This window comes from Mesorhizobium sp. P2_F7, assembly GCF_056403695.1.
The window spans coordinates 1-109,339 of the sequence record NZ_JBFUFA010000002.1; the positions used below are offsets into that span (position 1 = coordinate 1).

Genomic DNA, 109,339 nt, shown 5'->3' on the forward strand with positions numbered 1-109,339 from the left:
TTGCCAGGTGGTTCCCCCACTCCGTCTCGGCTTCGCCGAGCCACCTCTCCCCCCTCCGGAGGGAGAGGAAAGGAGCCTAGCTAGGGGAGCGCCCCAGCCTCGAAGCGCAGGTCCTGCACGAAAACTGCACATCTCTGCGGAAAACCTCCTCCGCTGCGCCCTGCCGTATCCATGCAGGCCCACCACAAGGGCGGCATGCAACAGCGAAGCACTCACCGTTGGTCCTTACCTTATCGGCTGCGCAGCGAAAGCTGGTGGCTGGTCGATCCGCCGCGGCCCGAGGCCCACCATCGCTCGGAGGCAAGCCTGCTCCCTTTTATCCCCAGGCATCCGCCGGTCGGCCGGATCATCAGGAAAGTCCGCGCATGACATCGTTCGTCAGCTTTTGCAGCCGCTTCGGCAGCGCCGTCCTGCTCGTCGCGCTGGCGGATTTTTTCTTCTACGACCAGCCGGCCGGCATCACCGTCCTTTTGTTCGCCATCGTGACGGCCGGCGCGGTCGTCGCCGTGCATCCCGCTGCCCTCAATTCCCCGATGCCGTGGCTCAGGCCGGCCGCCCTGTTCGTCGCGCTGCTGCCGCTGGCCGAAAATGTCAGCCCGCTGTCGGTCTCGGTCGCGCTCATTGCCATGGTGGTGTTTGCGCTGTCGCTGGCCGGTCGGCTACGCCGCAGCGTTGCCCGCATTGCCGGTCAGATCGCATTGTTTCTCCTGGCAGTGCCGCTGCGATTCGCTAGCGACTTCATTCGCTGGCGCAAGACGGCGCGGCGGTTCGGCCGGCGCCGGATCCGGTTTGCGTCCATCGCGGTCTGGGTCATGCCGCTGACACTGGGCGCCGTCTTCCTCACGCTGTTCGGCGCCGCCAATCCGGTCATCGATTACTGGCTGTCGCTGATCGACCTGATGAAGCTCATCGATCTCATCCAGCTGGCGCGGATTGCCTTCTGGCTGATCGTGCTCGCCGGCGTTTGGGCCTTGCTGCGGCCACGTCTGCCGCGCTTTCCGCGCCGTATTCCGCGGCCAAGGCTTGCCGGTGCCCAGCCGGCGGCCAAACCGGAGCGGCATGTCGTCGAGGATATCTTCTTCGGCAAGGGAGCCATCTTGCGCGCTTTGATCGTCTTCAACGCCTTGTTTGCGCTGCAGACCGGGCTCGACGCCGCCTATCTCTGGGGCGGTGTCGACCTGCCCGACGGCTTGAGCTACGCCGCCTATGCGCATCGCGGCGCCTATCCGCTGATCGTCACCGCGCTGCTGGCCGCCGGCTTCGTGCTGGCGGCGCTGCGGCCGGGCAGCGAAACCTCAGGCGATCCGCTGATCCGCCGGCTGGTCTATGCCTGGGTGGCGCAGAACATCGTGCTGGTGATCTCGTCGATCCTGCGGCTCGACCTCTATATCGGCATCTATGCGCTGACCTACTGGCGCATCGCCGCTTTTGTCTGGATGGGACTGGTGGCGGCAGGGCTGGCCCTGATCATCGCCCGCATCGCGCTTCGAAAATCCAACGAGTGGCTGTTTTCGGCCAATCTTCTGACGTTATCGGCGACGCTTTATGCCTGCTGCTTTGTCAACTTCGCCGCAACCATCGCCAACTTCAATGTCGACCACTCTCTTGAAATGTCCGGCTCCGGCACCCCGCTCGATGCCCAGTACCTGCGCTCGTTCGGCGCTGCCGCCATGCCGGCGCTGGACCGCTACTACATGCATAAATTCGGAAACCAAACCACCTATCTGGTCGACCAGGTAATGATCGACGACTATATCGCCGAACAGAAGAAGTGGCGCGCCTGGAGCTTTCGCGGCTGGCGTCTGGCCAAAATTCTCGACAAAAGAGGTCCGCTCGTGCTTCCTCCGGCACAGCAACCTTTGCAACCCTCCCAGCCTTCCATGCCGGACCGCTAGACCCATGCCGCATCAGATCCTGGTCGCCGACGACGATCCGCACATCCGCGAGATCATCTGCTTTGCGCTGGAAAAGGCAGGGATGAAGACGCAAGCCGTGTCTGATGGCGCGGCCGCCCTGCAGGCCATCGAGCGGCGCGAGCCGGACCTCGTCGTGCTCGACATCGGCATGCCGGAGATGGACGGGCTGGAGGTCTGCCGGCGGCTCAGGCAACGCTCCGACGTGCCGGTGCTGTTCCTGTCGGCGCGTGACGAGGAGATCGACCGCATCCTCGGGCTCGAAATGGGCGGCGACGACTATGTGACGAAACCGTTCAGCCCACGCGAACTGGTGGCGCGCGTCAACGTCATTTTGCGCCGCGCCCGCCCAGTGGCGCCCGACCCGGCCGACGACAGGGCCTTCGCGCATGGCAAGCTCAGCCTGACACCGGCCAGCCACGGCGCCAGTTTCGACGGCAAGGCGCTGGCACTGACGGCCATCGAATTCTCGATCCTCAGAGGATTTCTGGCGCGGCCAGCGCATGTGCTGGGCCGCGATTTGGTGGTGGCCAGCGCCTATGCCGCCAACATCCATGTCGCCGACCGCACCGTCGACAGCCATATCCGCAACATCCGCGCCAAGCTGGCGGTAGCGGGCTGCCACGACGCCATCGAAACTATGCATGGGGTCGGCTTCCGGCTTGGCCGATGCGGAGCCTGAGCGACCGCAAATGGATCGGAACCAAATGGCGGCCAAGGCTGGCCACGGTGGTTCTCGCCATCCTCATCATGGTGCTGGCGCTGCCGCTGGTCGGCCTGTTTTTCTTCCGGCTTTATGAAAACCAGCTGATCCGCCAGACCGAGGGCGAGCTGATCGCGCAAGGCGCCGTCATCGCCGCCATTTATGCGCAGGATATCGGCGATGCCGGCATTGCCCCGGACAAGCTCGGCGCGCCGGTTGAGGTAGAGAGCGACGATGCCCGCCGTGGCGACGACTCACCCTACCAGCCGATCGAGCCGAGCCTCGACCTCGCCTCCGATTACCTGCTGCCAACCCGGCCCGCCGGCATCGCTGCCGCCACCGATCCGGTCTTTGCGGCGATCGGCGCGCGGCTGTCGGGCATTCTCGACACGACGCAAAAGACCACGCTGGCCGGCTTCCGGCTGCTCGATCCCAAGGGCGTCGTCATTGCCGGGCGCGATGAGGTCGGCCTGTCGCTCGGCGGTGTCGAGGAGGTGCGGACAGCATTGTCCGGCCACTACGCCAGCGCGTTGAGACAAAGAATTCCTGATCAGCCGCCGCCGCCGCTCTATTCGGTCAGCCGCGGCACCAAAGTCCGCGTCTTTGTCGCCATGCCGATCGCGGTCGACGGCCGGGTGGCCGGCGTGATCTATCTGTCGCGAACGCCAAACAACATCATCAAACATCTCTATGGCGAACGCGGCAAGGTGACGCTGGCGGCCATCGCCATGCTTTGCGGCACGCTGCTGATCGCGATGGTGTTCCTGCGCACCGTCAGCCGGCCGATCTACGCGCTGATGGAGCGCACCAGGCGCATCGCCGCCGGCGACCGCGATGCGATCCGGCCGCTTGATCATCACGGCACGCGCGAAATGGCCGAACTGTCGGCCGCCTTTCTCGACATGGCCGAGAAACTGCAGGCGCGTTCCGACAGCATCCAGACCTTTGCCACCCACGTCTCGCATGAGCTCAAATCGCCGCTGACGGCGATCCAGGGCGCCGCCGAGCTGTTGCGCGATTCCGGCGAAGCGATGGATGCGGCCGAGCGCAAGCGGTTTTCCGGCAACATCGTCACCGATGCCGGGAGGCTCAATCTGCTGGTGCGGCGCCTGCTCGACCTGGCGCGCGCCGAAAACCTGGCGCCGAGCGGCGAGAGCACAACGCTCGATGCAGCGCTGGCACTGTTGCCGGTGGATGGCAGACTGGCGGTCAGTATCGCGGCGGGTGGTGCCCTGGGCTTGCGCATATCGGCCGAGAATGCGGCGATCGTGCTTGCCAATCTGATCGACAATTCGGCCAGGCATGGCGCGACGCAGGTTCTGCTGTCGGCAACCGCCGCCGAGGACAAGGTCACCATCACGGTCAGCGACGACGGCGCCGGCATTTCGCCGAGCAACAGGGCCCGCATTTTCGAGCCATTCTTCACCACCCGGCGCGAGTCCGGCGGCACCGGCATGGGCCTCGGCATCGTGCTGGCCCTCCTGAAAGCGCATGATGGTACGATCGCGCTGGTTGACTCCGGGCGCGGCACGCGCTTCGAGATTTCCTTGCCGGTTGTTTGATTGGAGCATGACCTGCATCCGAAAACCGGTTCCCACTTTTCGGGATCATGCTCTGGAATGCGAGAGGCAAAAAAGTGCGCTACGACATCGTCATCATCGGCGGAGCCATCGTCGGCTCCTCGGTCGCTTACTATCTGCGCGAGGAAGGCTTTTCCGGCTCCATCGCGCTGATCGAGCGCGATCCGCAATTCGCGCATGCGGCGACGACGCTGTCCATGGCCTCGATCCGCCAGCAATTCTCGATCCCGGAAAACATCCGCCTGTCGCAGTTCACGCTCAAACTGTTCCGGCGGCTGAAGGAGACCTTTGGCGCTGACGCCGATATCGGCTTTCGCGAGGGCGGCTATCTGATCCTGGCCGGAGAGGCGGGGCTGCCGATCCTGAAAGCCAACCACGAGGCGCAGGTCGCCGAGGGCGCCGACATTCTGCTCGAGGATGCCGACCAGCTGGCAAAGCGCTTTTCCTGGCTGTCGACGGAAGGCATCAGCGCCGGCGCCTTTGGCCGTAGCGGCGAGGGCTGGTTCGACGCCCATGCCATGCTGACCCTGTTCCGCAAGGCGCTGCGTGACAGACAAGTCGATTTCATCGCCGCCGATGTTACCGGCATTGAGCGGCAGAGTGGCCGCGTCATCGGCGTGACCCTCGACAATGGCGAAAAACTCGAGGCCGGCACCGTCGTGAACGCTGCCGGTCCAAACGCCGGCAAGGTCGCCGGCATGGCGGGGCTGGTCCTGCCGGTGGAACCGCGCAAGCGCAACGTCTTCGTCTTCGAGGCGCGCGAAAAATATGCCGATATGCCGCTGCTGGTCGATCCCTCCGGCATCTATGTCCGGCCGGAAGGCTCGGTCTATCTCACCGGCGGCGCCGAGCCGGAAGAGGGCGACGGTCCTGCTGATCCAGCCGATTTCGATGTCGACTGGCCGTTGTTCGAAGAAGTGATCTGGCCGACACTGGCGACCCGCATCCCCGCCTTCGAGGCGATCAAGGCGACACGCGCCTGGGCCGGCCACTACGACTACAACACGCTCGACCAGAACGCGGTGATCGGGCCGCACCCGGAAGTCGGCAATTTCATCTTCGCCAACGGATTTTCAGGCCACGGCCTGCAGCAGGCGCCGGCGGTCGGCAAGGCGCTGGCCGAGCTTTTGGTGCATGGCGGCTACAGGACGATTGACTGCTCGGCGTTTGGGTACGAGCGGGTCGCCGAGGGTAGGGCGTTTCGGGAATTGAATGTGATTTGAGTGCCTCTTTTTCCTTCTCCCCCTGTGGGAGAAGGTGTCGCCGAAGGCGACGGATGAGGAGTGTTCCAGGGAACGCCAACGTCTCACTCCGCTGGAACACCCCTCATCCGTCTCGGCGCTGCGCGCCGATCCACCTTCTCCCACAAGGGGAGAAGGGAAGGCGAGCCTCTAAGCCGCCGCCAGTTTTCCACCCTCGACATACGCCCGCAGCCATCCCAGCACTCGTCCCCAGTCCTCGGCATGTTCGGCCGCGGCGTCGCCCAGCCCGCCAAAGCCGCCATGGCAGATGGTGAGGCGTGTGCCTCCGGCTATCGGCTCCAGCAGGTAGGCAACCGTCGTTTGCCGCCGGCCAAGGGCGGGATGGTCCCAGCCATAGGTGCGCGTCTGCACGATCCGGCGCGGCGTCTCGATGTCGAGGAATTCGCCGCCGGCAGGCAGGTGCCTGCCATCGGTGGTGCAGATAACGCCGCCCCAACGACCGCCTACGCGCAGGTCGGCCGACCAATACTTCATCCGGTAGGTGCCGGCTGAGCCCCACCAGCGCTCGACTTCGTCCGTAATCAGCGCGTGGAAGACGCGCTCCGGTGGCGCGGCGATCTCGGCGCTTGCCATGATGGTCTCGCCATTGGTCATGCTCTGCGCCACCACTGGATCGTGCATCATGGCAACCTCTCAAGGGATTGTTTCGTTATCGAAACGAGTCAAGCCGCCTTTGATGCCGGTCGCGACAGACCCTTGCCGGTTTCGAGCAGGCTCTTCAGGCTCGACAGCACCAGCGGCCAGCCATTGCCGACATGTTCCAGAAGACGGTGCGGACCGTCCGCAGCATGGGTGACGGCGAGCTTCATCATGTCGCCCTCCTGTTCGATGACGAAGGTGCAATGCGTGTAGCCATCGGCCTTCACGTCCGGCATGAACTCGTTGCGCCATTTGATGACCAGGCGCCTTGGCGGGTCGACATCGACGATCTCGCCGCTGTCGGTGACGCGGCCGTCGGGATAGGCCATCTTCCACGCCGAACCTTTCTTCCAGTCGCTCTGCATCTGGGCGCCGAGGAAATACCGCTGGTGGAATTCCGGCTCGGTCAGCGCCTCCCAGAGCTTCTCGGGCGTGGTGCGGATATAGGTGACATAGACGAAGGCATTGCTCATGGCTCTTCCCTTTCAAGGCGCTTCTTCAAGTCGCTGAGGGCGGTTAGCCGTCCTCGTTCGAATTTGCCGATCCAGCGTTCGGCGATTTCGTTGATGGGAACGGGATTCAGGTAATGCTCCTTTTCACGTCCGTTGCGGACGGTGGTGATGAGGTTCGCCTCTTCCAGGATCGCCAGATGCTTGGTCACGGCCTGGCGTGTCATATCCGTCCGTTCGCACAGCGCGTTCAGCGTCTGCCCGTTCCTGTGATGGAGGCTATCCAGCAAGTGCCGGCGTGTCGGGTCGGCGAGGGCGCGAAAGACGGCATCCATGCTCATCTGTTTAATATGCAACCAAATGGTTGCATGTCAAGAGATGATGTCACAGCGAAGCGACCACCTCGTTTGGTCTGGCTTGCGTCAGCGCTTGCGGGAGAACCAGAAGGCATCGGCCATGCGCTTCATGCCGATGCGCTCGTAGAAGCCGACGGCATCGGGCATTGAGATCAGGCTGATGGCGACGGAAGGGCCGAGCTCGCGCCGCGCGGCGTCCATCAGGCCTTTGCCGATGCCAAGCCCTTGCGCCGATTGGGATACGGCGAGCTCTGAAATGTAGCATACCCAGGAAAAGTCGGTGATGGCCCTGATAACGCCAATCAGTGGTCGGCCTTCGACATTGAGGCGCGCCGTCAGCACCAGGTTGGCGCCGGAAAGCATCGCCAGCAGCCGGGCATCGTCTTCGACAGGGCGCGTGTCGCCGAGCCCGGATTCCACCAGAACGCGGCGAAACTCAGCAATGCCGAGTTCCGGCTCGCGGGCATAAAGGACGTGAGAATTCTCGCTCATGTCAGCCAGAGTGCACCAGCGGCCCACGATTTCGAAGCTGTTTTTGCCCGACAGGTGCCGGCCTCACATGGACCAAGGGCACGCACAAACAGTTGCCTTTTATTTGCCTCCGGCTTTGTGTAAACGGTGCCTCAGCAATCTCCCGCAACGAAATACGGGCAAAAGCCATGGACAAATTCACCAAGCTCACCGGCGTCGCCGCTCCGATGCCGATCGTCAATGTCGACACCGACATGATCATCCCCAAGGATTATCTCAAGACGATCAAGCGCACCGGGCTCGGCAGCGGGCTGTTCGCCGAAATGCGCTACAAGGATGACGGTTCGGAAAACCCGGATTTCGTGCTCAACAAGCCGGCCTACCGCAAGGCGCAGATCCTGGTCGCCGGCGATAATTTCGGCTGCGGTTCGAGCCGTGAGCACGCACCTTGGGCGCTGCTCGATTTCGGCATTCGCTGCGTCATCTCGACCTCGTTCGCCGACATTTTCTACAACAATTGCTTCAAGAACGGCATTTTGCCGATCACCGTCAGCCCGGAAGATCTGGACAAGCTGATGGACGACGCCTCGCGCGGCTCCAACGCGACGGTGTCGGTCGACCTCGAAGCCAAGGAAATCCGGGGGCCGGACGGCGGCGTGGTCAAGTTCGACCTCGACGACTTCAAGCGCCACTGCCTGCTCAACGGCCTCGACGATATCGGCCTGACCATGGAAAAGGCCGGCGCCATCGCCTCGTTCGAGAAGAAGAACGCCGCTGAGCGCCCCTGGGCCTGAACGATCTGGACGGATAGCCCGGCCGCTGCCGGCCGGGTTCGTGACGGCTGAACGGAGGGACAGTCATGGCACGTTTGCTTCTTGCCGGGGCCTGCGCGCTCGCGTGGATGCTGATGCCGGTGGCCGGCGCGTATGCACAGACCGACAAGGTGCTGGTGCCGGCGGAAGATCGGTCCGGCGGGGCCGATCCGGGCGCGTCGAGCAATGCGGCCCTGGCCGACGATGACAGCCAGGGACCGATCCCCTTCGAGGGTGGACAGCTGACCATCACCCAGCCGGAGCAGGATGGCGAGAAGGTGCTGGCCTATGACGGCAAGCAGTTGGCCAGCAATTACGACGTGTTCTTCGACAAGGTGGTCAAGGTCGGCGGCGTCAACGTGGCGCTGGTCAATGTCGGCGATGGCGGCAACCAGTGCGGCCCGGCCACGGTCATCGTCTGGAAGCCGGAAGGCGGCGAGATCCAGAGCCTTACCGTCGAGCAGGACGAATGCGGCGCGCCGCCGGCGGCGGTGGCCGACAATGCCATCTATTTCGTGCCCTATCTGTTGCCGGGCGCTTCGCAGCAGGCGCTGCAATGGTCGCCCACCGAAGGGCTGACGATTTCAGGCGACCTGACCTACGCGCCCGAGCCCGGCACCGACTGGAAGGACATCGATCCGTCCAAATACCAGAACATCATCGACGCCTTCCACAATGAGGCCGTCTACAAGGCGGCGCAGACGCTGCTCGGCGACACCATGCCCGACATGGCGACCAGCCTTTTGGTCGGCGGCGGCACGGAAAAGACGGCGTCCGGCGCCTTCTACGCCACCGGCTGCGTGCCGCATGACTGCGGCGGCAATGACGGCTTCATGGCGGTCGACCCGGCCAAGCACACGCTCTATTTCGCCCGCCGCGGCGACGATGGCCAGCCGCAGGTCTGGCCGGACGTGAAGACCTGGCCGGCGGATATCAAGAAGGCGATGGATAAGGCGCAGGGGAACTAGGGTTTTCGCGGCGGCGTGGCGACCACCCGGTGTTCATGCCTGTTCCGTCGCGATCCATCACACCCCCCTCTGCCCTGCCGGGGCATCTCCCCCGCAAGGGGGGAGATCAGCGGTCATCACTGCCTTCGCCAATTGTCCACGTCGCAAGAATGGGCGCGGCGCAGACGCTGCCAATCTCCCTCCTTGCGGGGGAGATGGCCGGCAGGCCAGAGGGGGGTGCTGTCCCGCCAACATCAAAGATTGCACCGCCACTCCATCCGAGTTGGCCTATGGCCCGCCCGGCTCTTTCCCTGCAAAATCCCGACAAGCACAGCGAGGCCCCATGCGCCAACTCATCTCCACCGGATCACCCTTCGAAAAGACCGCCGGCTATTCGCGCGCGGTGGTGCAAGGCGACTGGTGTTTTGTGTCGGGGACCACCGGCTACGACTATGCGACCATGACCATGCCGGAGACGGTCGAGGCGCAGACGCGCAATTGCCTGGCCACCATCGCCAAGGCGCTGCAGGACGGCGGCTTCGACATGGCCGATGTGGTGCGGGCGCATTATTACATCACCGACCAGGCCTTCGTTGATGTCGTCTTCCCGATCCTCGGCGAGGCATTCGGTGACATCCGCCCGGCGGCAACAATGATCGTGTGCCAGCTCAACAAGCCCGAGATGAAGATCGAGATCGAGGTCACCGCGCTGCGGCGCACGGCGTGAGGAGGCCAAAGCCATGACGGTCCGGCGCATCGTCGCCAATATCGGGACACAGGACGCGGCGGCGGCGAAACGCTTCTACCAGGACGTGCTTGGCCTCGATGTGCTGATGGACCAGGGCTGGATCGTCAGCTGCGGTTCGGACGAACAGATGCAGGTGCAGATCAGCTTCATGGGGCAAGGCGGCTCGGGCACGCCGGTGCCGGACCTGTCGATCGATGTCGACGATGTCGATGCGGCGCTCGACGCCATGAAGGCCGCTGGCTTCGCCATAGAATACGGTCCGGCCGACGAGCCCTGGGGCGTGCGCCGCTTCTATGTGCGCGATCCGTTCGGCCGATTGGTCAATATTCTCTCGCATCGGTGATTGCGCGTGCCAACCGCAGGCTTGCATGCGGCCCGCTTGGCGTTTAGCAAGGCCGCGGTTTCTCCAAACAGTATCGGGACGGTTCTGATGGCTTCGAAAAATCTTCTCCTGCTCGCCGGCGACGGTATCGGCCCCGAGGCGATGGCCGAGGTGAAGAAACTGATCGCGGCCATGAACGCCAAGCTCGGCAGCGGTTTTGCCACCGATGAGGGGCTGGTCGGCGGTTGTGCTTACGACGCGCATGGCGCGGCCATTTCCGATGCCGACATGGCAAAGGCGATGGCGGCGGACGCCGTGCTGTTCGGCGCCGTCGGCGGGCCGAAATGGGACAAGGTGCCTTACGAGGTGCGCCCCGAGGCTGGTTTGCTCCGGCTGCGCAAGGATATGGAGCTGTTCGCCAATCTGCGTCCGGCCATCTGCTATCCGGCGCTCGCCGCTTCGTCTTCGCTCAAGCAGGAAGTGGTCGAAGGCCTCGACATCCTGATCGTGCGCGAACTGACCGGCGGCGTCTATTTCGGTGAGCCGAAGCAGATCATCGATCTCGGCAATGGCCAGAAGCGCGGCATCGACACGCAGGTCTACGACACGTTCGAGATCGAGCGCATTTCGGGTGTCGCCTTCGAACTGGCGCGGACCCGCAAGAACCATGTCACGTCGATGGAAAAGCGCAACGTCATGAAGTCGGGCGTGCTGTGGAACGAGGTCGTCACCCAGACCCAGAAGGCGCGCTATGCCGACGTCAAGCTTGACCATATGCTGGCCGATGCCGGCGGCATGCAACTGGTGCGCTGGCCAAAGCAGTTCGACGTCATCGTCACCGACAATCTGTTCGGCGACATGCTGTCCGACATCGCCGCCATGCTGACGGGCTCGATCGGCATGCTGCCGTCGGCCTCGCTCGGCGCACCCGATGTGAAGACCAAGAAGCGCAAGGCGCTTTACGAGCCGGTGCATGGCTCGGCGCCCGACATTGCCGGCCAGGGCATCGCCAACCCGATCGCCATGATCGCGTCCTTTGCCATGTGCCTGCGCTATTCCTTCGGCATGGTTGCCGAGGCCGACAAGCTCGAAGGCGCAATCGCCGCCGTGCTCGACGACGGGCTGCGCACCAAGGACATTCTGTCCGAAGGCATGACCGAGGTGGGCACGGTCGAGATGGGCGATGCCATCATCGCCAAGTTCCTTGGCTGATCCGGTGGCGGTCGACGTCCGCTGGGCGACGACCGACGACGCCGAAGCGCTTGCCACTGTGCTTTGCGAGATGGCGGCGCACTACCGGCAGGCGCCGCTCGATCATGGCCGCGCGGCGGCCACCGCGCGAAAGTGGCTTGGCGATGAAAGCCCGGCCTATCCGCATTTCGCGCTGGCCTTCGCCGACGGCGCGGTAGCGGGCCTCGCCTCGGTGGCGATCGCGCATCCCGGCATCGATCTCGAGCGGCTGATGTTCCTGAAAGATTTGTTCGTGCGCGAGGATGCCCGCAATGCCGGCGCCGGCCGGGCACTGCTCGGCTTTCTCGCCGGCCATTGCCTCAGGGAAGGCATCGGCCGCATCGATCTCACCACCGAGGACTGGAACGAAGGCGCCTTGCGTTTCTACGACCGGCTCGGCGCCGAGCGGCACGGGCAGAAGGTGTTTCTCCGGCTGTCGGCCGAGGCGCTAACAAGAACGCTCTAAACCCTGACACCCTGCGGCACAGGCCCCCACTGGTTTTCATGGCCCTGGGTCGGGATCAGTCCGAACACGATGATGGCCAGCGTGCCAAAGGTTGGCACGAGAATCAGCAGGACCAGCCAGCCGGTGAGGCCGATATCGTGCAGCCGGCGCACGATGAGCCCCAGCCAGGGCAGGAACGTCGCCAGCACAAACAGGCCCCAGACGCCGACGGTCACGATCGGCCCGTTGCCGTCGTTGAAATTGCCGATCGTCTGGTCGGCGAGGGCGCCGACAAGGCCAACCAGGATGAAGCTGACGGTCCAGAACAGGCAGTAGGCCCAGAATTCCTTGCGGCGGGCGCGCTCGGCGAAGTTGATGTAGTTGCGCGTCACCCCTCGCCAGAAATAACCCGGCAGTCCGCTGTCGTGAACCGCGCCGTCCTCGGCCAGGCGGCCGAAATGCTGTGGCGCGGCCGAAGCGGCGGCGGGTTTGGGCGACGTGGCGCTTGCAGCGGGAGCTGCGGTCGCCGGACCGGCGGCCTGGGCGCGGATCGAAAAAACGTCGCGCGCCTGACCGCTTGCAGGCACGAACTCGACCACGGCGCCCTTGGCAATCACCGCACCGCGGCGCAGATCCTCGCGCGCAAACGTGTAGCGGTTGCCGTCCGCCCCGGTGATGAACCCAAAACCCTGGGCCTCGTCATAGTGAAGAACTTCGCCCTGCATCCGCCTCACCCCCGTGTTGGCGTAGACTGTTCAAAGTTACAGAGGTTCGCAAGGGGGATGGGCGAAATGCCTTCGTGGCCCAAGGGCGCAACGATCTAGACCAAGCGCCCGCCGTCGAGTTCCTTCACACCCCCCTCTGTCCTGCCGGACATCTCCCCCGCAAGGGGGGAGATTAGATGTCGCGAATGCCTTCGCTAATCTCCAACGTTGAAGAGAGGGCGCTGAGGCAGAAGCTGCCGATCTCCCTCCTTGCGGGGGAGATGGCCGGCAGGCCAGAGGGGGGTGCTGTCCCTCCAGCGTTCCCAAAATTCTACTCCGGCCGCTTCTTCGGCTTCTTGGTCTTCGGTGGTCCAGCCTTGTCGAATTTCGGCTTCCCGGCCCACGGCTTTGCATCACCTGCCGGCCGTTCCCGCTTCTCGAATTTCGGCTTGTGGGCGCTTTGCGGCGCCTCGAACGGGCGCTTGCCGCGATGCGGCTTCTTGTCAGGCTTGGGCGCCTGGTAGCCGGCGCGCGACAAATCGGGCGTGCCTTCCAGGCGCTTCACCACGATGTTGCCCTGCAATTTCTTGTCGGGGCCGATGGCGGCGAGGAAGCGGTCGGCCCAGTCGGCTGCGATCTGAACGTAAGTTTCTTCCTGCTGCATCTTGATGGCGCCGATCTCGCGCTTGGAGATGTTGCCGGTGCGGCACAGCATCGGGATCAGCCAGCGCGGCTCGGCGTTCTGCCGGCGTCCGATCGACAGCGAGAACCAGACGCTGTCGCCGAAATCGTCGCGCCGGCTGGGCGCCTCATCCCGGCGTTCGAACTTTTCGCCCGCCGGTCTGTCACGCGAAGGCGTGAAGGCTGCGACCTCCGTAAGCTCCTCGGGCGCCGAGCGGCTGGCGCGGCACTGGCGCACGAAAGCGGCCGCCACCTGTTCGGCGCCATGTTTGGCAAGAAGCGCATCGATGAAGCCGCGCTCGTCATCGGCCACCGGCTCGTCGAAGGCCGGATCGGCAAGGATGCGCTCGTCGTCGCGCTTGATGACGTCGTCGGCCGAGGGCGGGCTCGCCCATGTCGCCTTCAGCCCGGCATTCTGCAGCAAGCGTTCGGTGCGCTTGCGGGCGCCGTTCGGCACGATCAGCGCGCTGACGCCCTTGCGCCCGGCGCGGCCGGTGCGGCCGCTGCGGTGGAGCAGCGTTTCGGGATTGGTCGGCAGGTCGGCGTGGATGACCAGTTCGAGATTGGGCAGGTCGATGCCGCGCGCCGCGACATCCGTGGCGATGCAGACCTTGGCGCGGCCGTCGCGCATCGCCTGCAGCGCGTGGGTGCGTTCGTTCTGGCTGAGCTCGCCCGACAGCGCCACGACCGAAAAGTTACGGTTGTTGAAGCGCGCCGTGAGATGGTTGACGGCAGCGCGGGTGTTGCAGAACACCAGCGCATTCTTTGCCTCGTAGAAGCGCAGCACGTTGATGATGGCGTTCTCGCGGTCGGGGTAGGCGACGTTCAGCGCCCGGTATTCGATGTCGAGATGCTGCTTTTCCTCGCCTCCGGCCGAGATGCGCACGGCGTCGCGCTGATAGCCCTGCGCCAGCGTGGCGATCGAGCGCGGCACGGTGGCCGAAAACATCAGCGTGCGGCGCTGGGCGGGTGCGGCGTCGAGGATGAATTCGAGGTCCTCGCGAAAGCCTAGGTCGAGCATCTCGTCGGCCTCGTCGAGCACCACGGCTCTAAGCGCCGACATGTCGAGCGAGTTTCGGGTGATGTGGTCGCGCAGCCGGCCAGGCGTGCCGACGACGATATGGGCGCCACGCTCCAGCACGCGCCTTTCGCTGCGCATGTCCATGCCGCCGACGCAGGACGCGACGGTTGCGCCGGTCGGCGCGTAGAGCCACTGCAATTCACGCATCACCTGCAAGGCGAGTTCGCGCGTCGGCGCAACGGCCAACGCCAGCGGCACACCGGCCGGGCCAAAGCGCTCTGCGCCTTCAAGCAATGTCGGCGCCAAAGCCAGGCCGAAGGCGACGGTCTTGCCGGAGCCGGTCTGCGCCGACACCAGCGCATCAGCCTCGCCGAGCTCGAGCACCGCCTTCTGCACCGGCGTCAGCTCGACATAGCCACGTTTTTCCAGCGCCTCTGCCAGCGCAGGAACGATACCTTCGAAATTGGACATGTTACTCTTTCGGAATTCGGATTCTGTATGCCCGGCAATGGGTCATCCGTCGGCGAGCGCCATCAGCGCCACAAGCCCAACGATCTTGGCCGTTCGTACTTCTTGCCGTCGCCAATGTACAGGGCAACGGCAAGCGGAAGCAGGAAACCGCACGGGTCGCACAAAAGAAAGCCACTTCGATTGACCGATATTCCGCCTGTCACCAACGATCTGATCCTGAGGATGTTGCACATCGTGCTCATCGAAATTCGCGCCACCGATCAACTGGAGAAGGCCCGCAGGCTTGCGGATACGTTTCACAATGCTCCGGGCATGATTGCATCCGGCAAGAACCCGCAAGATACCTGGGCAAGCATCTTGTCGACTGCACGTAGGCTGGAGATGGAGCCGGATGTGATTTCGCTGTTGAGCCATGTTCGGTCGCCTCAAGTTTCAAACTGAGATGCTGCCGGCGAGTGCCTCGCTGCAATTGACTCCTGCCGCAAACCGCGTAAAAGCCGGCATCGAACGGGATCATTTTCGATGCGCGGCCTTTTGATGGCTCTTCTTGCATTCGACTTCCCCGGCCATAATCATCTGGCCGGGCGCGTTGGCGCGTCTTACCGTTCCAGCAAAACCATGGCCAAAACCACCACCAAAACGGTGTGATTCCCTTGGCCTAACCACCCTCTCCCGGGTCCGGCCCGGGGGACGGAACCCGCATTGGCCGGCGGGTTTTCTCCAAAAACCAGGCGGAGAGGGACAGGAGATCTTTATGAGTTTCAAGGTTGCGGTAGTCGGCGCCACGGGCAATGTGGGCCGGGAAATGCTCAATATTCTGGAAGAGCGCGGCTTTCCGGTGAGCGAAGTGGTGGCGCTGGCCTCGCGGCGCAGCCAGGGCACCGAAGTGTCGTTCGGCGACCGCACGCTGAAGGTCAAGACGCTCGACCAGTATGACTTTTCCGACACCGACATCTGCATCATGTCGGCGGGCGGCAACGTCTCCAAGGAATGGTCGCCGAAGATCGGCAAGCAGGGCTGCGTCGTCATCGATAATTCGTCGGCCTTCCGCTACGATCAGGATGTCCCGCTGATCGTGCCGGAAGTGAACCCGGACGCGATCTCGCTGTTCACCCGCAAGAACATCATCGCCAACCCGAACTGCTCGACGGCACAGCTGGTCGTGGCGCTGAAGCCGCTGCACGACTTCGCCACCATCAAGCGCGTCGTCGTCGCCACCTACCAGTCGGTGTCGGGCGCCGGCAAGGAAGGCATGGACGAGCTGTTCACGCAGACGCGCGCGGTGTTCGTCGCCGACCAGGTCGACGTCAAGAAGTTCACCAAGCGCATCGCCTTCAACGTCATTCCGCATATCGACGTCTTCCTCGACGACGGCTTCACCAAGGAAGAGTGGAAGATGGTCGCCGAGACCAAGAAGATGCTCGACCCAAAGATCAAGCTGACGGCGACCTGCGTGCGCGTGCCGGTGTTCATCGGCCATTCGGAAGCGGTCAACATCGAGTTCGAAAAGCCGATCACCGCCGAGGAGGCGCGCGATATCCTGCGTGAGGCTCCCGGCTGCCAGGTCTTGGACAAGCGCGAGGACGGCGGCTACATCACGCCGCTGGAATCGGCCGGTGAAGACGCCACCTTCATCTCGCGCATCCGCGAGGACTCGACCATCGACAACGGCCTGTCGATGTGGATCGTCTCGGACAATCTGCGCAAGGGCGCGGCGCTCAACGCGGTGCAGATCGCCGAGCTCCTGGTCGAGCGCGGCCTGATCCAGCCGAAGAAGAAGGCGGCATAGTTTTTCGCTCACGGGCCGTATCGCCGCTGCCGCGGCGGGCCCTCCGCGGGGCGCCGGACGACCGGCGGCCCGCAGTCGCGGGCTCGGCCTTCGGCCGGGATGCTTCTTCCTTCTCCCCTTGTGGGAGAAGGTGGATCGGCGCGGAGCGCCGAGACGGTTGAGGGGTGTTCCAGCGGAGTGAGACGTTTGCGTTCCCTTCATGACTAGCACTCAGCCCGTAGGTATCATCCTGCGCCCTGCCACTGGCTCGGACGCCGCTGCCATCGCCCGGCTCATGCGGGCGGCACTTGGCTCGTTCTCCTGGATGCCGGTCATCCACACGCCAGCCGACGATCTTATCTTCATCCGCGATGTCGTGCTGCCTCGTCAGCAGGTGACCGTCGCCGATGCCGGCGAAAACATTGCCGGCTTCATTGCCGTCAGCGGCGATTGGGTGGAACAACTCTATCTCGACCCCGTCTGGACGGGACAAGGCATCGGCAGCCGGCTGCTGATGCAAGCGACCGCGTCGCTGCGGATCGTGAAACTGCATTGCTTCCAGGCCAACACCGGCGCCCGGCGTTTCTACGAGCGCCACGGTTTTCGCGCCGAAGCGTTCGGCGATGGCACCGGCAATGAAGAAGGCCTGCCGGATATTCTCTACGTCCGCCGAATGTGAAGCTCAGCCGGCGCTGTCTCTCGCCAACTGGCGCAAAAGCTCCAAGGCCTCCTCGGCCCGGTCGGCAGGCACAAACAGATGGTCGTGATAAAAGGCCGAGACTGGATTGACGCCCATGCCGGCGGCGGCGAGCCGGGCGGTGATGGCGGCGAGGAAGCCGACGGCTTCCAGCGATGAATGGATGTTCAGCGTGATCATGCGGCTGGGGAAGGCGCCGTCCAGGCCGACTGCTCTTGCGGCGGCCTCTGTCACAATCAGCGTCACACCCTCGCGTTCGCGAAAGACCATCACCGGGTCGACGCCTTGCGGCTGCGCAGCGCCAGGCGCGAGCGTGACGAAGACATGGATGGCCGGAAGCAGTTCGGGCGTCATCGACGCCAGCAGCTTTTTCAGATCGGTCTCGCCGGTCATTCCTGTCCCCGCCTGATGCAATAAGTGCGTGGCTTGCATGTCTTCAATAGCCGCGACCGGCCAATGCCGATAGCCGGCACGGACCGCGCAGACGACATGGCGATGTCGCTGGCGGCTGGGCCAGCCGGGGCCGCCGCATCGCACAATCGGCGAGTTGAGGACCAGAGCGGTCCGTGAAAGGGGTTTCGATGATCGTTCGCCCGCGTCCGGGATTCCTGCATCTGTTCTTCATCATGCGCGGCTCCGTGGTGCCGCGCATCCTGCCGCAAATCTTCGGCTTTGCCGCCTATGGCGCGATGGTGGTGGTCATCGTCAGGGCATTGAAGCTCGACTTCGGCAATGCCGGCACGGCACCCTTCGCATTGCTCGGCGTCGCACTGTCGATCTATCTCGGCTTCCGCAACAACGCCGCCTATGACCGCTGGTGGGAAGCGCGCAAGCTGTGGGGCCAACTGGTCTTCGACATCCGCAACCTCGCGCGCGCCTCGAGCGGCCTGATCGAGGACCGCACCGAACTGCGCGGCCTGCTGATGGAAGCAACCGCCTTCTGTCACTTCCTGCGCGGCCTGCTCAGGCGCGTCGACGCCACGGCGGAAGCCCGCACCTTCATCGGCAACGACGTTGAAGGCGCCGCCAAGGCCGCCAACGCACCGGACGCTATGGTGCGGCGGATGGGCGGACGGATCGCGGCACTTCGCAAGGCAGGTGCCATCGATACGATCGGCTACCGCATCCTCGATGAGCGGCTGTCGGAAATCGCCGCCGCGCAGGCCGGCTGCGAGCGCATCGCCGGGACGCCGCTGCCCTTTGCCTACACGCTGCTCCTGCAGCGGACCGCCTACATCTTCTGCCTGCTGTTGCCATTCGGGCTGGCCTCCGCCGCCGGCTGGGCGACGCCGCTGTTCACGGCGCTGATCGCCTACACTTTCTTCGGCCTCGACGCGTTATCGGAGGAGCTCGAGGATCCGTTCGGCACCCAGCCCAACGACCTTGCGCTGGACGGCCTCTGCCGCGTCTGCGAGATCTCGGTGTTCGAGGCGCTTGGCGAGACGCCGCCGAAGATGATCCCGGCCGAAAAGTTTTATTTCTCCTAGGCCTAGATACGAGTGATGCCGCCGCGCCCAAAAAGAATCCCGCCCCTGTAGGATCGCCGCCTCGTGGCCCGTCCTTGGTCCGAAGCCAGCAAACGGCTGAAATCACCCAGGAGGGAACTACCATGACTATTTCTCAAACCGCGCCCGTCTCGTCGGGCGCCCTGTGGACCGGCCGCGTGCTCAGCGGCCTCATCATCCTGTTCATGATCTTCGACGGCGTCATCAAGCTGCCGCCGCTCGAGGTCGTCACCCAGACCATGGTGCCGCTCGGCTGGCCGGCTGATGTCAACGTCGCGCGCCTGCTCGGCGTCATCGGGCTGATCTCGACGGCGCTCTATGCGCTGCCGCGCACCTCGGTGCTCGGCGCCATCCTGCTGACCGGCTATCTTGGCGGTGCCATCGCCACCAATATGCGTGTCGGCAGCCCGTTGTTTTCGCACACGCTGTTTAGCGTCTATCTCGGCATCATCCTGTGGGGCGGCCTGTATCTGCGCGACCCACGCGTGCGTGCCCTGATCCCGTTCAGCGAATAAGCGCAGAGGAGAAAAAGATGTTCACCACCATCCTCATCATCCTGGTCGTCATCATCGCCGCCGTCCTTCTTTATGCCGCGACACGGCCGAATGATTTCGTCACCAGCCGCACGGCCAGCATCAAGGCTGCACCGGAAGCGATCTTTCCGCTGATCAACGATTTCAAGCACTGGCCCGAATGGTCACCCTACGAAAAGCTCGACCCGGAGATGAAGCGCACGCTGTCCGGCACTGATGCCGGCAAGGGCGCCGCCTATGCCTGGGAAGGCAATGCCAAGGCCGGCAAGGGACGCATGGAATCGTCAATTCCGTGCCGCCCTCGTTGGTGTCGCTGAAGCTCGACTTCGAGAAACCGTTCCGGGCCAACAACAGCGTGGACTTCACCCTGAAGCCGGCCAGTGGCACCACCAGCGTCACGTGGGCGATGCGCGGCAGCCGGCCCTTCATTGCCAAGCTGATGGGCCTGTTCATGAATTTCGACACGCTGATCGGCAAGGATTTCGAGGCGGGCCTCGCCAACCTGAAAAGGGCGACCGAGAAATAGGACGAGCCGCACCGGCCGGGATGGGCCGGAGCTCATCGTTCCCTCCAATGGATCAATTCACGGTGTCATGCGTTTTCGAGCCAAGGCGCGTGGAGGCGCTTTCCGTTGGAGAGGAACGACAATGAAGAAAATTCTTACCATTCTGGTCTTGGCAACGGCGCTCGGCGCCTGTTCGCAAACGGAAAAAGGCGCGGCTGTCGGCGGCCTGGGCGGAGCGGCCATAGGCGCTGCGGTCGCAAATGATCCCGTGGAAGGGGCCGTCGTTGGCGGCGCGGTTGGTGCCGTTGCAGGAGCACTGATCGGCCGGGCCAACGAACCGGACCGTTGCCGCTATCGGGACCGCTATGGGCGCGTCTATATCGCCCGCTGCCCGGATGGCTATTGAGCGGACGTCAACGAAAAACGGCGGGCCTAGGCCCGCCGTTTTCTTAAAGCGATGAAGCGAACGCTTACTCGGCGGTGGCGGCTTCCGCCTCGGCCGGAGCAGCGGCAGCGGCAGCAACGGCTGCTGCTGCGTCGTCTTGGGCCTTCTTCAACAGGGCAGCGCGTTCCTGCGCCTTCTTGCCCGGCTCGGCCTTCTTCGGGTTGGAGCGGGCTTCGCGCTTGAGCAGGTCGGCCTCGTCGAGGAAACGCAGCACGCGGTCGGTCGGCTGGGCGCCGTGCGACAGCCAATGCTTGACGCGATCGGCGTCGACCTTGACGCGCTCGCCGTCCTTCGGCAGCAGCGGGTTCCACGAGCCGATCGACTCGATGAACCGGCCGTCGCGCGGCGAACGGGCGTCGGCGATGACGACGTGGTAGTAAGGACGCTTCTTCGAGCCCGCACGGGCCAGTCTGATCTTCAGTGCCATTTCATTTCTCCTAAAAGCTCTGATTTCATTGATAGGGTATGGCTAATACTTAGCCGGCTTTGCTTGCGCCGTTGGACGCGGCGATCTGCTCGTGATGGCGGATCACTTCGCGGACGACGAAGTTGAGGAATTTTTCCGCGAAATCGGGGTCGAGATGGGCATCCTTCGCCAACTGGCGAAGGCGGGTGATCTGCTGCTGCTCGCGCGCCGGGTCGGCCGGCGGCAGGCCATGCTCGGCCTTCAGAACGCCGACCGCCTTGGTGCAGCGGAAGCGCTCGGCCAGCATGTGGATGAGGGCGGCATCGATGTTGTCGATCGACGCGCGATAGCCGGCCAGGATGGTGCGGGCGTCGGCCATGTCCTTTTCTTCGTTCATAGCGTCCTCACTTCTTCTTGCCGAGGCCGGGCAGTCCGCCGCCGCCCAGGCCGGGAAGCCCCGGAAGTTTCATGCCGCCGGGCAGACCCGGCAGGCCACCGCCGCCTGGAAGACCACCGGGCAGGCCCTTCATGCCACCGAGGCCGGCGGCCTGCGCCTGCTTCTGCAAGGCTTCGAGTTGCTTGGGGTCCATCTTGGACAGGTCGGGCATGCCACCGCCCATGCCGCCCATGCCTCCAGGCATCATGCCGCCGAGGCCCATCTTGGAGGCCAGGCCGCCCATCATGCCGCGCATCAGGCCGCCGCCTTTGCCCTTGCCGCCCATCGCCTTCATCATGTCGGCCATGCCGCGATGCATTTTGAGGAGCTTGTTGATTTCGGCGGCATCTGTGCCGGAACCGGCGGCAATGCGCTTCTTGCGCGAATGTTTCAAAATATCGGGATTGGCGCGCTCGGCCTTGGTCATCGACGAGATGATGGCAAGCTGCCGGCCGAACATCTTGTCGTCGAGGCCGGCGGCGGCCATCTGGTCCTTCATCTTGCCCATGCCGGGCATCATGCCCATGATGCCGCCCATGCCACCCATTTTCGACATCTGCTGAAGTTGGCCGGCGAGGTCGTTCAAATCGAACTTGCCCGACTGCATTTTCTTGGCCATCGCCGCCGCCTGTTCGGCGTCGATGTTTTCGGCGGCTTTTTCGACGAGCGAGACGATGTCGCCCATGCCGAGGATGCGGTCGGCGATGCGCTTGGGGTGGAATTCCTCCAGCCCGTCCATCTTTTCGCCGGTGCCGATCAGCTTGATCGGCTTGCCGGTGACGGCGCGCATCGAAAGCGCTGCACCGCCACGGCCGTCACCATCCATGCGGGTCAGCACCAGGCCGGTGATGCCGACGCGCTCGTCGAAGCTCTTGGCCAGGTTGACGGCGTCCTGGCCGGTCAGCGAATCCGCGACCAGCAGGATCTCGTGCGGGCTCGACACTTTCTTGATGTCGGCCATCTCGACCATCAGCGGCTCGTCAATATGGGTGCGGCCGGCGGTGTCAAGGATGACGACGTCATGGCCGCCGAGTTTGGCTGCCTGCACGGCGCGCTTGGCGATGTCGACCGGGTTCTGGCCCGATATGACCGGCAGCGTCGCCACCTTGACCTGCTCGCCGAGCTGGCGGAGCTGCTCCTGCGCGGCCGGACGCCGCGTGTCGAGCGAGGCCATCAGGACCTTCTTGTTCTGACGCTCGGTCAGCCGCTTGGCGATCTTGGCCGAGGTTGTCGTCTTGCCGGAGCCCTGCAGACCGACCATCATGATGACGACCGGGGCGGGCGCATTGAGGTCGACGGCGACGCCCTCGGCGCCCAGCATGTCGACCAGCTCGTCATGGACGATCTTGACGACCATCTGTCCCGGCTTGATCGACTTGACGACCGCGGCGCCGACAGCCTTCTCGCGCACCTTGTCGGTGAAGGAACGCACCACTTCCAGCGCTACGTCGGCCTCGAGCAGCGCACGGCGCACCTCGCGCAGCGCTGCCGAGACATCCGCCTCCGACAGCGCGCCGCGGCCGGTCAGGCCGTTCAGGATGGAGCCAAGGCGCTCCTGAAGTGATTCAAACATCTGTCGTCCTTCGATCTCGGTTCGGGGTTCGATCCGAGAGGTAATGCGTTCGCGCCAAGTGTCCAAACAAAAGAGCTTGTCCAAACAAAGCCCGGGCAAGCGCAAAGCCAAAAAGCACCCGGGGGCGCTCAGCGCTGCCGGGTGTTGGCCTCCAGGATCTGTTTACAGCACCCACCTCAAAGAGGTGTTGGCGTCCTGGTCGGCTTGCTCGGAGGAGTACTCGTCGCGGAATTCGGGGGCTGTAGACAGGAAATCGGCCGAAGAGTCAAGGTGCGGGCCGGATGGAACAGCTCACGGCAGCGCCTCGCCATCGATGACGCGCGTGTAGAGGTCGAGATAGCCCTTGGCGGTTCTGGCGATCGGAAACCGATCGGCGGCGGACTCACGGCAGCGTTGCGGGGACAGGCCGGCTATCTCGCCGAGTGCTGAGCCGAACTCCGCGTCTGTATCGAAGAACCGCCCGGTGTCGGCGTCGACGATCTCGGGTAAAGCGCCGCGTGGCGTGGTCAGCACCGGCGTTCCGCACAGCATCGCCTCGACCGGCGCCATGCCGAACGGCTCTTCCCAGGCGATCGGGTTGAGAAAAGCCTTTGCCTCGCCGAGCAGGCGCAGCTTGGCGTCGCCATCGACGGTGCCGTGGAAGCGGTAGCGCCGGCTGAGGCTTTTGAAGAAGACGCCGTCGCGCCGGACCTGGCTGCGGGTCAGCAGCCGCCAGCGCGAGCCGCCGGCAATATCGAGCGGAAAATCGAATTCCTTGGCCAGCTCGACGGCGCGGCTAAGGTTCTTGCCGGCGCGGGCGATGCCGGCGAGGAACAGCAGGCGGTCGTTCTTCTGCCCGGCCAGCCGATAGGCATCCACCGGGAAGCCGTTGTAGACGAAGGTTTCCCTGCCGTGATTGCGGGCGTGGCTGGCGCTGACGAAACTCCAGTTCGGCCGCGGCCTTGGGTGTTGCGGCGCATAACCGTGCTCGGTGTTGAGGGTCGGAAACGGCGCCTCGATGTACCAGCCGTTGAAATGCACGATCTCGGTGTCGGCCGGAATGGCAGCCAGGCATTGCGCTGCCGACGATGCGTGCCTGACCTCGCAAAGCGGGTGGTCCGAGCCGGGGTCGGCGATCAGCACGACATGGTGGCCGCAGCGGACGAGCTCGCTTGCCAGCCACTCGACCTGACGCTGGGTACCGCCATAGCCTCTGGACGGGATGGTGCCGGCCACCACGAGCGTGATGCGCATCAGCGTCCTCCTGCTTCTTGCCGGATCATAGCCTTATCCGGAGACCGGCTCGACTTTCAGCGGCGAGCGTGGGTGCAGCAGCAGCAGGATCGTCAGCAACGTGCAGACAATGCCGATTGCGGCGATGATGACCGCATCCGTCGTCGTCCAGCCTGGGCCTTCCAGCGGCTTGGCGTTGAACAAAGCGAAGGAATTGTAGCTTTCCTGATGCGAGATCAGCAGGAAGCCGGTGAGATTGTTGCCGAGATGGGCGCCGAAGGCGGCACCGAGATTGCCGGTGACATAGACCAGCAGCGTCAGCAGAACGGCAAAGGCGGCGATCGAGGCCAGCACACAGGCGTTGATGGCGAGGCTCGAATCCGGGCTCCAGTGCAAGGAGGTGAACAGCAAGGCGGGCAGCAGCGCCCAGACGTAGGGGCTCTGAAACCGCTTGGCCAGGCCGCGCAGGAGATAGCCGCGAAACAGCATCTCCTCGGACGAAGTCTGCAGCAGAGTCAGGACCACGATCGGAACCAGGAACAGCAGCCAGGTCGACAGGCTGATCGCGCCGCGTGCGATTTCGGGCTGCAGGCCATAGAGCAGGATCTCGGAGATCGCCGAGGTGATCAGCACCGCGATCAGGCCCTTGACGAACCCCGGCAAGGAGACGCGACGGCTGGCGCCGAAAAGTGCTGCGAGCGGCTCGCCATGGACGAAACGCATGGCAAGCCACAGGCCGATCCAGATGCCGGCAAACGAGGTGAGCGCGGTGAGTATCCCGATAGGCGAGGCCAGAAAGCCCTGTAGCGGCCCGCGCGGATCGCCCGGCAATACATGCCAGATGATGGCGAGATAGGTGCCGCCAAGCACCACCACCAAAGTGACCGCCACCCAGAACAGCACGACGATGGCCGTCCCTACTATCAGGCGCGGCAGGCTTGTCTTTTCGGTGGCCGTGTTGCGATAGCGCTCGAAGGGGGCTGGATCTGATGTCACGCGAATTCCTCTGCCGAACGCATCGGGTCGCATGATCTAGGGGATCGGCGGGTTGCGCGCAATCGCTGCTGTTCGGCGAGCAGTTGCGCCGCCCTCAACCAAGGTAGGAGGGCGGCACAAGTTCACTTATTGGTCACTGCAGGGCAAAAATCAGCGCACGACGTACATGATGCGCCGTGTCTGCGGGTCGACCAGCGCCGGCTGGCCGTTCACATAGACATAGCGGTAGCGGTAGTCGGGGATTTCGCGCAGCTCGACGGTGTCGGGCAAGGTCGCGCCGGTGACCACTTCGCCGTCGAGATAGACGGGGTCGAGCCGGTGCGTGCTGACATAGGTGCCGACTTCCGCCGGCGGCCTGTCGATGGCGTCGATGGGGCCGTCGTCGGACAGGATCGCGCCGGTATAGGTGTCGGGATAATCATCCTGCGGCGGTGCAACGACGGTGATGGCGGCGTCGGCGGGGCGGCGCGTCAGCACGACCCGGCTGCCGCCGAAATCGGCCGTTACATAGTCGGAATAGACCCAGCCCTGGCCGCCAGCCTCGGCAATGGTGCACCATTTGCTGTTTTCGATGCAGCCATTGAGCGTCGCCGACTGGCCGGCGGCAAGCACGCCGATCACCGGAAATTGCGGGCCGGGGCCGGCGCGCACGTTAAGATCGGTGACAGCCGAGACGGCGGTATCGGCCAATGCCGCACCTGACATGGCGACAAGCGCCCCGGCGACGGCCGGAAACAGTATGCGTCTCATGGTTTTCTCTCCGTTTTCGTTGGTCCCTCGCGAGCCCAAACGAAAGCGGAGCCTATGCGTTCCGGCTAAAATGCCGCTGCCGGCTCACGATTTGTTCCGGTTTCTTTCGGCAAACCGGTCAAAAGCTCATGCACGAAGGCGAGCTTTTGCGCCGTCACGTCCGAAATGACGAAGGGATAGAGGTCGGGCAGGCCCATGCAGCGGTTGATCGAGTTGGAGGCTTCCGATAGCACCAGCCAGCGGGCGAGGATGTTTTCGAAAGGCTCGGGCACGGCGGCAGGCTCGGCGGGCGCGGGCTGCAGGCGGCCGCCGGTGTCGCCCTGCGGCAGCACATTGGCCTCCATCGTTTCCAGCTGTCCGAGCGGAAAATTCAGCGCGTGCACCATCTCCAGCGTGTCGGTGATGTGCAGATGGTGCGCCCAGGTCTCCGCCCAGTCCTCCCATGGATGCGATGTCGCATAGGCTGAAATGTGGCTCTGTTGCCAGTCGGGCGCCGCGCCATTGGCATAGTAGGTCTGCAGCGCCTGCTCATAGTCGGCGCGCTCGTCGCCGAACAGCGCGCGAAAGGCGTCGAGCCTCTGCGGGTCGTCGCGGATCAGCCGGTCCCAATAATAGTGGCCGAGCTCGTGGCGGAAATGGCCGAGCAGCGTGCGGTAGTTCTCGCCCATCTCGACGCGCCGCCGCTCGCGCTCGGCCGAGTCCGCCTCGGCGACGTTGAGCGTGATCAGGCCGTTGTCATGGCCGGTGAGGATGCGCTCGCCACCGGGGCCGCCGCCGATCGGGTCGGCCAGGAAGTCGAAGGCAAGGCCGATTTCGTCACCGGGGTTCTGCTTGGGTGCCACCGGCAGGCCGAAGGCGAGCAGCGAATAGATGGCGCGCTTCTTGGCCGCCTCGACGCGGATCCAGCGGCGGCGGTTGCCGTCCACCGAGAGATCCGGGATCAGCTGGTTCAGCACGCAGGCACGGCAGAAGGGGTGGCCGGGCTCGGCCATCCAGTTGCAGGCGCATTCATCGGCATTGGTGCAGTGGAAGATGCCGTCGACATCAGACAAGGCAAAGCGCGCATGCTCGGGGTCGTAGAGCACGAGGCTCGAGCAGCTCAGGCACTGCGCGTTCTCGAAATAGAGGCGGTGGCCGCAATGCGGGCAGTCGAACAGTTTCATGTCGATCTCAAAACGTCAGCATATGGTCAGGGTGTGGATATGGTGCGGAGCGGCGCCTCGCCCAAACGCCGGCCATGGGCTGGCGTTCCATGCCGATGCCAAGTCTTTTTGTTCGAGCAGCGGATTGTCCGGCCCTACGTCGCGCGCTCCCGCCACAATAAGCACTTGATCGTAGGCAAATTCCGCTGCATTGGCCAGCGTGGCGCCGGGGGTACGGTGACAATGGCGCGTTTCACTGGCAAGTTCACAACCGGGACGTGATTCAGGCAATCAGGAGAGAAGCATGGCATTGTTTGCCAAGGGAAGGATTTTTGCTGCCACGGTGGTGGCGGTGCTTGCGCTGGCGACGGGCGCGCAGGCGGCGGCCAGCTGCGGCAAGACTGGCGCCGGTTTCGAGGCGTGGAAGCCGGAGTTCGCCGCAGAGGCCAAGTCCGAAGGTGTCGGCCCCAAGGGCCTGGCCGCTCTGGCCGGCGCCAGCTACGCGACAAAGACGATCTCCGTCGACCGAGCCATCCACAAGGCGTTCAGCGGCTCGGTGGATGCTTTCATGAAGCGTCGTGGCGGGGCCGCGATCATTTCCAGGGGCCGTTCGCTGAAGAAGCAGAACGCCGCCATGTTCGAGAGGATCGAGAGCAATTACGGCGTGTCGCCGGGCGTGCTCCTCGCCATCTGGGGCATGGAGACGGGCTTTGGTTCCGCCATGGGCAACCAGAATACGGTCTCTGCCATTCTCACGCTTGCCTATGATTGCCGCCGTCCGGGGTTCTTCTACCCGCATGCCATTGCGGCGCTGAAGCTGGTCGATCGCGGCGCGCTGAGCGCCTCGTCGGTCGGTGCTGCGCATGGCGAGATCGGCCATACCCAATTCCTGCCCGGAAACGTCCTGAAATATGGCGTCGGCAACGGAAACCTGCGCGACAAGGCGACCGCACTGGCGTCCACCGCCAACTTCCTCAAGGCTCATGGCTGGCGAGCGGGTGCCAGCGCAAGTGCAAATATGGGCGCCATTGCCGGCTGGAATTCGGCCAGCGTCTATCAGCAGGCCATTGCCCAGATCGCGGATGCAATCGACGGCGGTTGAGCGAAAATCCCATTCAACGGAAAGCCCGGCCATGTGCCGGGCTTTTTTGTTGAGGGTCCAGCGCATTTCGCGGTCAACATGGCCCGGCAGCGGGCAGGATTATCCGCCTTTGATGACCTTCCAGATGTCCGTAGACTGGTCGAACTGGAGGCGGTTTATGTCGGAGAAGGTCAACCGGCCGCTCTTCATGGCATCGACAAGGCGCCGGCACAGCAAAGGCGGCATGCGCTCCTGGGAAACGCCCATGAAAGCGGCGATCTCGTGTTTGGCCGATACGTTCGAAATGGCCACCTTGCTGATGCAGCGCTCGTACGCCGCCTTGGGATCCTGACTCACCTGCTCCTGTCCGGTCTGACAACCGGCCAGCATGGCAACCATTGCAGGCAACGCTAAAAACCACGGTTTCATTGTCAGATGCCCCCTTAGGCCGCGAAAGGATCAAGCGGAAAACCGCTGGTACAGTCTTTTGCCGCCGCTCTATTCTTTTGTTTTGCGCAACTCTTTCAATTGTTCACGTAGCCGCCGCCCAAGGGGCATTTCGCGGAAGCGGGAACCTCGAAGGAGCCGCCGTAAACATTGGAGCAGGTGCGGAACTTGGAATTCCTCCGCGATGGAGCAGCCGCCTTTGGCCTGCCCTTGATATCGCTTTTGGTCGGTTGGTCGAGCTGTGCGTAGCCGCTCACCGGGCATTTCCGCGAAGCGGGAACCTGGAAGGTACCGGTAATACCGTTGCAGGTGCGGAAGTTGGGGTTGCGTGGCGCCGGCGTGGCCCTAGCCGCAGCCTTGGACTTGCCCTTGATGACCAGCCAGATTTCGGTCGATTGGTCGAGCTGCAGCCGGTTCAGGTCGGAGTACGTAATCCGCCCGCTGCGTATCCCTTCGCCAAGGCGCTGGCAGAACAGGGCCGGCATGAGCTCCTGCGAGACGCCCATGAAAGAGGCGATTTCGTGCTTGAACGAGATGCTCCACAAATGGACAGCGGAGATGCACCCGTCTGAATTCTGCTCGCGTTTCGCGGCCGCTTGCGAGGACTGGCCTCCGGTAAAGACGATGGCCGCCGCAAGCAGGAGAAAAATGGCTTTTTTCACTGTTAGAGGCCCTCCAGAACGACTCGGTTTGATCTCGTTCAATTGTTCGCGTAGCCGCTCAACGGGCATTTCCGGGAAACGGGAATCTGGAAGGTACCGGTAATACCGCTGCAGGTACGGAATTTGGGGTTCCGCGGCGCCACGGTAGCCGCCTTTGATGTCCCCTTCATCTCGATTTTGGTCGGTTGGTCGAACTGCGCGTGGCCGCTCAACGGGCATTTCTGCGAAGCAGGAACCTGGAAGGTCCCGTTGTTACGGTAGCAGGTACGGAATTTGGAATTCCGCGGCGCCGGCGCGGCTGTAGCAGCAGCCTTTGACTTGCCTTTGATGACCAGCCAGATCTCGGTCGACTGGTCGAGCTGCAGCCGGTTCAGGTCGGAGTAGGTAATCCGCCCGCTTCGTATCCCTTCGCCAAGGCGCTGGCAGAATAAGGCCGGCATGCGCTCCTGCGAGACGCCCATGAAAGAGGCGATTTCGTGCTTGAACGAGATGCTCCACAAATGGACGGCGGAGATGCACCCATCTGAATTCTGCTCGCGTTTCGTGGCCGCTTGCGAGGACTGGCCTCCGGTAAAGACGATGGCCGCCGCAAGCAGGAGAAAAATGGCTTTTTTCACTATCAGAATCCCTCCGTCCCGCGAGGGAATTTAGATGAAGCTTTTAGAAGGTCAACAGGAGCCGCCCGGCTGGTTTGACTTTTCTTATATTAGAGGTGCCAAATAAAAACCCGGCGTCTCCGCCGGGTTTGCCTAAAATAGTAGTTGAGCTCAACCCTTGCGGTTGCGCGCGGCCAGTGTCCTCAGCCGCAGCGCGTTGAGGCGGATGAAGCCGGCGGCGTCCTTCTGGTCGTAGGCGCCGCGATCGTCCTCGAAGGTAACCAGCGCATCGGAATAGAGCGTCTTCTTCGACTTGCGGCCGGTGACCATGACATTGCCCTTGTAGAGCTTCAGGCGCACCGTACCTTCGACATCTTCCTGGCTCTTGTCGATCATCGCCTGCAGCATCAGCCGCTCGGGCGAGAACCAGAAACCGTTATAGATCAGTTCCGCATAGCGCGGCATGAACTCGTCCTTGAGGTGGCCGGCGCCGCGGTCGAGCGTGATCGATTCGATGGCGCGGTGGGCGACGATCAGGATGGTGCCGCCGGGCGTTTCGTAGACGCCGCGCGACTTCATGCCGACGAAGCGGTTCTCGACCAGGTCGAGCCGGCCGATGCCATTGTCGCGGCCGAGGTCGTTGAGGGCCGTCAGCATCTCAGCCGGCGACAGTTTCTTGCCGTTGAGCGCAATCGGGTCGCCCTTCAAAAACTCGATCTCGATCTCAGTGACCTTGTCGGGCGCATCCATTGGCGAGACGGTGCGCTGGTGGACGAATTCCGGCGGCTCGCTCCACGGATCTTCCAGCACCTTGCCCTCGGAGGAGGAGTGCAGAAGATTGGCGTCGACCGAGAACGGCGCCTCGCCCCTTTTGTCCTTCGCCACCGGGATCTGGTGCTGTTCGGCGAAGTTGATCAGGTCGGTACGCGACTTGAACGACCAATCGCGCCATGGCGCGATGACCTTGATGTCGGGGTTCAGCGCATAGGCCGACAGTTCGAAACGGACCTGGTCGTTGCCCTTGCCGGTTGCGCCATGCGCAATCGCGTCAGCGCCCGTCTCTTTCGCGATTTCGACCAGGTGTTTCGAAATCAGCGGCCGAGCGATCGAGGTGCCGAGCAAATAGGTGCCTTCATAGACGGCGTTGGCGCGAAACATCGGAAAGACGAAGTCGGACACGAATTCCTCGCGCACGTCGACGACACGGATATCCTTGATGCCCATCATCTCGGCCTTCTTGCGCGCCGGCTCCAGCTCGCCGCCCTGGCCGAGATCGGCAGTGAAGGTGACGACTTCGGCGCCGAGTTCGGTCTGCAGCCATTTCAGGATGATGGAGGTGTCGAGGCCGCCGGAATAAGCGAGCACGACCTTCTTGACGTCTTTTGTCTTCGACATGTTGGCGGGTTCCGCGACAAGGGTTCTTCGCGGGCGAGGTATCACGGGCTTTCCGGCCAGCGCAAGGGACGAACGCCGATCAAGGCTGGACCAGATGCTGCGGCTGGCAGAAGCTGGCCCGGGCGCGGCGCCTGCGCTATAGGGCGGCGCATCCTTCGCGCAGAGGTGACCAATGTCCTTCATTCCCGACAGCACGACGCTGATCCCGTTCGCCATCGCCACCATGATCCTGGCGATCACGCCGGGGCCCGACATGACGCTGTTCGTCTCGCGCACGCTGAGCCAGGGCCGCGCCGCCGGCTTTGCCTCGCTGGCCGGGGCGCTCACCGGCACACTGATCCACACCACTTTGGTGGCCGTCGGCATCTCGGCGCTGATCGTCGCCTCGCCGATGGCCTTCCTCGTGCTGAAAATCTTCGGCGCCGCCTATCTCGTCTTCCTCGCCTGGCAGGCGCTCGCCAAGGGCTCGGCGTTTTCACCGGAGAAGAAGAGCGGCCCTGAGATCTCGCTGTCCCGCAGTTGGGCCGCCGGGCTCGGCGTCAATCTGCTCAACCCGAAGATCATACTGTTCTTCATGACGTTTTTGCCGCAATTCGTCTCCGCGCATGACCCGAACGCACCGGGACAATTGTTCTTCCTCGGCGTCATGTTCATCGTGCTGTCGATCCCGGTGACGGCGCCGATGGTGTTTGCGGCTGAGAAGTTTTCGGCGGCGATGAAGGCCAGCCCGCGCGTGACACGGGTGGTTGACTATCTGTTTGCCGGGGTGTTTTCGGCCTTCGCGCTCAAGATCCTGACCGCTCAGGCGAAGTAACCGCCTGCCACCAGCTTCCGGCCCAGCGGCCGGCGCTTAGCCAGTAGAAGATGCCGCCGACCATGCCGCAGCCGATCACGGCGGCGATGGCGCGCGGATCGGTGACATCGAAATTGATATCGGCATTCCGGTGGACAAAGCCGAGGAACACCGCGGCCACGACGCCGCCCGCAAGCGCATAGAACAGCCAGTCGCGGCGGCGAAAGATTTCCGAGATCAGGATGACGATGGCCGCCGGCATGAAGGCGAAATAAGCGATGAACAGCGCCACGAAGGGGACCGAGAAATACAGCGATGCGGTGGCCGTCGGGTGGGCATGTTCCGGCGCGTAACCGAGCGAGGCCAGGAACAGGACGTTGAGAAAGGCGCTCGCCGCCAGCGAGGCGACGACATAGCCGAACAGGATGACGGCGAAGCGGACGAGATAGGCGATGAGGCGGCTCACGCCTCGCCGTGCCCCGCAATCATCATGGCTTCCAGCGCCAGCCTGTCGACCTTGCGCATGCGCTCGGAGTCCGACTTGAGCTGGCCGCAGGCGGCCAGGATGTCGCGGCCGCGCGGGGTGCGGATCGGCGAGGCGTAGCCGGCATTGTTGATGTAATCGGCGAATTTCTCGATCGTTTCCCAGTCGGAGCACTGGTAGTTGGTGCCCGGCCACGGGTTGAACGGGATCAGATTGATCTTGGCCGGAATGCCCTTGAGCAGCTTGATCAGCCCCTTGGCGTCCTCGATGGAATCGTTGACGTCCTTCAGCATCACATATTCGAAGGTGATGCGCTTGGCGTTGGAGAGGCCGGGATAGGCGCGGCAGGCCGCGATCAGTTCCTTCAGCGGATACTTCTTGTTGATCGGCACCAGGAGGTCGCGCAGGTCGTCATTGGTGGCATGCAGCGAGATCGCCAGCATGACGCCGATCTCCTCGCCAGTGCGGAAGATTTCGGGCACGACGCCGGAGGTCGACAGGGTGATGCGGCGTTTCGACAGCGAAAGCCCGTCGCCGTCGGAGGCGATCAGCAGCGCCTTCTTCACCGCCTCGAAATTGTACAGCGGCTCGCCCATGCCCATCATGACGATGTTGGAGACTTTGCGGCCTTCGGCCGGCACGATGGCGCCGTCGGGCGTATCGCGGTCGGGGAAATCGCCGAGACGGTCGCGGGCGGTGAGCAATTGCGCGAGGATTTCCTCGGCCGTCAGGTTGCGCACCAGCTTCTGGGTGCCGGTGTGGCAGAAGGAGCAAGTCAGCGTGCAGCCGACCTGCGACGAGATGCAGAGCGTGCCGCGGCCTTCCTCGGGGATGTAGACGGTCTCGATCTCGACCGGACGGCCGGCGCCGCGCGGCGGAAAGCGGAACAGCCATTTGCGGGTGCCGTCGGCGGAAATCTGCTCCTCGACGATTTCGGGCCGGGCGACGGTGAAATGCTTGTCGAGTTCGGCGCGCAAATCCTTGGAGATGTTGAACATGCCGGCAAAGTCGGACACGCCGCGCACATACATCCAGTGCCACAGCTGCTGCGCGCGCATCTTTGCCTGGCGCTCCGGCACGATGCCGGCGCCAACAAGAGCTTCGCCGAGTTCGGCCCGGGTCAGGCCGATCAGCGACGGCTTTTCAGCCGAAGCGGCGCGGGCGCGCAACGCATCGCGTGCGCCCTCAGTGGTGAGATCGAAGGAAAGGGTCATATCAGCGCCAATATAAGCGAATTGCGGCCGATTTCATCCATCGTGCCGAAAACGAAGCGCGGCGCATAGCACAGGTTGCGGGCAGAGTCATGCGGGGGTTTTACCTTCTCCCCTTGTGGGAGAAGGTGGATCGGCGCTTTAGCGCCGAGACGGATGAGGGGTGTTGGAAGGAATGAGGCGTTGGCGGGCTGGTATTGCTGCCGTCAATGGGTGGCGTCTGGGCGGAGGGTTCCGTCAAGCTGGAACACCCCTCATCCGTCGCCTTCGGCGACACCTTCTCCCACAAGGGGAGAAGGTAAAACCGCGCTAACCTATTTGCACTTGGCGATCGACGACAGCGCGGCCGAGATGCCTTTCAGCGAGAACACATAGGTTGTCGTGTTGCCGCGGCCGGACTTGGCCGACACCTTCATGTCGGTGCCGGTCTTCATGGCGGCGATCAGCACCGGCTCTTCGGCGGCGTTCTCCACCCAGGCCGATTTGCCGCGGGTGAACATCGAGAACGACTTCTTGTCGATGGTGACGGTCGCCTTGGAGCCTTCCTGGAAGGTGTAGCCGGCGATAAATTGCGGTTCGTAGGACACTTGCTGACCCGGCCGCTGGCTGACGAAGAAGAACATGTCGCCATGGTCGAGCGTCGGCGGCTGCTTGTCGGTCGGCACGGTCAGGACGTAGCAGACCTTGCCGCCCTGCGCCTGGTAGCTGTAGGTGCCCCAGGCGTTGTGCTGGCCGATCTTGGTCGCCTGCTGCGCCAGCACCGGCGCTGCAGAGGCCACCAGGACCAGGCTCGAGACTAGTGCAATCAATCCGCGCATCGTTTTTCCCGTATTCCATATGGTGCGGGGGCAGGCCGGCTTGGCGTCCTGCCCGTCGCTTCATTTTGATTTAATCTGGGTTACCAAACGGTGAATTTCCCTTGGAAAAGGACATCCACCCATGGAAACCACCGCCATTTCCGCGCTGCCTTCGTGAAAAGCAGCTGTCGCAATGTCCCTGCGGCGACTTGGAGGCCACGAAAGCGGCAAGAGTTTGACTTTTTCAACGGCCGCAGCGGAAGCCGAGGCGGGGGTGCTATCGCCCTGTTTGAGCGGTGGATTTCTACTGAACCAGTTGCCAGTGCGACGGCCGATTAGCCCCTGTCGGCGATCGCTTCCTTGGCGGCCTGACGGTGTGCTGGGGTGATATGGGCGCTGACGGCTGTGATCGCGGCGGTCAGCACAGCGATGTCGTCGGTGAAGCCGAGGCCGACGATGAAATCCGGGATAACGTCGACCGGCAGTACGAAATAGCCGAGCGCGGCCAGCAATATGCCCTTGGCGCGCAAAGGCGTCTTCTTGTCGAGGGCGCAGTAATAGGCGGCGACAACCTCTTCCATGAACGGAATCTGCCGGGCGGCCTTCTTGGCCGTGCGCCAGAATTTGGCGCGCACTTCGCTTTCATCGCCCAGCTTGCTGCCGAAGCCGAAGAAATCAAAACCGGGTTGTTGCGCCATCAATGTCTCCTTTGCAGGCCGTCGCGCAGCGTATTGCGCGCGGCCGCCACCGGAAAATGTGGTGAAAGCGCGGGGCTGCTACAAGAGGATGGCGCCGATTTGCCGGTGCTGGTTGCAACGCCGGGCGGTCAGCCGCCGAAATAGCCGTTCATCTTCTTCGCCAGCGTGATGTCGAGCGCGGTGACGCCGCCGGCGTCGTGCGTGTTCAGCGTCACCTCCACCGTCTTGTAGACATTCGACCAGTCGGGGTGATGGTCCATCTTCTCGGCCGCCAGAGCGACGCGGGTCATGAAGGCGAAGGCTTCGGAAAAATTCTTGAAGACGAAGCTGCGCTTTATGGAAGCGCCGTCCGCGGCCAGCGACCAGCCGCCGAGTTCGGCCAGTGCTGCGGCGATGGCGTCCTTGCTGAGTTTTTCTCTCGTCATGATGATTTCCCGTGCTATCCCGATTTTGATCCCACCATAATGCAAGTCACCCAAACATGCCTTGCGTTTTGGGGCTCCAAATGCACGAACGGCGCATATCGAATGAGCGTAAAGCCGATAAATTCCATCCTGTTCGTTTGCCTCGGCAACATCTGCCGGTCGCCACTCGCGGAAGGCGTGTTTCGCGCCGTGCTAGCGGAACGCGGCCGCGACATGGTGCTGGATTCTGCGGCGACCGGCGGCTGGAATCTCGGCGAAGCGCCCGACCCGCGCTCGATCGCAATTGCGGCCCGCCACGGCATCGACATTTCCGGGCAGCGGGCACGCAAGGTCAAGCCGGAGGATTTTTCGCGATTCGACCTGATCCTCGGCATGGACCGGCAGAATGTGCGCGACCTGAAGGCGCTGGCGCCGGCTCACGCAAGCGAGCGCATCCATCTCTTGGCGGAGTTCGCGCAAGGCAAAACCCGCGACGTGCCGGACCCCTACTACGACGGACAGGAAGCCTTCGCTTCGGTCTACCGCATGATCCGCGAAGCGTCCGAGGCGCTGGCAAAGCTGCTCGAGGAGCGCGCATCGGCGCCGGACAGCGGCCATGCCTCCTCGACGATGTAGGGTCCGCCGCCGACCGAATCGCGCGACGACATCAGCACGAAGCGGCCGACGCGGAACGGCAGCGTCGAGAAATTGCCGCGTGCAGAAAGGTACTGCGCGACGTCGAGCGGGCTCGAATTGCGCAGGCGCGCCAGCGTCACATGCGGTGTGAATTTGCGCGGGTCAGCCGGCAGCCCAAGCCGCTGGCAGATGCGGTCGATTTCGCCTTGCAGGGCGGACAGGTCGGGCGAGGCGAAGACGCCGGCCCACACGGCATGCGGTTTCTTCTGGCCGAAGGCGCCGACCCCGGACAGCGTCAGCGAGAAGGACGGGCGGTGAACCCGGTCGAGCGCGTTGGCGATCTCGTCGGCGACATGGCCTTCGACATCGCCGATGAAGCGCAGCGTCATGTGGTAGTTTTCGACATCGATCCAGCGCGCCCCGGGCAGGCCGCCCCGCAAAAGGGACAGCGAAAGAGCGGCGTCACGCGGTATTTCGAGGGCGGTGAAAAGACGCGGCATGGTGAGCCTCCCTTCCTCGAATCGAACTATGCCCCTACCGAATCATCGATATTAAATCGGGGCAAGTGGTTTGTTGGTCGCAGGCTTTCCCTAATGTTTCCCTTACGGAAGGCTGCGCCAGAAGTGAAGATCCCGCTTCAGGCTCCGCCCTCGACCGCTGCAATCGCCTTCTCCACCGTGGGCAGGATGCGCTCGACCATGCGGTCGACGCCCTTGGCATTGGGGTGCAGCCCGTCCTCAAGCTGGAACCCGCTCTCGCCGGCAACGCCATCGAGAAAGAACGGATAAAGCGGCACGTCGTACTTCGCGGCCAGCTTCGGATAGATCGCATCGAAGGCGGTCTGGTAGTCGGCGCCGAGATTGGGCGCGGCGCGCATGCCGGCCAGAAGCACGGCGATCTTGCGCGCCTTCAGCTTTGCCAGCATGTCGTCCAGGTTCTTTTCAGCAATGTTGGGCGAGACGCCGCGCAGCATGTCGTTGGCGCCAAGTTCGAGGATGACCAGCTTTGTGCCGTCCGGCACCGACCAGTCGAGCCGCGCCAGGCCGCCGCTCGATGTATCGCCGGAAACGCCGGCATTGGCGACGGTGACATCATGGCCCTTGGCGCGAAGGGCTGCCTGCAGCCTGTCGGTAAAGCCTTCGCCGGGACCGAGGCCAAAGCCCGCCATCAGGCTGTCGCCGAAGCCGACGATGGTGAATGTCTCGGCCCGCGCCGACGAAATGGCGCCGCAAAAGGTGAGGAAAAGGACGAGCCCTGCGGCAATCGAGCGTTTGAAAGACATGCGGCAGGCCCCATATGACCAAGGAATTCTTCCGGCGAGGGCTTCCGGCAAGCAGAGCCTTCATCCTGATATAGGACGCTTTAATTGTGACAGAAGCCGTCATTGAGTTGAAAGACGTATCCCTGACCCTTGGCCAAGGCGCGTCATCCGTCCATGTGCTGAAAGGCGTCAGCCTCGACGTGACACGCGGCGAGGCGACCGGCATTGTCGGTCCCTCGGGGTCCGGCAAGTCGACCTTGCTGATGGTTCTGGCCGGACTGGAGCGGGTCGATTCGGGAACGGTGCGAATCGCCGGCGAATCGCTGAACGGCAAAAGCGAGGACCGGATTGCATCGTTTCGGGGCCGAAACATCGGCATCGTCTTCCAGTCCTTTCACCTCATTCCCAACATGACGGCGCTCGAAAATGTCGCGGTGCCGCTGGAGCTCGCTGGCCATGCCGATCCGTTCGGCGTAGCCGCGCGCGAACTGGCAGCCGTTGGTCTTAGCGACCGCGTCACCCACTATCCCGGGGAACTCTCCGGCGGCGAACAGCAGCGCGTGGCGATCGCTCGGGCACTGGCGCCCGCGCCGCGCATTCTCATCGCCGACGAGCCGACCGGCAACCTCGACCAGGCGACCGGGCGGCACGTCGCCGACCTGTTGTTCGCCAAGGCGGCTGAGCGCGGCATGACTTTGGTGCTGGTCACCCATGATCCCGCCCTTGCGGCGCGCTGTTCGCGCCAGGTGTCGATGCGCTCGGGCCGCATCGAGGATGCCCCAGTTGTGCCGGTGAAGGTGCCGGCTTGATGCCACTGTCGCAGACGCTGAAACTCGCATTCCGCTTCTCGCTGCGCGAAATGCGCGGCGGGCTGTCCGGCTTCATGATTTTCCTGGCCTGCATTGCGCTTGGCGTGGCTGCCATCGGCGGCGTCAATTCGGTGGCGCAGGCGATCACCGCGGGCGTCGCCGACCAGGGCCAGACGCTGCTTGGCGGCGACCTGCGCTTCCAGCTCAACCAGCGCGATACGATGCCGGCCGAAAGCGCCTTCCTCAATGGCCTGGGTGCTGTGTCGCACAGCGCCAACATGCGCTCGATGGCGCGGCTGGAGGACGGCTCTGACCAATCGCTGGTCGAGGCCAAGGCGGTCGACGACGCCTATCCGCTCTATGGGGCACTGCAGACCGAGCCGGCACTTTCGAGACAGGATCTGTTCGGTGAAAAATCCGGCGTCTTCGGCGCGGCCGCGCCAGACCTGTTGTTCGAACGGCTCAATGTGAAGATCGGCGACCGGCTAAAGCTCGGCAGCGCGACCTTCGAATTGCGCGCCAGGCTGGTGAGTGAACCGGACGCAGTGTCGGACGGGTTCGGCTTCGCGCCGCGGCTGATGGTCTCGACCGCGGGGCTTGCCGCGTCCGGGCTGATCCAGCCGGGCAGCCTGGTCGAGAATGCCTACAAGGTTCGGCTGCCGGCCGGCGCCAGCGAGGCCGATCTCAAGGCCATCCAGGATCGGGCCGCGAGCGATTTCCCCGAAGCCGGCTGGTCGATCCGCACGCGCTCCAATGCCGCACCGGCGCTGTCTTCCAACATCGAGCGCTTCTCGCAGTTCCTGACGCTGGTCGGGCTGACGGCGCTGGTGGTCGGCGGTGTCGGCGTGGCGAACGCGGTGCGCGCCTATCTCGACGGCAAGCGCGGCGTCATCGCCACCTTCAAGAGCCTCGGCGCCTCCGGCGGCTTCGTCTTCACCGTCTATCTCGTGCAGATCCTGATGATCGCCGGCCTCGGCATCGTGCTTGGTCTCATCCTCGGCGCCGCCATGCCGTTTGCGGCGAGTGCGGCGCTGCAGTCGGTCATACCTGTGCCGGCGCAAGGTGGTTTCTATCCCGGCGCACTGGCCATGGCGGCTTTGTTCGGACTGTTGGTGACGCTGGCGTTCGCGCTGTTGCCGCTCGGCCGCGCCCGCGATGTGCCGGCAACGGCGCTGTTTCGCGAAATGGGTTTTGAGGGTCGCGGCTTTCCGCGCCTGCCCTACCTTGCGGCAGCGGTCGGCATCGCGCTCGCTCTGGCCGCCTTGGCCATCCTGTTTTCCGGCGACCAGCGCATTGCCTCCATCTTCGTCGGCGCGACGATCTTTGCTTTCCTGGTGCTGCGCGCCGTCGGCGCGCTGGTGCAATGGGCGGCGCGCAAAAGCCCGCGCGTGCGTTCCGTCGCGCTCAGGCTCGCCATCGGCAACATCCACCGGCCCGGCGCGCTGACGCCGTCGGTGGTGCTGTCGCTTGGCCTCGGCCTGACGCTTTTGGTGACGCTGGCGCTGATCGACGGGAACCTGCGGCAGCAAATCTCCGGCAGCCTGCCGGAGCGGGCGCCGAACTTCTTCTTCGTCGATATCCAGAACAGCGATGTCGATGCCTTCTCGGCGCTGGTCGGTAAAGAGGCGCTCAAGGGCACGCTGGTCAAGGTGCCGATGCTGCGCGGCCGGGTGATGGCGCTGAACGGCGTCGATGTCGACAAGGCCAAAGTGCCGGCTGAAGGCGCCTGGGTGCTGCGCGGCGATCGCGGCCTGACCTATGACGCCAAACAGCCGGCCAACGCGACGCTGACCGAAGGCAGCTGGTGGCCCGACAACTATACCGGCGAGCCGCTGGTCTCGTTCTCCAACGATGAAGGCAAGGCGCTGGGACTGAAGCTCGGCGACACCGTCACCGTCAATGTGCTGGGCCGCAATGTGACGGCCAGGATCGCCAATTTCCGAGAGGTGCAATGGGAGACGATGGGCATCAATTTCGTCATGGTGTTCTCGCCCAACACTTTCGCCGGCGCCCCGCATGGCTGGCTGGCGACGCTGACCGAGAAGGATGCGTCGACGGCGGATGACGCGCGCCTGCTCAACGCCGTCACTCGCGCTTTCCCGGCGGTGACGACGGTGCGGGTCAAGGATGCGCTCGATGTCGTCAACCGGCTGGTCGGCCAGCTCGGCACGGCGATCCGGGCGGCGGCCGGCGTGGCGCTGATCGCTTCGGTGCTGGTGCTGGCCGGCGCGCTCGCCGCGGGCAATCGCGCCCGCATCCACGATGCCGTGGTGCTGAAAACGCTGGGTGCAACGCGGCGGACGCTGATCACGGCGTTTTCGCTCGAATATATGCTGATTGGGCTCGCCACCGCGGTGTTTGCGCTTGCCGCTGGCGGCATTGCCGCCTGGTACATCGTCGCTCGTATCATGACGCTGCCCTCGCATTTCATGCCGGAGGTGGCGGTGGCGACTTTGATCTTCGCGCTGGTGATCACCGTCGGCATCGGCCTTGCCGGGACATGGCGGGTGCTCGGCCACAAGGCGGCGCCGGTGCTGCGCGACCTCTAGGTTTCAAGCGGCAAAGCCGGCCGAATCCGGCCATTTCCGATTAAATCTTGGTAATGCAGCGACCGCTAAAGCCCGAAAACCCGGCTTCCGGCGATTCACCAAGCGTTGCAGCCCGTTACGGTCTTGTTCTTGACGTCAAGAACCATCATATTTCGCCGCAGGCATGCTGGAGCCCCGCCAGCGGCGCCCAGGTCCCAAAAGGGCCTGACACCGTACGGGGCAGAAGCAACAGAGGATTCCAATGGCTGAGCCCATTCGCAATTACCAGACTTCGGCCGTGCCGCGCGCGCGCGCCGACATCGACCAGGGCCTGCGCAGCTATATGCTGAAGGTCTACAATTTGATGGGGCTTGGTCTCCTCATCACCGGCATCGCCGCCTGGGGCGCTTTCCAGCTCGCCGTCACCGGCGACGGACAGCTGACCGCTTTCGGCACGCTGATATATGCCAGCGCCTTCCGCTGGGTAGTCATCTTCGCCCCGCTCGCTCTCGTCTTCTTCCTGTCGTTCAGGATCCAGTCGATGAGCGTGGCCGCGGCGCAGGCAACCTTCTGGGTCTATTCGGGCCTGGTCGGCCTGTCGCTGTCGACCATCTTCCTGGTCTACACCGGCGCCTCGATCACCCAGACTTTCTTCGCAACGGCGGCCGCCTTTGGCGCGCTGTCGCTTTATGGCTACACGACAAGGCGCGACCTGTCGGCGTTCGGGTCGTTCCTGGTCATGGGCCTGTTCGGCCTGATCGCCGCGATGGTGATCAACTACTTCCTGGCCTCGACGGCGCTCGGCTTCGCCATTTCGGCGATCGGCGTGCTGATCTTCGCCGGCCTTACCGCCTATGACACGCAGACCATCAAGGAAATGTATTTCGAAGGCGATGGCGCCGACGTGGCCGGCCGCAAGGCCACCATGGGCGCGTTGAGGCTGTATCTCGACTTCATCAACCTGTTCATGTTCCTGCTGCAGTTCATGGGCGACCGCCGCTAAGCGGTCTCCGTCCAGTCAACTGGACCATCGAGTTTGCGAAGGGCGGCCCAACGGCCGCCCTTTTCTTTTGTGCCGGCCTTTGCTGTGATGGGAGGCAGATGAATCGTTTGCACAAATTATGAGCACTATTTCCATACGCGCGGCCCTGGAAAGCGACCTCGACCGAATCACCGAGATCTACGCCGATGCGGTGACGCATGGCACGGCGAGCTACGAGCTGGAGCCGCCCAGCCGCGCCGAGATGGGCGTGCGCTTCGACAGCCTGACGGGGGGCGGCTTTCCCTATCTGGTGGCGGAAAAGGATGGGACGCTGCTTGGCTATGCCTATGCCGGCGCCTTCCGGCCGCGTCCGGCCTACCGATTCATCGTCGAGGATTCGGTCTATGTCGCGCCAAACGCCAAGGGCCAGGGCGTCGGGCTATTGCTGATGCAGGCGCTGATCGAGGCGTGCCGGGTGGCGGGTTTTCGCCAGATCATAGCTGTGATCGGTGACGGTCACGCCGACAGCGCCTCGGTGCGGCTGCATGAAAAGCTCGGCTTTCGCCATTCCGGCCGCCTGGAAGGCTCCGGCTACAAGCACGGCCGCTGGCTGGACACGGTGTTCATGCAGCTGTCGCTGAATGGCGGGGCAACGGCGCCGCCCGATTCGGATTCGCTGCCGGAGCGGAAATTTCGCAAGAGTCTTGGCGGGAAGTGAGTGAGGTTGACGAACTTAGGAACTGGAGAATTGATGAACTGAAGAATTGGAGAAAAGGGACCCAGTCCTGGAGAAATCCCGTCTTCTCAACTCCTACGCTCTCTATTTTTTCAATTTCCCCAATTCCTAAGTTCTTCAATTCCCGAACTCAGGCCTCGACAACTTTCAGCTTGGGATCGAACACGCCGAGCACGCGGCCCAGTTCCTGGCCGCGCTTGAGGATGCGGCCGCCGGCAGCGATGACGGCGAACGCGCCTTGCCGGCGCGCCAGTTTCGGATCCTTGACGATCTGGAACAGCGGCACTTCGCTGGCTCGGCGGAAGACCGAAAACACAGCGCGATCAGCGAGATGATCGATGGCGTAGTCGCGCCACTCATTGGCGGCGACCATGCGTCCGTAGAGTCTCAGGATCTCATCGAGTTCACGCCGGTCGAAGCGAACCGGCTGGTCGAGGCGTTCGCGTCGCGCCTCCTGCAGCGGGATCAATATTGCGGATGAGTCCCCATCCTCCGCTCCACCGCTGCTGCGATCGGTCATCCCGCGATCCCTTTAAAAATGAATCTCGCTTGCAGAAGTTGGCGTGTTCGCGGTGGAATTGCAAGACCCGGCTAACCATCCCGGGGCTGCGCTGTTTTCGCAACGTCCAGTCACTTTTATAAAACGCGGTGTTTGAATTGGTGATGCTCCGCCACATTCCTGCCTTATTTTATCCGCGCTCATGCCCCAATGTCCGACGAATTTACCGGCGTTGCCTGAGACGGTTCGGTCCGGCACCGGCTCGTAAACCCCAAGCCCCCCGCCCACGGGTCTGCGTCGGATCGAACCAACCTCGGACTTTCCTCAGGGAGAGACCGGGTGCGACGATCCCAAAACCTAAATGACCGACGTCAGAAGCAAGCTGACGTCGGTTTTTTGTTGCGTGGAGCGCTTTTTCCTTCTCCCCCTGTGGGAGAAGGTGGATCGGCGCGTAGCGCCGAGACGGATGAGGGGTGCTCCAGCTTGACGCCGGCGGTCCCTTCACCGCCACGGCTGCAGGTTAACAACACGCACGTACGCGATGATGGTATCGCAAACGCCGTTCATATCCTTCAACACGTCGTCGTTCCAAAGCGCAGCACCCGAAAGCCTCTCGCTTTCAACTCGACGGCGCGGATACGATCAGCCTCTGATTCCGCGTGCTGGCTTCCGCCGATCTCGATAATCAGTCCAGCCTCGAGGCAGACGAAATCGGCAACATACTTTCCGACTGGCATCTGACGCCTGAATTTTATCCCGTCGAGCCTGCGGTCACGCAACTCCTGCCACAGTCTCCGTCATGTCGCGTCGAAGGGAGCGAGCGAAGCGGCGTTTGGCTGGTGGAATTGGCTGATGCGGCATGGCGCGAGATTAGTTCGACGCCGAGTTCCGTCCAACACCCCTCATCCGTCTCGGCGCTGCGCGCCGATCCACCTTCTCCCACAGGGGGAGAGGAGAAGAGCTTACGGCTTGTGAATAAACGCGGCGCCCAAAATCGGGCCGGGCAGGCCGTCCTTGCCGACCGATTGCAGCAGCACGGCGCAGCCGCCTTTCTTGGCGATCTCGGTCATCGGCAATTCGTAGCGCTGTGCCTTGCCGTGCCACATGCCGGCGGTCTGGATGCCGGAGACGGCGTTCCAGTAGGTCATGCTGCGGCCGGTGTTCTCGCCCTTGGCGATGGTGACCGTCTGCGGCGGTTCGAAATAGACGATGACGACATGGGCGTCGGTCGGGCCGCTGCCGGCGTCGCCGGCATCGATCATGACGCGGTCGCTGGTGCGGCTGACCTTGACGCTGACCCGCATGCCTTCGCCGGACTTCTCCATGCGGGCAAGTGCGCCGTCGACTTCCTTGCGGCTGGCGCCGTTGACATGGCTGCGGCCGTTGATGACGGCTTGCGGCGTGTAGACGGAGCGCGTGCCGAAGGCGCGCATATAGTCATATTGCCGGTCGGTGTTGTCCTTGCTGCTCAGCGTATCCTGCCAGCCGAGATAGTCCCAGTAGTTGACGTGGTAGGCGAGCGCGACGACGTTGTCCTTGGCCGCCAGCTCGGCAAAGAGAGCGTCGGCCGGCGGACAGGAGTTGCAGCCCTGGCTGGTGAACAGCTCGACGACGCCCAAGGGTTTGTCGGTCTGGGGCTTCTCGGCCTGGGTGGTTCCCGATTCCTCGGCAAACCCGGTCCCGGCAAGCGCCGAGAAGGCCAGCGCGAAAGCCGCGAGCCGTAGAGGTTGTCGAGGTGCCATGGTCGTTCCGATTCCCGCCGGTGACGCCGGCCTTGTTCTGGTTGCCCAGATTTGTGGCAGAAGCGACAGTCAACGGGAAGTCACGTTGCGGTGAAATTTTTGCTGCCGCAACCGCGGGTTTGGCCGCTGCGGGCGGAGCACTTCACCGCCTGGTTCGATCGGGAGCATGGCATCAGGAGCTTGCCGCAGATCTTGCTGACCCCAACCGGTTTTACTGCGGGCGGACAGGGCGGAACTTCCGTCCGGCCGGCCAATGCTTTGGAAAGACTAGGAGTCAGGCAGTAGGCAGTAGGGAAGCCCTATTCCCTACTGCCCAATCCCTGCCCTTAAGCCGCCAGATCGCGCAGCACGTATTGCAAGATGCCGCCGTTCTTGAAGTAGTCGAGTTCGTCCAGCGTATCGATGCGGCAGATGATCGGCACGTTCTTCACCGTGCCGTCGCCATAGGTGACCTTGGCGATCATCGTCTGTCGCGGCTTGATGGCGCTCAAGCCATCGATCTCGACGATCTCGTCGCCCTTGAGGTTGAGCGAGGCCCATGACGTGCCTTCCTCGAAGACGAAGGGGATGACGCCCATGCCAACCAGGTTGGAGCGATGGATGCGCTCGAAGGACTGGGCGATGACGGCGCGGACACCGAGCAGGTTGGTGCCCTTGGCCGCCCAGTCGCGCGACGAGCCGTTGCCGTATTCGACGCCAGCGAAGATGACCAGCGGCACGCCTTCCCTTTTGTACTCCATCGCCGCGTCGTAGATCGATTCCTCTTCCTTCGACGGGTAGTGGATGGTGTAGCCGCCCTCGCGGCCGTTCTCGCCCAGCATGTGGTTGCGGATGCGTATGTTGGCAAAGGTGCCGCGCATCATCACCTCATGATTGCCGCGCCGCGTGCCGTACTGGTTGAAGTCGGCAACGCCGACGCCGTGGTCGGTGAGGTATTTGCCGGCCGGCGATGCCGCCTTGATCGAACCCGCCGGCGAGATGTGATCGGTAGTGATCTTGTCGCCGAACAAGCAAAGCACGCGCGCGCCCTTGATGTCGCCGATCTTGCCGAAGCCGGCGGTCATTCCGGCAAAATAGGGCGGGTTCTGCACATAGGTCGAGTTGTCGTCCCAGGCATAGGTCTGGCCTTCCGGCGCCTTGACGTTCTGCCAGTACTCGTCGCCCTTGAAGACGTCGGCATATTTGCGGGCGAACAGCTCGCGGGTGACGTTCTTCTCGATGAACTCCTGGATCTCGGCCGAGCTCGGCCAGATGTCCTTCAAGTAGACCGGCTTGCCGTCGCGGCCTTCCCCGAGCGGCTCGGTGGTCAGGTCCTTCGTGACGGTTCCAGCCAAAGCGTGGGCAACGACCAGCGGCGGCGACGCCAGGTAGTTGGCTTGCACGTCAGGCGAGACACGGCCTTCGAAGTTGCGGTTGCCGGAAAGCACCGCAGCCGCAATCAGGCCCTTGTCGTTGATGGTTTTCGAGATCGGCGCCGGCAGCGGGCCGGAATTGCCGATGCAGGTGGTGCAGCCGAAGCCGACCAGGTTGAAGCCGATCTGGTCGAGCTCCTTCTGCAGGCCGGATTTTTCGAGATACTCGGCGACCACCTGGCTGCCGGGGGCCAGCGAGGTCTTCACCCACGGCTTCTGCTTGAGGCCGAGCCGGTTGGCGTTTCGCGCCAGCAGGCCGGCGCCGATCAGCACGCTCGGATTGGAGGTGTTGGTACAGGAGGTGATGGCGGCGATGACGACGTCGCCATGGCCGAGATCATGGTCGGTGCCTTCGACGGCGTAGCGCTTCGAGATCTCGGCGGCCTTCTTGTATTCGGTCTCCATCGCCTTGGCGAAGCCGGCCGGAATGCCTTCCAGTGCAACGCGGCCTTCGGGGCGCTTGGGGCCGGCCATCGACGGCACGACCTCGCTGAGTTCAAGCTCGAGCAGATCGGTAAAGACCGGGTCAGCCGAGCCTGTATCGCGCCACATGCCTTGCGCCTTGGCATAGGCCTCGACCAGAGCGATGCGGCTTTCCTCGCGGCCCGACATCGTCAGGTAGCGGATGGTTTCGCCGTCGACCGGGAAGAAGCCGCAAGTGGCGCCATATTCGGGCGCCATGTTGCCGATGGTGGCGCGGTCGGCCAGCGTCATGTTGGAGAGGCCGGGGCCGAAGAACTCGACGAACTTGCCGACGACGCCCTTCTTGCGCAGCATCTGGGTCACGGTGAGCACGAGGTCGGTCGCGGTGACGCCTTCCTTCAGCTTGCCGGTGAGGCGGAAGCCGATCACTTCCGGCAACAGCATGGAGACCGGCTGGCCGAGCATGGCGGCCTCTGCCTCGATGCCGCCAACGCCCCAGCCCAGCACGCCAAGGCCGTTGATCATGGTGGTGTGCGAATCGGTGCCGACGCAGGTGTCGGGATAGGCGGTGGTTTCGCCGTCCTCGGTGTTGGTCCACACGACCTGCCCGAGATATTCGAGATTGACCTGGTGGCAGATGCCGGTGCCGGGCGGCACGACGCGGAAGTTGCGGAACGCCTGCTGGCCCCACTTCAGGAACTTGTAGCGCTCTTCGTTGCGCTCATATTCGAGTTCGACATTCCTGGCGAAAGCCATCGGCGTGCCGAATTCGTCGACGATGACCGAATGGTCGATGACGAGGTCGACCGGCACCAGCGGGTTGATCTTCTGCGGGTCGCCGCCGAGCGCCTTGAGGCCGTCGCGCATGGCGGCCAGATCGACCACCGCCGGAACGCCGGTGAAATCCTGCATCAGGACGCGGGCCGGGCGATAGGCGATCTCGACGCCGGCGGTGCCCTTGTCGGTCAACCAGCCGGCAACCGCCTGGATCGATTCCTTGGTGACGGAGCGGCCGTCTTCGTTGCGCAAAAGGTTTTCCAGCAGCACCTTCATCGAATAGGGCAGCTGGGCGATGCCGGTGAGGCCGTTCTTCTCGGCCTCGACCAGATTGTAATAGACATAGTCCGCGCCACCCACGGTGAGGGTGCGGCGGCAATTGAAACTGTCGAGGGATTTTGACACGTGCGGTCCGTCCTTGTCTGTTCAGCCTGAAAGGGAACGGACGCCGATGGGCATGCAATCACGCGCAAAGGTGCGGGTACGGCCATTTCCGCTGTCCGCTCCCGAGCAACCCGAGCCGTTCAAGGCGGCGCGTGCGCTGGTTCGGCGCAAATTCTGTTCCCGTGCCGACCGCTGGCACGGATGACCCGCATATAGAGAATTTTCTGGAATAGTTCTAGACAGTTGCGGAGCAAATTTGTGCGATGCGGCAGCTATCGCGCGGTAAAGTTTTCGGGACGGGCAGGCATGCGGCTGATTGCCGAAAATCTGGGCGGCGAACGCGGCGGCGAAAGGGTCTTTTCCGGCATCGGTTTTGCGCTCGAAAAGGGCCAGGCACTGATCGTCACCGGACCGAATGGATCAGGCAAATCGACGCTGCTCAGGGTCATCGCCGGGCTGCTGCCGAAAGCGGAAGGCGATGTGCGCATCGAAGGCGGCGGCGAGACGTTTCCGACGATTGCTTCGGCCGTCCATTATCTCGGCCATCTCAATGCGATGAAGACGGCGCTGAGCGTGGTGGAGAATCTGCGCTTCTGGCGCGATTTCAACGGCGACGGTGCGTTGGATGTCGAAGAGGCGCTGGAGACGGTCGGGCTCGGTGGCATCGGCCATCTGCCGTTCGGCTATTTGTCGACCGGGCAGAGGCGGCGCGCCGCGATTGCGAAGCTGCTGGTCAGCCATCGGCCGCTGTGGCTGCTGGATGAGCCGACGGCGGGGCTGGACAAGGCTTCGGAGGAGCGGTTCGCGGGGTTGATGGCGGATCACTGCCGGCAGGGAGGGATTGTCGTTGCGGCGACGCATCTGCCATTGGGGTTGGATGGGGCGGAAGAATTGAGGATGGGGATTTGATGTCGGTGCCAGGCACCCCCCTCTGCCCTGCCGGGCATCTCCCCCTCAAGGGGGGAGATTGGCAGTTCGGGCGTCCTGCGGGCTTTCTCACGTTGGAGATTAGCGAAGGCGGATATGGCATCCAATCTCCCCCCTTGAGGGGAAGATGGCCGGCAGGCCAGAGGGGGGTGCTCAAGCGCGAGCATCTCGAATTATGCTAGCCCTCTTCCTCCGCGATATCCGCCTCTCCATCCGTGCCGGCGGCGGGGCACTCACCGGCGTCATCTTTTTCCTCGCCGTCATTGCCACCATCCCCTTCGGCGTCGGGCCGGACCTGAAGCTGCTGGCGCGCATCGGTCCGGCGATCCTGTGGATCGGCGCCTTGCTCGCCTGCCTGCTCGGTCTCGATCGCCTGTTCCAGGCCGACCGCGAGGACGGTTCGCTCGATCTTTTGGTGCTCGGCAACGACCGCCACATGCTGGCGCTGACGGTGCTGGTGAAATGCCTGGCGCATTGGGCCGGCAGCGTCCTTCCGCTGGTGGTCGCTGCCCCTTTGCTTGGCCTGTTCATGAATATGGAGCCGCTCAGCATCGGCGCTACGGCGCTGACCCTTTTGGTCGGCACGCCGGCCATCACTTTCATCGGCGCGGTCGGTGCGGCGGTGGCGGTTGCGCTGCCGCGCGGCGGGCTGTTGATCTCGGTGCTGGTGCTGCCGCTGACCATCCCGGTGCTGATCTTCGGCGCGTCGGCCAGCTACGGCGCGGTGGCCGATCCCGACCCGTTCCTGCAGCCCTTCCTCATTCTTGCCGCGCTGACGCTGTTTCTTGCCGTGCTCGGCCCGGTGGCGGCAGCACTGGCGCTGAGGCATGGAACGGATTGATGTGGCCGCTGCGAATCGAGAACCCGGTCTATCTGCAGACCATCTATGGCAACCATCCCGACTTGTCGTCCGTCGAGATCACATCGGCGATGATGGGCCGCGACGGACCCAGCATGCACTTGGCTTTTATCTCTACCGTCCTTCCCTACCGGCCACCCACCAAATGGGGAAAGTTCAACGCCGTGTCTTTCGGCCTGGAGTTCATCGCGGTCGAAACGATCAGCCTTCGCAAGTTCAAGAGCCATGGCCAGAGTGCAATCAGGATGTGGGATGACGAAGGCAAAATCCTGCTTACCTGCGAAGGCGCGGTTAGGTTGTCTTTGACGTGCCAATTTATGCGCATCAAAAGCATATCCGGCATTTTGCTGTCGCAGTCGCCGTGAACCGCAAATCTGCCGCAGAGGACGTTCATTGCGAGGAACGGCCAGCGCGTTTATGAAGGCCCAGCCTTGGATACAGAGATGAGCGCACACGCCCTTTATGTCACCGCCGCCTATGGCATCACGGCGATCGTGCTGGCCGGGCTGATCGGCTGGATCCTACTCGACCAGCGCGCCCGCAAGCGCGAACTGGCAGAACTCGAAGCCGCCGGCGTGCGGCGTCGTTCCGATAAGGCCAGCAAACCATGAGCACGGAAAGCGAAACGCCGGCGCCGCCGCGCCGCCGCCTGATCGTGCTGCTGCCGCTGTTGGTTTTCCTCGGCCTGGCCGGGTTGTTCCTGCTGCAGCTTTTGTCGGGACGCGACGAGGCGGAAGTGCCGTCGGCGCTGATCGGCCTGCCGGCGCCGCAGACCAATCTGCCGGCGCTGGAAGGGTCAAACCTGCCTGGGCTGGATTCGAAAGCGTTCGCCGGCAAGGTGACGCTGGTCAATGTGTTTGCGTCGTGGTGCGCGCCGTGCCGGGAAGAACATCCGGTGCTTTTGGCGCTGTCGCAGGACAAGCGCTTCACGCTTGCCGCACTGAACTACAAGGACGAGCCGCAAAACGCTCGCCGGTTCCTCGGCGATCTCGGCAATCCGTTCCAGGCCATCGGCGTCGACGAAGCCGGTCGCACCGCCATCGACTGGGGTGTTTACGGCGTGCCGGAAACCTTCGTCATCGGCAAGGACGGCAAGATTGCCTACAAATATGTCGGGCCGCTGACGGGGGAGTCGGCGCAGACGGTGCTGATGCCTGAAATCGAGAAGGCACTCGCGGCGCATTGATGTTCAGGTGATGCCGGCCTGCAAACGGCGGATACCTGCGCTTCCGGTGCTCACGTACGAAAAGTACGCTCTGCTCCGGTTCTCGGCATCCACAGTTTTCGTCTCGGCCTGACCTGAACCTCAACGCGCCTAGGCGGCGCCCGAGTCACTCGGCAATCAGCCGTATATCTGCTTGTGGACCTGGTAGAGCATTTCCGAGCGGTCGGCGCGCAGGTCGGCGAGGTCGCGGCCGGAAAGGTTCTCGATTTCGGCGACGAGGCGGTTGTAGTGCTTGCGCTTGGCAATCGAGCTGCGAGCGCGGGTCATGAGACTGTCGAAGATCATAGCAAGGGTCCTTTCGTGCCGCATATCAGCGGCGAATTTGTTCCTCCCTTGACTGTACGCAGCATGACATAGGAATGGTGCGATGCAAAAAGAAGATGTTGCAATGCACCATTGCACGGAGCGCATAGCCGGTTAATGCAGCGCTAACAGCGCCATGCGCGGCTGGACACGTTTCCGAGCCAATGCTGGGCGTGGGTCTTTTGTCTTACAAATTGCGTATGCGCCATCTTGCCTTCTCGCTCACAGGCTGGCTTGATCCACGCCTTGCGTGATGCCCGGAGGAAAAGCATGGCGGCTGCAGATTATTACGAAATTCTCGATCCGCGTTTCGCGCGGCTGTTCAATGGCAACGCGCAGGTGGAAAAGCTGTTCACCGGCTGTCAGTGGGCGGAAGGGCCTGCCTGGTTCGCCGCCGGCCGCTATGTCGTCTGGTCCGACATCCCCAACAACCGCATGCTGCGCTATGACGAGACCGACGGCAATGTCAGCGTGTTCCGTCAGCCCTCCGGCAATTCCAACGGCAACACCGTCGACCGTCAGGGCCGGCTGGTGACATGCGAGCATTCGGGCCGCCGCGTCAGCCGCACCGAGCATGACGGCTTCGTCACCACCATCGCGGCCAAATGGAAAGGCAAGCGGCTGAATTCGCCAAACGACGTCGTGGTGCGCTCGGACGGCTCGATCTGGTTCACCGATCCGAGCTACGGCATCGACACCGACTATGAGGGCGACAAGGCCGAGAGCGAGATCGGCGCCTGCTACGTCTACCGGGTCGATCCCGACAGCGGCGAGGTCGAAGCCGTCATCACCGACATGGTCCGGCCGAACGGGCTTGCCTTCTCGCTGGATGAAAGCCAGCTCTATGTCGTCGATACCGGCCGCACGCGTGGCGCGCAAAACCCGGCGCATATGCGGGTCTTCACCGTCGGCAAGCACGGCAAGAAGGTGTCGGGCGGCAAGGTGTTCGCTGAGTGCACGGCAGGCCTGTTCGACGGCTTCCGGCTCGACGAGGCCGGCCGCATCTGGACCAGCGCCGCCGACGGCATCCACTGCTACGATCCCGACGGCACGCTGATCGGCAAGGTCAAGGTACCGGAAGTCGTCGCCAACTGCGTGTTCGGCGGCAACAAGCTGAACTGCCTCTACATCGCCGGCACGACGTCGCTTTACATGGTGCGGCTGATGGTGAACGGAGCCAAGACCTATTGAGCGAGACTGCTTGGAAATTCTACTCTGGCGGCCATCCGATGGCGTTTTCTGCGCTTCCGGTGCTCACGGACCAAATGTCCGCTGCGCTCCGGTTCTCGAAACCACCATCATATGACTCACCAGAGCGAATTTCGAAGCAGTCTCTCGGCGCTGTCTGCAGAAAATGAAGGGGAGGACGTCATGCCATTCGTCAACATCCGCATCGTCAAGGAAGTGATCGCCGCCGATCCGGTGGGCAAGAAGGCGGACATCGCCAAAAAAGTCACGGCGGCCATCATGGACGCCACCGGGCTCGGAAATGACGATGTCTGGGTCGTGTTCGAAGAGGTCAACGCGCGCGACTGGTATGTCGGCAAGACCGATGTCGAGACGCTGCGGAAGGGGTAGGGAGCGGGCAACGTTGGGGTAGGGGCGCGCGCGTTCGTTCGTCATCCTCGGGCTTGACCCGAGGATTCATGCCGTAGCCTTCGACGTAGAGTGCCGCGGTGCAAAATTCTGTAAACGTTGCAACGCCTTAACCTCACGGTATGGATCCTAGGGTCTGCGCCGCGTCGCTTCGCTCCTTGCTTCGCCCTAGGATGACGAGCCTATGTTTGGCCGCGGATAAAGTCGGCGAAGACCTGCACCGCCTCACGCATCGCCCGCCGGTTCGCGTCCTCCGCCAGAATGGCTGCCATCTCCGGTGGCTTCTTGCCGAGCAAGGCGATCTCCAGCACCGCGTCCTCACAAAGCGCAAACGACATCGTCCGCATGATCTCGGCCAGCGCGGCGCGGGCGTAGAGCGAGCGTGCGGAGGCGTGCACCAGCATTGCCGGCTTGCCGACGGCGGCGTCGCGCGAGACCAGCCAGTCGAGCGCGTTTTTCATGCCGCCCGGCACGCCATGCGCATATTCGGGGCAGGAGACGATGATGCCGTCGGCGCTGGTGACGGCGTCGATCAGGCGTGCGGCTTCGCGCGGCGTGCGCTCGCCTTCGTCGTCGGGATTGAAGATCGGCAGCAGGCCGAGCCCGTCATACAGGCTGACGCGGCAGCCTGGCGGCGCGTTCGCGGCCAGCGCCGCCAGCAAGGCCGAATTGGTTGAGGCGGCGCGCAGGCTGCCGGAGATGGCGAGGAGGTCGATCAAAGGAGAAACCGGGCAATGGGACGAGCGAATCGTGCCCGAAATCCTACCACATGGTCTTGCTGTAGGCCTCGTCCAGCGAGCGGTCGAAATCGTCGACAGTTTCGGCATGCGCCATCTGGTCGGACAGTATCTGGCCGAGCGTCGGCAATGTCGCGCGGTCGTACCAGCTGTCCGGCTTCCACAACTCGGAACGCATGAAGGCCTTGGCGCAGTGCATGTAGGCGGCCTTGACGCTCACCACGACGACGCTTTGCGGTTGCTTGCCGTCGACGGCGAGACGCTCGCGCAAATCCGTATCGACGGTGATGCAGGCGTCGCCATTGATGCGCAGCGTCTCGTTCATGCCGGGGATGAGGAAGAGCAGCCCGACCGAAGGGTTGAGCAAGATGTTTTCCAGCGTGTCCAGGCGGTTGTTGCCAGGCCGGTCGGGGATGGCGATGGTTTTGTCGTCGATGACAAGGGCGAAGCCGGGCTTGTCGCCTTTCGGCGTCACGTCGGCATTGCCGGAATTGTCGGAAGAACCGATCAGCACGAAGGGGCTTTTGCCGATGAAGGAGCGGCAGTGGCCGTCGAGCGCCCTGAGTTCCTTGCGCATCGAGGCGTCGGTCGGCCGCGGCGTCTTGTAGATCGTCCTCAGTTCGTCGCGCGTGGTGACGAATTCCATGGCCCTCTCCCTACTTGCCGGCTTCTTCCACCTTCTCGGTCTTATCCTCGATCGAATGGCGCAGGATCAGCGGCATCTGGCTGAAGGTGAACAACAGCGTGATCGGCATGATGCCCCAGACCTTGAAGGTAACCCAGAAGTCGGTCGAAAAATTCCGCCACACCACTTCATTGGCAAGAGCCAGGAACAGGAAGAACAGGCCCCAGCGGAAGGTCAGCTTGCGCCAGCCTTCGGCATCGAGGCGAAAGGCCGAATCGAAGACATAGCCGAGCAGCGAGCGGCCGAAATACAGGCCGCCGAGCAGCACGCCGCCGAACAGCGTGTTGACGATGGTCGGCTTCATCTTGATGAAGACGTCGTCCTGCAGATAGAGCGTCAGCGCACCGAAGATGAAGACGACGACGCCCGAGACCATCGGCATGATCGGCAAGGTGTGCATCAGCAGCCATGAGGCGATCAGCGCGATTGCGGTCGCGGCCATGAACAGGGCCGTGGCGACGAAGAGCGGCCCGCCGAATTCGGCCAGCACGGGGAATTTCTCCACCAGCCAGGCGCCGCGCGCGTTGGCGAAGAAGAATACCATCAGCGGCCCGAGCTCCAGCACCAGCTTGAGCAGCGGATTGACGCTTTCTTTCTTCTTCTGCGGGTCGGACGGGTCGCGTTCGAGGATGGGAGGGTTCATGACGTCCTTCTGACGCATGATCTTGTCCAAAAAGCCGTCAGCTCTTCGAGATCATGCCTGTTACGCTACACCCGCGATCGCCCTGGCGAATTCGCTGGCTGAGAATGGTTCGAGGTCGTCGACCTGTTCGCCGACGCCGATGAAATAGACCGGCAATTTGTGCTTTGCAGCGATTGCCACCAGAATACCGCCGCGCGCCGTGCCGTCCAGCTTGGTCATCACCAGGCCGTTGACGCCGGCGACGTTGCGGAAGATCTCGACCTGGTTGAGCGCGTTCTGGCCGGTGGTGGCGTCGACCGTCTGCAGCACGGTGTGCGGCGCTTCCGGGTCGAGCTTGCCGAGCACGCGGACGATCTTTTCCAGTTCGGCCATCAGTTCGGTCTTGTTCTGCAGCCGGCCGGCGGTGTCGATGATCAGCACGTCGGAGCCGGCCTCCTTCGCCTTCTCGAAGGCGTCGTAGGCAAGGCCGGCGGCATCGGCGCCGATCTTGGAGGCGATGACCGGTGATTTCGTCCGCTCGCCCCAGATCTTCAATTGCTCGATGGCTGCGGCGCGAAACGTGTCGCCGGCGGCCAGCATCACCGACAGGCCGCCATCGGTCAGTTTTGCCGCCAGCTTGCCGATCGTCGTGGTCTTGCCGGTGCCGTTGACGCCGACGACCAGGATGACATGCGGCTTGTGCGAGAGGTCGAGCTCCAGCGGCATGGCGACATGGGTCAGCACCTTCTCCACCTCGGCTGCCATCACGGCGCGCACTTCCGCGTCGGAGACATCCTTGCCGTAGCGGCTGGAGGCCAGCGCATCGGTTACGCGCAGCGCGGTTTCCAGGCCGAGATCGGCGCGGATCAGCACGTCCTCGAGGTCCTGCAGCGTGTCCTCATCCAGCTTGCGCTTGGTGAAGACGCCGGCAATGTTGCCGGTGAGCTCGCGCGACGACCGCGCCAGCCCGTCGCGCATGCGCTGGAACCACGAACGCCGCGGCGCCGGTTCGGGCGCCTTGACCGGCTCAGCCTTCTGCTCGACCTTTTTGGTGACGGTGACCTTGCCCGGAGCCGGTTTTGGTTCCGGCGAAGGTTGAGGGGCTGGTGGCGGGGTGGGCGCGACTTCGGCAAGCCGTGCTTCGACCGGCGCTGGTGTAGTTTCGGACGGCGCGGACTTCACCTCCCCCTCGATGGGGGAGGTCCCAAGCGAAGCTTGGGGGTGGGGGTGACTGGCGCCAGCGTCAGCGCCATCACCCCACCCCGCCGCTTTGCGTCGACCCTCCCCATCGAGGGGAGGGTGGGGCGCCTCGTCCTTCTCCCCGTCTCTGTACGGGGAGAAGGTGCCGGCAGGCGGATGAGGGGCGGCGCCGGCCTCAAAGGTTGGCGGTGTGGAAGGCGCGGCTGGTGGCGGCACCTCGATAGGAGTGGCCGGTTCTGCTGGAGTTTCGGCAGGCGTCGGCACTTCAACAGGCGCCGGCTCCGGTAGCCTTTCCGGACGTGACGGGGCGATCTCCGGCTCGGCCGGTGCAGGCGCCGGTACCTCTTGCGGCTGCGGTTCGGGAGCAGGCTCCGGAACGGCGGGCGGCGGGGGAACTTCCTCCGGCGTCGGCGGCTCGGGTGTCTCCGGCTCAGGTTCCGGCTCTTCTCGCGGCGCAGGCTCCGGCAGCGGTTCCGGCTCGGAGGGGACGACCGGCTCCGGCGGCTGCGGCTCCTCAAGCGGTGCAGGCTCAGCCGCTGGGGCGGGCTCAGGCTGAATTTCTGGCTCGGCCGGAACGATCGGTTCGGATGCCGGTTCCTCGATAGGTGCCGGCGGCGCCTCCGGCTCGACCGGCGGTGTCGACAAGGCTTCCGCCTCGACCGGCGACTCCTCGCGCTTCAAAAACTCCGGCAGCGCCTGCTCGGCGGCCGGCTTCAGCGCCTCCAGCGCATCCCATTTGATCGGCGGCAGTGGGGCGGTTTCGTCGAGACGCTCCTCGACGACTTCCTTCTTGCCGAACGAAAATATCTTCTTGAAAAAACCGGCCATGCTTTATCAGTCTCAGGCGGCGCGGGCGGTGAGCGGCGCCGCAAGCAGGCGCGCGCCGTCATGGCCGGTAATGGTGGCCTCGACGATCTCGCCCGGCTGACCGGCAGCGATGGCGGTCAGCGTAAACCCTTCGGTGCGGCCAAGCCCGTCACGCTCGACCAGGATCGACTGCCGGGTGCCCGGCAGTGACGACAAATGGCGGCGATAGGCGGCTTCGCCGGCGGCGCGCAGCCTCGCGGCGCGCTGCTTCACCAGTTCGCGGCGGACCTGCGGCATGCGCGCGGCGGGCGTGCCTTCGCGCGGCGAAAACGGGAAGACATGCAGATGCGTCAGCCCGCATTCCTCGACGATCTTTATCGAATTCTCGAACATGTCCTCGGTCTCGGTCGGGAAGCCGGCAATGATGTCGGCGCCGAAGACGATTTGAGGCCGCAGTTTGCGCACATCCTCGCAGAAGCGGATCGACTGGTCGCGCAGATGGCGGCGCTTCATGCGCTTCAAGATCATGTCGTCGCCCGACTGCAGCGACAGATGCAGATGCGGCATCAGCCTGGGCTCGGTGGCAATCGCATCGAGCAGTTCCTCACCGGCCTCGATCGAATCGATGGAGGACAGCCGCAGCCGCTTCACGTCGGGCACCTGCTTGAGGATGGTCTTCACCAGTTTGCCCAGTTTCGGCGCGCCCGGCAGATCGGCGCCGAAAGACGTCATGTCGACGCCGGTCAGCACGATCTCGGCATAGCCATTGCCGGCGAGCCGCTTGACCTGCTCGACCACGGCGCCCATCGGCACCGAGCGTGAATTGCCACGGCCATAAGGGATGATGCAGAAGGTGCAGCGATGGTCGCAGCCATTCTGCACCTGCACGAAAGCGCGCGCTCGGCCCTCGATGGCGTCGACCATGTGACCGGCGGTCTCGCGCACCGAGAAAATGTCATTGACGCGCGCTTTCTCGGTATCGTTGACGCCGAAATCGGGGAGCGCGCGGTAAGAATTCGCCTTCAGCTTCTCCTCATTGCCGAGCACGAGGTCGACCTCGTCCATCGCAACGAAATTCTGCGGTTCGGTCTGCGCGGCGCAGCCGGTGACGATAATGCGCGCCGCCGGATTTTCGCGGCGGGCTTTGCGGATCGACTGCTTGGCCTGGCGCACCGCTTCCGAGGTGACGGCACAGGTGTTGAAGATGATGGCGCCGCCTTTGAGCGCGCCGAGGCCGGCGCTTTCGGCCTCGCGTCGCATCACTTCGGACTCGTATGTGTTCAGCCGGCAGCCGAAGGTGACGACGTCAATGCCTTGGGAGTTGGGGCACTTGGTATCGGCAAGAACGGACATCAGGCCGCGCTTTCGGTGTCGCGGGCCCAGCTGCCGGTCGACGGATCGAAACTGCCGGAAAATTCCCATTCGGCCGCGCCGGTCAGGATGACGTGGTCATCGTCGCGCCATTCGACATGCAGCGAGCCGCCGCCGGGCGTCATCAGCGTGACGCTGCGGCCGGTGCGCCGGGTGCGGGCAGCGGCAACCACCGATGCGCAAGCGGCCGACCCACAGGCCTTGGTCAAGCCGGCGCCGCGCTCCCAGGTGCGGATGATCATGGTTTCCGGCGACGTCACCTGGGCGATGGTGATGTTGGCGCGTTCGGGGAAGATCGGGTGATTTTCGAGCAGCGGGCCGAAACGCTCGAGCTCATAGGACCAGACGTCGTTGTCGACCCAGAAGATGGCGTGCGGGTTGCCCATCGACAGAGCCGAGGGCGAATGCAGCACAGGCGCGTCGATCGGGCCGATCTGCAATTCGATCATGCGGGTGTCGCGGAATTCTTCCGCCAGCGGAATGTCCTGCCAGCCAAAGCGCGGCGTGCCCATGTCGACCGAGATGGTGCCATCGGCATGTTCGACGGCATTGAGGATGCCGGCGCGGGTCTCGAAGGTGAAGTTCTTCTGGCCGGTCTCTGCCGCCAGCGCCTGGACGACGCAGCGCATACCGTTGCCGCAGGCCTGCGCGCCCGAGCCATCGGAATTCAATATGTCGATGTAATAGGCGGTGCCAGGCGTGCGGGCGTCATGGATCGCCATGATCTGGTCGAACTTCGTCGCCGCATCGGCATTCAGCGCGACAGCCGATGCCGGCGTCACCCGGTCGGCACGGCCGCGCATGTCGGCAACGATGATCTCGTTGCCGATGCCGTTCATCTTGGCGAAGGGGGCAGTGCCTGCCATGTCTCAGGTAATTCCTGTCCGTTTTGCCGCTATATGGCGGAAACGGGCGGGAATTACCAGTGCGATGGGGCCTCAGGTTACGGCAAAGACACCCAGCACGATCAGCAGGAAGATGACGAGAACGATGCCGATAAGCACGCGCGCGCCGGTGGCGGCGGCGCCCGCCAGCGCCGGCATGCCGAGCAGGCTCGCGGCAGCAGCGACGATCAGAAGCTACAACGCAATTTGGCCGGGAGCCTTCCATGATCAAATGGATCATCATTCGAAGCAACGCGTTTCGGCTTGTCGGGTTCCTTCCCTAGGCGTCCGGCACGTCCCAGATCTCGCCGGGCCGCAAGGCGCGAAACCGCTCCTGTGGCACGCCTTGCTCGTCGAGCGCCTCGACCAGTTTTCTCACCGGCTCATCGATCGGCTCGTCGGTGAGATGGAAGGTACCCCAATGGCAGCCTGCGGCGTGAGCCGCGTTGCACAGCTGCATGCCTTGCACCGCTTCTTCCGGATTCTGATGCTGCGGCGCCATGAACCAGCGCGGCTCGTAGGCGCCGATCGGCAGGATGGCGAGGCGAAAGCCGGCATGTTTCTCGGCCATCAGCCGGTAATTGGTGCCGCCATGGAAGCCGGTGTCGCCGGCGAAATAGATTTTTCCGGCCGGAGTTTCGACCACAAACCCGGCCCACAATGCCATGCGGCGGTCGCGTGCGCCGCGCGCCGACCAGTGATGCACCGGCTCGACATGGACGGCGATGTCCTTGGTAATCTCGACACGCTCGCCCCAGTCATGCGCGGTTAGGCGCATGCCCGGCACGGCGCTGTCGATGATGGCGTCATTGCCGAGCGGTGTCAGCACCTGCGGGTCATGCCTGGCCTTCAGCCGCTTGAGCGTGGCGAGGTCGAGGTGGTCGTAATGATTGTGGCTGACCAGCACGAGGTCGATCGGCGGCAATTGGGAAAAGGCGATGCCCGGTGGATTGACGCGCCTGGGGCCGGCAAAGGAAAGCGGCGAGACGCGCGGCGACCACACCGGGTCGGTCAGGATGTTGAGACCGGCGGTCTGGATCAGCAGCGTGGAATGGCCGACCATGGTCAGGCGCAGCCCGCTGCCATCGATGCGCGCCGCCGGCTCAGTCGGTTCAAACGGGCTAGGATTGGCCGCCGGCCATTTCGAACGCTCGCCGCTCAGCTGCCATTTCAGCAGATCGGTGAAGCGGCCGGGCGGCTGGCCGTCGGGGTTGAAGAAAAGAGTGCCGTCGAAATGGTCGCTGGGCGGGCCGCTGTAATAGCGGTTGGCGGCTTTCTTTCTCGCGGCCAAGGTTTCGGCTCCGGCAGGTTTCTGTCCTTGCTAGATAGGGACGAGGCCCTCCGGCACAAGCATTTGCCGGGTGGATGCGTGCCCACGGCCAGGCCATGCGCTGGTGCGGGCGATGATTTCCGGTGTACGATCACGTCGCGGAGGGCTCCACTATGCGTTGGCAGGCAGTTCTTGCAATCACGGCGGCGATCATCGGGATCGCGCCGATATCGCCGGCCGCCGCCGCGCAGTCAGAGCCGAGCGCCTGCGCCCACACGCCAACCATCCTGGCGGCTGGCGATTTCCTGCTTGCCGAGCCGGCGACGTTTCCGAATTTCTGGCGCGATCGTTTCGGCGACGACGCGGCCTATCTGAAGATACGCTATGGCGGCCTCGGCTACGCCGAGGGCACCGCATTGCTGGCCGATCTGGAAAAACGCAGCCATCCGCCGCAGCGCATTGTCGAACTCAGGCTTGCCTATGCAAAGCCGGCGGAGCGGGCGGCGATGATCGCGGCCATGCAACCGCTGCCCAACGTGAAGTCGGTTGTGCCACAACTTGGACAGTCTGCCCTGCGCGCGCTTGTCATCGAAGATGATGGCGGCTGGCTGCTGGACGAACTCGGACGCTTGCAGACGGCGGATCCTAACCAGGCGTCGCAGGCCGCCAAGGGCATTGCCCAGGCGCTGTCCGTTGCCGATGACGAGGCAAAGTCGCAGCTCGCCAAAAGGGCCGAAGACGCCGGCGTTTGGCTGCTGGCTCTCGAGATGCGGGCAGTCAAGGACGACCTCTCCGACTACGTCGCCTACCTCGATCGGCTTCCGCCCGCGGTGCGCCCCGACAAGGGCGGTCGCACAGCGTTTATCCGCCGTATCCTTTTCTCAGCCGATCTTCGTCCTTCCTTCGATATTTCCAAACAGCCTGCGGAGGTGCAGGCGGCAGATCGGCGAGACGGATTGGGCTCAGCCATCCGGCCGATCGGGCAACTGGTTGCCGATTTGCCGCAGGCGGGGATGCTGCTATCGATCATCAATTACAACGGCGACCTGCGTATCGGGACTGTGGCGGCCGCGGGTGTCAACGCACAGATCGCGGCAAAGCAGCTCGATCCGGTCAACAAACCCGATGCTGTCACGGCAGCCATGCTTAGCGGGCTCGACTATGTTCTCGGGCGGGGTCAGCGCGAAAGAATCCTCGGCGAGTTTGGAATTCCCGAAACGCAAGGCGAAACTGCAGGGACGTTCGCCGACAAGGCGGTGGCGCGGCTTGCCTTGGGGCCGTTGGTGCGCGGCGATACGACCGACCAGCCGCCTCGCCCGAGGTCGATTTCGAAGGCCTTCGCCTGGGAACAATGGCTTGGACTGGCCAACCGGCTCAGAGCCGGAGAGGCAATCGCGCCGGAAGATCGCCTCGTCGCGGCAGAGCTCATGGTCGCCGCCGATCGCCCCGCGGATGCATTGGCCTCGCTGAAGATGGTCACAGACTGGAGGAAGGCCGTGCTGCAGGCTCACAATCTGGCGCTCGCGCTGGACCGCCGATGCGCCGACCTGCTGCGGGCTCCGGTGCCGCTTTCGCAACCGATCTACCGGTTCGAACCGCGCTAGCGCGGAACTCGCCTTCGTTCGCCAGCCATTTTGCGATAAATTTGCAACAATTCTTGCTGCAAACCCTATTTTAACCATATCGGGTTGAAATTTCGCCACCTTCTCCATCTTGGTGAGGGTGAGAGTGTGCGGACGGCGTCCCCCCAGCCGGATCCGACGGAGGTTGACATGACTTTTTCGAGAAGCGGCCTGGTGGCCGTATCGCTGGCAGCGCTGTTTGCAAGCGGCTGTTCGACCTCGCGTTTTTCATCGATGGATGATCAGCAGCCCGCCCCGCTGCAGCCCGCGCCCGCCGGCACGGTGAGCGGAAGCCAGCTGCCGCCGCCGGCAGCGCCCGGCACCACCGACCCGTCGCAATTCCCGACGGCGCCAGCCGGCACGCAGGTCGCCTCGCTGCCGCCAGATGGATCGGCGCCGGCAGGTGCCACGGACCTCACCGCGGCCAGCGTCGCCGGTGTCTGGAACGCCAGCGTTTCGGGCCAGAGCTGCAAGGTGGCGACGCCGCAGACCAAATTCGGCGCCGGCTATCGCGCCGGACCATTGCATTGCCCGGCACCCATCGACGGCATCAAGTCGTGGAACGTCGCCGGCAAGCAGCTGACGCTCTATGACGAGAATGGCGGCACCTTGGCGCGGCTCTATTCGTCGGGCGGCTCGAAATTCGACGGCCAGACTACCACCGGCCTGCCGATTTCGCTTACAAGATAGGCTGCCTATCCCTAGACAGCGACGTGACCGATGCATCTGCGTGACGGCCTCCAGACCCATGCGACCGTCAGGCAGCGCTACGACCATCTGGTCGACACCGGCGCCATCGAGCGCGATCCGGCGCAGGAGCGCATCGCCGCCGCGCTCGACCGGCTGACCGACGAGATCTCGGTCAAGCGGCTGGCGCACAAGTCGAGCGCGCTCGGCTGGTTGTTTGCCCGCAAGCGCGAGACGCGCGAGGTCGTCAAGGGCCTCTACATCCATGGCGGCGTCGGCCGCGGCAAGACCATGCTGATGGACATGTTTTTCGAGCTGCTGCCGGTCCGCCGCAAGCGCCGCGTCCATTTCAACGACTTCATGGCAGATGTGCAGGACCGCATCCAGAAGCACCGGCAGGCGCGCAAGAACGGCGACGTCAAGGAGGACGATCCGATCCCGCCGGTCGCGCTCCAGCTTGCCGAACAGGCCTGGGTGCTGTGCTTCGACGAGTTTTCGGTCACCGACATTGCCGATGCGATGATCCTGTCGCGGCTGTTTTCGGCGCTGTTTGCCAATGGCGTGGTGCTGGTCGCCACCTCCAACGTCGCGCCCGAAAATCTCTATCGCGACGGGCTGAACCGCCAGCTCTTCCTGCCGTTCATCGGCATTCTCGAGCGCCACGCCCACGTGCTGACGCTCGATGTCGACAAGGACTACAGGCTGGAAAAACTCGCCCGGACGCCGGTCTATGTCACGCCGGCGGATGCCGAAGCCGACCGCGTGCTGGACGAGGCATGGCAAGCGATGACGCGCGGCGCGCCGGTCGCCGAAACAACCGTGGCAGTGAAGGGCAGGCAGGTGATGGTGCCGGCCGCCGCCGGCGACGCGGCGCGGTTTTCCTTTGCCGATCTCTGCGAAAAGCCGCTTGGCGCGCGTGATTTCCTTGCCATTGCCGGCCGCTTCTCGACCATCTTCATCGACCACGTCCCGGTACTCGGCGAAGGCAGGCGCAACGAGGCCAAGCGTTTTATCCTGTTGATCGATACGCTCTACGATCATCACACACGGCTGGTGGTGAGCGCCGAGGCCGCGCCGCCCGAGCTTTACACGGCCAAGCGCGGCGTCGAGGTGTTCGAATTCGAACGCACGGCCTCGCGGCTCATCGAGATGCAAAGCCGCGACTGGCTGGACGACTGGGCGGAACGGCAGAAGGTGATGGACGGGGCGAAGCACGTGCAGGCGTAGACACCGAGGTGGCGATCCTTCGCGCCCCCTCTGTCCTGCCGGACATCTCCCCCACGAGGGCAGGGGAATCGCATATGCGGAACAAAGATGGAATCTCGCGACGTTTGTTCTCGACGCGATTCCGATTTGTTCGCCGTTCGATTCCTCGAAAGAGTCCATATGCGATTGCCCTGCCCACGAGGGGGAGATCAGCAGCTTCGGCGCCTCGCCTATTCCTGCATTCGAGATTGGCGAAAGCCGGCGTGACGTCTGATCTCCCCCCATGTGGGGGAGATGTCCAGTAGGACAGAGGGGGGCGCTGTCCCGCCGGCGTCAGAGCTCATACAAATACATCACAAATCCCTCCGCCGGCCCATGCGCCTCACTGCGCGATTCATAAAGCGCGCGCGCCGCGATATTGTCCGGCTCGGTGCCGACCCAGGCTTCGCCGCAACCCTGCTCGCGGCCGAGCGCGAACATCGCGTCAAGCATTTTTCGCGCGATGCCCTGGCGCTGGAAGGCGGGCGAGACGCCGACTTCGTCGATGTAGAGTTCGCTCACCTTGTCGGGATGGCGGTGGATGACGGCGGCGCATTGGCCGACGACGGTGCCGTCGGACAAGGCGACAATCATGAAATGGCCCGGCGAGGCGAGGTAGGCGGCAAGCCTGTCGGGGCGCACCGGTTCGTCGAACACGTCTTCGGCGATCCGCTTCACAAGGGCGTCATCGCCTGGATATAGTCTTCTGATTTCCACGTTCATTGTGTAAAACCTCTCAAGTCGGCTTATAAACTTTGACGTTTACGTAAATCCCAATGTTTCTAACCGATTGAAATTATTCACTCGAAAATAATCGATTGAATATTATTTCCGCCGGGGCTACTGGATGCGGCGAAATCCGCTGATACCACAGCATTCCGGCCTCTTCCTCGACGCCGTCAACCAGATCACCAGAGATTTGGGCGTCGTCACAGACAAAGGGAAAATTTCCTCACATGGCACGCAACAAGATAGCGCTTATCGGCTCCGGCATGATCGGCGGCACGCTGGCTCACATGATCGGCCTCAAGGACCTCGGCGACGTGGTGCTGTTCGATATTGCCGAGGGCATTCCGCAAGGCAAGGGGCTGGATATCGCGCAGTCGTCGCCGGTCGACGGCTTCGATTCCCGGCTGACCGGCGTCAATGACTATGCCGGCATCGAGGGCGCCGACGTCTGCATCGTTACCGCCGGCGTGCCGCGCAAGCCGGGCATGAGCCGCGACGACCTGCTCGGCATCAACCTCAAGGTCATGGAACAGGTCGGCGCCGGGCTGAAGAAGTACGCGCCAAAAGCTTTCGTCATCTGCATCACCAACCCGCTCGACGCCATGGTGTGGGCGCTGCAGAAGTTTTCCGGCCTGCCCAAGACCCATGTCGTCGGCATGGCCGGCGTGCTCGACAGCGCGCGCTTCCGCTATTTCCTCGCCGAGGAGTTCAAGGTCTCGGTCGAGGACGTCACCGCCTTCGTGCTCGGCGGCCACGGCGATTCCATGGTGCCGATGATCCGTTATTCGACGGTATCCGGCATTCCGCTGCCCGACCTCATCAAGATGGGCTGGACCTCGAAGGAAAAGCTCGACCAGATCGTGCAGCGCACCCGTGACGGCGGTGCCGAGATCGTCGGACTCCTGAAGACCGGCTCGGCCTTCTACGCGCCGGCCGCCTCGGCCATCTCGATGGCTGAATCCTATCTCAAGGACAAGAAGCGCGTGCTGCCTTGCGCTGCGCATCTCTCGGGCCAGTATGGCGTCAAGGGCACCTATGTCGGCGTTCCCGTGGTCATCGGCGCCGGCGGCGTCGAGCGCATCATCGAGATCGACCTGAACAAGAGCGAGCAGAAGATGTTCGACGCTTCGGTGGCGACGGTGCAGGGCTTGACCGAGGCCTGCGTCAAGATCGCCCCGCACCTCGCTTCCAAGTGATCCCCCCGATCCGGAGACCATCCAGATGAACATCCATGAATATCAAGGCAAGGCGCTGCTGAGGAGCTTTGGCGCGCCGGTGGCCGAAGGCGTGCCGGTGTTCAAGGCGAGCGAGGCGGAAGCCGCCGCCAAGGCGCTGCCCGGCCCGCTCTATGTGGTGAAGAGCCAGATCCATGCCGGCGGCCGCGGCAAGGGCAAGTTCAAGGAGCTTGGTCCGGATGCCAAGGGCGGCGTGCGGCTGGCCAAGTCGGTGGCCGATGTCGTCGCCAACGCCAATGATATGCTCGGCCACACGCTGGTGACCAAGCAGACCGGACCGGCCGGCAAGCAGGTCAACCGGCTCTATATCGAGGACGGCGCCGACATCGAGCGCGAGCTCTATCTGTCGATCCTGGTCGACCGCACGGTCGGCCGCATCGCCTTCGTCGTGTCGACCGAAGGCGGCATGGACATTGAAGGCGTCGCCCACGACACGCCGGAAAAGATCATCACCCGCGCCATCGACCCGCTGGCCGGCGTGACGACCATCGACGTCGACATTTTGGTGGAAGCGCTGGGCCTCACCGGCGAAGCTGCCAAGGATGCCGGCACGCTGTTCCCGATCCTCTACAAGGCCTTCGTCGAAAAGGACATGAGCCTGCTCGAGGTCAACCCGCTGATCGTGATGAAGAACGGCCGGCTGCGCGTGCTCGATGCGAAGGTGTCATTCGACAACAATGCGCTGTTTCGCCATCCCGAACTGATGGAACTGCGCGACACCACCGAAGAGGACGAGAAGGAGATCGAGGCGTCGAAATACGACCTCGCCTATGTCGCGCTCGACGGCAATATCGGCTGCATGGTCAATGGCGCAGGCCTGGCCATGGCGACGATGGACATCATCAAGCTCTACGGCGCCGAGCCCGCCAACTTCCTCGATGTCGGCGGCGGCGCGTCGAAGGAGAAGGTGACGGCGGCGTTCAAGATCATCACCAAGGATCCGGCGGTCAAAGGCATTTTGATCAACATCTTCGGCGGCATCATGAAGTGCGACATCATTGCCGAGGGCGTCATTGCTGCGGTCAAGGAAGTCGGCCTGCAAGTGCCGCTGGTGGTGCGCCTGGAAGGCACCAATGCCGAACTCGGCAAGAAGATCATCAACGACAGCGGCCTCAACGTCGTGTCGGCCGATGATCTCGACGACGCAGCCAAGAAGATCGTGGCGGCGGTGAAGGGCTGAGCGGATGCCTCCGCGCAAGATAAACCTGGTCGAGGCAGCGGACGCGAAGATCAAGAAGGTCTTCGATCCGCATATCGCCGGCGACGTCAATGACAGCCAGGCCAAGGTCGCCAAGTTTGGCGAGACCTTCGACTGGCATGCGCATGAGCATGAGGACGAAGCCTTCCTCGTGCTGCGCGGGCGCATTGCCATCGATTTCCGCGATGGGCCGGTCGAACTCGGCGAGGGCGATTTCATCGTCGTGCCGAAGGGGGTCGAGCACCGGCCACGGTCGCTGACCGCCGAGCCGGTCGTGCTGATGTTCGAGCCGGCGACGACGCTCAACACCGGCAACGCCAAGAGCGACCTCACCGTCTCCGACCTGAAGCGGCTCTGACCCATGAACGCGGCTTCCTTCTCCTCGCTCTCGGCCGATCACCAACGCCTGCAGGCGCTGGTCGGTGCGTGGCGTGGCGAGGAAGAGCTGGCGGAGACACAATGGGCTGATGGCGGCACAGCCACTTCGGACGTGTTGGCGGAGGCACAGTTCGGCGGCCTGTTCGTGGTGCAGCGCTATCGCCAGCGCCGCGATGGAACCATATCGTTCGGCGCGCACAGCGTGTTCGGCTTCGACCAGCAAAACAGCCTCGTCACCATGCATCAGTTCGATTCGATGGGCTTTGTGCCGGCCTCGCCGGCCACGGGCACGTGGAACGGCGCTGAGCTGGTCCTGGAGCGTTCGTCGCCGCGCGGCGCCGCGCGCGTGACGTATCTTTTCGACGATGCCGATGCCTACCGCATGCGACTGCATTTCAAACCTGCCAACAGCGACAACTGGCAAGACATGGTGAGCGGCGTCTACCGGCGCGTCTCGCCTTCAACGATCAACGGTTTTTAGCAAAGGGCTCCGATGTCCATTCTCATCGACAAGAACACCAAGGTGCTGGTTCAGGGCCTGACCGGCAAGACCGGCACGTTCCACACCGAGCAGGCGCTGGCCTATCACGGCACCAAGATGGTGGGTGGCATCCATCCCAAGAAGGGCGGCGAGACCTGGACCGGCGCCAAGGGCGAAAGCCTGCCGATCTTCGCTTCCGTCGCCGAAGGCAAGGCCAAGACCGGCGCCAACGCCTCGGTCGTCTACGTGCCGCCGGCGGGCGCCGCCGAAGCCATCCTGGAAGCGATCGAGGCCGAAATCCCGCTGATCGTCTGCATCACCGAAGGCATTCCGGTGATGGACATGGTCAAGGTCAAGGCGCGGCTCGACCGCTCGACCTCGCGGCTGATCGGGCCGAACTGCCCGGGCGTGCTCACCCCGGACGAATGCAAGATCGGCATCATGCCCGGCAACATCTTCCGCAAGGGTTCGGTCGGCGTTGTTTCGCGCTCGGGAACGCTTACCTATGAGGCAGTCTTCCAGACCACCAATGTCGGCCTCGGCCAGACCACCGCCGTCGGCATTGGCGGCGACCCCGTCAAGGGCACCGAGTTCATCGACATGCTGGAGATGTTCCTTGCCGACGACGAGACCAAGTCGATCATCATGATCGGCGAGATCGGCGGTTCGGCGGAGGAAGACGCCGCGCAGTTCCTCAAGGACGAGGCCAAGCGCGGCCGCAAGAAACCGATGGCGGGCTTCATTGCCGGGCGCACCGCGCCGGCCGGCCGCACCATGGGCCATGCGGGCGCGGTCATCTCCGGCGGCAAGGGCGGCGCGGAAGACAAGATCGCGGCGATGGAATCGGCCGGCATCAAGGTTTCGCCATCGCCGGCACGGCTGGGCACGACCCTGGTCGAGGCGATCAAAGGGTAAGTGAGTAGTGAGTAGTCATTAGTGAGTAGTGAAAAGGGAAGAACGTGTGAGTAGCTGCTGAGCGGGAAAATTCCATTTTCTACTCACTACTGACTACTCACTATTCCCCTTGAAAAAGGAGACGGAGCTAGGCTCCGCAGACAAAAATGGCAAGACAAGATCAGGCCAACGACCAATTTTCGCTCACCTCATTTCTCTATGGCGGCAATGCCGACTACATCGACGCGCTGTACGCGTCCTATGAGGATGATCCAGAGTCGGTAAACCCCGAATGGCAGGACTTCTTCGCGGCGCTGAAGGACGACGCCGGCGATGTGCGCAAGAACGCCAAGGGCGCTTCCTGGGCGCGGCCCTCATGGCCGCTGCAGGCCAATGGCGAACTGGTGTCGGCGCTCGACGGCAATTGGGGTATGGTCGAGAAGACGGTCGAAAAGAAGGTCAAGGACAGGGCGGTCACCAACGGCATCGTGCTGTCGGACGCCGACGTGCACCAGGCGACCCGCGATTCGGTGCGCGCCATCATGATGATCCGCGCCTACCGCATGCGCGGCCATCTGCACGCCAATCTCGACCCGCTCGGCATCGCCAAGCCGCTCGAGGACTACAACGAGCTGTCGCCGGAGAACTACGGTTTCACCGCAGCCGATTACGACCGGCCGATCTTCCTCGACAATGTGCTCGGCCTCGAATTCGGAACCATCCGGCAGATGCTGGAGATTCTCACCCGCACCTATTGCTCGACGCTCGGCGTCGAGTTCATGCACATCTCCGATCCCGAGGAGAAGGCCTGGATCCAGGCGCGCATCGAAGGCACCGACAAGGAGATTTCCTTCACCGCCACCGGCAAGAAGGCGATCCTGCAGAAGCTGGTCGAGGCCGAAGGTTTCGAGCAGTTCATCGACGTCAAGTACAAGGGCACCAAGCGCTTCGGTCTCGATGGCGGCGAAGGGCTGATCCCGGCGCTGGAGCAGATCATCAAGCGCGGCGGCCAGCTCGGCATGAAGGAAATCGTGCTCGGCATGGCGCATCGCGGCCGGCTGAATGTGCTCAGCCAAGTGATGGCCAAGCCGCACCGCGCCATCTTCCACGAATTCAAGGGCGGCTCCGCCGCTCCCGACGAGGTCGAAGGCTCGGGCGACGTCAAGTACCATCTCGGCGCCTCGTCGGACCGCGAGTTCGACGGCAACAAGGTGCATTTGTCGCTGACCGCCAACCCCTCGCATCTGGAAATCGTCGATCCGGTGGTGATGGGCAAGGCGCGCGCCAAGCAGGACTATCTGTTCGGCCGCAGCCGTGAGGAAATCGTGCCGCTGGAAGAACGCGCCAAGGTGCTGCCGCTGCTGCTGCACGGCGACGCCGCCTTCGCCGGCCAGGGCGTGATCGCCGAAATCCTCGGCCTGTCTGGCCTGCGCGGCCACCGCGTCGCCGGCACGCTGCATTTCATCATCAACAACCAGATCGGCTTCACCACCAATCCGCGCTTCTCGCGCTCGTCGCCCTATCCGTCCGACGTCGCCAAGATGATCGAAGCGCCGATCTTCCACGTCAATGGCGACGATCCGGAAGCCACCGTCCATGCCGCCAAGGTGGCGATCGAATTCCGCATGAAGTTCCACAAGCCGGTGGTGGTGGACATGTTCTGCTACCGCCGGTTCGGCCACAATGAGGGCGACGAGCCTTCCTTTACCCAGCCGATCATGTACGCCAACATCCGCAACCACAAGACGACGGTGCAGGTCTATGCCGACCGGCTGATTGCCGAGGGCCATATCACCCAGGCCGAAGTCGATCAGATGAAGGCCGACTGGCGCGCGCATCTGGAATCCGAGTGGGAAGTCGGCCAGCACTACAAGCCCAACAAGGCCGACTGGCTGGATGGCGCCTGGTCGGGCCTGCGCACCGCCGACAACCAGGACGAACAGCGGCGCGGCAAGACCGCCGTGCCGGTCAAGGTGCTGAAGGACATCGGCAAGAAGCTGACCGAGGTGCCAAAGGGTTTCGAGGCCCACAAGACCATCATCCGCTTCCTCGAAAACCGCCGCCAGGCGATCGACTCGGGCGAAGGCATCGACTGGTCGACGGCCGAAGCGCTGGCTTTCGGCGCCATCTTGCTCGACGGCAATCCGATCCGGCTGTCCGGGCAGGATTCCGAACGCGGCACCTTCTCGCAGCGCCATTCCGTGCTCTACGACCAGCGCGACGAGACCCGCTACATCCCGCTCAACAATCTGTCGGCGGCGCAGGCCGGCTATGAAGTCATCAACTCGATGCTGTCGGAAGAGGCGGTGCTCGGCTTCGAATATGGCTACAGCCTTGCCGAGCCGAAGGCGCTGACCTTGTGGGAGGCGCAGTTCGGTGACTTCGCCAACGGCGCCCAGGTGGTGTTCGACCAGTTCATCTCCTCGGGCGAGCGCAAGTGGCTGCGCATGTCGGGCCTGGTCTGCCTGCTGCCGCATGGTTTTGAGGGCCAGGGTCCGGAACACTCCTCGGCGCGTCTCGAACGCTTCCTGCAGCTTTGTGCCGAAGACAATATGCAAGTCGCCAACTGCACCACGCCGGCCAACTACTTCCATATCCTGCGCCGGCAGTTGAAGCGTGACTTCCGCAAGCCGCTGATCCTGATGACGCCGAAGTCGCTGCTGCGCCACAAGCGGGCGGTGTCGACGCTGCCGGAAATGTCGGGCGAAAGCTCGTTCCACCGGCTGCTGTGGGACGATGCCCAGCTGTTGGAGAACCAGGCGATCAAGCTGGTCAAGGATTCGAAGATCCGCCGTGTCGTGCTGTGCTCGGGGAAGGTCTACTACGACCTCTATGAGGAGCGCGAAAAGCGTGGGATCAACGACATCTACCTGCTGCGCGTCGAACAGCTCTACCCGTTCCCGGCCAAGGCGCTGATCACCGAACTGTCGCGTTTCCGTAACGCCGAGATGGTGTGGTGCCAGGAAGAGCCCAAGAACATGGGCGCCTGGTCGTTCATCGATCCGTATCTGGAATGGGTGCTGGCGCATATCGACGCCAAGCATCAGCGCGTGCGCTACACCGGCAGGCCGGCGGCGGCATCGCCGGCGACCGGGTTGATGTCGAAGCATCTGGCACAGCTTGCTGCCCTGCTCGAAGACGCGCTCGGCGAATAGAACTCACACAGAGAAGAAACGGACAGGCACAATGGCTACCGAAATCCGCGTTCCCACTCTCGGCGAATCCGTCACCGAGGCGACCATCGGCAAGTGGTTCAAAAAGGTCGGCGATGCCATTGCCGTCGACGAGCCGCTGGTCGAGCTCGAGACCGACAAGGTGACGGTGGAGGTGCCTGCCGCCGCCGCCGGCACGCTGAGCGAAATCGTCGCCAAGGAAGGTGAGACCGTCGGTGTCGGCGCGCTGCTCGGGTCGATCTCTGCCGGCGGTGCGGCCGCAGCTCCGGCGAGCAAGCAGGAGACCAAGGCGGTTGCGCAGGCGTCGAGCCCGGACGCCGCACACACCACCAAGCAGGCGGCCGCCGAGACGGCCAAGATCGCCGGCGACAGCCAGGTCGAGGCGCGCACCATGCCGCCGGCGCCGGCCGCAGCCAAACTGATCGCCGAGAACAATCTGTCGGTCGACCAGGTCTCCGGCTCGGGCAAGCGCGGCCAGGTGCTGAAGGGCGACGTGCTCGACGCGATTTCCAAGGGCGCACCGTCGCAGCCGGCCGAAACGCCGAAGGCTGCGCCGGCCCCGGTCGCGGTGCGTGCGCCGTCTTCCGGTGACGATGCTTCGCGTGAAGAACGCGTGCGCATGACCAAGCTGCGCCAGACCATTGCGCGCCGGCTGAAGGAAGCGCAGTCGACCGCCGCCATGCTGACCACCTTCAACGAGGTCGACATGTCAGCGGTGATGGCGCTCAGGACCAAGTACAAGGACATCTTCGAGAAGAAGCATGGCGTGAAGCTCGGCTTCATGGGCTTCTTCACCAAGGCCGTGACCCACGCCTTGAAGGAGATCCCCTCGGTCAATGCCGAGATCGACGGCACCGACATCATTTTCAAGAACTATGCCCATATCGGCGTCGCCGTCGGCACCGAAAAGGGCCTCGTCGTGCCGGTGGTGCGCGACGCCGACCAGATGTCGATTGCCGAGATCGAGAAGGATATCGGCCGGCTGGGCATTGCCGCGCGTGACGGCAAGCTGTCGGTCGCCGATATGCAAGGCGGCACCTTCACGATCTCCAATGGCGGCGTTTACGGCTCGCTGATGTCGACGCCGATCCTCAATGCGCCGCAGTCGGGTATTCTCGGCATGCACAAGATCCAGGACCGGCCGGTCGTGGTCGGCGGCCAGATCGTGATCCGGCCGATGATGTATCTGGCGCTCTCCTACGATCACCGCATCGTCGACGGCAAGGAAGCGGTGACCTTCCTGGTCCGCGTCAAGGACAGCCTGGAAGATCCGGAACGGCTGGTGCTCGACCTCTAGGATCGGTTCGGTGGCTGAAACTGCCGAGCCAATCGATCTGTTCGAGCTTGTTACGACAGGCCGGGCGGGGCCTGTCGAGCTTGGCAAAAGCAGCCGTGAAACGATTCGAGGCTTGATCGATCCGGAGGATGTGCGGGCGGACAATCATTTTCGCCACGGGGATGCCGGATCCGCTTGGTGCATATACGGCACGAATTGCGAATTCTTCTTCAGCCCCGATTTTCGCTTGCGGTCGATCAGCATCGAGCCTGTTTTCGGAAGAATGCAACCGGGTGGAATGATGGCGACTTGGCACGGCCATCTGGATGTCGATGTTGGCCGGCATCCCGTGACTTTTGCAGGCACAAAGCCGATAGCGATACATACCTTGCCCAAGGCACTGCAGTTCCTGAACGAAAGCGAATTCAAGTGGGCAATCGGCGGTGGCCGCGAGCGCGACGTTTATATTGAGCTGGCGGAGAGTTCTCGCATTTTGACCCTCAAATACGAGGTGAACGCGGTTCCGGTCGACAGGAATGAGAACGTGGCGTTCGAGATGGACTATTTTCTTTCGACGATCTTCATCCTCGATCAAGCTGTTCAAGGCGGATAGCAGTGACGATCCGTTCTTTCTTGTCCGAAAGCCTGTCGACTGCATCGATAGCGGTCGGCGTGGCAATGATCCCTGCGGTCGCCTATCCCGCCTGTCCGCTGGCGCTTGCCGTCTATGGCGATGCCGAGAGCGATGCCGGCATCGATTTCCGGCCGACGATGGATGCGGCCACCGTCACCAACTCCTTCAGGATGGTGCTCGACAAGGGAGTCGTGCTCGACGGCATCGTCATGTGGACCACAGGCGTTTCGCGGCCGCACGGATCGCTGATGTACAAATGCCCGACCGGTGACGTCACCGGGGACGAACTCGCCGCCTGCACCGTGTGGCAAGGCGTCGTCTACAGCGCCGACGACAAGGGCAACATCGCGCTTCTGGCGTCGGAAGGCACGGACGCACCGCAGAGCCTGATTTTTCCGGATCTCGGACCGTCGCTGCAGATGTCGTCGGCCTTCGGCGCCAACGGTTTCTCGAAACTGCCGTGGGATGTGTTTCTGCTGAAAGGTTGCCAGGAATGAGCGCGGCCAAGAAAGTGCTTCTGGTCACCGGCGGCAGTCGCGGCATCGGCGCGGCCGTCTGCCGGCTCGGTGCCGCCGCCGGTTACCGCGTCGCGGTCAACTATGCTTCGAATGAGGCTGCCGCCAAGGCGCTGGTCGCCGAGATCGAGGCGGCGGGCGGCGAAGCTTTCGCGGTCAAGGGTGACGTCGGCAACGAAGCCGACATCGTCGCCATGTTCGAGGCGGTCGACCATCGCTTCCGCCGGCTCGATGCGCTGGTCAACAATGCCGGCGTCGTCGACGTCAAGGCGCGCGTCGACGAAATGAGCCTGGCGCGACTGGAACGCATGATGCGCATCAATGTCATCGGCTCGTTTCTGTGCGCGCGTGAGGCGGTCAAGCGCATGTCGAGCAAGAATGGCGGCCATGGCGGCGCCATCGTCAACATTTCGTCGGCGGCGTCGATACACGGTTCGCCCGGCGAGTATGTCGACTACGCCGCGTCCAAGGCGGCGATCGACACTTTCACGCTCGGGCTGGCACGCGAAGTCGCGACCGAAGGCGTGCGCGTCAATGCGATACGGCCAGGCATTATCGACACCGAGATCCACGCATCCGGCGGTCAACCGGACCGGGTCGAGCGGTTCCGCGACATGCTGCCTATGAAACGGGCCGGCACGGCGGATGAAGTCGCGCATGCCGTTCTCTATCTTTTGTCGGATGAAGCGTCCTATACGACAGGCGCGATCCTGAATGTTAGCGGCGGCCGCTGAGGCCACAAATCAAAGGGATAGAGCATGATGTTCTCCGAAAACCGCTTCACACTTTTCGGCATCATGCTCTAGGCAAGAAGGACACCCATCATGGCTTATGACGTCGTTATCATCGGGTCGGGACCGGGCGGCTATGTCTGCGCCATCAAGGCGGCGCAGCTCGGGCTGAAGGTCGCGGTGGTCGAGAAGAACGCCACCTTCGGCGGCACCTGCCTCAACATTGGCTGCATCCCGTCCAAGGCGCTGCTCTACGCCTCCGAGATGTTCGCCGAGGCCGGCCATTCCTTCGATACGCTGGGCGTCGAGATACCGGCGCCGAAACTCAATCTGAAGAAGATGATGGCGCACAAGGACGCGACCGTTTCGGCCAACGTCAACGGCGTCGCCTTCCTGTTCAAGAAGAACAAGATCGACTCGTTCCGTGGCACCGGCAAGGTGGTCGCCGCCGGCAAGGTCTCGGTGACGGCTGAGGACGGCAAGGTCGAGGAGCTCGAGACAAAAAACATCGTCATTGCCACCGGCTCGGATGTCGCCGGCATTCCCGGCGTCAAGGTCGACATCGACGAGAAGGTGATCCTGTCGTCGACCGGCGCACTGTCGCTGGCCAAGGTTCCGGAGCGTCTGGTGGTGGTCGGCGGCGGCGTCATCGGTCTCGAACTCGGCTCGGTCTGGGCGCGGCTCGGCGCCAAGGTCACCGTGGTCGAATTCCTCGACACTATTCTCGGCGGCATGGACGGCGAGGTGTCAAAACAGTTTCAGCGCCTGCTCTCCAAGCAGGGTTGTGAGTTCAAGCTCGGCGCCAAGGTGACCGGCGTCACCAAGGCCAAGAAGGGCGCGACGGTCACCTTCGAGCCGGTCAACGGCGGTGCTGCCGAGACCATCGAGGCCGATGCGGTGCTGATCTCGACGGGACGGCGCGCCTATTCCGACAGTCTCGGGCTGAAGGAGGCCGGCGTCGAGGTCGATGAGCGCGGCCGGGTCAAGACCGACGGGCATCTGCGGACCAATGTGGCCGGGATCTATGCCATTGGCGATGTCATCGCCGGACCCATGCTGGCGCACAAGGCCGAGGACGAAGGCGTGGCGGTAGCCGAGACCATTGCCGGCCAGGCCGGCCATGTGAATTACGACGTCATCCCGAGCGTCGTCTACACCAGCCCGGAAATCGCTTCGGTCGGCAAGACCGAGGAAGAACTGAAGAAGGCCGGCATCGACTACAAGGTGGGAAAATTCCCGTTCACCGCCAATGGCCGGGCGCGCGCCATGCTGCATACGGACGGCTTTGTGAAGATCCTCGCCGACAAGGCGAGCGACCGCGTGCTCGGCGTTCACATCGTCGGCTTCGGCGCCGGCGAGATGATCCACGAGGCGGCGGTGCTGATGGAGTTCGGCGGCTCGTCGGAAGATCTCGCCCGCACCTGTCACGCGCATCCGACCATGTCGGAAGCGGTCAAGGAAGCGGCGCTGGCCACATTCTTCAAGCCGATCCATATTTAGCGAAGACGGGCGGCCCCACGCGACTTTGTCATCCTGGGCCTCCGCCCGTGGATGACGAAGGTGGTGGTTCGCCGCCAATCGCCAAAAGTCTCACAAAACAAAACGGCCCGCTTTGCAGCGGGCCGTTCTTCGTTGAATCAGGGGCCTGATCAGTTGGCCGGTGCGGGCGCCGGAGCCGGAGCAGGTGCCGGGGCGGGAGCTGGCGCAGGAGCCGGTGCTGGTGCGGGGGCTGGTGCGGGAGCAGGCGCCGGTTCGGCGGGCTTCATCGGTTCAGCCGGTGCAGGCGCGGGCGCCGGTGTGCTGGCTGCCGGCGGCTCGGCGGGCGCAGGATGCTCGCCGCTTCTGCCGAAAATATAGTACGCAACAATCGCAAGGATGACGACGACCAGCGCAATCAGCCAGCCGCTGCCACCACCCGACTTAGGCGCTGGGTCGTTAGGGTTCGCCATAAAAGTGTCCTCCGTGGATGAAAAGCATCAATCAACACCCATCAACGCGCAACCGTTGAACGGGTTTCATACTAGGCCTTGAAATTGCCGAACGCAGGAAAATTCTGATTCGCAATCTCTTGTTGGCCAGTATTTCCCCCGCAAAATCAATCACGAACGGGTGGAAACGAGTTTAGCTGGCCTTTTTCGCCAAAAATAGGGCCAACCGGCCTTCGGGTCGCGAATCAACTGCGAATACGGACGAGCCGCGTCTTGGGTGATTCGGTGCGCGAGAGGCGGCGGCGCAAGTCAGTCGACGGCGGTGACAGTGTAGCCGGCTTTGCGAAAATCCTCGATCAGACCTTCGGGGCCGGGAAGATGCAGGGCGCCGACCGCCATGAAGGCATTGCCCTTGGCCAGGATCGGCTGGGCGTGGTCGACCATCACCTTGTTGCGGTCGGTGATCATGGCCTGCTCGAAGGCGGCGTAGCCTGTGGCGTCGTCTTCCTCGCCTGGCGACATTGAACGCAGGAGCGGCCAGAACGTGCCGGTATCGCCGCGCTGGTAGAGCACGATCATGGTCTCGTTGATGTCGTTTATCTTGTCGCCGAGCTTCAGGGTTTCAACCAGCCCCTTGATGTGAAAGGCGATCGGCAGCGAAGCCATGGCGCGGAGCTGGCCGGCGGCGGTCTCCAATCCTTCTACCGGCTTGCCGTTAGCCTTGGCGTCCTCAGCCAGCTTGACGTCGAGAACCGGAGCGCCGCCTGCCTGGCGGGCGACCTCGCAGACCGGCAGCGCGACCATGGCCGACAGCAGCCACGGCTTCATCTTGGAGACGCTCGCTGGCGGAATGCCGCGCGCATCGAGCCCCTTGTTCACCACCGCCGCATCCTCCGGCGACAACAGCGACGATAGCGTCGTGCTGTCGGTGAACATCATCAGCTCGGGCTCCTTCAGCATGGCCTCCATCATCTTCTGCTTGTCGAGCACGTCGGTGGTTTCGATGATGATGATGCCGGCTGCGTCGTAGGCTCGCTTGGCGGCCGGCGGCAGCGTGGTCACGCGCGGGTCGGTCATGTGCATGGTGCCGAACAGGAAGGACGGCTTCTCGCCTGATTTCTCCAGCTTCCACAACAGGCCCTTGCCGTTCAGCGTCGCCGCTGCTTCCGTTTCGATTCTGGCATAGGTGGCGGGGTCGTCCTTCTGCAGGGCCGACAACAGATCGGCGCCGGCACAGACCGGCGCTTCGGCATGTGCCTTGCCCATGGCGAGCAGCAGCACAACGAGGAAAGACAGGAAAAACAGAGCGTTGAGCGCGGCGAGCAGCTTCAGCGACACAAGGGCCGCGCGGTCGGCAATGGCGATGACGCGTTTCATGATCGCCTTTCTAGGGATGAAAAGCGGCGAAACGGTTAATCGGTGTGGGGAAATTGTCGTCGACTAGTGCTGAGGCTCAGAAGGGCGATCTGCGCTGATAGGTGGCGCACACGTTGATGGTTAGCCGAAAACACCTATCCCGTCGTCATCCACGGGCGGAGCAAGGAGCGTAGCGACGCAGTGCAGACCCGAGGATCCATGCCGCGACTTCTAGGCGCCGCGACGGTGCAGAATTCTGCTCCTCCGAGTTCTACGACTGAGGTAACGGCATGGATACTAGGGTCTCCGCGACGGAGCTTCGCTCCTGCTTCGCCCTAGTATGACGAAGTCGGGGGTTTCACGCCCTTGGGTGCGCGGACTCGTAAATCTCGAGCAGCCTTGCGGTGTCGACGCCGGTGTAGACCTGCGTCGTCGACAGGCTGGCATGGCCGAGCAACTCCTGGATGGTGCGCAGATCGCCGCCGCGGCCGAGCAGATGGGTGGCGAAAGAGTGGCGCAGCGCGTGCGGGGTGGCGGTATCGGGAAGGTTCAGCGCCGAGCGCAGTTTGGCCATGTCGCGCTGGACGATGGCCGGATTGAGCGGTCCGCCGCGGGCGCCGCGAAACAAAAGGCCCTTGGGGTCAAGATGGTAGGGGCACAGTTTGCGGTATTCGGCGATGGCCCTCAGCGCCACCGGCAGCACCGGCACCAGCCGCGTCTTGCCGCCCTTGCCGGTGACGCGCAGGACGGTGTCGGTCTCCGACGCCAGATCGGCGGCACTGAGGCCAAGCGCTTCGGAAATGCGCAGGCCGGAGCCGTAAAGCAGCGTCAGCACGGCGGCGTTGCGGGCGGCGATCCAGGGTTCGTCCGCCAGTTGACCTTCCACCGAGACGACATGTTTTGCGTCGCTGGCGGTGAGCGGCTTGGGCAGCGATTTCGGCTGGCGTGGGGCGCGCAGCGCTGCTGCTCCCGCTGCGTTGGCGAGACCGCGCCGTTCGAGGAAACGCAACAGCGAGCGGATGCCGGCAAGACCCCGGCCGAGCGTGCGGGCGCCGGCGCCGGCGTTGCGCCGCGCGGCAAGAAAACCGCGCAGGTCGGCTGGGCGCAGAGTGGCGATGTCGGAAATGCCGGGCGAGCCGCCACAATGTCCCGTCAGGAAATGCAGGAACTGGCGCGTGTCGCGCTCATAGGCTTCGACCGTCGCCGGCGACAGCCGGCGTTCGCGTGCCAGCATCTTCAGCCAGTTTTCGCGCGCTGCCTGGAGGTCGGGTTTTGCCGGGATGAGGAATTCCTGCATGCGGCCATTATCCGGTGGTCGGGTTAGGAAGCGGTGAAGAACCCGTCATTGAAATGGCCACGGGCGATCATTGAAATGACGCCGGTAGGGCGGTAGAGCAAGGCAAAGGATATCAGCTATGTCGAAGCCCCAGAACCCCGTCCAAATGGCCGTGATCGGCGCCGCCCACGGCATCAAGGGCGAATTGCGGGTGAAGACCTTCACTGGCGAACCGCTGGCGCTGGCCGATTATGGGCCGCTCTATGCCAAGGACGGCCGCGCCTTCCAGATCATCGACATAAGGCCGGCCAACACAGTGGTCGTGGTGCGCTTCAAGGGCATCAGCGACCGCAATGCCGCCGAGGCGCTGGCCGGAACCGAACTGTTCGTCGACCGCTCGATGCTGCCGGACGATGGCGAGGAGGACGAGTTCTACCATGCCGATCTCGTCGGGCTCGAGGTCCGTGACGATACGGATGCGGTCCTCGGCAAGGTTGTCGCCGTGCACAATTTCGGCGGGGGCGACATTCTCGACGTCACGCTTGGCGGCCGCAAGGGCGTGCTGATCCCGTTCACCCAGGCCGCCGTGCCGCAAGTGGCGGTTGCCGAGGGTTTCGTCCGCGTCGACCCAGCAGCGGCCGGGCTGATCGAGGACGAGGATGGCGAGGCGCCGCATGACGACGGCTTCGACCCCAAGGGCAGGCCGCGCGGGCCGCGCGACGCCGGAGGCAACCGGTGACATTCAAAGCCTCGGTGCTGACGCTTTATCCCGAGATGTTTCCGGGCGGGCTCGGCCTGTCGCTGGCCGGGCGGGCGCTCGAAGCCGGCACATGGTCGCTGGAAGCGGTCCAGATCCGTACCTTCGCTGAGGATCGCCACCACACGGTCGACGACACGCCGGCCGGCGGCGGCGCCGGCATGGTGATGCGCGCCGATGTGCTGGCCAAGGCGATCGATCACACGGCGCCGGCCGGCGATCCGCGGCCAAAACTGCTGATGAGCCCGCGCGGCAAACCGCTGACGCAGGCGCGCGTGCGCGAACTGGCGGCCGGACCAGGCGCGGTCATCATCTGCGGCCGCTTCGAAGGCGTCGACCAACGCCTGATCGAGGCGCGGAACCTGGAGGAAGTCTCCATCGGTGATTTCATCCTCTCCGGCGGCGAGCCGGCGGCGCTGGTGCTGCTCGACGCCGTGGTGCGGCTGCTGCCCGGCGTCATGGGCAATGCGGTGTCGGGCGAGGAAGAGAGCTTTGAGAACGGCCTGCTCGAACATCCGCATTACACGCGGCCGCAGGAATTCGAGGGCAGGCCGATCCCCGACGTGCTGACGTCAGGCAATCACAAGAGGATCGCCGCATGGCGCCGTGCGGAGTCCGAGAAGCTGACGAAGGAGCGGCGCCCGGATTTGCTGGATGAGCGCGGCAAGAATGGCTGAGATTGCCCAGAGTTCAGCGTCGCTGCGGTTCTTCGGCGACGATCTCGATCCAGCCGAACTCACGAACCTTTTGGAAGGCCAACCGACCTACGCCGTTCGGAAAGGGGATTATCATACACATCCCCCAAACCAGCCACCTCGTGTCGCGCTGAAGGGACTCTGGAGGCTGTCGTCTGGAAATGGCAAGGGCGATCAACTCGATCACCAGATCGCAAGCATCCTGAACACGCTCACGTCGGACCTTGGTATCTGGGCAGATCTCGTGCGGCGATTCAAGGTAGATATGTTCTGCGGTGTCTGGCTCGATGAGGAAAATCAAGGCTTGGGATTGACCCCGACTACACAGCAAATGCTGGGTGAACGTGGCATCAAACTGGGACTCGACATCTACTACGCACCGCCAGGGCATAGCGACTACGATTCGGCCTGAGAACGATCCGCCTCACCCCTTGCTGAAATAATAAAACGCCAGAAATAGGCCGACAGCAACGACGAAGCCGCGTACTGCGTTTTGCGGCACGCGCTTGGCGATCCATACGCCGGCATAGCCGCCGAGCGCGCCGCCGGGGATCATGACGATCGCTTGCGGCCAGGCGACGACGCCGCCGGAAACGAAGACGATGATCGCCACTGCCGCGATGACCACGGCCAGCATGTTCTTCAGCGCGTTCAGTCGATGATAATCGCCAGCCTGGGTCAGGCCGAGCGTCGCCAGCATCATCACGCCCATGCCGGCGCCGAAGAAGCCGCCATAGATGGCGGTGAGGAACTGCGCCAGCGACCCGGCGAGCGAGCCGACCGCGGCCTCTTGCCCAGGCTTGGGCGCCGGCTTCAGCCACGGTCCGGCGGCGAAAAGCGCTGTGGCGGCCAAAAGCAGCCACGGCACCATGACGCGAAAGGACGGGTTGGACAGCGCCAGCAGGATGAAGGCGCCGGCCAGCGCGCCGGCCGCCGAGATCAGGCAGAGCAGCAGCGCGCCGCGCCAGAAATGCTTGATGTCGGTCCAGTAGGCCAGTGTCGAGGTGACGTAGCCCGGAAACTGCGTCACCGAGGAGGTGGCGTTGGCGACGATCGGCGGTACGCCGACCAGCGACATGGCGCCGAATGTGATGAAGGTGCCGCCGCCGGCGACCGCATTGCACGCGCCAGACAGAAAGCCTGCCGCAAACAGCAGGACCGCGTCGAGAACGGACATATCGAAAATCGTCATGAGACTGGCGCCGGACAACAATGCTCCGCCCGGCTTAGGAAGCTTGTGGGGCCGGCGCAACCCCGCACTGGACGATTGCGTGATGGCATGCGACCAAAAAAGACAGGGCCAAGGCGTGACAAGTGCGTGAAATAGCTGTATGTGCCCGCCCGTACTGGCGAGAAAAATCTCCCAGACCCGTCAACAATGACGGTGTAGTCGCCCCTGCCCGATGTCCGGAAGACAGATGTCTCGGAGACAAAGGGCATAGCCGAGCGGTCAATGGAACTGCAAGGCGAGTGTCGGACGCTCTGACTGTCGGAAGAACAAGAAGTGGACTATTGAGATGGATATCATCCGTCAGCTCGAGGCCGAACAGGCCGCCAAGATCGAAGCCAAGCGCAAGCTTCCCGAATTCCAGCCCGGCGACACCGTGCGCGTCCAGGTCCGCGTGACTGAGGGAACCCGCACCCGCGTCCAGGCCTATGAAGGCGTCGTCATCGCCCGCTCCGGCGCCGGCTTCCAGGAAAACTTCACCGTCCGCAAGATCTCCTACGGCGAAGGCGTCGAGCGCGTTTTCCCGGTCTTCTCGCCGATGGTCGAGGGCGTCGAGATCGTCCGCCGCGGCAAGGTGCGCCGCGCCAAGCTCTATTACCTGCGCGATCGTCGCGGCAAGTCGGCCCGCATTTCGGAAAACACCGGCGTGCGCGCCCGCAAGCTCAACGATGAGGAGCGCGATGCGCTGAACGCCGAGAAGGCCCGCATCGAGGCCGAGAAGGTCGCTGCCGCCCAGGCGCTGGCCGCCGAGACGGCTGCCAAGGAAGCCGCCGAGAAGAAGGCCGCCGCCGAGGCTGAAGCAGCTGCCAAGGCTGCCGCGGAAGCGACCCCGGCCGAATAAGATCTCGGCCAAGGATTTTGAAAAGGCGGCTTCGGCCGCCTTTTTTCGTTTCACCGGAGTGTGAACGATTGTCGGCCGAGAATCCGGTTGCGGCTGTTGACAGGCAATTATCTTGTACACTAAATAATCGTGCACAAGATAATTGGAGAACTGAAATGTCCGCACTCTACACCACACAGGCCCACGTCACTGGCGGCCGCGCCGGCCATGGCGAGACCAGCGACGGCCTGCTCAAGGTCGACCTCGCTTTGCCCAGGGAACTCGGCGGAGCTGGTGGCGCCACCAATCCCGAGCAGCTGTTCGCGGTCGGCTATGCCGCCTGCTTCGAAAGCGCCATCCGTTTCGTCGCGCGCAAGCAGAAGCTGCCGCTGACCGATGCGTCGGTGACCTCGACCGTCAGCCTGCTTCCCAATGGCGAAGGCTTCAAGCTCGGTGTCGCTCTCGCCGCCGAGACGAAAGGCCTTGATCAGGCGGCGGCGGAAGCGCTTGTATCGGAAGCGCACAAGATCTGCCCCTATTCCAATGCCATCAAGGGCAATATCGAGGTGGCGCTTTCGACAGTGGCGCTTCCGGCAAAGGCAGCATGACGACGACGACCGAAACCAGAGCCAGCGAAGTCCCGGCGGATACCGCCGGGACGATCGCCGTCCCGCGCCTCGACCAGCAGCTCTGCTTCGCGCTCTATTCGGCCAGCGGGCTGATGACCAAGCTCTATCGGCCGCTGCTCGACCCGCTCGGCCTGACCTATCCGCAATATCTGGCGATGCTGGCGCTGTGGCAGCATGCGCCGAGCACGGTCGGCGACCTCGGCGAGGCGCTGGGGCTCGATTCGGCGACGCTGACGCCGCTGCTCAAGCGGCTCGAGGTGGGTGGCCTCGTCACCCGCCGGCGCGATCCGGCCGACGAGCGTCGCGTGCTGGTCGAACCGACAGCCAAGGGCCAGGCGCTGCGCGCCCGCATCAAGGACGTGTCCGCAGGCCTTGCCTGCGCCATGCCGCTGGAAGTCGAGGAGCTGAGGTCGCTGCACCGCACCTTGACCGGCTTTGTCGCCAAATTGCGTGACGCGACGTCAACATCCTGACCCGTCGTTTGACGGGTTTCCTTGTGTCCGGGAGCGGCCTAGTTTGCCGTGGCGGGGCACGGCATAAATGCCGACCGCGAAGCGTCCTAAAGCCGCGCCGGTTAAAGGCATTGAAATCCACTTTCACCCGGCCTTAAGCACCGGACCGGCTTGCAAGCCGTCTGCGGACGGCTAAAGTCGCGCCCGGATTTTCATGCGAGCCCGGCTGTATATGGGCTTCTCACCCTGGAGTGTGTCATGACCAAATCGAAACTGCTGCTGGCTGCGCTTGCGGCCTGTCTTCTCGCGCCTGTCGCCGCATGGGCAGCCGATGCGCTGCCCGATCTCGGCGGCAAGAAGGTGGTGGTGGTGACGGAAAACGCCTATCCGCCGCTGCAGTTCATCGACGCCAAGACCGGCAAGCAGATCGGCTGGGAATATGACGCGATGGACGAGATCGCCAAGCGGCTGAACTTCAAGGTCGAGTACCAGAACACCTCCTGGGACGCGATGATCCAGGCGGTCTCCGACAACCAGTACAACATCGGCATGACCGGCATCACCATCAAGGACGACCGCAAGGAGAAGGTCGATTTCTCCGACCCCTATATGCGCTCGGAACAGTTCATGCTGGTACGCGGCGACGAAAGCCGCTTCACCGACGCCAAGACCTTTGGCGCCTTCAAGGACGGGCTGATCGGTGCCCAGGCCGGCACCACGCCCTTCTACACCGCCGTCTACAGCGTGCTCGACGGCAATGAGCAGAACCCGCGCATCAAGCTGTTCGAAACGTTCGGCGCCACCGTGCAGGCACTGAAGTCCGGTGACGTCGATGTCGTCCTGACTGACGGCACCGCCGGCAAGGGCTATGTCGATGCCTCCGAAGGCAAGCTGAAGCTGATCGGTGGCCCGCTCGGCACCGAGGACTTTGGTTTCATCTTCCCGAAGGGCTCGGACTTGGTGAAGCCGGTCAACGCTGCCATCGCCGCGCTGAAGGCCGACGGCACGCTCGATGCGCTGAACAAGAAGTGGTTTCTTGATTACAAGATGGGGCAGTAGGCGCTGTTGTCGCTACAGTCGGCAAAGCTGCCAATCTCCCCCCTTGCGGGGGAGATGCCCGGCAGGGCAGAGGGGGGTGTGCAGGAGCGCCCCCTTTTCATTTCGAGCTTTTCCAAACAGAATCCGGCCAAAGGTTGTGCCTATGACCGGTTGACAGGCTGGAGGGACAGCACCCCCCTCTGTCCTGCCGGACATCTCCCACGCAAGGGGGGAGGTAAACAGTTCTTGCGAAGGCAGCTGTTCACCGGCATTGGGAACTGATGCCCCCCGCCTCAACCCCCAAATCCGACTTCCCCTGGTGGCTGGCTGCCGCGATCGTGCTTGCCGTCCTGGCCGCGCTCTTTATTGCCGCCAGCGATCTCTACGCCCAGGTTTTCGCCACCGTCGCCAAGGGCATCGGCATCACCGTCTTCGTCACCGTGGTCGCCTTTGCGCTGGCCTCAGCCATTGGGCTCGGCATTGCACTGATGGGGCTGTCGGGGTCGCGCTGGCTCAGGCAAATCGCGCGCTTCTATGTCGAGATCATCCGTGGCGTGCCGATCCTGGTGCTGTTGTTCTGGATCGCCTTTGCCGGCGCGCCGGCCTTCGTGGCGGCCTGGAACGCGCTGACCGCGCCGCTGCAGAATGCCGGCTTCTTCGGCGAACTGCTGGTGCGCGACGTCTCGCTATTGTGGCGCGCCATCATGGCGCTGACCATCGGCTATTCGGCTTTCATCTCGGAGGTTTTCCGCGCCGGCATCCAGGCGGTCGAGAAGGGCCAGATCGAAGCGGCCAAGGCGTTGGGGCTGTCGCGCACGCAGCGCTTCCGGCTGATCGTGTTTCCGCAGGCGATCCGCACCATATTGCCGCCGCTCGGCAACGACTTCGTCGCCATGGTCAAGGATTCGTCGCTGGTCTCGGTGCTCGGCGTCGCCGACATCACCCAGATGGGCAAGATCTACGCCGCCGGCTCGTTCCGCTTCTTCGAGACCTATTCGATCGTCGCCTATATCTACCTCATCCTGACCGTCGGCCTGTCGCTGGCGCTGCGCGCGCTGGAGCAGCGGCTGCGGCGCGCGCACGAGGAATAGAAGTTCCGCGAAGACCGGGCTACGATCGCGAAAAGACCGTGCCGGGAGGATGCAGGCGATGAATGTCGACAAGGCCAATGCGGCGCTGGACTCGGTCTATTCGGCCGACACGCCGGAAGGGCTGGCCAAGGCCTATGCCGACTGGGCCGCGACCTATGACAGCGAGACCGCCTCGCTCGGTTATCTCTTGCCGTTCCTGATCGCCGCCTGGGTGGCGCGCCATGTGCCGGCGGGGCAAGGCCCGCTGCTCGACGCCGGCTGCGGCACTGGCCTGTCCGGGCCGTCGCTGAAGGCGCTGGGCTATCACGACCTTGCCGGACTCGACCTGTCCGACGACATGCTGAAAATCGCCGGCAGCCGCAACGCCTATGGCGATCTGAAACAGGCCATGCTCGGTGGCCCGCTCCCTTGGCCCGACGGACATTTTCGCGCCTTCTTCTCGACCGGCGTTTTCACCATCAGCCACGCGCCGGCGTCCGGCCTGCACGAACTTGCCCGCATCACCAGGAAAGGCGGTCACGCCATCTTCACCGTGCGCGACCAGGTCTTCGAAAGCGGCGGCTTCCAGGCGGTATTCGACGAATTGGAGCGGGCCGGGAAATGGCGGCCGGTCGAGCAAAGCCCGTGGTTCCGCTGCTACGCCATCGCCGAGCCGGATGCGCTGGTGAAGACGTTTGTGTTCGAGGTGGTTTGAGCGGCGAGTTCGCCAACCTTGGCTCCCTTCCTCTCCCTCCGGAGGGGGGAGAGGTGGCGCTGCGGAGCAGCGACGGAGTGGGGGAACCACCTGGCAACCGTCGCCAACGGACATTGAAAAGCGACCAAGGCGCACGAATCTTCCTGCATCGCGCTAAGGGTCGACCCCCACTCCGTCGAGCTTCGCTCGACACCTCTCCCCCGATCGACGGGGGAGAGGAAGGGCGCGAGTTCGCCGACCTTGGTGCCCTTCCTCTCCCCGAAGTGCGGAAGTAAGAGCGAGGAACGCAAGTTCTGCTAAGCTCGCCGCAATTGCCGAGAAGCCAAAACATTGGTATGAGCCACGCCATGGAAGAGCTTTTTGGCGATCCGGCCTACAAGGGTTTCGTGCTGCAGGACAGAAAACGCCTGCCGTCGCGTTTCTCCGCGCGCGTTTCCGGCGCGCTTACCAGCCGACTTAGCTGAGCCCTTCGGCGCGCCGGCCGTTGTCCGGCGCTTCTCCTCTTCCCTTTTTGCAAATCGACGGATTTACGCACATGAGCGCACCGCGCACCCTCTACGACAAGATATTCGACGAGCATGTCGTCGATCGCCAGGACGACGGCACCTGCCTGCTCTACATCGACCGCCACCTCGTCCATGAAGTGACCAGCCCGCAGGCCTTCGAAGGCCTGCGCATGAGCGGCCGCAAAGTCCGGCATCCGGAAAAGACGCTGGCCGTGGTCGATCACAATGTCTCGACCTCGCCCGAGCGCAAGTTCGGCATCAAGAACGAGGAAAGCCGCATCCAGGTCGAGGCGCTGGCCACCAACGCCCGGGATTTCGGCATCGAATATTATTCCGAGAACGATATCCGCCAGGGCATCGTCCACATTATCGGGCCGGAGCAGGGCTTTACGCTGCCCGGCATGACCATCGTCTGCGGCGACAGCCATACCTCGACCCATGGCGCCTTCGGCGCGCTGGCGCATGGCATTGGCACGTCGGAGGTCGAGCATGTGCTGGCCACACAGACGCTGATCCAGCGCAAGGCCAAGAACATGCTGGTGCGTGTCGACGGCCAGCTGCCGGAAGGTGTTACCGCCAAGGACATCATCCTTGCCATCATCGGCGAGATCGGCACCGCCGGCGGCACCGGCTACGTCATCGAATATGCCGGCGAGGCGATCCGCGCGCTGTCGATGGAAGGCCGCATGACGATCTGCAACATGTCGATCGAGGGCGGCGCGCGCGCCGGCCTGATCGCGGCGGATGAGACCACCTTCGCCTATGTCAAGGACAAGCCGCGCGCGCCGAAGGGCGCCGCCTGGGATGCGGCGCTCGAATACTGGAAGACGCTGCAGTCCGACGAAGGCGCGCATTTCGACAAGGTGATCGTGCTCGACGCGGCCAAACTGCCGCCGATCGTCTCCTGGGGCTCCTCGCCCGAGGACGTGGTCTCGGTGCAGGGCGTCGTTCCCAACCCGGAAGAGATCACGGATGAGAACAAGCGCACCTCAAAGATCCGCGCGCTCGACTATATGGGGCTGACGCCGGGAACCAAGATCACCGACATCACGCTCGACCGTGTCTTCATCGGTTCCTGCACCAATGGCCGCATCGAGGATTTGCGCGCCGTGGCCAAGGTGGTCGAAGGCAAGATCGTGAGTGCGCATGTCGATGCCATGATCGTGCCGGGCTCCGGCCTGGTCAAGGAACAGGCGGAGGCCGAAGGTCTGGACAAGATCTTCATCGCCGCCGGTTTCGACTGGCGGGAGCCGGGCTGCTCGATGTGTCTGGCCATGAACGACGACCGGCTGAAGCCGCATGAACGCTGCGCCTCGACCTCGAACCGCAATTTCGAGGGCCGGCAGGGTTTCAAGGGCCGCACCCATCTGGTGTCGCCGGCCATGGCGGCGGCGGCGGCGATCGCCGGCCATTTCGTCGACATCCGCGACTGGAAATAAGCTTCCGGGCACGCAGTTCAGAACGCTTACCAGACCCCGGACCGCATCGCGGGACGGGGTCTTTTTTCATCCGCGCTGCCCGCATATTCGCTCCGGCTTAACCGCTTGTTGGGGCTTGCGCTCTAAGGTCTTCCCTGACGTCAAGCGGGGAAGTCACCGTCCTTTGGACACCGGTCTGTTCATTGCGCTGCTCAATCCGACGATCGCGCTGGCGCTTGGCGCGGCGTTCCTCGTGCTGTGGTTCTATCAGCGCCACCGGCCTTATCTGGCGGTGCTCGGCATAAGCTATTGCCTGTCCGCGCCCGGCTTCCTGCTGCAGTATTTTACCTTGCCTGTCGGCATGGTGCTGACCAAGCTCGCCTCCAACCTCTGCTTCACCTTCGCCGCCTGCTGCCTCGTCGGCGCGATCATCGCGCGCTACGGCAGGCGTGTGCCCTATATCGCGATCGGTATCCTGGCGGGTGGCGGGCTGGCTGCGTTCTGCTGGTTTCTGTTCGTGGAGCCGGACCTCACCTGGCGCATCCTGTCCATCAATTTCGGTTTTGGCGGGCTCAGCCTGCTGGTTGCCGCCGAGTTGCGTGCCGTGCGCAACAATGGCCCGACCGAAAAGATCCTGTTCGTGCTGTCGTTGCTGTCGGGGCTGAATTTCATCGGAAGGACGCTGCTCGTCGTCATCTCGCACGGGCCTTTCACCAGCTATGACGGCTTCTACGGCTCGTCCTACTGGACGACGGCGCTTTTGACGCACGCGCTGCTGTCGCTGCTGATCGCGCTCAGTCTGTTCTCGGCCGCCGCACTCGACGTGATGAAGGCGCTGAAGACCGAGACGCATACCGACCCGCTGTCCGGCCTGTTCAACCGCAGGGGATTTGAGGAGCGCGCCTTGCTGGTGCTGCAGCACTGCGCCGCCGCCAAGGTGCCGGTCGCACTGGTGCTGGCCGATCTCGATCACTTCAAGGCGCTCAACGACCGCTATGGACACGCCGCGGGCGACCAGGTGATCGCCGACTTCGCCGCCAAACTGCGCGCCGCCGCCGGCGCGCGCGCCGTTGCCGGGCGCATTGGCGGCGAGGAGTTCGCCGTGCTCTTGTCGCTGAGCGACCTTGCCACCGCGCGGCTGTTTGCCGAGGCCGTGCGCACGCACTATTCTGCCGGCAGCGTCGACGGGTTGCCGCCGGGCACCAAGGTGACCGCAAGCTTCGGCGTCGCCGCGCGCACCGGCGAAGAAGGGCTGGAGCCGCTGATGCGACGGGCCGACGAGGCGCTCTACAAGGCCAAGAAAAACGGCCGCGACAGCGTGCGATTGTCCTATGAGCGGGCCGAAACGGTGTTCATTCCGGATTCCGGCAGCGCCAGCTAGAGCAATTCCAGGAAAAGTGTGAGCGGTTTTCCGTCCGGAATTGCGTCAAAGCAAGGGGATAGAGCAGTTCACCGTTTCCGTGAAAAGGTGAACTGCTCTAAATGGCTGTGTTAACGTCTTTTTCGCGCGTCGATGATTTGCTGTTGGCCAGAGCGCGAAAGAGGTCATGAGCAGCGCAGACGTCATTCTTGTCATCAACATGTGCGTCGCCGGCCTGCTGGCGGCGGCCTTCATGACCATCGCTGTTCATGGCGTGGGGCGTGCGGCGGCGCGCTGGCTGGCGTTCGGCTATGTCCTGGGCATAGTCTATTGTGTCATCGAGTTCAGCATCCCAGCCTTCGCCAATGCGCGCCCCCCTGTCGTCGCCGCCTTTGCGGTTTTCCTCGGCGCCACCATTGCCTTCAATGGCGGGCTCGCCCGCAAATACGAGGTGACGTCGCCCTGGGCGCCGATGCTGTTCTTCCTGGTCCTCGCCACCGTCGCCGTCTATTTCGTGCAGGACCTGCCACGGCAATCGCTCGTCCGCATGATGGCTTACCAGCTTCCCTATGCCGCCATGCAATTCGTCGGGCTGGCCATCGTCTGGTTGTCCAGGCAAAGACGCGGGTGGCTCGACACGGCTCTGATGGTCGTGCTGGCGGCCAGTGCGGTGCAGTTCGCCTCAAAGCCATTCATCGCCGGGGCTCTGGGCGGCTGGGGCGCCAACCCGCAGTCTTATCTGCAAAGCAGCTACGCCTTGGTGTCGCAGTCGCTGGGCACCGTGTTCGCGCTGGCGCTGGCGCTTTTGATATTGGCCGTGCTGGTTCGCGACGTCCTGGCCGAGGCGACGTCAAGGTCGGAAACGGACATGCTCTCACAGCTGCTCAACCGCGGCGGCTTCGAGCGCCATGCCAAGCTGGCGCTGCGCGACGCCATGCGCCAGGGTGTTCCGGTGGCGCTGGTCATTGCCGATCTCGACCATTTCAAGGGAATCAACGACAGTTTTGGCCACGCTTCCGGCGACCGCGTCATCGAGACCTTTGCCGGCTTCCTGCGCGATGCGGCGGCTGACCATCATGTCGCCGGCCGCATCGGCGGCGAGGAATTCGCCATCATCCTGCCGGGCACCAACCTTGCCGCTGCAAGGCTGTTTGCCGAAGGCGCGCGCAGCGCCTTCGGTGCTTTGCAGATCGAGGGCCTGCCGGCCGACCACCGCTGCAGCGCCAGCTTCGGCGTCGCCGAACTTCATGCGGGAGAATACTTTTCCGACCTTTTGCGGCGCGCCGACGACGCGCTCTATCAGGCCAAGGGCTCAGGCCGCAACTGCGTGCGCGTCTCGACCGGGCTAGCCGTCGTGCGGCAGCCGGGCACCAAGGCGGGCCAAACCGATTGGTCTAAATCAGTATGACGTTTCGTTGAAACGCCATCCTGATTTAGCTCTTTGTTGGAGCATGATCTTTTCCGAAAACCGGTTCCCACTTTTCGGGATCATGCTCTAACGGCAAGGGCTGAGGTTGGGCATCTCACCGTCGGAGAGGCCGTACATATAGGAGCGGCCCTTCACGAACACCGGCGGTTGATAGCAGCCACGTCTGGAAACGTGGTCCGCCTCATCTTCATAAAGGACTTCGGGTTCTGCTTCCGGCTGGCCGGCGCTGGTGTAGTCGGACAATTTCTTGGCCAGCTTGCCTTCGCCGACGATGATGCGCTTGTAGCCGGCGGCGCTGTCGATGACGAGATTGCCGAAGGAATCGGCATAGACGCGGTCATGATGACGCGACCAGGCCATTGCCGGGGCAGCGAAGCCGAGACTGGCTGCGGCCAGCACGAGCGCTGCAAGGCGCGTTCTTCCTGAATTCGAAAGCATGGTGTCCTCTCTGCTCTGGACCCGTTCGAATCGGAAATTAACCTTTTATTAACCTTTGTTAAGAGGGCAGGGGCATCCAGCGACGATCTCTTGATAAACATGGTTAATATCCGACCGGATGGAAAACCCGTCGGCCATCTTTCGGCCATGCTTGACCGCACCATCGAGCCCTGGGGCACAGCAATTGAAATGACGCCAGGTGAGCTTGATCCCGGCGCAGCATCGCGGCCAGTTTGCCGCGCGGAGGACAACCATATGGCGTTACGCCGGGCCTATCGGATAACGCTTGCGCTTGTTGCCATGCTGAGCACAGCTGCCTGTGTACCGCAAAACAACGCACCGAAGGCCGCAAGCGCTGGAGCTCCTGCCGTCTTGATGGCGCCCGGCGCGCCTGTGACCGCTGCCCCCATCACCGTCGAAACGGCCGCGCCGCAACCGCGCACCGCGACCTACAATTGCGCCGGCGGCGACAGGATCACCATCGAGAATCTCGGCACATCGCTGCACGTGCTCAGCGCCGACGGCACAGCGGAGGATCTGCCCGCCTCGCCTGCCAACCAGAACAGTCGATATGGCGTGGCCCATGACGCAATCGTGATCGATGGACGCGAGGCGCTGGTGATGAAGGGTGGGAAGACGCCGGTGACCTGCAAGCGCTGACGGATGCGTTGATATTCAGGTGAGGCCGGCCTGCAAATGGCCCATACCTGCGCTTCCGGTGCTCACGTACTCGAGTACGCTCCGCTCCGGTTCTCGGTATGAGCCATTTTCGACTCGGCCTGACCTGAATCTCAACACATCCGGGCGCTTGTGCGAGACGATTTTTTCGCACTGCAGCGAACCGTGCGCCGGCTTCGGGCCGATCCCTAATCGATTGAAGCGGAAAGCCGGGCTTTTGTCAGACTAAATGACGTTTTCAAAACGATTTTCTGGCTTTGACGCGGTGCAAAAAGAGCATTAGAAACCGGCTGTCTGAAGTCATATATCGAGGCGGTAAATGCCGCTTTCCACCGCGGCTCCGGACATCGAACTGGGGCAGCCATGAGCAAATCACCAGCCACCCGAACCGCCAGACGTGAACGGCCGCTCTCGCCGCATCTGACGATCTACCGGCCGCCAATCACCATGACGATGTCGATCATTCATCGCATCACCGGCGGTGCACTGTATTTCGGCACGCTCCTGGTCGCGGCTTGGCTGATGGCGGCGGCGAGTTCGCAAGGCGCCTTCGACTGGGTCAACTGGGCCTTCGGCACCTGGCTCGGCCGCCTCATTCTGTTCGGCTACACTTGGGCGCTGATGCACCACATGCTGGGCGGCATTCGTCACTTCATCTGGGATACCGGCGCAGGGCTGGAGAAACACACGGCATCGAAGATCGCCTGGGCGACGCTCGCCGGCTCGGTTGTGCTCACGCTGCTGATCTGGGTCGCCGGCTATATGGCGCGGGGAGCCCTGTGATGAGCGGCAACAACAGCAACGATATGCGCACGCCGCTGGCCAAGGTGCGCGGCCTCGGCTCTTCCCACGAGGGCACACAGCATTTCTGGCGCCAGCGGCTGACGGCGCTCGCCAACATTCCGCTGACGCTGTTCTTCGTCGGCTTCCTCATTGCGCTCAACGGCGCCGGCTATGCAGAGGTGCGGTCAGCGCTTGCCAATCCGTTCGTGGCGCTGGTGATGATCCTTTTCCTGATCTCCGGGCTCTACCACATGCGGCTCGGCATGCAGGTCATCATCGAGGACTATGTGATCAACGAGGGCCTGAAGCTGCTGACGATCGCGCTCAGCACATTTTTCACCATAGCGGTCGGCGTCGCCTCGATCTTCGCCCTGCTCAAGCTGGCATTTGGAGGCTGATTTTGGCCAAGGACGCGAAATCAGCCGACCAGGCTTACACCTACGTCGACCACAAATTCGATGTTGTGGTCGTCGGTGCCGGCGGTGCCGGGCTGCGCGCCACGCTCGGCATGGCCGAGCAGGGCCTGCGCACCGCTTGCATCACCAAAGTGTTCCCGACCCGCTCGCACACGGTGGCGGCCCAGGGCGGAATTGCCGCGTCGCTGTCCAATATGGGTCCGGATTCCTGGCAGTGGCACATGTATGACACCGTCAAGGGTTCGGACTGGCTGGGCGATGTCGACGCCATGGAATATCTGGTGCGCGAAGCGCCGGCCGCGGTCTACGAACTCGAACACTACGGCGTGCCGTTCTCGCGCACCGAAGAGGGCAAGATTTATCAGCGGCCGTTCGGCGGCCACATGATGAACTATGGCGACGGCCCGCCGGTGCAGCGCACCTGTGCGGCCGCCGACCGCACCGGCCACGCCATCCTGCACACGCTCTACGGCCAGTCGCTGAAGAACAACGCGCAGTTCTTCATCGAGTATTTCGCGCTCGACCTGATCATGGAGCCGGATGGCACCTGCACCGGCATCGTCGCCTGGAACCTCGACGACGGCACCATCCACCGCTTCTCGGCCAAGATGGTGGTGCTGGCGACGGGTGGCTATGGCCGCGCCTATTTCTCGGCCACGTCGGCGCACACCTGCACCGGCGACGGCGGCGGCATGGCCGCACGCGCCGGCTTCCCGCTGCAGGACATGGAGTTCGTGCAGTTCCATCCGACCGGCATCTACGGCGCCGGTTGCCTGATCACCGAAGGTGCGCGCGGCGAGGGCGGCTATCTCGTCAACTCCGAAGGCGAGCGCTTCATGGAACGCTACGCGCCGTCGGCCAAGGACCTGGCCTCGCGCGACGTCGTCTCGCGCTGCATGACGCTGGAAATCCGCGAGGGCCGCGGCGTCGGCAAGAAGAAGGATCACATCTTCCTGCATCTCGACCATCTCGATCCCGCCGTGCTGCATGAGCGGCTGCCGGGCATTTCGGAATCGGCCAAGATCTTTGCCGGCGTCGACCTGACCAAGGAGCCGATCCCGGTGCTGCCGACGGTGCACTACAATATGGGCGGCGTGCCGACCAATTACTGGGGCGAGGTGCTGAACCCGACCGCAAAGAGCCCCGACCGGGTGTCGCCCGGACTGATGGCGGTGGGCGAAGCCGGCTGCGCCTCGGTGCACGGCGCCAACCGGCTGGGCTCGAACTCGCTGATCGATCTTGTCGTGTTCGGCCGCGCCGCGGCAATCCGCGCGGGCCAGGTCATAGATCGCAATTCGGCGATCCCTTCGCCCAACGAAGCCTCGGTCGAAAAGATCATGGACCGCTTCGACCGGCTGCGCCACGCCAACGGTTCGACGCCGACGGCGGTGCTGCGCGAGAAGATGCAGAAGGCGATGCAGGAAGACGCCGCTGTGTTCCGCACGCAGGAATCGCTGGAGAATGGCTGCAAGCGCATTTCGGAGATATGGACCGAGCTCAAGGACATCAAGGTCTACGACCGTTCGATGATCTGGAATTCCGACCTGGTCGAGACGCTGGAGCTGGAAAATCTGATGGCCAACGCCATCACCACCGTCTATGGCGCCGAAGCGCGCAAGGAGAGCCGCGGCGCGCATGCGCGGGAAGATTTTGCCTCGCGCGACGACAAGGTCTGGCGCAAGCACACGCTGGCCAGGCTTAGCGAAGACGGCAAGGTGATGCTCAGCTATCGTCCCGTGCACACCGAACCGCTGCTGGCCGAAAAGGACGGCGGCATCAGCCTCGCCAAGATCGCGCCCAAAGCCAGGGTGTATTGAGATGACGCTGGCGGCCTCGGGATATTCGGGCACGCCGCTTTCGGCCAAGCTTGGCCTGAAGGACGGGATGGTCGCCGCGTTCATCGCGCTGCCCGACGATCTCGGGGATCTCGTGGAAGCCGTCGACTTCGCTCAGGTCGACCGGCTCGGCGACTGGTCGGCGATTTCGGGAACGGCTTTGAAATACGACGCCGTGCACGCCTTCACCCGGCAGCGCGCCGAGATCGAGGATCGCCTTGGCGATATCGAAACGGCGATCAAGCGCAACGGCATGATCTGGGTGTCCTGGCCCAAGAAGGCATCGAAAGTGCCGACCGATGTCACCGAGGGCGTCGTTCGCGCTGAAGCGCTGAAGCGCGACCTGGTCGACATCAAGGTCGCTGCCGTCAACGAAATCTGGTCCGGGCTGAAGCTCGTCATCCGAAAGGACCTGAGGTAATGGTCGAACTCACGCTTCCCAAGAACTCGAAGGTGCAGCCGGGCAAGACCTGGCCGAAGCCGGAGGGCGCCACGAATCTGCGCGAATATCGCATCTATCGCTGGTCGCCGGACGATGATGAGAACCCGCGCATCGATACCTATTTCGTCGACATGGACGATTGCGGGCCGATGGTGCTCGACGCGCTGCTCTACATCAAGAACAAGATCGACCCGACGCTGGCCTTGCGCCGCTCCTGCCGCGAGGGCATCTGCGGCTCCTGTGCCATGAACATCGACGGTTCCAACACACTGGCCTGCACCAAGGGCTGCGACGACATTTCCGGCGCCGTCAAAGTCTACCCTCTGCCGCATATGCAGGTGGTCAAGGATCTGGTGCCCGACCTCACCAATTTCTACGCTCAGCATGCTTCTATCCAGCCTTGGCTGCAGACGGTTTCGCCGACGCCGGCCAAGGAATGGCTGCAGAGCCATGAGGACCGCGAGAAGCTCGACGGGCTCTACGAGTGCATATTGTGCGCCTGCTGCTCGACCTCGTGCCCGAGCTATTGGTGGAACGGCGACCGCTATCTCGGCCCGGCCACGCTGCTGCAAGCCTATCGCTGGCTGATCGACAGCCGCGACGAGGCCAAGGGCGAGCGGCTCGACAATCTCGAAGACCCGTTCCGGCTCTACCGCTGCCATACCATCATGAACTGCGCCCAGACCTGCCCGAAGGGATTGAACCCGGCCAAGGCGATTGCCGAGATCAAGAAGATGATGGTGGAGCGGCGAGTATGACCGCGATCGTTTTTCCTTTTTGCGCGCCTTCGGCGACGCGGCTGCCGAAATCAAGAAGATGATGGTGGAGCGCCGAGTCTGACGCCGAAACTACCCGCGGACTTTTCGCCGGACGCCGTCGCGGCACTCAGGGCTCGCCTCGATCTGGTGCGAAGCCAGGGCGTAAAAATCCTGTTCGCCATCGAAAGCGGCAGCCGCGCCTGGGGCTTTCCGTCGCCCGACAGCGATTATGACTGCCGCCTTGTCTATGTCAGGCCGGTGAGCGATCACCTCGTGCTGCAACAGGCGCGCGACGTGATCGAATTTCCGATCGAAGGCGAGATCGATGCCGGCGGCTGGGATTTGCGGAAGGCCCTGCTTCTGGCGCTTGGCGGCAATGCCGTCATCGTCGAATGGGCGAAATCGCCGATCGTCTACGAAGAGCTTTCCGGCTTTCGCCGGCGTCTTCTCGACCTGCTGGCCGAGATCGTCGATCCGGCGAAGGTATCGCACCACTATCTCGGCCTTGCTCGCTCGCATGTCGCCAAGATCGGCAGCTTTGCCGATGAGGTGAAGCTGAAAAAGCTGTTCTATCTGATCCGCCCGCTGGTGGCGCTCGACTGGATGGAGCAGCGCGGCTTTGCCAGCCTGCCGCCGATGAACCTTGGCGAATGCCTTGACCGGACCGAGATACCGGCCGACGCCAGCGCCGAAATCCGCCGCCTGATCGAGCGCAAAAGCCGCACGCGCGAAATGGGCTCGGGTCTCATCCCGACCCCAATCGCGCGCTATCTCGAAGCGCGCTATGGTCACCACGAAATGAACCTTGCCGGCGCGGTCAGGGACGAAGCCGGCCAGGCGCGCAAACATGCCCTTGCAACCGAGTTTTACCGCCGGGAGGCTGAACTGCCATGAGCGAAGACCTTCCCATCCTTAATCCCGTCGAAGCCCGCGTGCTCGGCTGCCTGATCGAGAAGAAGGAGCTGACGCCGGATGTCTATCCGCTGACGTTGAATGCGGCTCTTGCCGCCGCCAACCAGAAGACGGCGCGCGAGCCTGTCATGGCGCTGGAGCAGACCGAGGTGCATCGGACGTTGAAGTTGCTCGAGCAGAAGGGGCTGGTGCGGCAGATGTTCGGCTCGCGCGTCGAGCGCTATGAGCATCAGATGGCGCAGCGCTTCTCGCTGACCACGCCGCAGACCGCGGTGGTCGGCCTGCTCCTGTTGCGCGGACCGCAGACAGCGCATGAGCTCCTGGCGCGGGCTGAGCGCATGGCGCGGTTTTCCTCGATCGAGGATCTGCGCGCCGAACTCGACATGCTGATCGGCCGTAGGCCGCCACTGATCCAGGAGATACCGCGCGGGCCAGGCCAGCGCGAGGACCGTTACGTGCATCTGCTTGCGGGTCCGGTGGATGTCGCGGCGTTGTCGGCGCAGCGGAGTACGCATGTCATGCCTGCATCCGATCTGGAAGCGAGGGTGGAATCGCTGGAGCAGGAAGTCGCAGCCCTGCGCGCCCGGCTCGATGCGCTGGGAGTTTAGCGGTCATCGGAGACGTAGGCGCGAGGCACCCCCCTCTGGCCTGCCGGCCATCTCCCCTCAAGGGGGGAGATCAGATTTCGCGTTGGCTTTCGCCAATCACGAACGTTGAAGGAAGAGTGCCTGCGGCCGAACTGCCAATCTCCCCCCTTGTGGGGGAGATGCCCGGCAGGGCAGAGGGGGGCGCGAAGGATCGCTACCCCCGGCAAAATCGGCTGATCAGCCGAGCTTCGCGTCGAGCGACACCTTGATTGCGCCGAGCGCCTTGGACACCGGGCACTCCGCCTTGGCCTTCTCGGCCAATTCCTTGAATTTCGCCGCATCGATGCCCGGCACCTTGCCGACCAGGGTGATGGCGCTGCCGGTGATGCCGGTGCCGGGCACCAGCGTCACCACTGCCTTGGCGTCGAGCTCGGTGGCGGGCGTGCCGTTCTCGGCCAGGAAATGCGACAGCTGCATGGCGTAGCAGCCGGCATGTGCGGCAGCGATCAACTCTTCGGGATTGGTGCCGGATTTGCCGCTCTCGTCCTCGAAACGCGCCTTGAACGAATAGGGCGTGCCTTTCAAGGTACCACTCTGGGTGTCGAGCGTGCCCTTGCCTTCCTTCAGATTGCCTTTCCAGACGGCGTTTGCGGTGCGGTCCATGAAGTCCTCCTTGGTTGCAGCGATAGCGCCGGCCAGGCGGCGTCCCCTTCAACTATAGCGCGGGCGCGGGCGAAGACCACCGCGCTGTTTCGCCACTGACGCGATGCCGACGGAGTCCGCCGATTCTTTTTTGAAAAAAATCTGCGTGCAAAAATGTCGACTTGCATCGGCGCCGACCGTCCTGCGGGCGGCCACGGATTCTCGTGGCGGATGGAGGTACCCATGAACAATCTGTTTTCTGCCCATTGGAATGGCACCGGCACTGGGGTGAGGCCGCAAGAGATCGACTGCTCGCGACCTTCCGGCTTCGGCCGGCTGCTCGCGGCAATTGCCGTCATCGGCCTTGCGGTCATCCTTCTCGACCATGCGGCTGCCGGGATGAGCGCAAATGATACCGTGATCGCCTATGGTTCATCCGAGCAAGGGAGCTGGAAATGAAATATGTCTGTCTGGTCTATGGCGAGGAAAAAGATCTCCACGCCATGACGCCGCAACGTCTGGCCAAGCTCGACGCCGATTCGATGGCCTATGACCGGTCATTGGACCAGCAAGGCAAGCTGATCATCGCGCAGGCGCTGCAATCGGTGAAGACGTCGAAGACGGTGCGGCGACGCCAAGGCAAGCGGCTGATCACCGACGGCCCCTTCGCCGAAACCAAGGAGCAGTTGCTTGGGTTCGTTATGATCGAGGCCGATACTCTCGACGCGGCGCTGGAGATCGCCGGCGAGATTCCGCTGGCCGAAATCGGCACCATCGAGGTCCGGGCGATCTACGACGTGCCGGGGTCATAAGAAGGACGGAACGCTTCGTCGGCCGTGTGGCAGGCTCACGCGCGGCGGATCATGTCCGCCGCCTTCTCGGCGATCATCACCACCGGCGAAGCAGTGTTGCCGGAGACGATGCGCGGCATGATCGAGGCGTCGATGACGCGCAGGCCCTCGACACCGGTCACGCGCAGGTCCGGGCCGACGACGGCGCGGTCGTCGACGCCCATGCGGCAGGTGCCGACCGGGTGGAAGATCGTCGTTGCGATCGAGCCGATCTGGTGCAGCAAATCATCGTCGGACTGGTGGCCGAGACCGGGCAGGATTTCCTGGGGATGGAAGGCTTCAAGCGCCTTGGCGGTCATGATGCTGCGCGCCTGGCGCACCGAGCGCAGCGCAATCTCGCGGTCGCGGACGGTGGACAGGTAGTTCAACCGGATCTCCGGTTGCTCAGCCAGTTCGCGCGTCGTGGCATGCACCGAGCCGACGCTGTCGGGCCGCAGATTGCAGACCGACATGGTGATCGCCGGGAACGGATGCAGCGGGTCGCCAAGCCGGTCCGTCGACAGCGGCTGGACGTGATATTCAAGGTCCGGCGTCGCCATCGACGGATCGGATTTGCTGAACATGCCGAACTGGCTCGGCGCCATCGACATCGGTCCCGACCGGGCAAAGGCATATTGCAGCGCGATCCGCGCCTTGCCGGTCAAGCTGTTGGCAAGGGTGTTGAGCGTCAGTGCCGATGACACTTTGTAGACGGTGCGGATCTGCAGATGGTCCTGCAGGTTCTCGCCGACATCGGGACTGGCGTGCACCACGTCGATGCCAAGCTCGGCGAGGCGATCCGGCTGGCCGACACCGGAAAGCTCGAGCAGTTTTGGAGTGTTGATCGAGCCGGCGGTCAGCAGCACCTCGCTTCCGGCCTTTGCCTCGACGGTTTCGCCGCCTAGGAGGTAGCGGACGCCGGTCGCGCGCTTGCCCGCGAACAGCACCTTCTCGACATGGGCGTTGATGACCAGCCGAAGGTTGGGCCGCCGCAACGCCGGGCGCAGGAAGGCCTTGGCGGTGTTCCAGCGCACGCCCCTGCTCTGGTTCACCTCGAAGAAGCCTGAGCCCTCGTTGTCGCCGTCATTAAAGTCCTCGCGCGGCATGATGCCGAATTCCTTGGCCGCCTCCTGCACCGTGTTGAGGATCGGCCAGGACAGGCGCTGGCGCGCCACTTTCCATTCGCCGCCGGAACCATGCAGCCTGGTCTTGCCGCCATGATGGTCTTCGGATTTGAGGAAATAGGGCAACACGTCGTCCCAGCCCCAGCCGACATTGCCCATCTGCCGCCAGCCATCATAGTCGGCCGCCTGGCCGCGCATATAGATCATGCCGTTGACCGAGGTGCAGCCGCCCAGCACCTTGCCGCGGGGATAGACCAGCGAGCGGCCGTTCAGGCCGGCTTCGGGTGCTGTCTTCATCATCCAGTCGGTGCGCGGATTGCCGATGCAATAGAGATAGCCGACGGGGATATGCACCCAGTGGTAATTGTCGCTGCCGCCGGCCTCGAGCAAAAGCACGCGCGTTGCCGGGTTTTCGCTCAGGCGGTTGGCCAGCACGCAGCCGGCGGTGCCTGCGCCGACGATGATGTAGTCGTAGTGGCCATCGAGCCGTTGGGTCATTGCGGTGTTCTACTCGGCGGTGTTGTACTCGGTTGGGCGGCCTGTTCGGCCCAGAACGATCGCAGCGTATCGGCGAGGCCGCAATAGGCGCGATAACGCCTGTTGTAATGATCCTGCATGGTTGGGTTCGGATGGAAGGCGGCGCTTGACCGGGTCATGGCGTCGACGCCGGCCTCATAGTTGGCGAACAGACCGACTGCCACACCGGCGCCGATCGCCGCGCCAAGCGCGCCGGTCTCGCGCGCCTCGGGCACGGTGATCGGCACGCCAAGCCCGTCGGCGAAGATCTGCGGCCAGTGTTCGCTGCGCGATCCGCCGCCCGACAGCACCGCTTTGTCGAAGCCGACGCCGGCGTTTTTCAGCACGTCGATGTGGCGCCTGTGCTCGAACATCACGCCCTCGAACAGCGCGCGTAGCAGATGGCCTTCCTTGTGCCAGCCGGCGAGGCCGTAGAAGCCGGCGCGGAATTCCGCGCCTTGTCCTGAGCCGTAGAGAAACGGGTGGAAAATCGGATCGTCCCAGGCCGGCGTCACCGCACCGACCGCTGCGTTGCAGTGGCCGAACGGGTCGTCATGATGGGCGCCCCGCTCGACGAATTCGCGCACATACCATTCGAGATTGGCGGCCGATGTCGCGCTGGATTCGATGTTGACGAAGCGGCCTGGTCCGAAACGCGCCACCATGAAAACGCTGGGGTCGACAACCGGCGTGGTGGAGAACACCTGATTGACCGACCAGGTGCCGGCAATGATCGAGGCTTTGCCAGGGCGAACGACGCCGGCGCCCATGGCGCTGGCGACGACGTCGAAATAGCCAGCGATGACCGGCGTGCCTTGCGCCAGTCCGGTCTCGGCAGCCGCCTGCGCGGTGACCGCACCGGCGATGTCGGCGCTGTCCAACAATCGCGGCAGTTTTGCCTGCGCATCCGCTATGCCGTAGAGCGCGAGAAGTTCGGGATCGTAGATGCCTTCGGGCATGCGGACCAGGCCGCAGCCCGACATGTCGGAGACATCGCTCACCCGCTCGCCGGTCAGGCGGTAGGTGATGAAATCCTTGCACAGCATCGCTGTACCGGTTGCGGCGTAGAGGTCGGGGGCATGCTGCTTGACCCAGGCCAGCAAGGTCGGCGTCTGTGCCGGCCATGGCTTTTGCAGGCAAATGGCGTGCAGTGCTTCGGCGTTGCGCGACGCCAGCGTCGCCGCCATACCGGCGGCGCGGGTATCGAGCGACTGGATGCCGATCAGCGGCGTGCCGGCGCGGTCGACCAGATAGAGGCCGTTGCCGTGGCCGGCGCAGCCGATGGCGGCGATTTCGCGCGCATCGATGCCGGCCTGCGCAATGCAGGCGCTGATGGCGTCTCGCGCATCGGCCCACATATCGCCGAGGTCGCGCTCGACATAGCCGGGCTGCGGTGTGTGCGAGCGGCCGGCGACGGCATGCATGGCGAGCTGCCGCCCGGCACGATCGAACAGTACCGCCTTGATGATGGTGTTGCCGGCGTCGAGACCGAGCAGATAGACGGCTTGATCAGCCATTGTTGTAGATGTCCCAGGCCTCTTCGCCGCCGGCGTCGTTGTGGATCATCGCCATCAGCGCGTTGACCACCGCCTTCGGGTTGGCATGCTGATAGATGTTGCGGCCATAGACCAGCCCTTTGGCGCCTTGTCTGAGCAGAGCCGACGATTTTGCCAGCACCGTCTTCAGGTCGTCCTTGCCGCCGCCACGAACCAGGACCGGCACGCGCGCTGCCTCGACGACGCGGTGGAAATCCTCCGGCCGGTCAGTCGGGTCGGCCTTGATGATGTCGGCGCCCATTTCGGCGGCGAGCCGCACCAGGGTCACGATCTTCTCGGCGTCGCCATCGACCTGGTAGCCACCGCGCACGTCGTTGGGCAGCATGACCAGCGGCTCGATCATCAAGGGCATGCCGTAGCGGTGGCAGGCAGCGCGGACCTTGCTGATGTTTTCGACGCATTGGCGAAACAGCTCCGGCTCGTCGGGCAGCATGAACAGGTTCACGACGACGCAGGCGGCATCCATTTCCAGCGCGCCGATGATCGGCTCGTCATGGTTCTGCAACATCGACCACATCACGCGGTGGCGCTCAGCATTGTAGGGATTGCCCATGTCGATGCGCATGACCAGCGCCGGCTTGTCCTTGTCGGGCCGCGATTGCAGCAGGTCGGCCTGGCCATAGGCGAGCTGCAGCGCGTCGGGGCCGGCCGCGATCAGCGTGTCGATGACCCTGGGCATGTCCTCCAGCCCGACGAGGAAACCCGGCTCATTGCACACGCCGTGATCGAGCGCCACGTCGAGGCAATTGCCGTTGGTGAACATCCGGTTCATCCGGGCTTTGGCGCTGACTTTCATCTTCTGCTCCTGAGATCGTGCGTTGGTCGAGCATCTCTGGCGAGACGCCGTGATAGGTGTCGAGTTCGGCAATGAGATTTTTTACCTCGTCGTCGCGGTAGCTGCGACTCCAGCCGCGTTCGCTGGCTAGTGCATCGGCAATGCGTTCGATTGAACCCATCGAGATGTCGCCGGCAATGGCGAGCGATGTCCGGCGCAGCACAAGGTCCGACAGGCTGGTCACGAACTCATGCCTGATGAGGTAGACGATCTCGGCCGCCGTGGTTTCGGTCCTGCCGTCGAGCCTGGTATCGTCGGGACGCCCGAGACAGAACAGGATGATGTCGCGCGCGCCGCTGCCGTAGCGATCGACGAGATAGGTGGCGCGCTCGCTGCTGATAGCAAACTCCCCCGCCAGCTCGGCCGCCAGCGACGCCGGGTCTGCGGGAAAGCCGAGGCCACCGCCGATGGGCAGGGTGAGTGTGCCACTAAGGCGTTCGCGGCCAAGCTCGGCCAGCACTTCATCGGCGGCCTGTTCGGCGAAGGCGCGGAAGGTCGTCCACTTGCCGCCGATCATGCAGAATTGCGGGATGTCGCCGCCAATGCGATGCACGGAATGGCCGCGCGAGATCCGGCCTGTGAAGGCATGGTCGCTCTTCGGCAATGGCCGGATGCCGCTATAGGTGAAGACGACATCGGCGGCCCGGACCGGAATGGAGGGAAAAACCAGGCGCGCCGCCGCCAATATGTAGTCGGTCTCCTCGGGCTCGCAGCGCACACGCCCGGCCTCGCTGACGCGGATATCCGTGGAGCCGACCAGCGCCTTGCCGAGATAGGGGAACATGATGCAGACGCGGCCGTCGGCATTCTCGAAGAAGATCATGTGACCGCCGAGCGCCCGGTAGAGCGGCTCATTGTCGAGGATGAGATGCGAGCCCTTGGTGCCCTCGACCAGCGGCGCCGCCGGCTTTTCCGATGCGTCGAGCCGGGCGATCGCCGAATCCAGCCATGCGCCCGTCGCGTTGACGATTGCCTTGGTAGTCACGGTGAAGCGTTCCCCACCCGCCGTATCGGTGAGCTCGAAGGCCGACCCGACGCGCGCGATCTCGGCGCGGTTGAGCGCCAGGCAGTCGGACGCCAGGCGTGCGGTGTCGCGCAGCAGTTCGATGCCGAGCCGTTCGGGGTAGCTGATCCAGGCGTCGTAATAGGTGGCGGAAAAGCGCAGTTTCGGGTCGAGCGCCGGCCATTGCGCGAGTGTCGCTTTGGCGCCGCGGAAATTGTGGCGCGGCAGCACCCGGCGCTTGCGCGTCGTCCAGTCGTAGAGCGCGAGCCCCGCCTTGATCGCCAGCGCACCACGGCTGGAAGGGGTTTCCGAAAGCCCGAGAAAACCGGCCGCGCCATTCATCAGCCCGGAAAAGACGGAGCGGATCGGAATTGTCGTCGGCAGCGGCCGCACCATATGCGGCGCATTGGCCAGCAGCGCGTCGCGCTCGCGCAGCGATTCCTGCACTAGGCCGAACTCGCCATTTTCGAGATAGCGCAGGCCGCCATGGATCATGCGCGAGGGGGCGGCGCTGCAGCCCGAGCAGAAATCATTGCGCTCGACCAGCAGTACCCTGAGGCCCTGCAGCGCCAGTTCGCGGAACACGCCGATGCCGTTGATGCCGCCGCCCACGACGACGACGTCGAACGCGCCGTTGCGGCGGATCGTGTCGAGAATGACGGTTCTCTGGTCAGGCATGGTTTTGCCGGGGCAAGGTTGGGCCGTTCTGCCGTCCGGTGGACGGCAGCTCAACTTGGTTTCGGGTATGGATGGCGTCAGGCGGCGAGATCGGTCAGATGACGGCTGGCGGCCTCGCTGATCTGGTTCACCTCTTCGCCGGACAATCTGATGCGGCCGGCTTGCGCATTTTCCCGGGCTTGTTGCGGGCTGCGGGCGCCGCAGAGCGAAAAGGTGATGCCCGGCTGCTGCAGCGTCCAGGCGATGACCACCTGCGCCTCGCTGGCGCCGTGCGCCTCGGCGATCGGCCGGATCGCTTCCATCAACGCCGCCACCTTGCGGCGGTTAGCCAGCGAGAAGCGCGGATTGTCCTTGCGCTGGTCGTCGCCGGTAAAGACGCGGTCCGGACCGATCTTGCCGGAGAGAAGACCGAGCGCCAGCGAGGAATAGCTGAGCACGGAGACATTGTTGGCCGCGCAGAACGGCAAGAGGTCTTGTTCTATCTCACGCGCAACCATGCTGTATTCCTGCTGGACGGCGTCGAGCTGGCCGGCAGCGAGATAGGCCTCCACATCACTGATGCTGACATTGCTGGCGCCGATGGAGCGGATCTTGCCCTGGGTTTTCAGGCGGTCGAGCGCTTCCATGGTCTCGGCAACCGGCGTCGTCGGATCCTGCCAGTGGGTGATGTAAAGGTCGATATGGTCGGTGCCGAGACGGCGCAGGCTCTGCTCGACTTCATAGACCACCGAATCGGCGCCGAGATAGCGATGCACGGGCGCGCCATCATAGTCGAAGAAGTGGTTGCCCTTTTTCGTGTGCCAGACCAGGCCAAGCTTGGTGGCGAGCACGACCTTGTCGCGACGGCCCTTGAGCGCCTTGCCGACGATCTCCTCCGACAGCCCCTGGCCATAGGCCGGTGCGGTGTCGATCAGCGAAACGCCTTCGTCGATCGAGGCGCGGATGGTGTCGATGGACTGCGCCTCGTCGGTGCCGCCCCACATCCAGCCGCCTATGGCCCAGGTGCCGAGGCCAATCGCGGAGGCGGAGATTCCCGACGCGCCAATGGTGCGCGTCAACATTTCAGGCGACATTGCGTATGCTCTCCGCGTTGTTCAGGACTGCGTTGGCCGTCTCTTCGTCGACGACCAGTGATTTGAGATAGTTTCCGCGCAGCGCGGCGCGGATCGGCCAGACTTTTTCGGCGCCACTGGCCACGCCCATCACCGACCGGCAGCGGCCGAGTTCCGAAGGCGCCAGCGCCACCAGGCGGTCGTTGGGCGGGTAGTCGGCAAGCGTGCCGTCGTCGCGGATCAGATGCGCAAGGAATTCGCCGACCGCACCGCTGGCGGCGAGTTTTTCGCGGTCGGGATCGAGGCCCGGGTGGAGGTCGTAGTAGCTCGAGCCCGGCGCCTGGATCGACCCGACGCCGACGAGTGCGATCGCCGCCTTGCGGGCCAGGTCGAAGATCTCGCGCACCGAAGCCATGTCCAGCAGCAGATCGCGCTGCTCGCGGCTTTCGGCGAACAGCGGTGCATGCAAGAGCATGCTGGAGCCGCCGAGCCGTTCGGCGAGCCGCGTCGCCAGATGGTTGACGTCGGTATAGTGCTTGCCCTGGACGCCGCCGGTCAGCGGCACGACGGTGACGTCGAACGCGCGCTCCGGCTGCAGGTTTTCGACCAGGGCGCTGATCGCTTTGCCGCCGGTGATGGCAATGACGTCGCCGTCGCGCAAGGTTTCGAGCAGCTGGTTGGCCGCCGCGCGCCCCACCTGCTGCAGCGTGCTGTCGGGACTGCCGGCCACGGTCGGCGTCACGATCGCGCCGGCCAGTTGGGCGACCTCAATCAGTTGCTTTTCGATGTCGACCAGGCGCTGGAACGGGCTCTCGACCGCGATCCTCAGCATGCCGAGCTTGCGGCCCTGGGCGATCAGGCGATTGACCTTGGACGCCGACAGGTTGAGCGCCGAGGCAATGTCGTTCTGCTTCATGCCGTCGACGAAGTGCAGCACCAGCACGGTGTGGATCTGCCGGATCGCCTCGAAATCTTCCCTGCCGTCGGCCATCTCAACCCCGCCGCTTGTTGAAGTAGTAATCGGCGGTGACCGCCGTCAGCAGAATGGACCCGCGGATGATGTCCTGCCAATAGACGGACACGTCGAGCAAAGCGAGCGAGCTTGAAACGACCGAGAGCAGGATGGTGCCGAGAATGGCGCCGAGAATGGTGCCGGAGCCGCCGGTCAGGCTGGCACCGCCGATGACGGCTGCGGCGATGACGTTGAGCTCCATGCCGGCGCCGAAGGTCGGCTGGGCGGAGCCGAAGCGGGCCATGTAGATGATGCCGGCAAAGCCGCAGAGGGTCGAGCAGAGCGTCGTCGTCAGGAACACGACCTTCTTGGTGCGGATGCCGGAATAGGCGGCCGCCTTCTCATTGCTGCCGGTGTAGAAGACTTTGCGGAACATCGTCGTGCGGCGCAGCAAGAAGTCGGACAGGACGGTGAAGACGATGAAGATGATGATGACGACGGGAATGCCGCCAATGGCGCCCTGACCGATGAATTTGAATTCGGGCGGCAGGGTATAGAGCCCGAGCGGGCGGCCGCCTGTGCCGAGCAGGCAGAGGCCGCGTGCAATCACCATCACCGCCAGCGAGACGATGAAGTGGTGCAGGCCCACCTTGGTGACGAAGAAACCCATGAAGGCGCCGATGCCGGCGCAGGCTGCGATCGCAACCAGCGATGCCAGCCACGGGTCGACACCGCCGAGGAAGAGCAGACCGGCGATCACCATGGCGAGTGCGGTGACCGAACCGACAGAAAGGTCGATGCCGCCGGAGATCAGCAGGATCGTCATGCCGACGACGACGATGCCTTCGACCGCGAAGGCCATCGCCATCGCCCGCATATTGTCCCAGGTCAGGAAATAAGGCGAAGCGAACGACATAACGACGAACAGCACGGCGATGATGAGGATCAGGCCGGTCTCGCGCATCCTGATCAGGCCGCCAAGCCTTTCGCCGACGCTGATCCGGGCCGGCTGCGTCGCGCTGTCCATGCTTTCCCCCACGATGCTCATGCGGCGCTCCGTTCCCGGCCTTCATCGGCAAGCGATGCCAGGACCATGATGTTTTCTTCGGTCATCTCCGCTCCGGAGACCTCGCCGGTGATGCGTCCCTCGCGCACGATCAGCACGCGGTCGCAGACGCCGATCAGTTCCGGCAGCTCGGAAGAGATGACGACGATGCCGACGCCGTCACGCGCCAGCTTGCGCAGGATGCGGTGGATCTCGGCCTTGGCGCCGACATCGACGCCGCGCGTCGGCTCGTCGAGGAAGATCACCTTCGGGTCGACCGACAGCATTTTGGCGATCGCCACCTTCTGCTGGTTGCCGCCCGACAGCGTCGAGACCGGCTGGCCGACATGGCCGCATTTCAGCGACAGCTGCCTGCCGATCGTCTCCGCCTGCTCCTTCTCGCGCCGATCGTTGATGAGGCCGAAGCGCGTCGAAATCCGGTCGACTGCCAGCGCCGAGATGTTGGCTGCGATCGACATGTCGAGGAACAGCCCGTCACCCTTGCGGTCTTCGGAGAGGTAGACGATCCCTGCAGCGATGCTGTCGCCATAATGGGTCAGCGACAGCGGTTTGCCATGCAGGCTGACATCGCCGGTCACCTGACCTTCCAGCCGGCAAATGCCTTTGACAATCTCGCTGCGGCCGGCGCCGATCAGGCCGCCAATGCCGAGGATCTCGCCCTTGCGCAGCTTGAAGCTGATGTCGCGGAAGGTGGTAGCCTCGCAGAGGTTGGCAACCTCGAGCAGGATCTCCTCGGACCGTTCGTCGTCACGCAGCTTCTCGGGATAGAGGCTGTCGATGACGCGGCCGACCATGG

The 109,339-nt window shown here is 63.6% G+C and carries 121 protein-coding genes (1 of these 121 cut by a window edge); 69 read left to right on the top strand and 52 right to left on the bottom strand.

Features of this window, described 5'->3' with window-relative positions; genetic code table 11:
* The first annotated feature begins 365 nt into the window (after positions 1-365).
* From AC1DZ8_RS05225 to AC1DZ8_RS05240, 4 genes are all read left to right on the top strand, one after another.
* Complete coding sequence (locus AC1DZ8_RS05225; RefSeq protein ID WP_477309028.1) at positions 366-1,895, top strand: DUF4153 domain-containing protein; 1,530 nt, start codon at positions 366-368, stop codon at positions 1,893-1,895.
* A 4-nt stretch (positions 1,896-1,899) separates the two neighbouring features.
* A complete protein-coding gene (locus AC1DZ8_RS05230) occupies positions 1,900-2,595 on the top strand; it encodes a response regulator (RefSeq protein ID WP_477309026.1) in 696 nt (231 codons plus the stop codon).
* On the top strand, positions 2,583-4,178 hold the full coding sequence (locus AC1DZ8_RS05235) for an ATP-binding protein (RefSeq protein ID WP_477309024.1): 1,596 nt from the start codon (positions 2,583-2,585) through the stop codon (positions 4,176-4,178). Before AC1DZ8_RS05230 ends, AC1DZ8_RS05235 begins: the two co-directional genes overlap by 13 nt.
* 74 nt (positions 4,179-4,252) lie before the next feature.
* On the top strand, positions 4,253-5,419 hold the full coding sequence (locus tag AC1DZ8_RS05240) for an NAD(P)/FAD-dependent oxidoreductase (protein WP_477309022.1): 1,167 nt from the start codon (positions 4,253-4,255) through the stop codon (positions 5,417-5,419).
* Between the two features lie 168 nt (positions 5,420-5,587).
* Here AC1DZ8_RS05240 and AC1DZ8_RS05245 read toward each other — a convergent pair whose 3' ends face one another.
* From AC1DZ8_RS05245 to AC1DZ8_RS05260, 4 genes are all read right to left on the bottom strand, one after another.
* Positions 5,588-6,082, bottom strand: a complete 495-nt coding sequence (locus tag AC1DZ8_RS05245) for an SRPBCC family protein (RefSeq protein ID WP_477309020.1) — start codon at positions 6,080-6,082, stop codon at positions 5,588-5,590.
* 38 nt (positions 6,083-6,120) lie between these two features.
* Complete coding sequence (locus AC1DZ8_RS05250; protein ID WP_477309018.1) at positions 6,121-6,570, bottom strand: SRPBCC family protein; 450 nt, start codon at positions 6,568-6,570, stop codon at positions 6,121-6,123.
* Positions 6,567-6,881 (bottom strand): ArsR/SmtB family transcription factor, encoded by a 315-nt coding sequence (locus AC1DZ8_RS05255; protein WP_477309016.1) that lies wholly within the window; start codon positions 6,879-6,881, stop codon positions 6,567-6,569. Before AC1DZ8_RS05255 ends, AC1DZ8_RS05250 begins: the two co-directional genes overlap by 4 nt.
* Positions 6,882-6,968: 87 nt before the next feature.
* Complete coding sequence (locus AC1DZ8_RS05260; protein WP_477309014.1) at positions 6,969-7,394, bottom strand: GNAT family N-acetyltransferase; 426 nt, start codon at positions 7,392-7,394, stop codon at positions 6,969-6,971.
* A gap of 167 nt (positions 7,395-7,561) precedes the next feature.
* Here AC1DZ8_RS05260 and leuD point away from each other — a divergent pair, with 167 nt between their 5' ends.
* The 6 genes from leuD (at position 7,562) to AC1DZ8_RS05290 (ending at position 11,898) form a co-directional block, all read left to right on the top strand.
* Complete coding sequence (gene leuD / locus AC1DZ8_RS05265) at positions 7,562-8,167, top strand: 3-isopropylmalate dehydratase small subunit (RefSeq protein WP_477309012.1); 606 nt, start codon at positions 7,562-7,564, stop codon at positions 8,165-8,167.
* Between the two features lie 65 nt (positions 8,168-8,232).
* On the top strand, positions 8,233-9,153 hold the full coding sequence (locus AC1DZ8_RS05270; protein ID WP_477309010.1) for a hypothetical protein: 921 nt from the start codon (positions 8,233-8,235) through the stop codon (positions 9,151-9,153).
* A gap of 322 nt (positions 9,154-9,475) precedes the next feature.
* Positions 9,476-9,859, top strand: a complete 384-nt coding sequence (locus AC1DZ8_RS05275) for a RidA family protein (RefSeq protein WP_477309008.1) — start codon at positions 9,476-9,478, stop codon at positions 9,857-9,859.
* 13 nt (positions 9,860-9,872) lie between these two features.
* Positions 9,873-10,223 carry a VOC family protein gene (locus AC1DZ8_RS05280; RefSeq protein WP_477309006.1) on the top strand — a complete coding sequence of 117 codons (351 nt, stop codon included), beginning with the start codon at positions 9,873-9,875 and terminating at the stop codon, positions 10,221-10,223.
* 87 nt (positions 10,224-10,310) lie between these two features.
* Positions 10,311-11,414, top strand: a complete 1,104-nt coding sequence (gene leuB, locus AC1DZ8_RS05285; RefSeq protein ID WP_477309004.1) for a 3-isopropylmalate dehydrogenase — start codon at positions 10,311-10,313, stop codon at positions 11,412-11,414.
* Positions 11,386-11,898, top strand: a complete 513-nt coding sequence (locus AC1DZ8_RS05290; RefSeq protein ID WP_477309002.1) for an N-acetyltransferase family protein — start codon at positions 11,386-11,388, stop codon at positions 11,896-11,898. Before leuB ends, AC1DZ8_RS05290 begins: the two co-directional genes overlap by 29 nt.
* Here the strand turns inward: AC1DZ8_RS05290 and AC1DZ8_RS05295 are convergent.
* Both AC1DZ8_RS05295 and AC1DZ8_RS05300 read right to left on the bottom strand, forming a co-directional pair.
* Complete coding sequence (locus AC1DZ8_RS05295; protein WP_477309000.1) at positions 11,895-12,602, bottom strand: DUF805 domain-containing protein; 708 nt, start codon at positions 12,600-12,602, stop codon at positions 11,895-11,897. The genes AC1DZ8_RS05290 and AC1DZ8_RS05295 overlap by 4 nt on opposite strands.
* Positions 12,603-12,912: 310 nt before the next feature.
* Entirely contained in the window at positions 12,913-14,754 is a 1,842-nt protein-coding gene (locus AC1DZ8_RS05300; protein ID WP_477400426.1) for a DEAD/DEAH box helicase, read from the bottom strand.
* Between the two features lie 180 nt (positions 14,755-14,934).
* On the opposite strand from AC1DZ8_RS05300, the gene AC1DZ8_RS05305 reads away from it, so the two are divergent.
* The 4 genes from AC1DZ8_RS05305 (at position 14,935) to AC1DZ8_RS05320 (ending at position 17,201) form a co-directional block, all read left to right on the top strand.
* A complete protein-coding gene (locus AC1DZ8_RS05305; RefSeq protein WP_477308996.1) occupies positions 14,935-15,195 on the top strand; it encodes a hypothetical protein in 261 nt (86 codons plus the stop codon).
* Positions 15,196-15,276: 81 nt separating this feature from the next.
* On the top strand, positions 15,277-15,402 hold the full coding sequence (locus AC1DZ8_RS05310; RefSeq protein ID WP_477265864.1) for a hypothetical protein: 126 nt from the start codon (positions 15,277-15,279) through the stop codon (positions 15,400-15,402).
* Between the two features lie 106 nt (positions 15,403-15,508).
* A complete protein-coding gene (locus tag AC1DZ8_RS05315; RefSeq protein WP_477308994.1) occupies positions 15,509-16,543 on the top strand; it encodes an aspartate-semialdehyde dehydrogenase in 1,035 nt (344 codons plus the stop codon).
* 199 nt (positions 16,544-16,742) lie between these two features.
* Positions 16,743-17,201 carry an N-acetyltransferase family protein gene (locus AC1DZ8_RS05320; protein WP_477308992.1) on the top strand — a complete coding sequence of 153 codons (459 nt, stop codon included), beginning with the start codon at positions 16,743-16,745 and terminating at the stop codon, positions 17,199-17,201.
* A gap of 3 nt (positions 17,202-17,204) precedes the next feature.
* On the opposite strand, the gene AC1DZ8_RS05325 is transcribed toward AC1DZ8_RS05320, so the two are convergent.
* Complete coding sequence (locus tag AC1DZ8_RS05325) at positions 17,205-17,612, bottom strand: ACT domain-containing protein (RefSeq protein ID WP_477400429.1); 408 nt, start codon at positions 17,610-17,612, stop codon at positions 17,205-17,207.
* Between the two features lie 188 nt (positions 17,613-17,800).
* Here AC1DZ8_RS05325 and AC1DZ8_RS05330 point away from each other — a divergent pair, with 188 nt between their 5' ends.
* From AC1DZ8_RS05330 to AC1DZ8_RS05350, 5 genes are all read left to right on the top strand, one after another.
* Complete coding sequence (locus tag AC1DZ8_RS05330) at positions 17,801-18,706, top strand: bestrophin family protein (protein WP_477308988.1); 906 nt, start codon at positions 17,801-17,803, stop codon at positions 18,704-18,706.
* Positions 18,707-18,828: 122 nt separating this feature from the next.
* The gene (locus tag AC1DZ8_RS05335; RefSeq protein WP_477308986.1) at positions 18,829-19,239 is read left to right on the top strand and encodes a DoxX family protein; all 411 of its coding nucleotides are present in this window, start codon (positions 18,829-18,831) and stop codon (positions 19,237-19,239) included.
* 17 nt (positions 19,240-19,256) lie between these two features.
* A complete protein-coding gene (locus AC1DZ8_RS05340; protein WP_477308984.1) occupies positions 19,257-19,574 on the top strand; it encodes an SRPBCC family protein in 318 nt (105 codons plus the stop codon).
* The gene (locus AC1DZ8_RS05345) at positions 19,550-19,783 is read left to right on the top strand and encodes an SRPBCC family protein (RefSeq protein WP_477308982.1); all 234 of its coding nucleotides are present in this window, start codon (positions 19,550-19,552) and stop codon (positions 19,781-19,783) included. The genes AC1DZ8_RS05340 and AC1DZ8_RS05345 overlap by 25 nt, the downstream gene beginning before the upstream one ends.
* A gap of 121 nt (positions 19,784-19,904) precedes the next feature.
* Positions 19,905-20,168 carry a glycine zipper domain-containing protein gene (locus AC1DZ8_RS05350; protein WP_352586425.1) on the top strand — a complete coding sequence of 88 codons (264 nt, stop codon included), beginning with the start codon at positions 19,905-19,907 and terminating at the stop codon, positions 20,166-20,168.
* 64 nt (positions 20,169-20,232) lie between these two features.
* Here AC1DZ8_RS05350 and rpsP read toward each other — a convergent pair whose 3' ends face one another.
* The 7 genes from rpsP to AC1DZ8_RS05385 all read right to left on the bottom strand — a co-directional run bounded on the left by rpsP (position 20,233) and on the right by AC1DZ8_RS05385 (position 26,743).
* Positions 20,233-20,634 carry a 30S ribosomal protein S16 gene (gene rpsP / locus AC1DZ8_RS05355; RefSeq protein WP_477308980.1) on the bottom strand — a complete coding sequence of 134 codons (402 nt, stop codon included), beginning with the start codon at positions 20,632-20,634 and terminating at the stop codon, positions 20,233-20,235.
* 49 nt (positions 20,635-20,683) lie between these two features.
* Positions 20,684-21,010, bottom strand: coding sequence for a chorismate mutase (locus AC1DZ8_RS05360; RefSeq protein ID WP_454575617.1), 327 nt, complete (start codon positions 21,008-21,010; stop codon positions 20,684-20,686).
* 7 nt (positions 21,011-21,017) lie between these two features.
* Positions 21,018-22,622 carry a signal recognition particle protein gene (gene ffh, locus AC1DZ8_RS05365; RefSeq protein WP_477308978.1) on the bottom strand — a complete coding sequence of 535 codons (1,605 nt, stop codon included), beginning with the start codon at positions 22,620-22,622 and terminating at the stop codon, positions 21,018-21,020.
* Between the two features lie 291 nt (positions 22,623-22,913).
* Complete coding sequence (locus AC1DZ8_RS05370) at positions 22,914-23,855, bottom strand: glycosyltransferase (protein WP_477308976.1); 942 nt, start codon at positions 23,853-23,855, stop codon at positions 22,914-22,916.
* A 33-nt stretch (positions 23,856-23,888) separates the two neighbouring features.
* Positions 23,889-24,863, bottom strand: coding sequence for a lysostaphin resistance A-like protein (locus tag AC1DZ8_RS05375; RefSeq protein WP_477308974.1), 975 nt, complete (start codon positions 24,861-24,863; stop codon positions 23,889-23,891).
* Positions 24,864-24,980: 117 nt separating this feature from the next.
* Complete coding sequence (locus tag AC1DZ8_RS05380; protein WP_477308972.1) at positions 24,981-25,580, bottom strand: DUF1236 domain-containing protein; 600 nt, start codon at positions 25,578-25,580, stop codon at positions 24,981-24,983.
* A 65-nt stretch (positions 25,581-25,645) separates the two neighbouring features.
* Entirely contained in the window at positions 25,646-26,743 is a 1,098-nt protein-coding gene (locus AC1DZ8_RS05385; protein ID WP_477400433.1) for a zinc-binding metallopeptidase family protein, read from the bottom strand.
* A 283-nt stretch (positions 26,744-27,026) separates the two neighbouring features.
* Between AC1DZ8_RS05385 and AC1DZ8_RS05390 the strand changes: the two genes are divergently transcribed.
* On the top strand, positions 27,027-27,824 hold the full coding sequence (locus AC1DZ8_RS05390) for a lytic murein transglycosylase (RefSeq protein ID WP_477308968.1): 798 nt from the start codon (positions 27,027-27,029) through the stop codon (positions 27,822-27,824).
* 99 nt (positions 27,825-27,923) lie between these two features.
* Here the strand turns inward: AC1DZ8_RS05390 and AC1DZ8_RS05395 are convergent, their stop codons facing one another.
* From AC1DZ8_RS05395 to AC1DZ8_RS05410, 4 genes are all read right to left on the bottom strand, one after another.
* Entirely contained in the window at positions 27,924-28,232 is a 309-nt protein-coding gene (locus tag AC1DZ8_RS05395; protein WP_477308966.1) for a hypothetical protein, read from the bottom strand.
* A gap of 95 nt (positions 28,233-28,327) precedes the next feature.
* On the bottom strand, positions 28,328-28,954 hold the full coding sequence (locus AC1DZ8_RS05400) for a hypothetical protein (protein WP_477308964.1): 627 nt from the start codon (positions 28,952-28,954) through the stop codon (positions 28,328-28,330).
* Positions 28,951-29,529, bottom strand: coding sequence for a hypothetical protein (locus AC1DZ8_RS05405; protein ID WP_477308962.1), 579 nt, complete (start codon positions 29,527-29,529; stop codon positions 28,951-28,953). Before AC1DZ8_RS05405 ends, AC1DZ8_RS05400 begins: the two co-directional genes overlap by 4 nt.
* Positions 29,530-29,679: 150 nt before the next feature.
* On the bottom strand, positions 29,680-30,903 hold the full coding sequence (locus tag AC1DZ8_RS05410) for an argininosuccinate synthase (protein WP_477289161.1): 1,224 nt from the start codon (positions 30,901-30,903) through the stop codon (positions 29,680-29,682).
* Between the two features lie 172 nt (positions 30,904-31,075).
* Here AC1DZ8_RS05410 and AC1DZ8_RS05415 point away from each other — a divergent pair, with 172 nt between their 5' ends.
* Positions 31,076-31,717, top strand: a complete 642-nt coding sequence (locus AC1DZ8_RS05415) for a LysE family translocator (protein ID WP_477308960.1) — start codon at positions 31,076-31,078, stop codon at positions 31,715-31,717.
* Here AC1DZ8_RS05415 and AC1DZ8_RS05420 read toward each other — a convergent pair.
* From AC1DZ8_RS05420 to AC1DZ8_RS05440, 5 genes are all read right to left on the bottom strand, one after another.
* Complete coding sequence (locus AC1DZ8_RS05420) at positions 31,689-32,162, bottom strand: hypothetical protein (protein WP_477308958.1); 474 nt, start codon at positions 32,160-32,162, stop codon at positions 31,689-31,691. The two genes, AC1DZ8_RS05415 and AC1DZ8_RS05420, sit on opposite strands and share 29 nt — an antisense overlap.
* Positions 32,159-33,394, bottom strand: a complete 1,236-nt coding sequence (gene rlmN, locus AC1DZ8_RS05425; protein ID WP_477308956.1) for a dual-specificity RNA methyltransferase RlmN — start codon at positions 33,392-33,394, stop codon at positions 32,159-32,161. Before rlmN ends, AC1DZ8_RS05420 begins: the two co-directional genes overlap by 4 nt.
* Before the next feature lie 311 nt (positions 33,395-33,705).
* Positions 33,706-34,209 carry an invasion associated locus B family protein gene (locus tag AC1DZ8_RS05430; RefSeq protein WP_477309574.1) on the bottom strand — a complete coding sequence of 168 codons (504 nt, stop codon included), beginning with the start codon at positions 34,207-34,209 and terminating at the stop codon, positions 33,706-33,708.
* 314 nt (positions 34,210-34,523) lie between these two features.
* Entirely contained in the window at positions 34,524-34,886 is a 363-nt protein-coding gene (locus AC1DZ8_RS05435) for a YkvA family protein (RefSeq protein WP_477309575.1), read from the bottom strand.
* Between the two features lie 128 nt (positions 34,887-35,014).
* The gene (locus tag AC1DZ8_RS05440; RefSeq protein WP_477309576.1) at positions 35,015-35,311 is read right to left on the bottom strand and encodes a 4a-hydroxytetrahydrobiopterin dehydratase; all 297 of its coding nucleotides are present in this window, start codon (positions 35,309-35,311) and stop codon (positions 35,015-35,017) included.
* Between the two features lie 102 nt (positions 35,312-35,413).
* On the opposite strand from AC1DZ8_RS05440, the gene AC1DZ8_RS05445 reads away from it, so the two are divergent.
* The gene (locus AC1DZ8_RS05445) at positions 35,414-35,926 is read left to right on the top strand and encodes a low molecular weight protein-tyrosine-phosphatase (RefSeq protein WP_477309577.1); all 513 of its coding nucleotides are present in this window, start codon (positions 35,414-35,416) and stop codon (positions 35,924-35,926) included.
* On the opposite strand, the gene thpR is transcribed toward AC1DZ8_RS05445, so the two are convergent.
* Both thpR and AC1DZ8_RS05455 read right to left on the bottom strand, forming a co-directional pair.
* Complete coding sequence (gene thpR, locus AC1DZ8_RS05450; RefSeq protein WP_112560072.1) at positions 35,830-36,426, bottom strand: RNA 2',3'-cyclic phosphodiesterase; 597 nt, start codon at positions 36,424-36,426, stop codon at positions 35,830-35,832. The two genes, AC1DZ8_RS05445 and thpR, sit on opposite strands and share 97 nt — an antisense overlap.
* A 137-nt stretch (positions 36,427-36,563) precedes the next feature.
* On the bottom strand, positions 36,564-37,208 hold the full coding sequence (locus tag AC1DZ8_RS05455; RefSeq protein ID WP_477309578.1) for an arylesterase: 645 nt from the start codon (positions 37,206-37,208) through the stop codon (positions 36,564-36,566).
* A gap of 86 nt (positions 37,209-37,294) precedes the next feature.
* Here AC1DZ8_RS05455 and AC1DZ8_RS05460 point away from each other — a divergent pair, with 86 nt between their 5' ends.
* The 4 genes from AC1DZ8_RS05460 (at position 37,295) to AC1DZ8_RS05475 (ending at position 42,224) form a co-directional block, all read left to right on the top strand.
* On the top strand, positions 37,295-37,996 hold the full coding sequence (locus AC1DZ8_RS05460) for an ABC transporter ATP-binding protein (RefSeq protein ID WP_477309579.1): 702 nt from the start codon (positions 37,295-37,297) through the stop codon (positions 37,994-37,996).
* Positions 37,996-40,545, top strand: a complete 2,550-nt coding sequence (locus AC1DZ8_RS05465; protein WP_477309580.1) for an ABC transporter permease — start codon at positions 37,996-37,998, stop codon at positions 40,543-40,545. Before AC1DZ8_RS05460 ends, AC1DZ8_RS05465 begins: the two co-directional genes overlap by 1 nt.
* A gap of 241 nt (positions 40,546-40,786) precedes the next feature.
* The gene (locus AC1DZ8_RS05470) at positions 40,787-41,527 is read left to right on the top strand and encodes a Bax inhibitor-1/YccA family protein (RefSeq protein WP_477309581.1); all 741 of its coding nucleotides are present in this window, start codon (positions 40,787-40,789) and stop codon (positions 41,525-41,527) included.
* Positions 41,528-41,645: 118 nt separating this feature from the next.
* The gene (locus AC1DZ8_RS05475; protein WP_477309582.1) at positions 41,646-42,224 is read left to right on the top strand and encodes an N-acetyltransferase family protein; all 579 of its coding nucleotides are present in this window, start codon (positions 41,646-41,648) and stop codon (positions 42,222-42,224) included.
* A gap of 148 nt (positions 42,225-42,372) precedes the next feature.
* On the opposite strand, the gene AC1DZ8_RS05480 is transcribed toward AC1DZ8_RS05475, so the two are convergent.
* The 4 genes from AC1DZ8_RS05480 to acnA all read right to left on the bottom strand — a co-directional run bounded on the left by AC1DZ8_RS05480 (position 42,373) and on the right by acnA (position 47,500).
* A complete protein-coding gene (locus AC1DZ8_RS05480; protein WP_112560078.1) occupies positions 42,373-42,762 on the bottom strand; it encodes a DUF2794 domain-containing protein in 390 nt (129 codons plus the stop codon).
* 551 nt (positions 42,763-43,313) lie between these two features.
* Positions 43,314-43,478, bottom strand: a complete 165-nt coding sequence (locus tag AC1DZ8_RS05485) for a DUF559 domain-containing protein (protein WP_477309600.1) — start codon at positions 43,476-43,478, stop codon at positions 43,314-43,316.
* Positions 43,479-43,703: 225 nt separating this feature from the next.
* Entirely contained in the window at positions 43,704-44,483 is a 780-nt protein-coding gene (locus tag AC1DZ8_RS05490) for a DUF1223 domain-containing protein (RefSeq protein ID WP_477309583.1), read from the bottom strand.
* 326 nt (positions 44,484-44,809) lie between these two features.
* Positions 44,810-47,500 carry an aconitate hydratase AcnA gene (gene acnA / locus AC1DZ8_RS05495; RefSeq protein WP_477400439.1) on the bottom strand — a complete coding sequence of 897 codons (2,691 nt, stop codon included), beginning with the start codon at positions 47,498-47,500 and terminating at the stop codon, positions 44,810-44,812.
* 285 nt (positions 47,501-47,785) lie between these two features.
* Here acnA and ccmA point away from each other — a divergent pair, with 285 nt between their 5' ends.
* From ccmA to AC1DZ8_RS05520, 5 genes are all read left to right on the top strand, one after another.
* On the top strand, positions 47,786-48,388 hold the full coding sequence (gene ccmA / locus AC1DZ8_RS05500) for a heme ABC exporter ATP-binding protein CcmA (protein WP_477400441.1): 603 nt from the start codon (positions 47,786-47,788) through the stop codon (positions 48,386-48,388).
* Between the two features lie 193 nt (positions 48,389-48,581).
* The gene (ccmB, locus tag AC1DZ8_RS05505) at positions 48,582-49,247 is read left to right on the top strand and encodes a heme exporter protein CcmB (RefSeq protein WP_477309586.1); all 666 of its coding nucleotides are present in this window, start codon (positions 48,582-48,584) and stop codon (positions 49,245-49,247) included.
* Entirely contained in the window at positions 49,247-49,630 is a 384-nt protein-coding gene (locus AC1DZ8_RS05510) for an Imm50 family immunity protein (RefSeq protein WP_477309587.1), read from the top strand. The genes ccmB and AC1DZ8_RS05510 overlap by 1 nt, the downstream gene beginning before the upstream one ends.
* 78 nt (positions 49,631-49,708) lie before the next feature.
* The gene (gene ccmD, locus AC1DZ8_RS05515) at positions 49,709-49,876 is read left to right on the top strand and encodes a heme exporter protein CcmD (RefSeq protein ID WP_477289197.1); all 168 of its coding nucleotides are present in this window, start codon (positions 49,709-49,711) and stop codon (positions 49,874-49,876) included.
* Positions 49,873-50,451 (top strand): DsbE family thiol:disulfide interchange protein, encoded by a 579-nt coding sequence (locus tag AC1DZ8_RS05520; RefSeq protein WP_477309588.1) that lies wholly within the window; start codon positions 49,873-49,875, stop codon positions 50,449-50,451. Before ccmD ends, AC1DZ8_RS05520 begins: the two co-directional genes overlap by 4 nt.
* Before the next feature lie 156 nt (positions 50,452-50,607).
* Here the strand turns inward: AC1DZ8_RS05520 and AC1DZ8_RS05525 are convergent, their stop codons facing one another.
* A complete protein-coding gene (locus AC1DZ8_RS05525; RefSeq protein ID WP_477309589.1) occupies positions 50,608-50,775 on the bottom strand; it encodes a hypothetical protein in 168 nt (55 codons plus the stop codon).
* Between the two features lie 288 nt (positions 50,776-51,063).
* Here AC1DZ8_RS05525 and AC1DZ8_RS05530 point away from each other — a divergent pair, with 288 nt between their 5' ends.
* Entirely contained in the window at positions 51,064-51,984 is a 921-nt protein-coding gene (locus AC1DZ8_RS05530; protein ID WP_477400444.1) for an SMP-30/gluconolactonase/LRE family protein, read from the top strand.
* 180 nt (positions 51,985-52,164) lie between these two features.
* Positions 52,165-52,371, top strand: coding sequence for a tautomerase family protein (locus tag AC1DZ8_RS05535; protein ID WP_027055155.1), 207 nt, complete (start codon positions 52,165-52,167; stop codon positions 52,369-52,371).
* 200 nt (positions 52,372-52,571) lie between these two features.
* Here AC1DZ8_RS05535 and AC1DZ8_RS05540 read toward each other — a convergent pair whose 3' ends face one another.
* From AC1DZ8_RS05540 to AC1DZ8_RS05575, 8 genes are all read right to left on the bottom strand, one after another.
* Positions 52,572-53,108, bottom strand: coding sequence for an NADPH-dependent FMN reductase (locus AC1DZ8_RS05540; protein ID WP_477400446.1), 537 nt, complete (start codon positions 53,106-53,108; stop codon positions 52,572-52,574).
* Positions 53,109-53,151: 43 nt separating this feature from the next.
* Positions 53,152-53,772, bottom strand: coding sequence for a pyridoxamine 5'-phosphate oxidase family protein (locus AC1DZ8_RS05545; RefSeq protein WP_477309592.1), 621 nt, complete (start codon positions 53,770-53,772; stop codon positions 53,152-53,154).
* A 10-nt stretch (positions 53,773-53,782) separates the two neighbouring features.
* Positions 53,783-54,454, bottom strand: a complete 672-nt coding sequence (locus AC1DZ8_RS05550) for a septation protein A (RefSeq protein WP_477309601.1) — start codon at positions 54,452-54,454, stop codon at positions 53,783-53,785.
* Between the two features lie 60 nt (positions 54,455-54,514).
* A complete protein-coding gene (gene ftsY, locus AC1DZ8_RS05555; RefSeq protein WP_477400448.1) occupies positions 54,515-56,461 on the bottom strand; it encodes a signal recognition particle-docking protein FtsY in 1,947 nt (648 codons plus the stop codon).
* Positions 56,462-56,473: 12 nt separating this feature from the next.
* On the bottom strand, positions 56,474-57,793 hold the full coding sequence (mtaB, locus tag AC1DZ8_RS05560; protein ID WP_477309594.1) for a tRNA (N(6)-L-threonylcarbamoyladenosine(37)-C(2))-methylthiotransferase MtaB: 1,320 nt from the start codon (positions 57,791-57,793) through the stop codon (positions 56,474-56,476).
* The gene (gene dapF / locus AC1DZ8_RS05565) at positions 57,793-58,677 is read right to left on the bottom strand and encodes a diaminopimelate epimerase (RefSeq protein WP_477309595.1); all 885 of its coding nucleotides are present in this window, start codon (positions 58,675-58,677) and stop codon (positions 57,793-57,795) included. The genes mtaB and dapF overlap by 1 nt, the downstream gene beginning before the upstream one ends.
* Positions 58,678-58,749: 72 nt before the next feature.
* The gene (locus AC1DZ8_RS05570) at positions 58,750-58,887 is read right to left on the bottom strand and encodes a DUF1328 domain-containing protein (RefSeq protein ID WP_477309602.1); all 138 of its coding nucleotides are present in this window, start codon (positions 58,885-58,887) and stop codon (positions 58,750-58,752) included.
* An 88-nt stretch (positions 58,888-58,975) separates the two neighbouring features.
* Positions 58,976-59,986 carry an MBL fold metallo-hydrolase gene (locus AC1DZ8_RS05575; RefSeq protein WP_477309596.1) on the bottom strand — a complete coding sequence of 337 codons (1,011 nt, stop codon included), beginning with the start codon at positions 59,984-59,986 and terminating at the stop codon, positions 58,976-58,978.
* A 395-nt stretch (positions 59,987-60,381) separates the two neighbouring features.
* Between AC1DZ8_RS05575 and AC1DZ8_RS05580 the strand changes: the two genes are divergently transcribed.
* From AC1DZ8_RS05580 to zapE, 3 genes are all read left to right on the top strand, one after another.
* A complete protein-coding gene (locus tag AC1DZ8_RS05580; protein WP_477309597.1) occupies positions 60,382-61,569 on the top strand; it encodes a hypothetical protein in 1,188 nt (395 codons plus the stop codon).
* A 168-nt stretch (positions 61,570-61,737) separates the two neighbouring features.
* Positions 61,738-62,277, top strand: coding sequence for a protease inhibitor Inh/omp19 family protein (locus AC1DZ8_RS05585; protein WP_477309598.1), 540 nt, complete (start codon positions 61,738-61,740; stop codon positions 62,275-62,277).
* 30 nt (positions 62,278-62,307) lie between these two features.
* The gene (gene zapE, locus AC1DZ8_RS05590) at positions 62,308-63,501 is read left to right on the top strand and encodes a cell division protein ZapE (RefSeq protein WP_477309599.1); all 1,194 of its coding nucleotides are present in this window, start codon (positions 62,308-62,310) and stop codon (positions 63,499-63,501) included.
* 312 nt (positions 63,502-63,813) lie between these two features.
* On the opposite strand, the gene AC1DZ8_RS05595 is transcribed toward zapE, so the two are convergent.
* The gene (locus AC1DZ8_RS05595) at positions 63,814-64,242 is read right to left on the bottom strand and encodes an N-acetyltransferase family protein (RefSeq protein ID WP_477307842.1); all 429 of its coding nucleotides are present in this window, start codon (positions 64,240-64,242) and stop codon (positions 63,814-63,816) included.
* A gap of 233 nt (positions 64,243-64,475) precedes the next feature.
* Here AC1DZ8_RS05595 and mdh point away from each other — a divergent pair, with 233 nt between their 5' ends.
* From mdh to lpdA, 11 genes are all read left to right on the top strand, one after another.
* The gene (mdh, locus tag AC1DZ8_RS05600; protein WP_112560100.1) at positions 64,476-65,444 is read left to right on the top strand and encodes a malate dehydrogenase; all 969 of its coding nucleotides are present in this window, start codon (positions 64,476-64,478) and stop codon (positions 65,442-65,444) included.
* A 25-nt stretch (positions 65,445-65,469) separates the two neighbouring features.
* Positions 65,470-66,663 (top strand): ADP-forming succinate--CoA ligase subunit beta, encoded by a 1,194-nt coding sequence (gene sucC, locus AC1DZ8_RS05605; RefSeq protein WP_477307844.1) that lies wholly within the window; start codon positions 65,470-65,472, stop codon positions 66,661-66,663.
* A 4-nt stretch (positions 66,664-66,667) separates the two neighbouring features.
* A complete protein-coding gene (locus AC1DZ8_RS05610; protein WP_477400452.1) occupies positions 66,668-67,039 on the top strand; it encodes a cupin domain-containing protein in 372 nt (123 codons plus the stop codon).
* Positions 67,040-67,042: 3 nt separating this feature from the next.
* Entirely contained in the window at positions 67,043-67,540 is a 498-nt protein-coding gene (locus AC1DZ8_RS05615) for a DUF1579 family protein (protein ID WP_477307848.1), read from the top strand.
* A gap of 12 nt (positions 67,541-67,552) precedes the next feature.
* Positions 67,553-68,455: a succinate--CoA ligase subunit alpha gene (sucD, locus tag AC1DZ8_RS05620; RefSeq protein ID WP_477307850.1), complete on the top strand. Its 903-nt coding sequence runs from the start codon at positions 67,553-67,555 to the stop codon at positions 68,453-68,455.
* Positions 68,456-68,601: 146 nt separating this feature from the next.
* The gene (locus AC1DZ8_RS05625; protein WP_477307852.1) at positions 68,602-71,589 is read left to right on the top strand and encodes a 2-oxoglutarate dehydrogenase E1 component; all 2,988 of its coding nucleotides are present in this window, start codon (positions 68,602-68,604) and stop codon (positions 71,587-71,589) included.
* Between the two features lie 31 nt (positions 71,590-71,620).
* Entirely contained in the window at positions 71,621-72,904 is a 1,284-nt protein-coding gene (gene odhB / locus AC1DZ8_RS05630; protein WP_477400455.1) for a 2-oxoglutarate dehydrogenase complex dihydrolipoyllysine-residue succinyltransferase, read from the top strand.
* Positions 72,905-72,914: 10 nt separating this feature from the next.
* Complete coding sequence (locus tag AC1DZ8_RS05635; RefSeq protein ID WP_477307856.1) at positions 72,915-73,496, top strand: hypothetical protein; 582 nt, start codon at positions 72,915-72,917, stop codon at positions 73,494-73,496.
* A gap of 65 nt (positions 73,497-73,561) precedes the next feature.
* Positions 73,562-74,014: a hypothetical protein gene (locus AC1DZ8_RS05640; protein WP_477308039.1), complete on the top strand. Its 453-nt coding sequence runs from the start codon at positions 73,562-73,564 to the stop codon at positions 74,012-74,014.
* A complete protein-coding gene (locus tag AC1DZ8_RS05645) occupies positions 74,011-74,766 on the top strand; it encodes an SDR family oxidoreductase (RefSeq protein ID WP_477400457.1) in 756 nt (251 codons plus the stop codon). The genes AC1DZ8_RS05640 and AC1DZ8_RS05645 overlap by 4 nt, the downstream gene beginning before the upstream one ends.
* 90 nt (positions 74,767-74,856) lie before the next feature.
* A complete protein-coding gene (gene lpdA, locus AC1DZ8_RS05650; RefSeq protein ID WP_477307860.1) occupies positions 74,857-76,263 on the top strand; it encodes a dihydrolipoyl dehydrogenase in 1,407 nt (468 codons plus the stop codon).
* A 737-nt stretch (positions 76,264-77,000) separates the two neighbouring features.
* Here lpdA and AC1DZ8_RS05655 read toward each other — a convergent pair.
* Positions 77,001-78,068, bottom strand: coding sequence for a TraB/GumN family protein (locus AC1DZ8_RS05655; RefSeq protein WP_477307862.1), 1,068 nt, complete (start codon positions 78,066-78,068; stop codon positions 77,001-77,003).
* A 337-nt stretch (positions 78,069-78,405) separates the two neighbouring features.
* Positions 78,406-79,344: a tyrosine recombinase XerC gene (locus AC1DZ8_RS05660; RefSeq protein ID WP_477307864.1), complete on the bottom strand. Its 939-nt coding sequence runs from the start codon at positions 79,342-79,344 to the stop codon at positions 78,406-78,408.
* Between the two features lie 118 nt (positions 79,345-79,462).
* On the opposite strand from AC1DZ8_RS05660, the gene rimM reads away from it, so the two are divergent.
* Genes rimM through AC1DZ8_RS05675 form a run of 3 tightly spaced genes read left to right on the top strand, consistent with a single transcriptional unit; the run spans position 79,463 to position 81,187 of the window.
* Positions 79,463-80,062, top strand: a complete 600-nt coding sequence (gene rimM / locus AC1DZ8_RS05665; RefSeq protein ID WP_477307866.1) for a ribosome maturation factor RimM — start codon at positions 79,463-79,465, stop codon at positions 80,060-80,062.
* Positions 80,059-80,757: a tRNA (guanosine(37)-N1)-methyltransferase TrmD gene (trmD, locus tag AC1DZ8_RS05670; RefSeq protein WP_477307868.1), complete on the top strand. Its 699-nt coding sequence runs from the start codon at positions 80,059-80,061 to the stop codon at positions 80,755-80,757. The genes rimM and trmD overlap by 4 nt, the downstream gene beginning before the upstream one ends.
* Positions 80,750-81,187 (top strand): DUF4279 domain-containing protein, encoded by a 438-nt coding sequence (locus AC1DZ8_RS05675; RefSeq protein ID WP_477307870.1) that lies wholly within the window; start codon positions 80,750-80,752, stop codon positions 81,185-81,187. The genes trmD and AC1DZ8_RS05675 overlap by 8 nt, the downstream gene beginning before the upstream one ends.
* A 12-nt stretch (positions 81,188-81,199) precedes the next feature.
* Here AC1DZ8_RS05675 and AC1DZ8_RS05680 read toward each other — a convergent pair whose 3' ends face one another.
* Entirely contained in the window at positions 81,200-81,952 is a 753-nt protein-coding gene (locus AC1DZ8_RS05680; protein ID WP_477308041.1) for a sulfite exporter TauE/SafE family protein, read from the bottom strand.
* 340 nt (positions 81,953-82,292) lie between these two features.
* Between AC1DZ8_RS05680 and rplS the strand changes: the two genes are divergently transcribed.
* The 9 genes from rplS (at position 82,293) to AC1DZ8_RS05725 (ending at position 91,419) form a co-directional block, all read left to right on the top strand.
* Positions 82,293-82,844 (top strand): 50S ribosomal protein L19, encoded by a 552-nt coding sequence (gene rplS / locus AC1DZ8_RS05685; RefSeq protein ID WP_477307872.1) that lies wholly within the window; start codon positions 82,293-82,295, stop codon positions 82,842-82,844.
* 155 nt (positions 82,845-82,999) lie between these two features.
* Complete coding sequence (locus tag AC1DZ8_RS05690; RefSeq protein WP_477307874.1) at positions 83,000-83,431, top strand: organic hydroperoxide resistance protein; 432 nt, start codon at positions 83,000-83,002, stop codon at positions 83,429-83,431.
* Entirely contained in the window at positions 83,428-83,925 is a 498-nt protein-coding gene (locus AC1DZ8_RS05695) for a MarR family winged helix-turn-helix transcriptional regulator (RefSeq protein WP_477307876.1), read from the top strand. Before AC1DZ8_RS05690 ends, AC1DZ8_RS05695 begins: the two co-directional genes overlap by 4 nt.
* Positions 83,926-84,162: 237 nt before the next feature.
* Entirely contained in the window at positions 84,163-84,963 is an 801-nt protein-coding gene (locus tag AC1DZ8_RS05700; RefSeq protein WP_477289399.1) for a transporter substrate-binding domain-containing protein, read from the top strand.
* A 260-nt stretch (positions 84,964-85,223) separates the two neighbouring features.
* Positions 85,224-86,033: an amino acid ABC transporter permease gene (locus tag AC1DZ8_RS05705; RefSeq protein WP_477307878.1), complete on the top strand. Its 810-nt coding sequence runs from the start codon at positions 85,224-85,226 to the stop codon at positions 86,031-86,033.
* Between the two features lie 58 nt (positions 86,034-86,091).
* A complete protein-coding gene (locus AC1DZ8_RS05710) occupies positions 86,092-86,727 on the top strand; it encodes a class I SAM-dependent DNA methyltransferase (RefSeq protein ID WP_477307880.1) in 636 nt (211 codons plus the stop codon).
* Between the two features lie 535 nt (positions 86,728-87,262).
* A complete protein-coding gene (leuC, locus tag AC1DZ8_RS05715; RefSeq protein WP_477307882.1) occupies positions 87,263-88,672 on the top strand; it encodes a 3-isopropylmalate dehydratase large subunit in 1,410 nt (469 codons plus the stop codon).
* Positions 88,673-88,835: 163 nt separating this feature from the next.
* On the top strand, positions 88,836-90,032 hold the full coding sequence (locus tag AC1DZ8_RS05720) for a GGDEF domain-containing protein (protein ID WP_477307884.1): 1,197 nt from the start codon (positions 88,836-88,838) through the stop codon (positions 90,030-90,032).
* A 166-nt stretch (positions 90,033-90,198) separates the two neighbouring features.
* Complete coding sequence (locus AC1DZ8_RS05725; RefSeq protein WP_477307886.1) at positions 90,199-91,419, top strand: GGDEF domain-containing protein; 1,221 nt, start codon at positions 90,199-90,201, stop codon at positions 91,417-91,419.
* Between the two features lie 87 nt (positions 91,420-91,506).
* On the opposite strand, the gene AC1DZ8_RS05730 is transcribed toward AC1DZ8_RS05725, so the two are convergent.
* Complete coding sequence (locus tag AC1DZ8_RS05730; RefSeq protein ID WP_181060639.1) at positions 91,507-91,878, bottom strand: hypothetical protein; 372 nt, start codon at positions 91,876-91,878, stop codon at positions 91,507-91,509.
* Positions 91,879-92,133: 255 nt separating this feature from the next.
* Between AC1DZ8_RS05730 and AC1DZ8_RS05735 the strand changes: the two genes are divergently transcribed.
* The 8 genes from AC1DZ8_RS05735 (at position 92,134) to AC1DZ8_RS05770 (ending at position 98,310) form a co-directional block, all read left to right on the top strand.
* Positions 92,134-92,538: a hypothetical protein gene (locus tag AC1DZ8_RS05735; RefSeq protein WP_477307888.1), complete on the top strand. Its 405-nt coding sequence runs from the start codon at positions 92,134-92,136 to the stop codon at positions 92,536-92,538.
* A gap of 381 nt (positions 92,539-92,919) precedes the next feature.
* A complete protein-coding gene (gene sdhC, locus AC1DZ8_RS05740) occupies positions 92,920-93,339 on the top strand; it encodes a succinate dehydrogenase, cytochrome b556 subunit (RefSeq protein ID WP_477307890.1) in 420 nt (139 codons plus the stop codon).
* Positions 93,339-93,737: a succinate dehydrogenase, hydrophobic membrane anchor protein gene (gene sdhD / locus AC1DZ8_RS05745; protein ID WP_477307892.1), complete on the top strand. Its 399-nt coding sequence runs from the start codon at positions 93,339-93,341 to the stop codon at positions 93,735-93,737. Before sdhC ends, sdhD begins: the two co-directional genes overlap by 1 nt.
* Positions 93,738-93,739: 2 nt before the next feature.
* Entirely contained in the window at positions 93,740-95,572 is a 1,833-nt protein-coding gene (sdhA, locus tag AC1DZ8_RS05750) for a succinate dehydrogenase flavoprotein subunit (protein ID WP_477307894.1), read from the top strand.
* 1 nt (position 95,573) lies between these two features.
* Positions 95,574-96,011, top strand: a complete 438-nt coding sequence (locus AC1DZ8_RS05755; RefSeq protein WP_477307896.1) for a DUF3052 family protein — start codon at positions 95,574-95,576, stop codon at positions 96,009-96,011.
* Complete coding sequence (locus AC1DZ8_RS05760) at positions 96,011-96,790, top strand: succinate dehydrogenase iron-sulfur subunit (RefSeq protein WP_142867244.1); 780 nt, start codon at positions 96,011-96,013, stop codon at positions 96,788-96,790. The genes AC1DZ8_RS05755 and AC1DZ8_RS05760 overlap by 1 nt, the downstream gene beginning before the upstream one ends.
* Positions 96,791-96,937: 147 nt before the next feature.
* Complete coding sequence (locus tag AC1DZ8_RS05765) at positions 96,938-97,684, top strand: nucleotidyltransferase domain-containing protein (protein ID WP_477307898.1); 747 nt, start codon at positions 96,938-96,940, stop codon at positions 97,682-97,684.
* Complete coding sequence (locus AC1DZ8_RS05770; RefSeq protein ID WP_477400464.1) at positions 97,681-98,310, top strand: YceH family protein; 630 nt, start codon at positions 97,681-97,683, stop codon at positions 98,308-98,310. Before AC1DZ8_RS05765 ends, AC1DZ8_RS05770 begins: the two co-directional genes overlap by 4 nt.
* A gap of 216 nt (positions 98,311-98,526) precedes the next feature.
* Here the strand turns inward: AC1DZ8_RS05770 and AC1DZ8_RS05775 are convergent, their stop codons facing one another.
* Positions 98,527-98,952 (bottom strand): OsmC family protein, encoded by a 426-nt coding sequence (locus AC1DZ8_RS05775; protein WP_140646052.1) that lies wholly within the window; start codon positions 98,950-98,952, stop codon positions 98,527-98,529.
* A gap of 222 nt (positions 98,953-99,174) precedes the next feature.
* Here AC1DZ8_RS05775 and AC1DZ8_RS05780 point away from each other — a divergent pair, with 222 nt between their 5' ends.
* Positions 99,175-99,390, top strand: coding sequence for a hypothetical protein (locus AC1DZ8_RS05780; protein ID WP_477307901.1), 216 nt, complete (start codon positions 99,175-99,177; stop codon positions 99,388-99,390).
* The gene (locus AC1DZ8_RS05785) at positions 99,387-99,743 is read left to right on the top strand and encodes a YciI family protein (RefSeq protein ID WP_112560051.1); all 357 of its coding nucleotides are present in this window, start codon (positions 99,387-99,389) and stop codon (positions 99,741-99,743) included. Before AC1DZ8_RS05780 ends, AC1DZ8_RS05785 begins: the two co-directional genes overlap by 4 nt.
* Before the next feature lie 35 nt (positions 99,744-99,778).
* On the opposite strand, the gene AC1DZ8_RS05790 is transcribed toward AC1DZ8_RS05785, so the two are convergent.
* The 8 genes from AC1DZ8_RS05790 to AC1DZ8_RS05825 form a co-directional block, all read right to left on the bottom strand.
* Positions 99,779-101,383 carry a GMC family oxidoreductase gene (locus AC1DZ8_RS05790; protein ID WP_477307904.1) on the bottom strand — a complete coding sequence of 535 codons (1,605 nt, stop codon included), beginning with the start codon at positions 101,381-101,383 and terminating at the stop codon, positions 99,779-99,781.
* Complete coding sequence (locus tag AC1DZ8_RS05795) at positions 101,380-102,918, bottom strand: FGGY-family carbohydrate kinase (protein WP_477400467.1); 1,539 nt, start codon at positions 102,916-102,918, stop codon at positions 101,380-101,382. Before AC1DZ8_RS05795 ends, AC1DZ8_RS05790 begins: the two co-directional genes overlap by 4 nt.
* On the bottom strand, positions 102,911-103,753 hold the full coding sequence (locus AC1DZ8_RS05800) for a class I fructose-bisphosphate aldolase (RefSeq protein ID WP_477307908.1): 843 nt from the start codon (positions 103,751-103,753) through the stop codon (positions 102,911-102,913). Before AC1DZ8_RS05800 ends, AC1DZ8_RS05795 begins: the two co-directional genes overlap by 8 nt.
* Positions 103,665-105,473: a glycerol-3-phosphate dehydrogenase/oxidase gene (locus tag AC1DZ8_RS05805; protein WP_477400469.1), complete on the bottom strand. Its 1,809-nt coding sequence runs from the start codon at positions 105,471-105,473 to the stop codon at positions 103,665-103,667. The genes AC1DZ8_RS05800 and AC1DZ8_RS05805 overlap by 89 nt, the downstream gene beginning before the upstream one ends.
* A gap of 77 nt (positions 105,474-105,550) precedes the next feature.
* Positions 105,551-106,546: an aldo/keto reductase gene (locus AC1DZ8_RS05810; RefSeq protein WP_477307912.1), complete on the bottom strand. Its 996-nt coding sequence runs from the start codon at positions 106,544-106,546 to the stop codon at positions 105,551-105,553.
* Positions 106,536-107,516, bottom strand: a complete 981-nt coding sequence (locus tag AC1DZ8_RS05815; protein ID WP_477400471.1) for a sugar-binding transcriptional regulator — start codon at positions 107,514-107,516, stop codon at positions 106,536-106,538. Before AC1DZ8_RS05815 ends, AC1DZ8_RS05810 begins: the two co-directional genes overlap by 11 nt.
* A 1-nt stretch (position 107,517) precedes the next feature.
* Positions 107,518-108,504, bottom strand: a complete 987-nt coding sequence (locus AC1DZ8_RS05820; RefSeq protein WP_477308043.1) for an ABC transporter permease — start codon at positions 108,502-108,504, stop codon at positions 107,518-107,520.
* A 17-nt stretch (positions 108,505-108,521) separates the two neighbouring features.
* Positions 108,522-109,339, bottom strand: partial view of a sugar ABC transporter ATP-binding protein gene (locus AC1DZ8_RS05825; RefSeq protein ID WP_477400473.1) — the 3' portion only. 709 nt of this gene lie beyond the right edge of the window; only the last 818 of its 1,527 coding nucleotides appear in the window; the start codon falls outside the window, past its right edge — the gene reads right to left on this strand; the stop codon is at positions 108,522-108,524.

Bases quoted from the DNA above. Each gene is read 5' to 3' on its own strand.
- AC1DZ8_RS05705 (WP_477307878.1), top strand. From the start codon at position 85,224: ATGCCCCCCGCCTCAACCCCCAAATCCGACTTCCCCTGGTGGCTGGCT.
- AC1DZ8_RS05225 (WP_477309028.1), top strand. From the start codon at position 366: ATGACATCGTTCGTCAGCTTTTGCAGCCGCTTCGGCAGCGCCGTCCTG.
- sdhD (WP_477307892.1), top strand. From the start codon at position 93,339: ATGAGCGGCAACAACAGCAACGATATGCGCACGCCGCTGGCCAAGGTG.
- AC1DZ8_RS05695 (WP_477307876.1), top strand. From the start codon at position 83,428: ATGACGACGACGACCGAAACCAGAGCCAGCGAAGTCCCGGCGGATACC.
- AC1DZ8_RS05790 (WP_477307904.1), bottom strand. From the start codon at position 101,383: ATGACCCAACGGCTCGATGGCCACTACGACTACATCATCGTCGGCGCA.
- AC1DZ8_RS05475 (WP_477309582.1), top strand. From the start codon at position 41,646: ATGAGCACTATTTCCATACGCGCGGCCCTGGAAAGCGACCTCGACCGA.
- AC1DZ8_RS05520 (WP_477309588.1), top strand. From the start codon at position 49,873: ATGAGCACGGAAAGCGAAACGCCGGCGCCGCCGCGCCGCCGCCTGATC.
- AC1DZ8_RS05800 (WP_477307908.1), bottom strand. From the start codon at position 103,753: ATGAAAGTCAGCGCCAAAGCCCGGATGAACCGGATGTTCACCAACGGC.
- AC1DZ8_RS05360 (WP_454575617.1), bottom strand. From the start codon at position 21,010: ATGAACGAAGAAAAGGACATGGCCGACGCCCGCACCATCCTGGCCGGC.
- thpR (WP_112560072.1), bottom strand. From the start codon at position 36,426: ATGCCGCGTCTTTTCACCGCCCTCGAAATACCGCGTGACGCCGCTCTT.
- AC1DZ8_RS05310 (WP_477265864.1), top strand. From the start codon at position 15,277: ATGCGCGGCCTTTTGATGGCTCTTCTTGCATTCGACTTCCCCGGCCAT.
- AC1DZ8_RS05625 (WP_477307852.1), top strand. From the start codon at position 68,602: ATGGCAAGACAAGATCAGGCCAACGACCAATTTTCGCTCACCTCATTT.
- AC1DZ8_RS05410 (WP_477289161.1), bottom strand. From the start codon at position 30,903: ATGTCGAAGACAAAAGACGTCAAGAAGGTCGTGCTCGCTTATTCCGGC.
- AC1DZ8_RS05525 (WP_477309589.1), bottom strand. From the start codon at position 50,775: ATGATCTTCGACAGTCTCATGACCCGCGCTCGCAGCTCGATTGCCAAG.
- AC1DZ8_RS05735 (WP_477307888.1), top strand. From the start codon at position 92,134: ATGGCGTTACGCCGGGCCTATCGGATAACGCTTGCGCTTGTTGCCATG.
- sucC (WP_477307844.1), top strand. From the start codon at position 65,470: ATGAACATCCATGAATATCAAGGCAAGGCGCTGCTGAGGAGCTTTGGC.
- AC1DZ8_RS05370 (WP_477308976.1), bottom strand. From the start codon at position 23,855: ATGCGCATCACGCTCGTGGTGGCCGGCACCATCCCGTCCAGAGGCTAT.
- AC1DZ8_RS05535 (WP_027055155.1), top strand. From the start codon at position 52,165: ATGCCATTCGTCAACATCCGCATCGTCAAGGAAGTGATCGCCGCCGAT.
- AC1DZ8_RS05430 (WP_477309574.1), bottom strand. From the start codon at position 34,209: ATGCGCGGATTGATTGCACTAGTCTCGAGCCTGGTCCTGGTGGCCTCT.
- AC1DZ8_RS05415 (WP_477308960.1), top strand. From the start codon at position 31,076: ATGTCCTTCATTCCCGACAGCACGACGCTGATCCCGTTCGCCATCGCC.
- AC1DZ8_RS05255 (WP_477309016.1), bottom strand. From the start codon at position 6,881: ATGGATGCCGTCTTTCGCGCCCTCGCCGACCCGACACGCCGGCACTTG.
- AC1DZ8_RS05275 (WP_477309008.1), top strand. From the start codon at position 9,476: ATGCGCCAACTCATCTCCACCGGATCACCCTTCGAAAAGACCGCCGGC.
- AC1DZ8_RS05390 (WP_477308968.1), top strand. From the start codon at position 27,027: ATGGCATTGTTTGCCAAGGGAAGGATTTTTGCTGCCACGGTGGTGGCG.
- AC1DZ8_RS05455 (WP_477309578.1), bottom strand. From the start codon at position 37,208: ATGTCTTTCAAACGCTCGATTGCCGCAGGGCTCGTCCTTTTCCTCACC.
- AC1DZ8_RS05245 (WP_477309020.1), bottom strand. From the start codon at position 6,082: ATGATGCACGATCCAGTGGTGGCGCAGAGCATGACCAATGGCGAGACC.
- ccmA (WP_477400441.1), top strand. From the start codon at position 47,786: ATGCGGCTGATTGCCGAAAATCTGGGCGGCGAACGCGGCGGCGAAAGG.
- AC1DZ8_RS05680 (WP_477308041.1), bottom strand. From the start codon at position 81,952: ATGTCCGTTCTCGACGCGGTCCTGCTGTTTGCGGCAGGCTTTCTGTCT.
- AC1DZ8_RS05485 (WP_477309600.1), bottom strand. From the start codon at position 43,478: ATGCCAGTCGGAAAGTATGTTGCCGATTTCGTCTGCCTCGAGGCTGGA.
- rpsP (WP_477308980.1), bottom strand. From the start codon at position 20,634: ATGGCACTGAAGATCAGACTGGCCCGTGCGGGCTCGAAGAAGCGTCCT.
- AC1DZ8_RS05260 (WP_477309014.1), bottom strand. From the start codon at position 7,394: ATGAGCGAGAATTCTCACGTCCTTTATGCCCGCGAGCCGGAACTCGGC.
- zapE (WP_477309599.1), top strand. From the start codon at position 62,308: ATGCATCTGCGTGACGGCCTCCAGACCCATGCGACCGTCAGGCAGCGC.
- AC1DZ8_RS05290 (WP_477309002.1), top strand. From the start codon at position 11,386: ATGCCATCATCGCCAAGTTCCTTGGCTGATCCGGTGGCGGTCGACGTC.
- ffh (WP_477308978.1), bottom strand. From the start codon at position 22,622: ATGTTTGAATCACTTCAGGAGCGCCTTGGCTCCATCCTGAACGGCCTG.
- AC1DZ8_RS05270 (WP_477309010.1), top strand. From the start codon at position 8,233: ATGGCACGTTTGCTTCTTGCCGGGGCCTGCGCGCTCGCGTGGATGCTG.
- AC1DZ8_RS05335 (WP_477308986.1), top strand. From the start codon at position 18,829: ATGACTATTTCTCAAACCGCGCCCGTCTCGTCGGGCGCCCTGTGGACC.
- AC1DZ8_RS05645 (WP_477400457.1), top strand. From the start codon at position 74,011: ATGAGCGCGGCCAAGAAAGTGCTTCTGGTCACCGGCGGCAGTCGCGGC.
- AC1DZ8_RS05805 (WP_477400469.1), bottom strand. From the start codon at position 105,473: ATGCCTGACCAGAGAACCGTCATTCTCGACACGATCCGCCGCAACGGC.
- AC1DZ8_RS05235 (WP_477309024.1), top strand. From the start codon at position 2,583: ATGCGGAGCCTGAGCGACCGCAAATGGATCGGAACCAAATGGCGGCCA.
- AC1DZ8_RS05250 (WP_477309018.1), bottom strand. From the start codon at position 6,570: ATGAGCAATGCCTTCGTCTATGTCACCTATATCCGCACCACGCCCGAG.
- AC1DZ8_RS05815 (WP_477400471.1), bottom strand. From the start codon at position 107,516: ATGGCCGACGGCAGGGAAGATTTCGAGGCGATCCGGCAGATCCACACC.
- AC1DZ8_RS05340 (WP_477308984.1), top strand. From the start codon at position 19,257: ATGTTCACCACCATCCTCATCATCCTGGTCGTCATCATCGCCGCCGTC.
- AC1DZ8_RS05330 (WP_477308988.1), top strand. From the start codon at position 17,801: ATGATCGTTCGCCCGCGTCCGGGATTCCTGCATCTGTTCTTCATCATG.
- leuD (WP_477309012.1), top strand. From the start codon at position 7,562: ATGGACAAATTCACCAAGCTCACCGGCGTCGCCGCTCCGATGCCGATC.
- AC1DZ8_RS05640 (WP_477308039.1), top strand. From the start codon at position 73,562: ATGATCCCTGCGGTCGCCTATCCCGCCTGTCCGCTGGCGCTTGCCGTC.
- AC1DZ8_RS05700 (WP_477289399.1), top strand. From the start codon at position 84,163: ATGACCAAATCGAAACTGCTGCTGGCTGCGCTTGCGGCCTGTCTTCTC.
- dapF (WP_477309595.1), bottom strand. From the start codon at position 58,677: ATGGCAGGCACTGCCCCCTTCGCCAAGATGAACGGCATCGGCAACGAG.
- AC1DZ8_RS05490 (WP_477309583.1), bottom strand. From the start codon at position 44,483: ATGGCACCTCGACAACCTCTACGGCTCGCGGCTTTCGCGCTGGCCTTC.
- AC1DZ8_RS05550 (WP_477309601.1), bottom strand. From the start codon at position 54,454: ATGAACCCTCCCATCCTCGAACGCGACCCGTCCGACCCGCAGAAGAAG.
- AC1DZ8_RS05470 (WP_477309581.1), top strand. From the start codon at position 40,787: ATGGCTGAGCCCATTCGCAATTACCAGACTTCGGCCGTGCCGCGCGCG.
- AC1DZ8_RS05280 (WP_477309006.1), top strand. From the start codon at position 9,873: ATGACGGTCCGGCGCATCGTCGCCAATATCGGGACACAGGACGCGGCG.
- AC1DZ8_RS05655 (WP_477307862.1), bottom strand. From the start codon at position 78,068: ATGAAACGCGTCATCGCCATTGCCGACCGCGCGGCCCTTGTGTCGCTG.
- odhB (WP_477400455.1), top strand. From the start codon at position 71,621: ATGGCTACCGAAATCCGCGTTCCCACTCTCGGCGAATCCGTCACCGAG.
- AC1DZ8_RS05710 (WP_477307880.1), top strand. From the start codon at position 86,092: ATGAATGTCGACAAGGCCAATGCGGCGCTGGACTCGGTCTATTCGGCC.
- AC1DZ8_RS05375 (WP_477308974.1), bottom strand. From the start codon at position 24,863: ATGCGACCCGATGCGTTCGGCAGAGGAATTCGCGTGACATCAGATCCA.
- AC1DZ8_RS05380 (WP_477308972.1), bottom strand. From the start codon at position 25,580: ATGAGACGCATACTGTTTCCGGCCGTCGCCGGGGCGCTTGTCGCCATG.
- AC1DZ8_RS05585 (WP_477309598.1), top strand. From the start codon at position 61,738: ATGACTTTTTCGAGAAGCGGCCTGGTGGCCGTATCGCTGGCAGCGCTG.
- AC1DZ8_RS05530 (WP_477400444.1), top strand. From the start codon at position 51,064: ATGGCGGCTGCAGATTATTACGAAATTCTCGATCCGCGTTTCGCGCGG.
- lpdA (WP_477307860.1), top strand. From the start codon at position 74,857: ATGGCTTATGACGTCGTTATCATCGGGTCGGGACCGGGCGGCTATGTC.
- AC1DZ8_RS05615 (WP_477307848.1), top strand. From the start codon at position 67,043: ATGAACGCGGCTTCCTTCTCCTCGCTCTCGGCCGATCACCAACGCCTG.
- AC1DZ8_RS05440 (WP_477309576.1), bottom strand. From the start codon at position 35,311: ATGACGAGAGAAAAACTCAGCAAGGACGCCATCGCCGCAGCACTGGCC.
- rlmN (WP_477308956.1), bottom strand. From the start codon at position 33,394: ATGACCCTTTCCTTCGATCTCACCACTGAGGGCGCACGCGATGCGTTG.
- sucD (WP_477307850.1), top strand. From the start codon at position 67,553: ATGTCCATTCTCATCGACAAGAACACCAAGGTGCTGGTTCAGGGCCTG.
- AC1DZ8_RS05315 (WP_477308994.1), top strand. From the start codon at position 15,509: ATGAGTTTCAAGGTTGCGGTAGTCGGCGCCACGGGCAATGTGGGCCGG.
- AC1DZ8_RS05770 (WP_477400464.1), top strand. From the start codon at position 97,681: ATGAGCGAAGACCTTCCCATCCTTAATCCCGTCGAAGCCCGCGTGCTC.
- AC1DZ8_RS05350 (WP_352586425.1), top strand. From the start codon at position 19,905: ATGAAGAAAATTCTTACCATTCTGGTCTTGGCAACGGCGCTCGGCGCC.
- AC1DZ8_RS05690 (WP_477307874.1), top strand. From the start codon at position 83,000: ATGTCCGCACTCTACACCACACAGGCCCACGTCACTGGCGGCCGCGCC.
- AC1DZ8_RS05230 (WP_477309026.1), top strand. From the start codon at position 1,900: ATGCCGCATCAGATCCTGGTCGCCGACGACGATCCGCACATCCGCGAG.
- AC1DZ8_RS05445 (WP_477309577.1), top strand. From the start codon at position 35,414: ATGAGCGTAAAGCCGATAAATTCCATCCTGTTCGTTTGCCTCGGCAAC.
- AC1DZ8_RS05595 (WP_477307842.1), bottom strand. From the start codon at position 64,242: ATGAACGTGGAAATCAGAAGACTATATCCAGGCGATGACGCCCTTGTG.
- mtaB (WP_477309594.1), bottom strand. From the start codon at position 57,793: ATGTCCGTTCTTGCCGATACCAAGTGCCCCAACTCCCAAGGCATTGAC.
- leuC (WP_477307882.1), top strand. From the start codon at position 87,263: ATGAGCGCACCGCGCACCCTCTACGACAAGATATTCGACGAGCATGTC.
- AC1DZ8_RS05325 (WP_477400429.1), bottom strand. From the start codon at position 17,612: ATGACCGGCGAGACCGATCTGAAAAAGCTGCTGGCGTCGATGACGCCC.
- AC1DZ8_RS05755 (WP_477307896.1), top strand. From the start codon at position 95,574: ATGACGCTGGCGGCCTCGGGATATTCGGGCACGCCGCTTTCGGCCAAG.
- AC1DZ8_RS05435 (WP_477309575.1), bottom strand. From the start codon at position 34,886: ATGGCGCAACAACCCGGTTTTGATTTCTTCGGCTTCGGCAGCAAGCTG.
- AC1DZ8_RS05785 (WP_112560051.1), top strand. From the start codon at position 99,387: ATGAAATATGTCTGTCTGGTCTATGGCGAGGAAAAAGATCTCCACGCC.
- mdh (WP_112560100.1), top strand. From the start codon at position 64,476: ATGGCACGCAACAAGATAGCGCTTATCGGCTCCGGCATGATCGGCGGC.
- leuB (WP_477309004.1), top strand. From the start codon at position 10,311: ATGGCTTCGAAAAATCTTCTCCTGCTCGCCGGCGACGGTATCGGCCCC.
- AC1DZ8_RS05795 (WP_477400467.1), bottom strand. From the start codon at position 102,918: ATGGCTGATCAAGCCGTCTATCTGCTCGGTCTCGACGCCGGCAACACC.
- AC1DZ8_RS05810 (WP_477307912.1), bottom strand. From the start codon at position 106,546: ATGTCGCCTGAAATGTTGACGCGCACCATTGGCGCGTCGGGAATCTCC.
- ftsY (WP_477400448.1), bottom strand. From the start codon at position 56,461: ATGGCCGGTTTTTTCAAGAAGATATTTTCGTTCGGCAAGAAGGAAGTC.
- ccmD (WP_477289197.1), top strand. From the start codon at position 49,709: ATGAGCGCACACGCCCTTTATGTCACCGCCGCCTATGGCATCACGGCG.
- AC1DZ8_RS05760 (WP_142867244.1), top strand. From the start codon at position 96,011: ATGGTCGAACTCACGCTTCCCAAGAACTCGAAGGTGCAGCCGGGCAAG.
- ccmB (WP_477309586.1), top strand. From the start codon at position 48,582: ATGCTAGCCCTCTTCCTCCGCGATATCCGCCTCTCCATCCGTGCCGGC.
- AC1DZ8_RS05510 (WP_477309587.1), top strand. From the start codon at position 49,247: ATGTGGCCGCTGCGAATCGAGAACCCGGTCTATCTGCAGACCATCTAT.
- AC1DZ8_RS05320 (WP_477308992.1), top strand. From the start codon at position 16,743: ATGACTAGCACTCAGCCCGTAGGTATCATCCTGCGCCCTGCCACTGGC.
- AC1DZ8_RS05610 (WP_477400452.1), top strand. From the start codon at position 66,668: ATGCCTCCGCGCAAGATAAACCTGGTCGAGGCAGCGGACGCGAAGATC.
- AC1DZ8_RS05780 (WP_477307901.1), top strand. From the start codon at position 99,175: ATGAACAATCTGTTTTCTGCCCATTGGAATGGCACCGGCACTGGGGTG.
- AC1DZ8_RS05395 (WP_477308966.1), bottom strand. From the start codon at position 28,232: ATGAAACCGTGGTTTTTAGCGTTGCCTGCAATGGTTGCCATGCTGGCC.
- AC1DZ8_RS05725 (WP_477307886.1), top strand. From the start codon at position 90,199: ATGAGCAGCGCAGACGTCATTCTTGTCATCAACATGTGCGTCGCCGGC.
- AC1DZ8_RS05775 (WP_140646052.1), bottom strand. From the start codon at position 98,952: ATGGACCGCACCGCAAACGCCGTCTGGAAAGGCAATCTGAAGGAAGGC.
- rplS (WP_477307872.1), top strand. From the start codon at position 82,293: ATGGATATCATCCGTCAGCTCGAGGCCGAACAGGCCGCCAAGATCGAA.
- AC1DZ8_RS05465 (WP_477309580.1), top strand. From the start codon at position 37,996: ATGCCACTGTCGCAGACGCTGAAACTCGCATTCCGCTTCTCGCTGCGC.
- AC1DZ8_RS05300 (WP_477400426.1), bottom strand. From the start codon at position 14,754: ATGTCCAATTTCGAAGGTATCGTTCCTGCGCTGGCAGAGGCGCTGGAA.
- AC1DZ8_RS05660 (WP_477307864.1), bottom strand. From the start codon at position 79,344: ATGCAGGAATTCCTCATCCCGGCAAAACCCGACCTCCAGGCAGCGCGC.
- AC1DZ8_RS05480 (WP_112560078.1), bottom strand. From the start codon at position 42,762: ATGACCGATCGCAGCAGCGGTGGAGCGGAGGATGGGGACTCATCCGCA.
- rimM (WP_477307866.1), top strand. From the start codon at position 79,463: ATGTCGAAGCCCCAGAACCCCGTCCAAATGGCCGTGATCGGCGCCGCC.
- sdhC (WP_477307890.1), top strand. From the start codon at position 92,920: ATGAGCAAATCACCAGCCACCCGAACCGCCAGACGTGAACGGCCGCTC.
- AC1DZ8_RS05545 (WP_477309592.1), bottom strand. From the start codon at position 53,772: ATGGAATTCGTCACCACGCGCGACGAACTGAGGACGATCTACAAGACG.
- AC1DZ8_RS05675 (WP_477307870.1), top strand. From the start codon at position 80,750: ATGGCTGAGATTGCCCAGAGTTCAGCGTCGCTGCGGTTCTTCGGCGAC.
- AC1DZ8_RS05295 (WP_477309000.1), bottom strand. From the start codon at position 12,602: ATGCAGGGCGAAGTTCTTCACTATGACGAGGCCCAGGGTTTTGGGTTC.
- AC1DZ8_RS05730 (WP_181060639.1), bottom strand. From the start codon at position 91,878: ATGCTTTCGAATTCAGGAAGAACGCGCCTTGCAGCGCTCGTGCTGGCC.
- AC1DZ8_RS05385 (WP_477400433.1), bottom strand. From the start codon at position 26,743: ATGAAACTGTTCGACTGCCCGCATTGCGGCCACCGCCTCTATTTCGAG.
- AC1DZ8_RS05820 (WP_477308043.1), bottom strand. From the start codon at position 108,504: ATGGACAGCGCGACGCAGCCGGCCCGGATCAGCGTCGGCGAAAGGCTT.